Source organism: Nonomuraea sp. AD125B (assembly GCF_041402765.1).
Classification (GTDB): Bacteria; Actinomycetota; Actinomycetes; order Streptosporangiales; family Streptosporangiaceae; genus Nonomuraea; species Nonomuraea bangladeshensis.
In genome coordinates this window covers 279,158-393,486 of sequence record NZ_JBGLOU010000005.1, presented here as the reverse complement: position 1 = coordinate 393,486, position 114,329 = coordinate 279,158, and the positions used below count along the sequence as shown (strand labels likewise).

At 73.7% G+C, this 114,329-nt stretch carries 99 protein-coding genes and 1 pseudogene (2 of these 100 running past the window's edge); 52 read left to right on the top strand and 48 right to left on the bottom strand.

Annotation, left to right across the window (positions count from 1 at the left end):
* Positions 1–1,388, bottom strand: the 5' portion of a protein-coding gene (locus ACBR40_RS16300; protein ID WP_371249248.1) for an amidohydrolase family protein. 58 nt of this gene lie to the left of the window's left edge; only the first 1,388 of its 1,446 coding nucleotides appear in the window; its start codon is at positions 1,386–1,388; its stop codon lies beyond the left edge, outside the window.
* 160 nt (positions 1,389–1,548) lie between these two features.
* Here ACBR40_RS16300 and ACBR40_RS16295 point away from each other — a divergent pair, with 160 nt between their 5' ends.
* Genes ACBR40_RS16295 through ACBR40_RS16275 form a run of 5 tightly spaced genes read left to right on the top strand, consistent with a single transcriptional unit; the run spans position 1,549 to position 5,807 of the window.
* Complete coding sequence (locus ACBR40_RS16295) at positions 1,549–2,727, top strand: CaiB/BaiF CoA transferase family protein (protein WP_371249247.1); 1,179 nt, start codon at positions 1,549–1,551, stop codon at positions 2,725–2,727.
* A 38-nt stretch (positions 2,728–2,765) separates the two neighbouring features.
* Positions 2,766–3,611 carry a citryl-CoA lyase gene (locus ACBR40_RS16290; protein WP_371249246.1) on the top strand — a complete coding sequence of 282 codons (846 nt, stop codon included), beginning with the start codon at positions 2,766–2,768 and terminating at the stop codon, positions 3,609–3,611.
* Positions 3,604–4,470: an extradiol ring-cleavage dioxygenase gene (locus ACBR40_RS16285; RefSeq protein WP_344204477.1), complete on the top strand. Its 867-nt coding sequence runs from the start codon at positions 3,604–3,606 to the stop codon at positions 4,468–4,470. The genes ACBR40_RS16290 and ACBR40_RS16285 overlap by 8 nt, the downstream gene beginning before the upstream one ends.
* A complete protein-coding gene (locus ACBR40_RS16280) occupies positions 4,467–4,829 on the top strand; it encodes a hypothetical protein (RefSeq protein WP_344204474.1) in 363 nt (120 codons plus the stop codon). The genes ACBR40_RS16285 and ACBR40_RS16280 overlap by 4 nt, the downstream gene beginning before the upstream one ends.
* A gap of 15 nt (positions 4,830–4,844) precedes the next feature.
* The gene (locus ACBR40_RS16275; protein WP_371249245.1) at positions 4,845–5,807 is read left to right on the top strand and encodes a zinc-binding dehydrogenase; all 963 of its coding nucleotides are present in this window, start codon (positions 4,845–4,847) and stop codon (positions 5,805–5,807) included.
* Here ACBR40_RS16275 and ACBR40_RS16270 read toward each other — a convergent pair.
* The 7 genes from ACBR40_RS16270 to ACBR40_RS16240 form a co-directional block, all read right to left on the bottom strand.
* A complete protein-coding gene (locus ACBR40_RS16270) occupies positions 5,797–6,633 on the bottom strand; it encodes a nucleotidyltransferase domain-containing protein (RefSeq protein WP_371249244.1) in 837 nt (278 codons plus the stop codon). The genes ACBR40_RS16275 and ACBR40_RS16270 overlap by 11 nt on opposite strands.
* A complete protein-coding gene (locus ACBR40_RS16265) occupies positions 6,630–7,433 on the bottom strand; it encodes an IclR family transcriptional regulator C-terminal domain-containing protein (RefSeq protein WP_344204463.1) in 804 nt (267 codons plus the stop codon). The genes ACBR40_RS16270 and ACBR40_RS16265 overlap by 4 nt, the downstream gene beginning before the upstream one ends.
* 172 nt (positions 7,434–7,605) lie before the next feature.
* On the bottom strand, positions 7,606–9,234 hold the full coding sequence (locus tag ACBR40_RS16260) for a GMC oxidoreductase (RefSeq protein WP_371249242.1): 1,629 nt from the start codon (positions 9,232–9,234) through the stop codon (positions 7,606–7,608).
* A gap of 10 nt (positions 9,235–9,244) precedes the next feature.
* Positions 9,245–9,760 (bottom strand): carboxymuconolactone decarboxylase family protein, encoded by a 516-nt coding sequence (locus ACBR40_RS16255; protein ID WP_344204458.1) that lies wholly within the window; start codon positions 9,758–9,760, stop codon positions 9,245–9,247.
* Positions 9,757–10,839 (bottom strand): dihydrodipicolinate reductase, encoded by a 1,083-nt coding sequence (locus tag ACBR40_RS16250; protein ID WP_371249241.1) that lies wholly within the window; start codon positions 10,837–10,839, stop codon positions 9,757–9,759. The genes ACBR40_RS16255 and ACBR40_RS16250 overlap by 4 nt, the downstream gene beginning before the upstream one ends.
* Positions 10,840–11,144: 305 nt before the next feature.
* Positions 11,145–11,642, bottom strand: a complete 498-nt coding sequence (locus tag ACBR40_RS16245) for a hypothetical protein (protein ID WP_344204454.1) — start codon at positions 11,640–11,642, stop codon at positions 11,145–11,147.
* Positions 11,643–11,697: 55 nt separating this feature from the next.
* Positions 11,698–12,531 (bottom strand): alpha/beta hydrolase family protein, encoded by an 834-nt coding sequence (locus ACBR40_RS16240; RefSeq protein ID WP_371249240.1) that lies wholly within the window; start codon positions 12,529–12,531, stop codon positions 11,698–11,700.
* A 94-nt stretch (positions 12,532–12,625) separates the two neighbouring features.
* Here ACBR40_RS16240 and ACBR40_RS16235 point away from each other — a divergent pair, with 94 nt between their 5' ends.
* Positions 12,626–13,102, top strand: a complete 477-nt coding sequence (locus tag ACBR40_RS16235; RefSeq protein ID WP_364458757.1) for an SRPBCC family protein — start codon at positions 12,626–12,628, stop codon at positions 13,100–13,102.
* Positions 13,103–13,266: 164 nt separating this feature from the next.
* Here ACBR40_RS16235 and ACBR40_RS16230 read toward each other — a convergent pair whose 3' ends face one another.
* Positions 13,267–14,460 carry a CoA transferase gene (locus ACBR40_RS16230; RefSeq protein ID WP_371249239.1) on the bottom strand — a complete coding sequence of 398 codons (1,194 nt, stop codon included), beginning with the start codon at positions 14,458–14,460 and terminating at the stop codon, positions 13,267–13,269.
* 152 nt (positions 14,461–14,612) lie between these two features.
* Here ACBR40_RS16230 and ACBR40_RS16225 point away from each other — a divergent pair, with 152 nt between their 5' ends.
* The 7 genes from ACBR40_RS16225 (at position 14,613) to ACBR40_RS16195 (ending at position 20,877) form a co-directional block, all read left to right on the top strand.
* Positions 14,613–15,014, top strand: a complete 402-nt coding sequence (locus ACBR40_RS16225) for an STAS domain-containing protein (RefSeq protein WP_344204442.1) — start codon at positions 14,613–14,615, stop codon at positions 15,012–15,014.
* A 29-nt stretch (positions 15,015–15,043) separates the two neighbouring features.
* On the top strand, positions 15,044–15,592 hold the full coding sequence (locus tag ACBR40_RS16220) for a DUF2243 domain-containing protein (protein WP_371249238.1): 549 nt from the start codon (positions 15,044–15,046) through the stop codon (positions 15,590–15,592).
* Positions 15,556–16,347, top strand: a complete 792-nt coding sequence (locus tag ACBR40_RS16215) for a cytochrome c oxidase assembly protein (protein ID WP_371249237.1) — start codon at positions 15,556–15,558, stop codon at positions 16,345–16,347. Before ACBR40_RS16220 ends, ACBR40_RS16215 begins: the two co-directional genes overlap by 37 nt.
* Before the next feature lie 102 nt (positions 16,348–16,449).
* Positions 16,450–17,217 carry an ABC transporter ATP-binding protein gene (locus tag ACBR40_RS16210; RefSeq protein WP_344204435.1) on the top strand — a complete coding sequence of 256 codons (768 nt, stop codon included), beginning with the start codon at positions 16,450–16,452 and terminating at the stop codon, positions 17,215–17,217.
* The gene (locus ACBR40_RS16205; protein WP_371249236.1) at positions 17,202–19,025 is read left to right on the top strand and encodes a hypothetical protein; all 1,824 of its coding nucleotides are present in this window, start codon (positions 17,202–17,204) and stop codon (positions 19,023–19,025) included. The genes ACBR40_RS16210 and ACBR40_RS16205 overlap by 16 nt, the downstream gene beginning before the upstream one ends.
* A gap of 29 nt (positions 19,026–19,054) precedes the next feature.
* Positions 19,055–20,260 carry a sensor histidine kinase gene (locus ACBR40_RS16200; protein ID WP_371249235.1) on the top strand — a complete coding sequence of 402 codons (1,206 nt, stop codon included), beginning with the start codon at positions 19,055–19,057 and terminating at the stop codon, positions 20,258–20,260.
* Positions 20,257–20,877 (top strand): response regulator transcription factor, encoded by a 621-nt coding sequence (locus ACBR40_RS16195; RefSeq protein WP_344204427.1) that lies wholly within the window; start codon positions 20,257–20,259, stop codon positions 20,875–20,877. Before ACBR40_RS16200 ends, ACBR40_RS16195 begins: the two co-directional genes overlap by 4 nt.
* On the opposite strand, the gene ACBR40_RS16190 is transcribed toward ACBR40_RS16195, so the two are convergent.
* On the bottom strand, positions 20,874–21,344 hold the full coding sequence (locus tag ACBR40_RS16190; RefSeq protein WP_371249234.1) for a MarR family winged helix-turn-helix transcriptional regulator: 471 nt from the start codon (positions 21,342–21,344) through the stop codon (positions 20,874–20,876). The two genes, ACBR40_RS16195 and ACBR40_RS16190, sit on opposite strands and share 4 nt — an antisense overlap.
* A gap of 30 nt (positions 21,345–21,374) precedes the next feature.
* Here ACBR40_RS16190 and ACBR40_RS16185 point away from each other — a divergent pair, with 30 nt between their 5' ends.
* On the top strand, positions 21,375–22,472 hold the full coding sequence (locus ACBR40_RS16185) for a GNAT family N-acetyltransferase (RefSeq protein WP_371249233.1): 1,098 nt from the start codon (positions 21,375–21,377) through the stop codon (positions 22,470–22,472).
* Between the two features lie 86 nt (positions 22,473–22,558).
* A complete protein-coding gene (locus ACBR40_RS16180) occupies positions 22,559–23,935 on the top strand; it encodes a glycoside hydrolase family 6 protein (protein WP_344204420.1) in 1,377 nt (458 codons plus the stop codon).
* A gap of 35 nt (positions 23,936–23,970) precedes the next feature.
* Here the strand turns inward: ACBR40_RS16180 and ACBR40_RS16175 are convergent, their stop codons facing one another.
* A complete protein-coding gene (locus tag ACBR40_RS16175) occupies positions 23,971–24,231 on the bottom strand; it encodes a hypothetical protein (protein WP_344204417.1) in 261 nt (86 codons plus the stop codon).
* Between the two features lie 188 nt (positions 24,232–24,419).
* On the opposite strand from ACBR40_RS16175, the gene ACBR40_RS16170 reads away from it, so the two are divergent.
* From ACBR40_RS16170 to ACBR40_RS16150, 5 genes are all read left to right on the top strand, one after another.
* Positions 24,420–24,740, top strand: coding sequence for a helix-turn-helix domain-containing protein (locus ACBR40_RS16170; protein WP_344204415.1), 321 nt, complete (start codon positions 24,420–24,422; stop codon positions 24,738–24,740).
* A gap of 250 nt (positions 24,741–24,990) precedes the next feature.
* Positions 24,991–25,761 carry a SigB/SigF/SigG family RNA polymerase sigma factor gene (locus ACBR40_RS16165; RefSeq protein ID WP_020546016.1) on the top strand — a complete coding sequence of 257 codons (771 nt, stop codon included), beginning with the start codon at positions 24,991–24,993 and terminating at the stop codon, positions 25,759–25,761.
* A 271-nt stretch (positions 25,762–26,032) separates the two neighbouring features.
* On the top strand, positions 26,033–26,170 hold the full coding sequence (locus tag ACBR40_RS16160; RefSeq protein ID WP_371249232.1) for a hypothetical protein: 138 nt from the start codon (positions 26,033–26,035) through the stop codon (positions 26,168–26,170).
* Between the two features lie 45 nt (positions 26,171–26,215).
* On the top strand, positions 26,216–26,683 hold the full coding sequence (locus tag ACBR40_RS16155; RefSeq protein ID WP_371249231.1) for a hypothetical protein: 468 nt from the start codon (positions 26,216–26,218) through the stop codon (positions 26,681–26,683).
* Positions 26,680–27,303 (top strand): flavin reductase family protein, encoded by a 624-nt coding sequence (locus tag ACBR40_RS16150; RefSeq protein ID WP_371249230.1) that lies wholly within the window; start codon positions 26,680–26,682, stop codon positions 27,301–27,303. The genes ACBR40_RS16155 and ACBR40_RS16150 overlap by 4 nt, the downstream gene beginning before the upstream one ends.
* A gap of 6 nt (positions 27,304–27,309) precedes the next feature.
* Here ACBR40_RS16150 and ACBR40_RS16145 read toward each other — a convergent pair whose 3' ends face one another.
* From ACBR40_RS16145 to ACBR40_RS16135, 3 genes are all read right to left on the bottom strand, one after another.
* Positions 27,310–28,365, bottom strand: a complete 1,056-nt coding sequence (locus tag ACBR40_RS16145; protein ID WP_371249229.1) for a serine protease — start codon at positions 28,363–28,365, stop codon at positions 27,310–27,312.
* Between the two features lie 105 nt (positions 28,366–28,470).
* Complete coding sequence (locus ACBR40_RS16140) at positions 28,471–30,270, bottom strand: FAD-dependent oxidoreductase (RefSeq protein WP_371249228.1); 1,800 nt, start codon at positions 30,268–30,270, stop codon at positions 28,471–28,473.
* A 111-nt stretch (positions 30,271–30,381) separates the two neighbouring features.
* Complete coding sequence (locus ACBR40_RS16135; protein ID WP_344204400.1) at positions 30,382–31,008, bottom strand: TetR/AcrR family transcriptional regulator; 627 nt, start codon at positions 31,006–31,008, stop codon at positions 30,382–30,384.
* A 106-nt stretch (positions 31,009–31,114) separates the two neighbouring features.
* On the opposite strand from ACBR40_RS16135, the gene ACBR40_RS16130 reads away from it, so the two are divergent.
* Complete coding sequence (locus ACBR40_RS16130) at positions 31,115–32,584, top strand: NAD(P)/FAD-dependent oxidoreductase (RefSeq protein ID WP_371249227.1); 1,470 nt, start codon at positions 31,115–31,117, stop codon at positions 32,582–32,584.
* 154 nt (positions 32,585–32,738) lie between these two features.
* A complete protein-coding gene (locus ACBR40_RS16125; protein WP_371249226.1) occupies positions 32,739–33,296 on the top strand; it encodes a hypothetical protein in 558 nt (185 codons plus the stop codon).
* A 16-nt stretch (positions 33,297–33,312) separates the two neighbouring features.
* Here ACBR40_RS16125 and ACBR40_RS16120 read toward each other — a convergent pair whose 3' ends face one another.
* From ACBR40_RS16120 to ACBR40_RS16110, 3 genes are read right to left on the bottom strand one after another with little or no spacing between them, the layout of a single operon-like run.
* Complete coding sequence (locus ACBR40_RS16120) at positions 33,313–34,839, bottom strand: aldehyde dehydrogenase family protein (RefSeq protein ID WP_371249225.1); 1,527 nt, start codon at positions 34,837–34,839, stop codon at positions 33,313–33,315.
* Between the two features lie 20 nt (positions 34,840–34,859).
* Positions 34,860–36,014, bottom strand: a complete 1,155-nt coding sequence (locus tag ACBR40_RS16115; RefSeq protein WP_344204392.1) for an FAD-binding oxidoreductase — start codon at positions 36,012–36,014, stop codon at positions 34,860–34,862.
* A 4-nt stretch (positions 36,015–36,018) separates the two neighbouring features.
* The gene (locus ACBR40_RS16110) at positions 36,019–38,817 is read right to left on the bottom strand and encodes an FAD-binding and (Fe-S)-binding domain-containing protein (protein WP_371249224.1); all 2,799 of its coding nucleotides are present in this window, start codon (positions 38,815–38,817) and stop codon (positions 36,019–36,021) included.
* 66 nt (positions 38,818–38,883) lie between these two features.
* Here ACBR40_RS16110 and ACBR40_RS16105 point away from each other — a divergent pair, with 66 nt between their 5' ends.
* Positions 38,884–40,275 (top strand): 2-oxoadipate dioxygenase/decarboxylase family protein, encoded by a 1,392-nt coding sequence (locus tag ACBR40_RS16105; protein WP_371249223.1) that lies wholly within the window; start codon positions 38,884–38,886, stop codon positions 40,273–40,275.
* Here ACBR40_RS16105 and ACBR40_RS16100 read toward each other — a convergent pair.
* A complete protein-coding gene (locus tag ACBR40_RS16100; RefSeq protein WP_344204386.1) occupies positions 40,272–41,018 on the bottom strand; it encodes a GntR family transcriptional regulator in 747 nt (248 codons plus the stop codon). The genes ACBR40_RS16105 and ACBR40_RS16100 overlap by 4 nt on opposite strands.
* A gap of 145 nt (positions 41,019–41,163) precedes the next feature.
* Here ACBR40_RS16100 and ACBR40_RS16095 point away from each other — a divergent pair, with 145 nt between their 5' ends.
* Together ACBR40_RS16095 and ACBR40_RS16090 are read left to right on the top strand one after the other, a co-directional pair.
* Complete coding sequence (locus tag ACBR40_RS16095) at positions 41,164–41,889, top strand: hypothetical protein (RefSeq protein ID WP_371249222.1); 726 nt, start codon at positions 41,164–41,166, stop codon at positions 41,887–41,889.
* Between the two features lie 297 nt (positions 41,890–42,186).
* On the top strand, positions 42,187–44,136 hold the full coding sequence (locus ACBR40_RS16090) for an FHA domain-containing protein (RefSeq protein ID WP_344204383.1): 1,950 nt from the start codon (positions 42,187–42,189) through the stop codon (positions 44,134–44,136).
* Between the two features lie 10 nt (positions 44,137–44,146).
* Here ACBR40_RS16090 and ACBR40_RS16085 read toward each other — a convergent pair whose 3' ends face one another.
* The 8 genes from ACBR40_RS16085 to ACBR40_RS16050 form a co-directional block, all read right to left on the bottom strand.
* A complete protein-coding gene (locus tag ACBR40_RS16085; RefSeq protein ID WP_344204381.1) occupies positions 44,147–44,566 on the bottom strand; it encodes a CoA-binding protein in 420 nt (139 codons plus the stop codon).
* A 38-nt stretch (positions 44,567–44,604) separates the two neighbouring features.
* Complete coding sequence (locus ACBR40_RS16080) at positions 44,605–45,465, bottom strand: alpha/beta fold hydrolase (RefSeq protein ID WP_371249221.1); 861 nt, start codon at positions 45,463–45,465, stop codon at positions 44,605–44,607.
* A gap of 33 nt (positions 45,466–45,498) precedes the next feature.
* A complete protein-coding gene (locus tag ACBR40_RS16075; protein WP_344204376.1) occupies positions 45,499–46,101 on the bottom strand; it encodes an ATP/GTP-binding protein in 603 nt (200 codons plus the stop codon).
* Positions 46,082–46,432 (bottom strand): DUF742 domain-containing protein, encoded by a 351-nt coding sequence (locus ACBR40_RS16070; protein WP_344204374.1) that lies wholly within the window; start codon positions 46,430–46,432, stop codon positions 46,082–46,084. The genes ACBR40_RS16075 and ACBR40_RS16070 overlap by 20 nt, the downstream gene beginning before the upstream one ends.
* Complete coding sequence (locus ACBR40_RS16065; RefSeq protein ID WP_344204372.1) at positions 46,429–46,854, bottom strand: roadblock/LC7 domain-containing protein; 426 nt, start codon at positions 46,852–46,854, stop codon at positions 46,429–46,431. The genes ACBR40_RS16070 and ACBR40_RS16065 overlap by 4 nt, the downstream gene beginning before the upstream one ends.
* Complete coding sequence (locus ACBR40_RS16060) at positions 46,835–49,303, bottom strand: nitrate- and nitrite sensing domain-containing protein (RefSeq protein ID WP_371249332.1); 2,469 nt, start codon at positions 49,301–49,303, stop codon at positions 46,835–46,837. Before ACBR40_RS16060 ends, ACBR40_RS16065 begins: the two co-directional genes overlap by 20 nt.
* Before the next feature lie 323 nt (positions 49,304–49,626).
* A complete protein-coding gene (locus tag ACBR40_RS16055; RefSeq protein ID WP_344204369.1) occupies positions 49,627–50,166 on the bottom strand; it encodes an RNA polymerase sigma factor in 540 nt (179 codons plus the stop codon).
* A gap of 90 nt (positions 50,167–50,256) precedes the next feature.
* Positions 50,257–51,183, bottom strand: a complete 927-nt coding sequence (locus ACBR40_RS16050; protein ID WP_371249220.1) for a MerR family transcriptional regulator — start codon at positions 51,181–51,183, stop codon at positions 50,257–50,259.
* Positions 51,184–51,331: 148 nt separating this feature from the next.
* On the opposite strand from ACBR40_RS16050, the gene ACBR40_RS16045 reads away from it, so the two are divergent.
* The 4 genes from ACBR40_RS16045 to ACBR40_RS16030 are packed head-to-tail and all read left to right on the top strand — an operon-like array spanning position 51,332 to position 55,806.
* The gene (locus tag ACBR40_RS16045; RefSeq protein WP_371249219.1) at positions 51,332–52,414 is read left to right on the top strand and encodes a polyprenyl synthetase family protein; all 1,083 of its coding nucleotides are present in this window, start codon (positions 51,332–51,334) and stop codon (positions 52,412–52,414) included.
* Complete coding sequence (locus ACBR40_RS16040; protein WP_371249218.1) at positions 52,414–53,868, top strand: phytoene desaturase family protein; 1,455 nt, start codon at positions 52,414–52,416, stop codon at positions 53,866–53,868. The genes ACBR40_RS16045 and ACBR40_RS16040 overlap by 1 nt, the downstream gene beginning before the upstream one ends.
* A 10-nt stretch (positions 53,869–53,878) precedes the next feature.
* The gene (locus ACBR40_RS16035; protein ID WP_344204361.1) at positions 53,879–54,778 is read left to right on the top strand and encodes a phytoene/squalene synthase family protein; all 900 of its coding nucleotides are present in this window, start codon (positions 53,879–53,881) and stop codon (positions 54,776–54,778) included.
* Positions 54,775–55,806, top strand: coding sequence for a phosphate acyltransferase (locus ACBR40_RS16030; protein WP_371249217.1), 1,032 nt, complete (start codon positions 54,775–54,777; stop codon positions 55,804–55,806). Before ACBR40_RS16035 ends, ACBR40_RS16030 begins: the two co-directional genes overlap by 4 nt.
* A gap of 14 nt (positions 55,807–55,820) precedes the next feature.
* Here the strand turns inward: ACBR40_RS16030 and ACBR40_RS16025 are convergent, their stop codons facing one another.
* Positions 55,821–56,447 carry a spheroidene monooxygenase gene (locus ACBR40_RS16025; protein WP_371249216.1) on the bottom strand — a complete coding sequence of 209 codons (627 nt, stop codon included), beginning with the start codon at positions 56,445–56,447 and terminating at the stop codon, positions 55,821–55,823.
* A 49-nt stretch (positions 56,448–56,496) separates the two neighbouring features.
* On the opposite strand from ACBR40_RS16025, the gene ACBR40_RS16020 reads away from it, so the two are divergent.
* Entirely contained in the window at positions 56,497–57,093 is a 597-nt protein-coding gene (locus tag ACBR40_RS16020) for a glycerol-3-phosphate acyltransferase (RefSeq protein WP_371249215.1), read from the top strand.
* Here the strand turns inward: ACBR40_RS16020 and ACBR40_RS16015 are convergent.
* From ACBR40_RS16015 to ACBR40_RS16005, 3 genes are read right to left on the bottom strand one after another with little or no spacing between them, the layout of a single operon-like run.
* Complete coding sequence (locus ACBR40_RS16015) at positions 57,044–58,309, bottom strand: glycosyltransferase family 2 protein (protein WP_371249214.1); 1,266 nt, start codon at positions 58,307–58,309, stop codon at positions 57,044–57,046. The genes ACBR40_RS16020 and ACBR40_RS16015 overlap by 50 nt on opposite strands.
* A complete protein-coding gene (locus ACBR40_RS16010) occupies positions 58,306–59,769 on the bottom strand; it encodes a phytoene desaturase family protein (protein WP_371249213.1) in 1,464 nt (487 codons plus the stop codon). Before ACBR40_RS16010 ends, ACBR40_RS16015 begins: the two co-directional genes overlap by 4 nt.
* Complete coding sequence (locus ACBR40_RS16005) at positions 59,757–60,545, bottom strand: carotenoid biosynthesis protein (protein ID WP_371249212.1); 789 nt, start codon at positions 60,543–60,545, stop codon at positions 59,757–59,759. The genes ACBR40_RS16010 and ACBR40_RS16005 overlap by 13 nt, the downstream gene beginning before the upstream one ends.
* Before the next feature lie 251 nt (positions 60,546–60,796).
* On the opposite strand from ACBR40_RS16005, the gene ACBR40_RS16000 reads away from it, so the two are divergent.
* The 3 genes from ACBR40_RS16000 (at position 60,797) to ACBR40_RS15990 (ending at position 69,216) form a co-directional block, all read left to right on the top strand.
* Positions 60,797–65,083 (top strand): HAMP domain-containing protein, encoded by a 4,287-nt coding sequence (locus ACBR40_RS16000; RefSeq protein ID WP_371249211.1) that lies wholly within the window; start codon positions 60,797–60,799, stop codon positions 65,081–65,083.
* Between the two features lie 65 nt (positions 65,084–65,148).
* Positions 65,149–67,557 (top strand): SpoIIE family protein phosphatase, encoded by a 2,409-nt coding sequence (locus tag ACBR40_RS15995; RefSeq protein WP_371249210.1) that lies wholly within the window; start codon positions 65,149–65,151, stop codon positions 67,555–67,557.
* A 75-nt stretch (positions 67,558–67,632) separates the two neighbouring features.
* On the top strand, positions 67,633–69,216 hold the full coding sequence (locus tag ACBR40_RS15990; protein ID WP_371249209.1) for a protein kinase: 1,584 nt from the start codon (positions 67,633–67,635) through the stop codon (positions 69,214–69,216).
* A 253-nt stretch (positions 69,217–69,469) separates the two neighbouring features.
* Here the strand turns inward: ACBR40_RS15990 and ACBR40_RS15985 are convergent, their stop codons facing one another.
* Positions 69,470–71,485 carry a sensor histidine kinase gene (locus ACBR40_RS15985; RefSeq protein WP_371249208.1) on the bottom strand — a complete coding sequence of 672 codons (2,016 nt, stop codon included), beginning with the start codon at positions 71,483–71,485 and terminating at the stop codon, positions 69,470–69,472.
* A 281-nt stretch (positions 71,486–71,766) separates the two neighbouring features.
* Between ACBR40_RS15985 and ACBR40_RS15980 the strand changes: the two genes are divergently transcribed.
* From ACBR40_RS15980 to ACBR40_RS15970, 3 genes are all read left to right on the top strand, one after another.
* Positions 71,767–75,108 (top strand): S8 family serine peptidase, encoded by a 3,342-nt coding sequence (locus tag ACBR40_RS15980; RefSeq protein ID WP_371249207.1) that lies wholly within the window; start codon positions 71,767–71,769, stop codon positions 75,106–75,108.
* A gap of 130 nt (positions 75,109–75,238) precedes the next feature.
* Positions 75,239–75,634: a hypothetical protein gene (locus tag ACBR40_RS15975; protein ID WP_344204334.1), complete on the top strand. Its 396-nt coding sequence runs from the start codon at positions 75,239–75,241 to the stop codon at positions 75,632–75,634.
* Between the two features lie 41 nt (positions 75,635–75,675).
* Positions 75,676–76,707 (top strand): LacI family DNA-binding transcriptional regulator, encoded by a 1,032-nt coding sequence (locus ACBR40_RS15970; RefSeq protein WP_371249206.1) that lies wholly within the window; start codon positions 75,676–75,678, stop codon positions 76,705–76,707.
* Here the strand turns inward: ACBR40_RS15970 and ACBR40_RS15965 are convergent.
* Genes ACBR40_RS15965 through ACBR40_RS15955 form a run of 3 tightly spaced genes read right to left on the bottom strand, consistent with a single transcriptional unit; the run spans position 76,679 to position 79,444 of the window.
* Positions 76,679–77,401 (bottom strand): cupin domain-containing protein, encoded by a 723-nt coding sequence (locus ACBR40_RS15965; RefSeq protein WP_371249205.1) that lies wholly within the window; start codon positions 77,399–77,401, stop codon positions 76,679–76,681. The genes ACBR40_RS15970 and ACBR40_RS15965 overlap by 29 nt on opposite strands.
* Positions 77,398–78,306: a PmoA family protein gene (locus ACBR40_RS15960; RefSeq protein WP_371249204.1), complete on the bottom strand. Its 909-nt coding sequence runs from the start codon at positions 78,304–78,306 to the stop codon at positions 77,398–77,400. The genes ACBR40_RS15965 and ACBR40_RS15960 overlap by 4 nt, the downstream gene beginning before the upstream one ends.
* Positions 78,299–79,444, bottom strand: a complete 1,146-nt coding sequence (locus ACBR40_RS15955) for a Gfo/Idh/MocA family oxidoreductase (protein ID WP_344204324.1) — start codon at positions 79,442–79,444, stop codon at positions 78,299–78,301. Before ACBR40_RS15955 ends, ACBR40_RS15960 begins: the two co-directional genes overlap by 8 nt.
* A gap of 136 nt (positions 79,445–79,580) precedes the next feature.
* On the opposite strand from ACBR40_RS15955, the gene ACBR40_RS15950 reads away from it, so the two are divergent.
* The 3 genes from ACBR40_RS15950 to ACBR40_RS15940 are packed head-to-tail and all read left to right on the top strand — an operon-like array spanning position 79,581 to position 83,886.
* The gene (locus tag ACBR40_RS15950) at positions 79,581–80,201 is read left to right on the top strand and encodes a TetR/AcrR family transcriptional regulator (protein WP_371249203.1); all 621 of its coding nucleotides are present in this window, start codon (positions 79,581–79,583) and stop codon (positions 80,199–80,201) included.
* A complete protein-coding gene (locus tag ACBR40_RS15945) occupies positions 80,201–81,934 on the top strand; it encodes an ABC transporter ATP-binding protein (protein WP_344204319.1) in 1,734 nt (577 codons plus the stop codon). Before ACBR40_RS15950 ends, ACBR40_RS15945 begins: the two co-directional genes overlap by 1 nt.
* On the top strand, positions 81,931–83,886 hold the full coding sequence (locus ACBR40_RS15940) for an ABC transporter ATP-binding protein (protein ID WP_344204316.1): 1,956 nt from the start codon (positions 81,931–81,933) through the stop codon (positions 83,884–83,886). The genes ACBR40_RS15945 and ACBR40_RS15940 overlap by 4 nt, the downstream gene beginning before the upstream one ends.
* A 32-nt stretch (positions 83,887–83,918) precedes the next feature.
* Here the strand turns inward: ACBR40_RS15940 and ACBR40_RS15935 are convergent, their stop codons facing one another.
* Positions 83,919–84,920 carry a ketoacyl-ACP synthase III gene (locus ACBR40_RS15935; protein WP_344204313.1) on the bottom strand — a complete coding sequence of 334 codons (1,002 nt, stop codon included), beginning with the start codon at positions 84,918–84,920 and terminating at the stop codon, positions 83,919–83,921.
* Positions 84,921–85,119: 199 nt separating this feature from the next.
* Between ACBR40_RS15935 and ACBR40_RS15930 the strand changes: the two genes are divergently transcribed.
* Together ACBR40_RS15930 and ACBR40_RS15925 are read left to right on the top strand one after the other, a co-directional pair.
* On the top strand, positions 85,120–85,371 hold the full coding sequence (locus ACBR40_RS15930; protein WP_091083047.1) for an acyl carrier protein: 252 nt from the start codon (positions 85,120–85,122) through the stop codon (positions 85,369–85,371).
* A complete protein-coding gene (locus tag ACBR40_RS15925) occupies positions 85,368–86,642 on the top strand; it encodes a beta-ketoacyl synthase (protein WP_371249202.1) in 1,275 nt (424 codons plus the stop codon). The genes ACBR40_RS15930 and ACBR40_RS15925 overlap by 4 nt, the downstream gene beginning before the upstream one ends.
* Before the next feature lie 314 nt (positions 86,643–86,956).
* Here ACBR40_RS15925 and ACBR40_RS15920 read toward each other — a convergent pair whose 3' ends face one another.
* Complete coding sequence (locus ACBR40_RS15920; RefSeq protein ID WP_371249201.1) at positions 86,957–87,598, bottom strand: hypothetical protein; 642 nt, start codon at positions 87,596–87,598, stop codon at positions 86,957–86,959.
* A gap of 96 nt (positions 87,599–87,694) precedes the next feature.
* Here ACBR40_RS15920 and ACBR40_RS15915 point away from each other — a divergent pair, with 96 nt between their 5' ends.
* From ACBR40_RS15915 to ACBR40_RS15900, 4 genes are all read left to right on the top strand, one after another.
* A complete protein-coding gene (locus ACBR40_RS15915; RefSeq protein WP_371249200.1) occupies positions 87,695–89,317 on the top strand; it encodes a fatty acid CoA ligase family protein in 1,623 nt (540 codons plus the stop codon).
* Positions 89,314–90,309, top strand: coding sequence for an NAD-dependent epimerase/dehydratase family protein (locus ACBR40_RS15910; RefSeq protein ID WP_371249199.1), 996 nt, complete (start codon positions 89,314–89,316; stop codon positions 90,307–90,309). The genes ACBR40_RS15915 and ACBR40_RS15910 overlap by 4 nt, the downstream gene beginning before the upstream one ends.
* A 2-nt stretch (positions 90,310–90,311) precedes the next feature.
* A complete protein-coding gene (locus tag ACBR40_RS15905) occupies positions 90,312–91,223 on the top strand; it encodes an alpha/beta fold hydrolase (RefSeq protein WP_371249198.1) in 912 nt (303 codons plus the stop codon).
* Positions 91,224–91,295: 72 nt separating this feature from the next.
* Positions 91,296–92,102: a glycerophosphodiester phosphodiesterase family protein gene (locus ACBR40_RS15900; RefSeq protein ID WP_344204297.1), complete on the top strand. Its 807-nt coding sequence runs from the start codon at positions 91,296–91,298 to the stop codon at positions 92,100–92,102.
* A 3-nt stretch (positions 92,103–92,105) separates the two neighbouring features.
* Here ACBR40_RS15900 and ACBR40_RS15895 read toward each other — a convergent pair whose 3' ends face one another.
* From ACBR40_RS15895 to ACBR40_RS15880, 4 genes and pseudogenes are all read right to left on the bottom strand, one after another.
* Positions 92,106–92,489: a hypothetical protein gene (locus tag ACBR40_RS15895; protein WP_371249197.1), complete on the bottom strand. Its 384-nt coding sequence runs from the start codon at positions 92,487–92,489 to the stop codon at positions 92,106–92,108.
* Between the two features lie 92 nt (positions 92,490–92,581).
* A complete protein-coding gene (locus tag ACBR40_RS15890; protein WP_371249196.1) occupies positions 92,582–93,778 on the bottom strand; it encodes a CaiB/BaiF CoA transferase family protein in 1,197 nt (398 codons plus the stop codon).
* A complete protein-coding gene (locus ACBR40_RS15885) occupies positions 93,775–94,113 on the bottom strand; it encodes an FCD domain-containing protein (RefSeq protein ID WP_371249331.1) in 339 nt (112 codons plus the stop codon). The genes ACBR40_RS15890 and ACBR40_RS15885 overlap by 4 nt, the downstream gene beginning before the upstream one ends.
* Positions 94,114–94,283: 170 nt before the next feature.
* Positions 94,284–94,406, bottom strand: a pseudogene (locus tag ACBR40_RS15880) (GntR family transcriptional regulator); the annotation flags it as partial.
* Positions 94,407–94,819: 413 nt separating this feature from the next.
* On the opposite strand from ACBR40_RS15880, the gene rraA reads away from it, so the two are divergent.
* The 5 genes from rraA (at position 94,820) to ACBR40_RS15855 (ending at position 103,710) form a co-directional block, all read left to right on the top strand.
* On the top strand, positions 94,820–95,290 hold the full coding sequence (gene rraA / locus ACBR40_RS15875) for a ribonuclease E activity regulator RraA (protein WP_344204289.1): 471 nt from the start codon (positions 94,820–94,822) through the stop codon (positions 95,288–95,290).
* 1,460 nt (positions 95,291–96,750) lie between these two features.
* Positions 96,751–97,125, top strand: a complete 375-nt coding sequence (locus ACBR40_RS15870) for a hypothetical protein (protein WP_371249195.1) — start codon at positions 96,751–96,753, stop codon at positions 97,123–97,125.
* 230 nt (positions 97,126–97,355) lie between these two features.
* A complete protein-coding gene (gene ligA, locus ACBR40_RS15865) occupies positions 97,356–99,461 on the top strand; it encodes an NAD-dependent DNA ligase LigA (protein ID WP_371249194.1) in 2,106 nt (701 codons plus the stop codon).
* Positions 99,462–99,893: 432 nt separating this feature from the next.
* Complete coding sequence (locus ACBR40_RS15860; protein ID WP_371249193.1) at positions 99,894–100,580, top strand: hypothetical protein; 687 nt, start codon at positions 99,894–99,896, stop codon at positions 100,578–100,580.
* A complete protein-coding gene (locus ACBR40_RS15855; RefSeq protein WP_371249192.1) occupies positions 100,567–103,710 on the top strand; it encodes a TIR domain-containing protein in 3,144 nt (1,047 codons plus the stop codon). The genes ACBR40_RS15860 and ACBR40_RS15855 overlap by 14 nt, the downstream gene beginning before the upstream one ends.
* Here ACBR40_RS15855 and ACBR40_RS15850 read toward each other — a convergent pair whose 3' ends face one another.
* The 5 genes from ACBR40_RS15850 to ACBR40_RS15830 form a co-directional block, all read right to left on the bottom strand.
* Positions 103,711–106,749, bottom strand: a complete 3,039-nt coding sequence (locus ACBR40_RS15850) for a TIR domain-containing protein (RefSeq protein ID WP_371249191.1) — start codon at positions 106,747–106,749, stop codon at positions 103,711–103,713. It abuts the gene before it with no gap.
* A 172-nt stretch (positions 106,750–106,921) separates the two neighbouring features.
* Positions 106,922–107,116, bottom strand: a complete 195-nt coding sequence (locus ACBR40_RS15845; protein ID WP_371249190.1) for a hypothetical protein — start codon at positions 107,114–107,116, stop codon at positions 106,922–106,924.
* Positions 107,117–107,237: 121 nt separating this feature from the next.
* Positions 107,238–107,720: a CoA-binding protein gene (locus ACBR40_RS15840; RefSeq protein ID WP_329581780.1), complete on the bottom strand. Its 483-nt coding sequence runs from the start codon at positions 107,718–107,720 to the stop codon at positions 107,238–107,240.
* The gene (locus ACBR40_RS15835) at positions 107,717–109,066 is read right to left on the bottom strand and encodes an O-acetylhomoserine aminocarboxypropyltransferase/cysteine synthase family protein (protein WP_364458548.1); all 1,350 of its coding nucleotides are present in this window, start codon (positions 109,064–109,066) and stop codon (positions 107,717–107,719) included. Before ACBR40_RS15835 ends, ACBR40_RS15840 begins: the two co-directional genes overlap by 4 nt.
* A 22-nt stretch (positions 109,067–109,088) precedes the next feature.
* A complete protein-coding gene (locus ACBR40_RS15830; protein WP_371249189.1) occupies positions 109,089–110,291 on the bottom strand; it encodes a homoserine O-acetyltransferase in 1,203 nt (400 codons plus the stop codon).
* 79 nt (positions 110,292–110,370) lie between these two features.
* Between ACBR40_RS15830 and ACBR40_RS15825 the strand changes: the two genes are divergently transcribed.
* Positions 110,371–110,919 carry an OsmC family protein gene (locus ACBR40_RS15825; protein ID WP_344204266.1) on the top strand — a complete coding sequence of 183 codons (549 nt, stop codon included), beginning with the start codon at positions 110,371–110,373 and terminating at the stop codon, positions 110,917–110,919.
* A gap of 10 nt (positions 110,920–110,929) precedes the next feature.
* Positions 110,930–112,162 (top strand): NAD(P)-binding domain-containing protein, encoded by a 1,233-nt coding sequence (locus tag ACBR40_RS15820; protein WP_371249330.1) that lies wholly within the window; start codon positions 110,930–110,932, stop codon positions 112,160–112,162.
* Here the strand turns inward: ACBR40_RS15820 and ACBR40_RS15815 are convergent.
* The 3 genes in view from ACBR40_RS15815 to ACBR40_RS15805 are tightly spaced (each overlapping or abutting the next) and all read right to left on the bottom strand, a layout consistent with a single transcriptional unit that may run on beyond the window.
* Entirely contained in the window at positions 112,131–113,084 is a 954-nt protein-coding gene (locus tag ACBR40_RS15815; RefSeq protein WP_371249188.1) for a glycosyltransferase, read from the bottom strand. The genes ACBR40_RS15820 and ACBR40_RS15815 overlap by 32 nt on opposite strands.
* Positions 113,081–114,259 (bottom strand): hypothetical protein, encoded by a 1,179-nt coding sequence (locus ACBR40_RS15810; RefSeq protein WP_371249187.1) that lies wholly within the window; start codon positions 114,257–114,259, stop codon positions 113,081–113,083. The genes ACBR40_RS15815 and ACBR40_RS15810 overlap by 4 nt, the downstream gene beginning before the upstream one ends.
* Positions 114,256–114,329 carry the final stretch of a hypothetical protein gene (locus ACBR40_RS15805; RefSeq protein ID WP_371249186.1) on the bottom strand. 673 nt of this gene lie beyond the right edge of the window, so 74 of the gene's 747 nt are visible here — the last part of the coding sequence; its start codon lies beyond the right edge, outside the window; its stop codon occupies positions 114,256–114,258. The genes ACBR40_RS15810 and ACBR40_RS15805 overlap by 4 nt, the downstream gene beginning before the upstream one ends.

Below are 114,329 nucleotides of genomic sequence, written 5' to 3'. Positions count from 1 at the left end.
ATCTTCGTCTCCGGGATGTCCGGGTTCATGCCCTGCCGCCACGCCTCCTCGCCCATCTCGGCCCGCAGGTAGGCGACGGTGTCCTCGACCTGGCGGCGGGCGGCGGCGAGGTCCACGCCGACCAGCTCGTGCTCGTGCTTGACCACCCGCCCGTTCACCAGGACGGTGTGCACGTCGCCGCGCTGCGCCTGGAACGCCACGTGCCCGAACGGGTTGAGCACCGGGAACGACACCGGCGAGCGGTCGTTCTTGACGAGCACGAGGTCGGCCTTCTTGCCGGGGGCCACCACGCCGAGGTCGTCGCGGCCGAGCGCGCGGGCGCCGCCCCTGGTGGCCCACTCCACGACCTGGTCGGCGCGCAGGCCCGCGTGCGTGACCGTCTCGCCCTTGGCGTGCGCCTCCAGGTGCTCGCGCGAGCGGTCGGCGCCGAGCGTGGCGCGCATGGCGGAGAACAGGTCGCCGCTCCACCACACGCTGGTGTCCATGGACAGCGAGACCGGGATGCCGTGCGCGCGCAGCGCCCACGTGGGCGGGTAGCCCTGGCCCGCGCTCTGCTCGCTCTCCGTCGAGACCGACACCGAGCCGCCGGTGGCCGCGATCCGGTGGTAGGAGTCGGCCGACAGCGAGGCGGCGTGCACGTAGATCGTCTCGGGGGTCATGAAGCCGTGCTCGTGCATGAGCTTGATGCCGTCGTCGCTGGTCGCGCCCCATACGCCGGCGTGGGTGCTGACCGGGACGCCGAGCTCGCGGGCCACCTCGAAGGCGGCCTTCTCCGGGAAGGCCGGGTCGCCCAGCACGTCGAAGGCGAGCTGGAAGCCCAGCAGGTCGTCGCCGGTGATCCGGCGGCGGACGAAGTCGCGGAACTCGGGCGCGGCGGTCCACTCGGCGGGCGGCTGCTGGATGTTGCCGTAGGCGAGCACGTAGCGTCCCGGCACGGACCGCAGCGCGTCCACGGCGGCGTCGGCGTGCTCCACCGTGCGCAGCCCGTGCGACCAGTCGACGACGGTGGTGACGCCGGCGTCCAGCGCCTCGATCGCGGCCAGCACGTTGCCCGCGTGCACGTCCTGCGGCCGGAACAGCTTGCCGTGCTCCAGGTAGAACCAGACGAAGTACTGGGTGAGCGTCCAGTCGGCGCCGTAGCCGCGCAGCGCGGTCTGCCACATGTGCCGGTGGGTGTCGATCATGCCGGGCAGCACGATGCCGCCGGTGGCGTCGATGACCAGGGCGTCGTCCGGCGCGCTCAGGCCGGGGCCGACCTCGGCGATCCGGTCGCCGGTCACCAGGACGTCGGTGTCCTCCAGCACCGTGCGGACGCCCTCCATGGGCAGCACGGTGCCGCCGCGCAGCAGTACGGGCCGTCCGGCCCCGGCTTCGTTCCGCTCGCTCATCCTGGGCTCCTAGCTCTTCCGAACGGTTGTCCGCTACACGGTCATGCTGTTCGCCGTAACTCTACGAGCGGCCGTTCGGCTGTCAAGGCCTATGCCGCGTCGGCCCGAATGTGCCAGAATCCCGCTTACGGACAAGTGTCCGCACAACGGAGGGAGACTGATGGTGGACGACGGGGGCGGACCGCTCAAGGGCGTGCTGGTCGCCGACTTCTCCCGCGTCCTGGCCGGGCCCTACGCCACGATGCTGCTGGCCGACCTGGGCGCCGACGTCGTCAAGGTCGAGGGACCCCAGGGCGACGACACCCGGAGCTGGACGCCGCCGGTGCGGGGCGAGACCTCGACCTACTATCTGGGCGTCAACCGCGGCAAGCGCTCCATCGCGCTCGACCTGCGCGACCCGGACGACGCCGCGGCGGCCCGCGAGCTGGCCCGGCGCGCCGACGTCCTCATCGAGAACTTCCGGCCGGGCGGCCTGGCGAAGTACGGCCTCGACCACGCCGCCGTGAGCGCCGCCAACCCCCGCGTCGTCTACGCCTCCATCAGCGGCTTCGGCTCAGGACCCGGCGCCCGGGTGCCCGGCTACGATCTCATGGTGCAGGCCATGTCCGGTCTGATGAGCCTGACCGGCGAGCCCGACGGGCCGCCCTACCGGGCCGGGATCTCCGTCTTCGACGTCATGGCGGGCAACCACGCGGTGATCGGCATCCTCGCCGCGCTCCGGCACCGCGAGGCCACGGGGGAGGGGCAGCACGTCGAGGTCAACCTGCTGTCCTCGGCGCTCACGGGGCTGGTCAACCACAGCTCCGCGTACGTGGCGGGCGGCGTCGTGCCGTACCGGATGGGCAACGCGCATCCGAGCGTGTTCCCGTACGAGCCGCTGCCGACCGCCGACGACGACCTCATCGTCGCGGCCGCCAACGACGGCCAGTTCCGCAAGCTGTGCGAGGTGCTCGGCATCCCGGAGACCGCCGACGACCCGCGCTTCGCCCGCAACGCCGACCGCACCGCCCGCCGCGAGGAGTTGCGGCCGATCCTGGTGGCGGCGCTGGCCGCCAAGGGCGCGGTCGAGTGGTTCGAGCTGCTGGTCGAGGCCGGGGTGCCGAGCGGGCCGATCCAGACCATCGACGGCGGCTTCGCCATGGCCGAGCGGTTCGGGCTGGACCCCGTCGTCGAGGTGGGCGAGGGCGAGCGGGCGGTGCCGACCACCCGCCACCCCATCCGCTTCTCCGCCACCCCGGCCCGCTACCCGCTGCCGCCGCCCGAGCTCGACGAGCACGGCGCGGAGCTGCGCGCCTGGCTGGCCGGCCCGGACCGGCCACTCGGAGGGGAGGGCGCGTGAGCGAACGACCGTCCGACGACGCTCAGAGGGAAGGGCGCGTGAGCGAGCGACCATCCGACGACCCTCAGAAGGGTGAGCGCGACTATCCGACGGCGCTCGGGGCGTCGTCACGGACGACGATCACCCTGCTCGGGCAGGACCTCGCCGAGGACGTCATGGGCCACGTGGGCTTCGGCGAGCTGGCGTTCTGGCTGGCCGTCCAGCGCCGGCCCACGGCGGGCGAGGCCCGCGTGTTCGAGGCGGTGCTCGCCGCGCTGGCCGACCACGGGTTCACGCCGACCGCGATCGTGACCAGATTGACGTACCTGTCGGCGCCGGACTCCGTGCAGGGGGCGCTGGCGGCCGGGCTGCTCGGCGGCGGCTCGCGCTTCCTCGGCGTCACCGAGGACTGCGGCCGCTTCCTCGCCGAGGTGCTGCGCGCCTGCGAAGGGCCGCTGCCGACGGACGACGCCGGGTGGGACGCGCTCGCCCTGGAGACCGTACGCGCCCGCAGGGAGCGCCGCGCGCTCATCCCCGGCCTCGGCCACCACGTGCACAAGGACGGCGACCCGCGCACGCCCCGGCTGTTCGCCATCGCGGCCGAGGAGGGCCTGGTGGGCCCGCACCTGTCGCTGTTCGCCGCGGTCGGCCGGGTCCACCCCCAGGTGCTCGGCCGGACGCTGCCGCTGAACGGCGCCGGGGTGTGCGGGGCCGCGCTCGCCGACCTCGGCCTGCCGCTGGAGCTGCTGCGCGCCTTCGCCCTGCTGGCGCGGACCGCCGGGCTCATCGGGCAGCTCGCCGAGGAGCTGCGCCACCCCGTGGCCAACGACATCTTCCTGTCCGTGGACCTCAACAACCGGTCCATCCCCCCCGAGCCGTACGCCGACGGAGGTCTGCATGGCTGAGCTCGTCGCGGTCATCGCGTCCACCCACCATCCCTTCTACTACCGGGCGTCCACGGCGACCGGCGCCGACCGGCCGCCGTTCGCCGACGAGTGGGTCCGCAAGGTCATGGCCTTCCGCGAGACCCTGACCAGGGCGAACCCGGACGTGCTCGTCATGGTGGGCTCCGACCACTTCCACCAGCTGTGGCTGGACAACATGCCGCAGTTCCTGGTCGGCAAGGCCCCCTTCTACGACGCCAACTGGTACAACGAGGAACGCGAGTTCGGCCTGCCCCGGATGACCTGCCAGGGCGAGGAGGACCTGTCGGCCCACCTCCTGCGCGGCGGCCTCGACCTCGGCTTCGACCTGGCCTTCTCCAACGAGCTGCGGATCGACCACTCGATCACGTGCCCGATCATCACGCTGCGCCCGCAGAACGACCTGCCGATCGTGCCCGTCTACACCAACATCTTCGCCCCGCCGCTGCCGCAGCCCAAGCGCTTCGTGCAGCTCGGGCAGGCCATCCGCGAGCTGATCGAGTCGTGGCCGGACGACCGCAGGGTCGCCGTCATCGGCACCGGCCACCTGTCGCTGGAGCTCGGCGGGCCGCGCCAGTTCGGGCCGCACGGCCCCGACCCCGAGTTCGACCGCAGGGCCGTCGAATGGATCTCCACGGGCGACCTGGAGGGCTGCCTGTCGGAGGTCACCCTCGACAGTTTGTGGAGCCCCGGCAACGCCACCCACGGGTTCATGGACTTCATGCTGATGATGGGGGTCGCGGGTGAGGGCCGCAAGGCCGACTACACCGACACCTACGACCTGTTCCACACCATGGAGGCGTACTTCACCTGGTATCCGGACGGAGGCGGCCGCGCATGAGCAAGTATCTGCTCGACAAGTTCCTGTTCACCGTCGATCGCGATCCCGAGCTGGTCGAACGCTACCGCGAGCAGCCGCGGGCCACCGTCGAGTGGTGGGAGGCCGAGGAGGCGGGCCGCATCCTCGGCTCGCACCTCGACGAGCGCTCGACCTGGCTGAGCTTCGACGACGCCGAACGGGAGGCGCTGGCCACGCACGACTACCCGAAGCTGTTCGAGCTGGGGGCGCATCCGTTCCTGACGCTGACGCTGTTCATCGCGATGTTCGAGCGGGACTACGCGGAACCGCTGGGGTTCCAGCTGGAGTATGCGCAGCGGTTGTCCGGGTACAGCCTCCCGTACCCAGACATATCCACATAAAGGAGAGGATGCGCGATGCGAGCCGCGCGGATCGTGACGTGCGGCGAGCCGCCCGTCGTCGCCGAGTGCCCCGATCCCGAACCGGGTCCTGACGAGCCGCTGGTGCGGGTGCTCGCCGCGCCCATCACCCCGCTCGACCTGCTGTGCGCGAGCGGGACGTCGTACTTCGGGACGCCGGCGACGCCGTACGTGCCCGGCGTCCAGGGCGTCGGCACGCTCACCGAGGACGGGCGGCTCGTGTGGTTCCCGACGCGGGCCGGGATGGCGCCGGGCGACGGCAGCATGGCCGAGCTGGCCCGGGTGCCGGCCGCGGACCTGGTCGAGCTGCCCGCCGGGGCCGACCCGGTCGCGGTGGCCGCGCTCGGGCTGTCGGCCGTGGCCGCGTACCAGGCGCTGACCTGGCGCGGTGAGCTGGCGGAAGGGGAGCAGGTGCTCGTCCTGGGGGCCGGAGGCGCGGTCGGTCAGGCGGCCGTGCAACTGGCCCGCGCCCACGGCGCCCGCCGGGTCGTCGCCGCCGCCCGCTCGGCCGCCGCCCGCGAACGCGCCGCCAAGGCGGGCGCGGACGCCGTCGTCCCGCTGGAGCCAGGCGACGACGTGGCCGCACTGGCCGCCCGCCTCGCCGCCGCCTGCGACGGCCCCGTGGACCTGGTCCTCGACCCGCTGTACGGCGTGCCGGCCGCGGCGGCCGCCCGCACGCTGCGGCCCGGCGGACGGCTGGTCAACCTGGGCGGCTCGGCGGGGGAGACGTCCCCGCTCGACTCCTCCACCCTGCGCGGCCGTTCCCTGCGGATCCTCGGCTACACCAACAACGAGCTGACGGGCGAGCAGCGGGCGGCGGCGATGGGCCACGTGGCGTCACTGGCACTGGAGGGCCGCCTCCACGTCGCCCACGAACGCATCCCCCTGACCGACGCCCCCGCTGCCTGGCACCGCCAGTCCACCGGCGCCACCTCCGGCCGCCTGGTCCTCACCCCCTGAACTCCGGACGTGCGGCGGCGATCACCTCGTGGATGAACTCGCCGGTCAGGCGGGGGACCCGGGACGGGTCGAGGGCGGGGCCGGGAGTGCCGCGGCGGTGGGCGAGGGCGAGTTGGAGGAGCGGGTGCCAGCGGGTGTCGAAGGTGTCCAGCGCGTACGCCCCCGCCTCCTCCTTCGAGATCACCTCGCCGGTCGCCACCGTACGGTGCAGCCGGGGCGGCGACAGCGCGTACGCCAGCGCCAGCCCGTACGGCGACTGCAGCCGCCTGCGCGGCGGCCGGGCGGAGAGCGCCCGCGAGGCGTAGCGGGCCCAGTGGCCGCGGAGCTGGTCGAGGGTCCAGGAGCGGAGCAGCGAGGGCTCCGGGTCGAGACCCAGCGTGGCCGGGGCGGGCCCGCGCACCGGGATGCCGCGTTCGCGGAGCACGGTCCACATCACCGGGTTGACGTCGAAGCCCTGCCCGCGCCGGAACGACGGCCCGCTGTGCGAGGCCACCGGCCGGATCCTGGTGACCGGTTCGCGCAGGTCGGCGGCGGCGACGAAGACGGCGTTGACCGTGCCGGGCAGGTGCGGCTGCCGGCGGGCGAGCGCAAGCCCGGCGGCCCGCAGGTTGCCCAGCTTGTGCAGCAACGACAGCCGCCGCAGCTCCCGCTCGCCGGCCGTCCGGCCCACGACCGCGACCACGTCGATGTCGCTGACGTCCGGCCGCCAGTCGCCGAGGGCGGCCGAGCCGACGACGTAGCAGCCGGTGACCAGGCCCGGGGCCAGGCGGTCGGCGACGGACAGGTAGTGCTCGACCGCCCGCGACAGCTGCGCGGGCGGCGTCACGAGGTGACCGTGACGTGCGGGACCGTCTCGTACGTCGCCCAGTCGGCGCTGATCGCGCTCGCCGTCCGCAGCAGCAGCGGCAGGTGCTCGTCGGACAGGCGCTCCACCGAGGTCTCGGCGGCGTGGGCGTTGACGTTGAGCGCCGCGATGACGTTGCCGAGCCCGTCGCGCAGCGGCGCGGCCACGCTGCGGATGCCGAGCGCCAGCTCCTCGTCCGTGATCGCCCAGCCCTTGGCGCGGACCTCGCGCAGCGCGGCGTCCCGCTCGGCCGCGTCGGGCCGCCAGCGCGGCTCGACGCCGGACCGGCTCGGCTCGGCCAGCACCCGGTCCACCTGGTCGGGCGGCAGCGCGGCCAGCAGGACCTTGCCCAGGGACGTCTGCAGGGCCGGGAAGCGGGTGCCGATCTGCACGGACAGGGTGACGATCTTGGGGACGGCGACGCGGGCGACGTACACGATGTCGGAGCCGTCGAGCTGGGCGATCGAGCAGGACTCGCGGGTCTGCGCCACCAGCCGCTCCATGTGCGGCCTGGCCACCTCCCACAGGCCCATCGAGCGCACGTAGGAGACGCCGAGCTCCAGCACGCGCGGCGTGAGCGCGTAGCCGCCCGCCTCGCTCCGCGCGTAGCCGAGCTCCTGGAGGGTGAGCAGGATGCGGCGGGCGGTGGGCCGGGCGAGGCCGGTCGCGGTGGCCACCTCGGTCAGGGACATGACCGGCCGGCCCGGCTGGAACGCCCTGATCACGTCGAGGCCGCGGGCCAGCGCCTCGATGAAGTCGGGGCCGGTGTCGGCACGTGCCATGTGAACGCCCTCCCTGCTCGGATCCCGCCGCTCCGACTCTAGACCGTCGGGGCGGGTTGTCCGCACAGCGGCTGCTGAGACGGGCGGGAAACCGCCCGTCCCAGCCGCGGTCACCGGGTAAGCCGAGCAGGGGGCGTGCCTGGACGGTCGGCCTACGGACGTCTGTCCGTGGTCAGAGATCCGTGGCGATGATGCGTTCGATGTTGCGCTCGGCCAGCGCCGTGATGGTGACGAACGGGTTCACGGTCGTGTTGCCGGGGATCAGCGCCCCGTCGATGACGTAGAGGCCGGGATGGCCGGACAGGCGGCCGTAGTTGTCGGTGGCCCGGCCGAGCACCGCTCCGCCCAGCGGATGGTACGTCAGGTGGTCCCCCCAGACCTTGTAGACGCCGAACAGGTCGGTCCGGTAGATCGTTCCTTCCTTGGAGTTGATCTTGTCGAAGATCGTCTTGGCCATGTCGATGGACGGCTGCTTCCACGCCGTCTGCCAGCTCAGGTCCACCCGGCCGGTCGCGGCGTTCCAGGTGAACTCGGCGCGGTTCGGGTTGCGGGTGATCGACAGGTAGAAGGAGGCGAACGTCTCGATCCCCGTCGGCAGCGGCGCGACCTCGGCGAACGCGCCGCCGGCCGTCCAGTTGTCGATGCCCGCGCACGGGATCGCCGACTGCCGGTCGCCGGTCGGGTCCCACAGGTGGTTCGCCCGGCCGCACATGACGTTGCCGTTGTCGCCCCAGCCCTTGCCGACCTCGCCGTTCAGGTTCGGCAGCACGCCGGTGGCCTTCAGCTTGACCAGCAGCTTGCTGGTGCCGACGCTGCCCGCGGCGAAGAAGACCCGCTCGGCGGTGACCGTCTTGGTGGCGGTGACCGCGCCGGAGGTGCCGAGCTGCTCGATCGTGACCGCGTACCGGCCGGAGCCGGCGGGGGCGACCGACGTGACGCGGTGCAGCGGCGAGATCGCCACCCGGCCGGTCGCCTTCGCCTGCGCCAGGTACGTCTTCTGCAGCGACTTCTTGCCCGCGTTGTTGCCGTAGAGGATCTCGGCGGCCAGCGCCGACTTGGGCACGGTGCCGGCCTCCTCCTGCTTCATGTAGTTCCAGTCGTAGACGTCCGGGACGAAGACGAACGGGAACCCGGACCGCTGGGCGTGCTTCCTGCCGACCCTGGCGTACTGGTAGTAGGCGGTCGACTCGAACCAGGCCGGGTCGATGGTGCCGACGCCGAGCCCGGCGTTGGCGCGCGGGTAGTAGACGTCGTACATCTCGGCCGCGTTCACCGTGGGGAGCACGGAGGCGAAGTTCTCCCGCTTGGGGGTGACCGCCATGCCGCCGTTCACCAGCGAGCCGCCGCCGACGCCGCGGCCCTGGTAGACGGTGATCCCGGCGAACTCCTCGGCGTCGAGTACGCCGGTGTAGCGGGGGATGTCGCGGTCGATGGGGAAGCCGAGGAAGTAGTTGAGCGGCGCCTTCGTACGGGTGCGCAGCCAGAACGACCGGTAGTCGGGCTCGCGCGTGTTGCAGAAGATCTTGCCGTCGCTGCCCGGCGTGTCCCAGGCCATGCCCATCTCCACCATGTGGACGTCCACGCCGGCCTGGGCCAGCCGGAGCGCGGCGACCGCGCCGCCGTAGCCGGTGCCGATGACCAGGACCGGGACGTGCGCCCCGTCCGCGATGGGTGCGGCGGGGGCGGCCGCCCGCGCGGGGGCGGCCCCGCCCAGGACGACCGCGGCGCCGGTGCCGGCGATGAACCCGCGTCGGGTCAGCCGAAGGTCGGAGGAGGGGCGTAAGGAGGAGGCGTCGTTCATGGGGGGTTCCTCACTTCTCTCGACGACGCTCGCCGGCGGGGGACCGTCCGGCGCCGGGAAGCACGCACGCGGTGTCCAGGCCGAGCACCCGGTTGAGCCGGCCGAAGGCCCACCAGGAGCCGATGCACATGCTCAGCTCGACGATCTCGGCCTGGCTGTAACGGGTCGTCATCCGGGCCCAGAACTCCTCGTCCAGGCCGTGGTGGTCGAGGGCGTAGCGCTCGGCGTACTCGGCGGCCAGGCGGGTGCGCTCGTCGAAGGCGTCCGTGGTGCGCCACTCGGCCAGCGCGTCGAGGAAGCCGTCCTCGACCTTCTCGCCGTCCCGCTCGGTCCGCCAGTCCAGGCAGAACATGCACCCGTTGAGCTGGGCGATCCGCAGCCTGGCCGCCTCGAACTCGCGCAGGCCCAGCGTGGTGTGCGCGTACACGGCGAGGGAGAAGCCCGCGGCGGCGGGGCCGATGCCGGGGACCATCTCGCCCCACACGTACGCGATCGGGTCCTTGTCCTCGGGAATGTCGACGATCACGGGTGCTTCCTTCCGAGTCGGCCCGTCGCGGGGCGGAGCGGCACGTCGAGCGCGTCGTACAGGCCGGGCTCGGCCGCCGCCAGCCAGTCGATGGCGTTCACCAGGCGGCCGGCGGCGGTCGCGTTGCCGCCCGCGGCGCGGTTGCCGCCCTCGTCGGTGGCCTCCACCGTCACCTCGATGCGCGGGCTGCCCTCGATGATCACCCGGTGCGCGCCGTCGCCGCCCGCCGGGGGAGCGGGCCAGTCGGGGGCGCAGGAGGGATGGATGCGGGTGACGTGCTCGACGACGATGCGCGCCTCGCCCTCCACCACGCCCTGCACCTCGAAGCGGAGCGCGCCCTGCGTGCCCGCCTCGAACACGCCCATGGCCGGCGTGGTGACGCTCGCGTCGAGGGGGCGGCGCTCGACGCGCTCGCGGATCTCGTCCAGCTCGACGCCGAGGGCGCGGGCCATCAGGCGTACCTGGCCGCCCCACACCATGGTCGGCACGGTGGGGGCGATCATCGGCGGCTCGTAGTCCATCGGCTGGCCCATGCCGACCAGGTAGCGGACGGAGTCGGGCTGGTCGTAGGCGGTGTAGTCGAAGATCTCCTGGCAGCGTACGGCGTCCACGGTGGCGCCGAGGCCGCTGATCAGCAGCGGCAGGACGTCGTTGCCCCAGCCGGGGTCCACCCCCGACACGAACAGCGAGCCGCCGCCCTCCTCGATCGCGGCCAGCACCCGGGCGCGCAGCTCGGGCGGGGCGTTGCGCTGGTCGTACAGGGCGTAGAGGGAGGGGGTGACGACGACGGCGCCGGCGCGGACCGCGCGCAGGACGTCGGCGAGCGCGTCGTCGGGGCGGATGTCGCCGGAGGCGGCGTAGACGACCGCGCGGGGTGCGGCGGCGAGGACGGCGTCCACGTCGGTGGTCGCCGCCACGCCGAGGTCGTGGCCGAGGCCGCTCAGGGGGCCGGCGTCGCGGCCGGCCTTGTCGGGGTCGTGGACGAGGACGGCGGCCAGCTCAAGGCCGGGATGCGCCTCGACGGCGCGGATGGCGGCGCGGCCGATGTTGCCGGTCCCCCAGATGACGGTGGGCACCATGGGCGGAGCGTAGCAAGCGCTTGGTTAACTGTATAGATGCGTGCACACCAGGACTTGGGCGATGGTGAGAAGGGGCGGTCCCGTGAGCGATGGCGCAGGGGCAGGGTGTGGCGGGGCGGGTGTGCGCGCCCCGCAGCCGGCGCGGACCTCGCCCCGCGTGACCTGCCCCTGCGACCGGCCGCCGTCTCCCCGATGACGTTCGTGCCCGCCGTCCCGATCTCTGTGGTGCTGATCGGGCCGTGGCTGGTTGCCCGAGTCTGCGACCTTCCGTCCGGGAAGTCAATGGACGGGCGGTCCGATGGGAATCAGGAGGTGGGTGAGGCCGCCGGAGCGGTGGGGCCGCCGGGCGGCGGCGTCAGGTGGGTGTACGACCCGGCCCGCTCCATGACCGGCACCTGAAGCCGCAGGGGCGAGGCCCCGGTGAAGGTGAACGTCATCGCCACCGTGCCGCCGCTCACCCCGGTCACCGTGGCGATGGGCCGCTCGCCGGTGCCGACGGGCTCGAGCGGCCGCACCGTGAGCGGCCCGGGCAGTTGCACCGAGCCGCCCCCTTCCGGGGTGATCCGTTCGAGCTGGGCCGGCTGGTGCCCGTTGTTGATGACGACCCCGTACAGGTAGTTCTGCTGGAAGGGCATGGCCGGGTCGGTGGCGCTGAGCACGAACACGTTGCGCAGGTGGAGGGTCTGGCTCGCGTCGCCGTTGGCACCGTCGTTCTGCGGCGCGTGCTGCGCGGTGTCGATGGTCGTCTTCGTGCATCCGGCGGTCAGGGCCGCCAGGGCCACGGCAACGGCGATGGTTCGCATGTTCACTTTCCGCAACTACCCGCGCACCCAGCGTTGAATCAGCCCGAAGCGGGCGTCATCCGAGCCGCCGGTCGAGGAAGCCGATCAGCGTGCGGGCCAGCGCCACCCGCTGGTCGGCGAGGGCGTGGTCGGTGTCGAGGACGTGGTGGTCGAGCAGGCTGCCGGGCTGGGCCGCGTACGCCTCGACCAGCGGCCGGTGGTGGACCTCGGGCAGCGCGACGGTGTCCAGGCCCGCGCCGACGAGCAGGACGGGGCGCCCGGCCAGCCGGTCGGCCAGGCCGGCCAGGCGGTAGGCGTCGCCGGCCGCCAGCATCTCGGCCACCAGGTCCTCGGCGCTGGTGCCGGCGAGCGGCAGCAGCTCGTCCCGCCACGCCTCGACGTAGGCGTCGGCGAGCGCGGGGTCGGCGCGGCAGGCGGCGGCGGCCGCGCCGAAGTCGAAGCCCGCGATCGACCCGGCGGCGGCCACCGACGGCATCGCGGCCGCGGTCATGAGCGCGGCGAACCCGCCCGCGCTGTGCCCGACCACGGCCAGCCGGTCGGGGTCCAGGCGCCAGGCCGCGACGGTCGCGGGGTCGCGCATCGCGGCGACCGCGGCCGCCGCGTCCTCCAGCACGTGCGCCCAGGACCACGATCCGGCCGCGCCCCAGGAGCCCCGGTAGTGGAACACCAGGGACGCGTAGCCGGCCCGGCGGGCGGCGTGCGCCAGGTCGAAGTTGCGCTCGTTGCCGGGGAAGCCGTGCAGCAGGATCAGCACGGGGTGCGGGCCGGGGCCGGCGGGCACGTGCAGGACGCCGGGCAGCGGCGTGCCGGCGCTGCCGACGGTCAGCGGGACTGTGGCCGCGCGCGGGCCGGGCACGTCGAGGGGGTCGGTGATGAGCGGGTCGGCCACGGTTGCTCCCTTAGATGGTACCGATCGGTTCGAGGAGGAGCGTAGCACCGCCGGGGGCGCTCCCTCGAAGGGGGCGAAACGTAGCATCTTGGGCGTGTCATCGTGCTTCGAGGTCGTGACCCTCATCCACGCCCCGCCCGAGCTCGTCTTCGACACCTCGCTGTCGGTCGAGCTCCACACCGCCTCGATGGCCGCCTCCCGCGAACGGGCGGTCGCCGGCGTCACCTCCGGCCTGCTCGGGCCCGGCGACCGGGTCACCTGGCGGGCCCGGCACTTCGGCGTCCCCTGGCGGATGACGTCGCTGATCAGCGGGTACGAGCGGCCCGCGTACTTCATGGACGAGCAGGTCGCGGGCCCGTTCCGGCGGTGGCGGCACGCGCACCACTTCGTCCTCGCGCCGGACGGGGAGGGGACGGTCATGCGGGACGTGGTCGACTTCGCCGCGCCCGCCGGGCCGCTCGGGGTCGTGGCGGAGGTCCTGGTGCTGCGCCGCTACCTGGCCCGGCTCATTCTGCTCCGCAACGCCCACCTCAAGCGGATCACCGAGGAGACCGCCGCGCCGCCCGGCTGACGGCCGCGCCGCCCCGCCGGGCTGAGTGCCGTGTGGCCCCGCCGGGCTGAGTGCCGCGCCGCCCCGCCCGGCTGGGTGCCGCGCCCCCGCCCGGTTGAGTGCTGCGCCGCTCAGCCGATCACGCCGCCTCGCGCGGCTCAGCCGATCACGCCGCCTCGCGGGGCTCAGCCGATCACGCCGTCCGCGCGCAGGGCCGCGACCTCCGACGGCGGCAGGTCCAGCAGCTCGCCCAGCACCGTCTCCGCGTCCGCCCCCAGCTCGGGGGCGGGCTCCGGCGGGGCCTGGCGGCCGTCGAGCACGAGCGGCGACCCCGGCGCGAGGTGCGGGCCGACGCCCGGCTGCGTCAGCTCGGCCATCAGCGGGTGCCGCGCCAGGCCCGTCGCCGTCTCGGCGAACGTCCGGTAGTGCGACCACAGCACCGACGTGCCCGCCAGCGCCTTGCCCGCCTCGGCCGCCGTCCGCGCGGCGAACCACGGCGCGAGCAGCCCGGCCAGCGCCTCCCGGTGCGTGTAGCGGTCGCGGTCGCGGCTGAAGTCGGCCGGCAGCGCCTCCTCCAATGCCGCGATGACCCGCTCCAGCCCGGTGACCGCCACCAGGTCGCGCCAGTGTCGCGCGGTGAGCGTGACGACCATGACGCGCCGCCCGTCGGAGGTGCCGAAGTCGCGGCCGAAGTCGCCGTACAGGTCGTTGCCGATGCGCGGCCGGGCCTCGCCGAGCTGGGCCTGCGCGAGGTAGCCGAGGTTGCCGGCGGTGGCGAGGGCCACGTCGTGCAGGGCGAGCTCGACGTGCCGGCCCTCTCCGGTCGCCGCCCGCCGCCGGTCGGCCGCCAGCAGGCCGATCGCCAGGTAGAGGCCGCACGCCACGTCCCAGGCGGGCAGCACGTGGTTGACCGGCCCGTCGTGATCCTCCGGGCCGGTCGCGTACGGGAAGCCCAGCTCGGCGTTGACCGTGTAGTCCACGGCGCTGCGCCCGTCGCGGTGGCCGAGCAGCCGCGCGTACACCAGGTCGGGCCGCCGCTCCCGCAGCTCCTCGTACGTCAGCCCCGGCCGCGGCGGCGCGTTGGTCACCAGCGTGCCCGCCGCGGCGGCGAGCCCGGCGACCAGCTCGCGGCCACGCGCCGAGCGCAGGTCCACGGTGAGCGAGCGCTTGCCCTTGTTGAGCCCCGCCCCGCAGTAGAGGCTCCGGCCGGAGGGCGCGAGCGGCCAGCGCCCGATGTCGGGGCCGCCGCCGATCGGATCCACCCGTACGACGTCCGCGCCGAGCTGCGCCAGCGTCATCCCGCCGAGCGGCGTGGCGACGAAGCTCGACAGCTCGACCACCCGCAGCCCGGCCAGCGGCGCCGTCCGATCATCGATCACGCCTCAGACCCTACGCCGGGGCGTCCTTCCCGGACCACCGGCCGGAATCAGTGAAGATTTTCTACGGAAAAGTAATTCGTGTATTGTTCGTCGCGGTTACCGTGGAACAGCCGGGTCCCCCCGGGTCCCACGACACGGGCGAGGAGGCAGTGATGAGGCAGGTGCTGCATCCGCTCCAGGCGCACACGCGGCGGGGTGCGACCGGCCACGACGAGAGCGGCGCCGCCGAGCACCTGCTCCACGTCGATCCCCTCCTCCGCGTCACCTGCACCGTCCGTCCCGGCCCCTCGCTGGTCAGGGTCGTCGGCGAGATCGACCGCAGCAACGCCGCCGAGCTGCGGCGCACGCTGGAGCAGGCCCGGCGGATCGACGACGAGCTCGTCGTCGACGTCGGCGGGGTGAGCTTCACCGACGTCACCGGCCTGCGGGCGCTCGCGGCCTTCGCCGCCCCGGGCCGCGCGGTCGTCCGTGACGTCCCGCAGCAGATGGGCCGGTTGATGAAGCTCGTCGGGATGCCCGCGTTCGGCGAGCCGGTCGAGCCCCCCGTGGCGTGAGCCGCCGCCCGCGGGGTAGGCGGGTCGCCATGGCAGAGGAGAGTAGGGCCGGCGACGACCGGCGGCGCATCGCGCTGCCCGGCGTGGTGCTCGGCATCGGGCTCGGCGGGTTCGTCGACGGGATCCTGCTGCACCAGATCCTGCAGTGGCACCACATGCTGAGCAGCACGGACACCGACAACATCGGCGTGCGCGACTATCCGGTGACCACCGTGCCCGGCCTCCAGATGAACACCCTCTGGGACGGCCTGTTCCACACCTTCACCTGGATCGCGGTGCTGACCGGCATCGGGCTGCTGTACTCCCGGGTCACCGCCTCGCGCGGGCGGGTGTGGCGCTCGCGGGCGCTGTGGGGCTGGGTCCTCGTGGGGTGGGGGCTGTTCAACCTGGTCGAGGGCGTCGTGGACCACCACCTGCTGGGCATCCACCACGTACGGACCGGGCCGGGACAGCTCGCCTGGGACCTCGGGTTCCTGCTGTTCGGCGCGCTGCTCGTGGCGGGCGGCTGGGGTCTGCAGCGCGGGGCGCGGGTCGTCGACCTGTGCGAGCCGCGTACGGCGGCCGGCCGCCCGCGGTGACGCACCAGCACGAGCACGCCGCCACCCTGCCGGTGCTGCTCGCCCTGCTGCTCGTCGGCTACCTCGTGGCGGCGGCGCGGACCCCGGGCTGGAGCCGGTGGCGGACGGCGGCGTTCACCGGCGGGGCGGCGCTCGCCGCGTTCGCGCTCACCGGGCCGCTCGCCGCGTACGGCGCGGCCGACTTCCGCGGCCACATGACGCAGCACCTGCTGGTGGCCATGCTCGCGCCGCTGGGCCTGGTGCTCGGCGCGCCGGTGACCCTGCTCCTGCGCGCGCTGCTCCGCCCGTACGCGCGCCGCCTCGGCGGACTGCTGCGGGCCCGCGTGCCGCACCTGCTGGCGCACCCGGTCACCGCGCTCGTGCTGAGCGCCGGCGGGATGATCGTGCTCTACTGCACGCCGCTCTACCGCGCCGCCCTGGTCACGCCGTGGCTGCACGAGCTGGTGCACGTGCACTTCCTGCTGGCGGGATGCCTGTTCGCGTGGGCGATCGCCGGTCCTGACCCCGCCCCGCGCCGCCCCTCGGTGCCGGCGCGCCTGGTCGTGCTGGGCGTGGCCGTCGCGGCCCACGCCGGCCTCTCCCAGCTCATGTACGCCGGGCTCGCGGTGGACCTGCCGGTGCCCGCCGCGCAGCGGACCGGCGCCGCCGAGATCATGTACTACGGCGGCGACCTCGCCGAACTCCTGCTGGCGGCCGTCCTGGTGGCCGGCTGGCGGCCGGCGAGGCGGATTGCGTACGCCCGCCGGCCGGGCTGACACGGCGTTCCGGCATCAACCGATCGGTTGATGCCGGAATCCACCGTCTCGCTCCCCACCCGGGCGATCTGTCGCCCCCGGCCCCCGCGCGATGCTCAAGGCATGCCAACACACCAGGAGCCTGCCCTCCGCACGACGGGCCTCCGCAAAGCCTTCGGCGACCATCTGGCCGTGGACGACATCGATCTCACCGTCCCCGCCGGTTCCTTCTACGGTCTGGTCGGCCCCAACGGAGCCGGCAAGACCACCACCCTGGCCATGGCCGTCGGCCTGCTCCGCCCCGACGCCGGCAGCGCCGAGATCTTCGGCGTGGACGTCTGGCGGGACACCGTACGGGCCAAGGGACTGATCGGCGTGCTGCCCGACGGCAACGCCATGCCGGAGCGGCTGACCGGCCGCGAGGTCCTCACCTACCTCGGCCTGCTGCGCGGCCTCCAGCCCGACGTGGTCGCCGACCGCACCGACGAGCTCCTCCAGATCCTGGAGCTCGACGCCGCCGAGCGGACCCTGGTCATCGAGTACTCCACGGGCATGCGCAAGAAGATCGGCCTGGCGGTCGCCCTCCTGCACGCGCCCCGCCTGCTCGTCCTGGACGAACCGTTCGAGGCCGTCGACCCCGTCTCCGCGGCCACGATCAGGACGATCCTGCGCAGGTTCGCGGCCAACGGCGGCTCGGTGATCATCTCCAGCCACGTCATGGCCCTCGTCGAGCAGCTCTGCGACCACGTCGGCGTCATCTCCGACGGCCGGGTCGTGGCGGCCGGGCCGCTGGCCGACGTACGCGGCGCCGGAACCCTGGAGGACGCCTTCATCGACCTCGTCGGCGCCCGCGCCGGCGGAACGGAGGGGCTGGCATGGCTGACCTCGTGACCCCGGGCCCGGCCGCCCTGGCCCGGCACATGGTCCGCATGCGGCTGGCCCTCACGCGCAACTCCCTGCGCGGCGACAACGCCACCAACCTCTACGGCGGCGCCTCGCTCGGGCTGATCCTGGCCTTCGGGACGATCGCGGTCGCCGTCCTGTGGCCCGCCTACCTGCCCGTCACCCTGGCGGTGTGGCTCTCCGGCTGGATCTTCGGCCCCATCTTCATCGGCGGCGGCAACGAGGCCCTGCGGCCCGAGTACTTCTCGATGCTCCCGGCCACGCCGGGCCGGATCGCGGCGGCACTGCTCGCCGGGGCCTTCGCGGGCCCCGCGCCCGCGGTCAACCTCGTCGCCCTGCTGTCCCTGCCCGTGTACGGCTGGCGCTTCGGCCCGGCCGGAGTGCTCATCGGCCTGGTCGCGGCGGTCGCCACGCTCGTCACCATGGTGATGGTCTCCCGCGTCATCGTGGCGCTCATCGGCCTGTTCGTCAGGTCCCGTGCCACCGCGGTCGCCGTCGGCGTCCTGACCGGCACCGCCATCGCCCTGTGCAGCAACGGCTGGGCGCTCCTCGTGGCTCTCGGCGGTGCCGACACCGCCGCCTGGTCGGAGATCCTGGTCCGCGTCCTGCCCTCCGGGTGGGGGGTGGCGGCCGTGGAAGCGTCCTGGCCCCTCGCCCTCGCCATCCTCGCCGGCAACGCCGGCGTGATCGCCCTCCTCCTCGCCGCCTGGGCGGCCCTGCTGTCGCGCCGCGTCGTGTCGGCCGTTCGCGGCGGTGTGCCGCCCCGCCGTGGCGCGCCCCGGCCTTTCCCCACCGCCGGCGGGGCCCGCGTCGTCGCCGCCAAGGAACTGCGTGCCTGGTGGCGCGACCTCGTCCGCATCCAGCTCCTCGCGACCGCCTTCGCCTACGCGCTCGTCACCCCCCTCCTGCTCGTCACCATCGGCGTCTGGGCCATGGTCCCCTTCATGGGGCTCATCGCGATCGTGATGGCCGCCGCGTCCTCGGCCAACCTCTACGGCGCCGACGGGACCGCCCTGTGGCTCACCCTCATGACGCCGGGGGCGGAGCGGGCCGACGTACGCGGCCGTCAGCTGGCCTGGTTCCTCATCGTGGGCCCGGCGGCCGTCGTCCTCTCCGTGGCCGGCACCCTCGTCAGCGGCGAGACCTGGGCCTGGCCGTGGGTGCTCGGCCTGCTCCCCGCCCTCCTCGGCGGCGGCGCGGGAGTCGTCATCCTGCTCGCCGTCACCTCGCTCGTCCCCGGCACCGACCCCCACAAGCGCGGCGGCAACCCGCTCAGCACCGGCGCCGACGAGACCGCCGAGACCAGCCTCGCCTGGCTCGTGCTCGTCGCGGTCCCCACGACCGCCCTTCCCACGGCCGCCGCCGTCCTCCTGCACCCTTGGGCAGGCATCGCCACCGGGGTGCTGACCGGCGTGCTCTGCGCCTGGGGTTTCGGCCGGATCGCCCATCGCAGGCTGGAGAGCCACGGGATCGAGCTGCTCAACCTCATGAAGCACGGCCCGGCGCCCCAGGCCGACAAGCCCTCCACCGCGGACCTGCCCATCCAGCACCGCATCGGCGTCACGGTCTGCTACACCATCGCCTGGCTTCCCCTGTTCCCCCAGGGACTCGTGCCCCTGGTCATGAAGATCGTCGGCATCCAGGACCCCGTGTGGTTCCTCGCCCTCCATCTCCCGCCGGTCTGGCAATGGCCCACGATCATCTTCATGATCGCCCTGGGGCTGCTCATGTACGGTTACGCGATCTTGATCCCCATGCGCCTAAGCTCGTCCTCGTCGGCCACCGCCACCGGGTGAAGCGATCCGAGAGAAGGGGCACTATCCACATGGACGACCCTTTCCCGCCCTCCACCTGGGAGCGACGCTTCGAGCGCATCGCCGAGATCGTCCCCTACATCACCCTCGCCGCCTCCCTCGTCATCAGCCTGGCCGCACCCGAGCGGCCGGCGGACGAGATCCCCCACACCCTCGCGCTCACCGCGCTGGCCCTCGCCTGGCTGCTCGGCGCCCGCCCCCTGCTCCATGCCGTGCGCAGGCGGCGGGTCGCCGTCACCGTTCACTTCGCCGGCGTCCTGGCCACCGCCGCGCTGCTGAGCTTCCACGACCCGATCTTCGTCATCTACTGCATCTCCGGCTACTTCCTCGCCGCCCACTTCGCTCCCTCCAAGTGGACCTTCGCCGCCGTCGCCGTCACCTCCGTCGTCCTGTACGGATCCACGCTCGACTGGACCCAGGCCACTCCTCAGCTCGTCGCCTTCCACCTGGCGATCGTCGCCGTGCAGACCGTCGCCATCGGCGGCGGCCACATCGCCGGCATCAGGATCGAGGACCGGCAGCGTAAATACCGCAAAGCGGTCAGCGACCTGCAGATCGCCCTGGAGGAGAACGCCGACCTGCACGCCCAGCTCCTCACCCAGGCCCACCAGGCCGGCATCCTCGACGAACGCCAGCGCATGGCACGCGAGATCCACGACACCCTCGCCCAGGGCCTCACCGGCATCATCACCCAGCTCCGCGCCGCCCAGCGCGTCGAGGACTCGGGCACCCACCTCGAACTCGCCCTCGACCTCGCCCAGGACAGCCTCACCGAGGCCCGCCGCTCCGTCGCCGCCCTCCAGCCCCACCAGCTGGAGGACGCCCATCTGCCCGAAGCCATGACCACCCTGGCCCGCAACTGGACCCAGACCACCGGCGTGGACCTCCACGTCGAGGTGACCGGCGACCGCGTCCCCCTCAGCCCGGCCATCGAGGTCACCCTGTTCCGTGTCGCCCAGGAGGCCCTGGCCAACGTCGCCAAGCACGCGGACGCCACCCGCGCCGGCCTCACCCTCTCCTACACCGGCGCCGTCGTGCTGCTCGACATCCGCGACGACGGCACCGGCATCGACAATCCCGACAGCGGCGGATTCGGACTCAGCAGCATGAGACAACGTCTGCGCGGCGTCGGCGGCACCCTCGAGGTCGAGAGCACGCCCGGCGAGGGCACCGCCGTCAGCGCCACCGTCCCCGCCCTCCAAGGAAACCCCCGGTGATCCGCCTCCTCATCGTCGACGACCACCCCATCGTCCGCCACGGCCTGCGCGCCGCCTTCGAAGCCGAGCCCGACATCCACGTCGCCGGCGAGGCCGGCAACGGCCGCGAAGCCGTCGACCGGGCCGCCGCGCTCCAGGTCGACATCGTCCTCATGGACCTGCGCATGCCCGAGATGGACGGCGTCACCGCCATCACCGCCCTGCGCCACTCCCATCCCCACATCAAGACCCTCGTCCTGACCACCTTCGACGGCGACTCCGACGTCCTGCCCGCCATCGAGGCCGGCGCCTCCGGCTATCTCCTCAAGGACGCCCCCACCGACGAGCTCCTGCGCGCCGTCCGCGCCGCGGCGGCCGGCGAGCCGGTCCTGTCGCCCTCCGTCGCGGGCCGCCTCATGGGCCAGGTACGCAAACCGGTCAAGGCCGCACTCACCGACCGCGAACTCCAGGTCCTGGCCCTCGTCGCCGACGGCGCATCCAACCGCCAGGCCGCCGCCAAGCTCTTCATCAGCGAGGCCAGCATCAAGACCCACCTGCTGCACATCTACGACAAACTGGGCGTCCGCGACCGCGCCGCGGCCGTCGGCGAGGGGTATCGCCGAGGCTTGCTCAGCTAGCCGCCGAAGGGTTCTTCCAGTTTGCGGGCGATCTCTTCCACGGCGGACAGGTCGGCGGGCGAGAGCCGGTCGATGACGTGGCGGCGGACCGATTCCAGGTGGGCCGGGGCGGCGTCCTCCAGCGTCTCCAGGCCGTGCTCGGTGAGAACGAGGTAGCAGCCCCGGCCGTCGTCCGGGTCGGGCTCGCGGCGCAGCAGGCCGCGGGCCTCCATGCGGGTGGCGTGCCGGGACAGCCGGCTGCGCGACCAGCCCATCTTGGCGGCCTGCTCGTGCAGGGTGCTGGTGCGGCCGGGACGTTCGGAGAGCGTGCTCAGCACCTCGTAGTCGGGCTCGGACAGGCCGAGCGCGGCCAGGTCGTGGGCGGTGCGGGTCTGAATCGCGATCATCATGCGGCGCAGGGCGCGCCAGGCGCGTTCCTCGTCCGCGTCGAGCCAGCGCACCGTCTCATGGGACCGCTTCGTTGACATGTAAACAAGATACCAGCTACGTTCGTTTCCATGTCAACGAAACCTCTTCGGGTCCTCGTCCTCGTGTGCAGCACCCGTCCCGGCGCCCTCGGCCCGGCGGTCGGCCGGTGGCTCATCGACGCGATCGCGCCGCGGGCCGCGGAGCTGGGCGTGGAGCTCCTGCCGGTCAGCCTCGGCGACCTCGCCCTGCCGTTCCTCGACGAGGAGGGCGAGCCGGGGGCCGGCGTCTACCAGCACGAGCACACCAGGCGGTGGAGCGCGACGGTGGACGCCGCGGACGGCTTCATCGCCGTCACCCCCGAGTACAACTACGGCATGCCGGCCGCCTTCAAGAACGCCCTCGACTACCTCGGCCGCGAATGGGCGTGGAAGCCGATGGGGTTCGTCAGCTACGGCAACACCTCGGCGGGCACCCGCTCGGTCCAGCACGCCAAGCAGGTCGTGACCACGCTGCGGCTGGTGCCGCTGGGCGCCACGGTCGCCCTGCGCATCGCCGACCAGATGCACGACGGGCGGTTCCGTCCGGACGCGGGGCGCGGCGCGGCCGCCGTCGGGGTCCTCGACGAGCTCGTCCGCCTCGCCCACGCCCTGCGGCCGATGCGCGAGCGGGTCCGCCCGGCCTCGCGGCCGGCGCCCCTGCCGGGCTCGTACGTGCGGACGCTGACCCCCGACGACGCCCCGGACGTCCTGGTGCTCCAGCGCTGCTGCTGGGTCGAGGAGGCGCTGGCCAACGACACCCTGGCCATCACCGCGCTGGAGGAGTCGCTGGAGCAGGTGCGCGCCTGGCTGGCCACCTGGCGGACGACGGGCCTGTGGCGGGACGGCCGGCTCCTCGGCATGGTGCGCACCCGCCGCGTGGCCGACGACTGGCACGTGGGACGCCTCGGCGTCGTCCCCGACCTGCGCGGCCAGGGCGTCGGCCGCTGGCTGCTGCGCGAGGCCGAAGCCGCCGCCGAGGCCGGCTGCCGCCGCGTCGTGCTGTCCACCGGCGCCAGGAGCGAGCGCAACATCCGCCTCTACCAGGCCGAGGGCTACCGCACGGAGTCGTCCGACGCCACGACGACCACCCTCGCCAAGCCGGTGCCCGCCGACGTGCCCCGGTTGACGGGGGTTCCGGCTGGCGCGTAACGACTTTTCCCGACTTGTCACGAGATTTGCTGATCTCTGTGATCCTGGGCTTCGCGACTTTCAGGACGCCCAGAAGGGAACTCTTCGTGCGACTGTTAACCCGCCTGATCGCGGTGGCCACGACCGTGACCGCGTTGTCCGCGGTCCCCGCCGCCGCGGCGCCCCAGCTGGTGGTCAACGGCACGTTCACGGCCGGCACCGCGCCCTGGTGGAACTCGGCGAACACCTCGATGACCGTGGACGCGGGCCGGCTGCGGGTCACCGTGACCGGCGGCACCGCCAACCCGTGGGACGCGATGGTGGCCCAGAACGACATCCCCCTGGCCCAGGGCAAGGCGTACACCCTCTCGTTCGACGCCTCGGCCTCGGCCGCGGTCACCGCGGTCACCACCGTGCAGCTCGCCGACGCCCCCTACACCAACACGCTGACCAGGTCGCTCTCGCTCTCCACGACGAGCAAGCGCTTCAGCTTCCCCTTCACCTCCGGCCTCGGCACCACGGCCGGGCAGGTGTCGTTCCAGCTCGGCAAGAACGCCGGCTTCAGCTTCTTCCTGGACAACGTCTCGCTGACCGAGCAGTCCCCGTCGGGGCCGGTCGCCATGACCGACGGCTTCTACGTCGACCCCGGCTCCAACCCGGCGACCTGGGTGCGGAGCAACCCCGGAGACTCCCGGGCCGCGCGAATCCAGTCGGCCATCGCGTCCAAGCCGATGGCCCGCTGGATCGGCGGCTGGAGCGGCGACGTCGGGGCCGCCGTGTCCGCGTACGTGTCCGCGGCGGACGCGGCCGACAAGCTCCCGGTGCTGGTCGCGTACAACATCCCGGGCCGCGACGCGTGCGGCGGGCACTCCGGGGGAGGGGCCGGCAGCGAGGCCGAGTACAAGAGCTGGATCTCCGCGTTCGCGTCCGGCATCGGCGCCCGGCCCGCCGTCGTGATCATCGAGCCCGACTCCCTGGGCGACTTCGCCTGCATGGACGACGCCGCCGTGCAGGCGCGCAACCGCATGCTGACGTACGCGACCGAGCAGTTCCGCGACAAGGCGCCCAACACCTGGGCCTACCTCGACGCGGGCAACGCCGGCTGGGTCGCGGCGGGGACGATGGCGACCCGGCTGAGCAACGCGGGCGTGGGCAACATCCGCGGCTTCGCCGTGAACGTCTCCAACTACTACCCGACCGCCCAGTCGGCCGCCTACGCGTCCTCGGTCAGCGGGGCGCTCGGCAGCGGGGCCAAGTGGGTGATCGACACCAGCCGCAACGGCAAGGGCTCCAACGGCGAGTGGTGCAACCCCGCAGGCCGACAGCTCGGCACGCCCGCCCAGGTCGGCGGCGACGGCGGCACCGAGATGCTGCTGTGGGTGAAGGTCCCCGGCGACTCCGACGGCAACTGCGGCATCGCCCCGGACACACCGGCCGGTCAGTTCAGCCCGGCCCTCGCCGTCCGCCTGATCGACGGCACCTGATGATCTCGCGGGGGTCTCGCCCGGGACCCCCGCACCTAGCCGGGGCGGCGGTGCTCGCCCACCAGATGGCCGTTGTGGCGGACGCGCGCGGCCGCGTAGGGGCTGAGGGAACGGGTGACGAACGACTCGGCGATGCTGTCGGCGTGCCGGCGGTCCACGCCCCAGCCGATCGTGTGCCAGTCGCCCTGGTCGTCGCCGTCGGCGAGGTCGAGCACGGTGATCTCGAAGAGCTGGTCGGCCGGAGCAGGGGTGCAGGAAACGTGCCTGGTGCCCGTGTCGGTAGCCGGTCGCTCCATGCGGCACTCCTTTCGGTTCCGGAAGAAGGTGTTACCGCGCTGCGGCCACGGAAACATCTCCGGCCCCGCCAGGCTCGGCGGCTCGCTGATACCGGAAGAGAAGTTCGTTATAGGATCTTCCGCAGAAGAGCCTCAAGTCTCGTTCGAACAGGGCTGGGGCACCGCCCGAGCCGGGAGCATGAGATCAGGTGAGCGCCTCGCAGGAACGTCCTTCCACTTGGACCTTCCTCACCCATCACGCCCGGGTCCTGCTGGAGATCGCGCGGGACCCGGAGGCGCGGCTGCGTGACATCGCCGCCACCATCGGCATCACCGAGCGGGCGGTGCAGGGCATCGTGTCCGACCTGCACGACGCCGGCTACCTGTCGCGCGAGCGCGTGGGCCGGCGCAACCACTACAGCCTCAACCTCGACCAGTCCTTCCGCTATCCGACCGAGGCCAACCTGCCGGTCCGCCTGCTCATCGACATGTTCACCCAGCACGACCTGCCGGGCGAGAAGACCTCCTGACGGGGACGCCCGCGCCCGCGGGCTTGCCTGTCCTTGGTGTGATGGGGGTAGAGTGGACCCGGTACCAAGAAGGACGAGATCGGTTGTGATGGTTTCGTTACCTGGAACCGTGATAAAAAAGAACTGATTGGGAATCTCCCTTCACGAAGTCCAGCAGAGGGCTTCAGCTCACGCGACAAACGTGGTGTGCCTCTGCCTGGGCTTTTTTGCCGTCCGCAGGGGCGCCTCAGATCTACTCTCGGAGTATCAGATGGCAGTCCTGGACATCGCACTCGAAGAGATGACGGCCGAGCAGCTTCTGGTCGAGATGAACCGGCCCGAGACCTCCGACCTGCACCAGGTGCGGATCCGCGAGCGTCTTGTGGACATGTACAGCGGCCTGGTCAACGAGGTCACCCGCCGCTACTACCACCGCGGTGAGCCCATGGAGGACCTGCGTCAGGCCGCGTACGTCGGCCTGATGAAGGCCATCAACGGTTTCGACCCGGAGCTCGGGCACGAGTTCCGCGGCTACGCGATGATCACCATGGTCGGCGAGGTCAAGCGCCACTTCCGCGACCGCACCTGGGCGATCCGGGTACCGCGCGTCTACCAGGAGCGCCGGCTTGAGCTGAACAAGGCCACCGCCGAGCTGACCCAGACCCTCGGCCACTCGCCGACCGTCGCCGAGCTGGCCGCGAAGATGGGCATCTCCGAGGAGGACGTGCTGCTCACGCTCGACGCGTCGTCGGCGTACAACACGCTGTCGCTGGACGCGCCGGTCGGCGGCGAGGAGGACGCGGCCGACCTGGGCGACTTCATCCCCGCCCAGGACGACGCGCTGGACAACATGCTGGGCGCGCACGCGGTCAAGCCGCTCATCGACGCCCTGCCGGAGCGGGAGCGCAACATCCTGCTGATGCGCTTCTACGGCAACATGACCCAGTCCGAGATCGCGGCCGAGTTCGGGATCTCCCAGATGCACGTCTCCCGCATCCTGCGCGCCGTGCTGGCCAAGCTGCGCAAGGCCCTGCAGGACTGACCCCCGGTCTCCGGCCCCCTCCGACGGGGCCGGGGCCGCGGAGGGCTCAGGCGCCTCGGCGAGTCCGGCCACGACGGAAGCGAGCCGGACGACCGGGCCGGCGGGTGACCCTGATGCCTGGACCCACAGAGCGGGCGCCGCTCCCGCCGCGAAGGCCGCCGCCAGGAGGGCGGGCACGCGGGTGGACCGGTCGATCCTGCCGATCACGCCGTACCGGACCAGCGCCGAGCCCAGCAGGAACAGCGCGGGCACCATGGCGTAGAAGCCGCCGATGAGCAGCGACGTCACCAGGAGCGCGGCGGAGAGCCCGGCCACGGCCCAGCGCGGCAGCCAGGACGAGGGCAGCAGGATCAGCAGGCCGAGGATGGCGTACACGGTCAGGATCTCGCCCTGCCACAGGAGCACGTAGTGCGCCAGGCCGATCGCGAGCAGCGGAGGCTGGCACACTGATCCTGTGGCAGGTGACCGGTTCCGGGATCGGCGCGAACGGAAGTACGCGTACGACTTCATCGACGAGGTGCTGGTGCGCTGTCCCCGGTGCGACGGCTGCGCGCTCGTCCTCTCGCGGCGCCTGTGCTGCGGGGAGTGCGGCTACGTCGACGACGAGCCGGACGGCTCCGCCGTGGTCGGCGGTCCGGTCGATCCCTTCTTCCGGCGGCCGGTCTGGTTGCAGGCGAGCTGCCGCGGACACGTGCTGTGGGCGTACAACGTCCGGCATCTCGACCTCCTGGAGTCCTACTTCGCCGCGAAGCTGCGCGAACGTGGGGACGTCGTGGCCGGGGCTCCGGCCAGCCTGGTCGAGCGGCTGCCGACGTGGCTCAAGACCGCCAAGAACCGGGCCGAGGTCCTGCGCACGATCGCGCGCCTGCGCGCGACGCTTCGACCGGGGCTTGAATGTCGCCTTCCTAGGCTGCCTTCATGACCGCACCCCATATCGCCATCAACCCCAGCATCCTGTACTTCGGAACCCCGGTCGTGCTCCTGACGACGGAGAACGCGGACGGCTCGGCCAACCTCGCGCCGATCTCCTCGGCGTGGGCGCTCGGCCAGGTGGTGGTGCTCGGGCTCGGCGCCGAGGGCCAGAGCGCGCGCAACCTCGCCGAGCGCGCCGGCCTGGTGATCAACCTGCCCGCCCCGCACCAGTGGGAGGCGGTGGAGCGGCTCGCCCCGCTCACCGGCCGTGACCCGGTGCCGGCGAGCAAGCCCGCCGGCTGCCGGTTCGAGCCCGACAAGTTCGGCGCGGCGGGGCTGCGGGCCGAGCCGTCGGAGACGGTACGGTCCCCGCGCGTGGCCGAGTGCCCCATCCAGCTGGAGGCCAGGGCCGAGCGGGTGGGGGAGGCCGTCTCGGGCGGGTTCGTCATCGTCGAGGCCGCGGTCGGCAGGGTGCACGCCGATCCGCGCCTCGTCGTACCCGGCACCGACCACGTGGACCCGGCCGCGTGGAGCCCGCTCATCTACAACTTCCGCCACTACTTCGGGCTCGGCGCGGAGCTGGGCCACTCCTACCGCAGCCAGACGCCGCGGGAGGCGGTCGCCGGGTGAGCACGGTTACTGGGCGCCGACGTTCTGGGCCGCCCGGTAGACGGCCATCGCCTCGTTGCCGAAGAACGGGCCGAACATGAAGTTCGGCGCGAAGTCGTATTTGAAGCTGTTGACCGAGTTGAGCCAGCCCTGCCCGGTGGAGGCGTTGAAACCGGCGAACCAGGGGCCGCCGCTGGAGCCGCCGGTCATGTTGCAGCGCAGCCCGAGGTCCCTGGTCTGCACGGTGTCGTCGATGGCGCGCCCGCTGCAGTAGATGAGCCGCGAGCCGTCGAACGGGGCCGCCGCCGGATAGCCGAAGGAGAACATCTGCCGTCTCCTCGGCTGGTTGAACGCCACGCCCTGCCCGCCCACCACGTCCGTGAGCGAACGTCCCTGGAGCGGCGCGACCACGGCGGCGGCGACGTCGAAGTTGATGTTCTCGTTGGCGTTCCACTGCTGGGTGGTCAGCAGCGTGGTCGCCACCCAGGTCCCGAACGGGCGGCGGCCGTTGTCGAAGCCGGGCACGAACACCCAGTTGCGGTGCGCGGCCCCGTTGAGCTTCACACAGTGCCCCGCGGTCATCACGACGCTCTCGTTGGCGCTGGTGACCGCGGTGCCGGAGCAGGCGGAGTTGCGGCCGTCGGCCGTGGTGAAGAAGACCCGGCCGACGGTGCGGGTCACCGCGCCGCCGTCGGTCCAGCGCAGGCCGGGGCTGTTCTGCAGCACCTCGGCCGTACGCTGGGCCGACACCGGGCGGACCGCGTACGAGCGGCCCTGCGTCGGGGTGGACGACGCGCCGCGGGTCGCCCACGGGGTGCCCTGGGTGGGCCCGGATCCGCCGGAGCGGCGGATCTCGGGCGTGTCCAGCGGCTGCGCCGCCAGCATGCGCTGGGGCGTCCAGTACGACAGGACGGTCCTGCGTTCCGAGGCCGAGTCCGCGCCCGCCCAGCCGACGGGGTTGCGGTCGAACCCGCCAGTGGTGCTACTGGTGGTGGTGCTGGACGCCTGGGCCGAGGCCGCCGGGACGAGTGCGCCGGCCACGGCGATCGCGGCGGCGGAGAGCAGGGCGACTCTGCGGTGCATGACGTACCTCCTGAAACCGAATAGTTGCCGTTTGGAGGTACGTACGAGAAAGAGCAAGTTCCTCAAGACATGCCGGAATGGATATGGATCCCCCGGAGCTCGGGGTCAGTGGCCCGGCCAGTACGGGGCGAGCAGGTCGAACCGGTTGGGCAGGCCGAGCAGGTAGCGGATGTCGTCGGAGTCGTGGATGGGCTTGAACTCGCGCGGCAGGTAGAGCTCGTACAGCCGGGCGCGGCTCGCCGAGGACCCGGTCGCGTCGAGGACGGCGTTGGCCGCCATCCGGCCCGCCTCGTTGCCGCCCTCCATGGTGGCCAGGTTGATGCTGTTGCGTACGTAGTCGGCGGCCAGGTAGAAGTTCGGGATCGCGGTCGTGGCGTCCGGGCGGTTGGACCAGGACGAGGTGCTGTTGATGAGCAGCGGCTCGTCGTTGGCCACGGCCGAGGTGCCCTCGCCGGTGATCGCCGGGTCCACGAACCACGAGTGCACGATCGAGTCGGGCAGCAGCGCCGCGCCGTTGGGCAGGGCCGAGCGCACCTGGGCCAGCACCTCCTGGACGATCTGCGGCCGGGTGCACTGCTTGGCGGTCTTGCCGAACAGGATGCCGGGCGTGTTCCAGTCCGACAGGTCCAGCGACAGGCAGTCGACGGCGGCGCCGTCGCCGTAGGTCGCGGGGAAGCTCGTGGTCCAGAACTGCGCCTGGCTGATCGAGGTGAGCGCCCACGGCGTGGCCGCGTAGATGAGGTGGCCCTCGGCGATCGGCCGGGGCTGTTTGAGATAGATCATCACCCCGTTCATCCAGTCGGTCTGCAGGTGGTCGAGCCGGGCCAGCGCCGGGTCCGCCGTCTTCATGGCGGACGACAGCAGCGGCCGGATCCGCTCGACCGGCAGGGCGGCCACGTAGTGGTCGGCCGTGACGGTGGAGACGGCGCCGGTGGGGCCGGTCACCTGGGCGCCGGTGACCCGGCCGCCGGAGTAGGTGAAGCCGGTCGCGGTCCAGCCGAGCTTGAACTGCACGCCCATCGAGGTGAGGTGGTCGATCCAGGGGGTGAGCCACACGTCGCTGGAGGGGCCGTTCAGCACCATGTCCGGCGGCCCGTACGGGCCGAGGCCGAGCCCGCTGTAGATGAGGGCCTCGAACATCAGGCCCATGGTGCGGGTGTTGGCGAGGTCCGGCTGCGCGGCGACCAAGGAGGCGGTGAACATGCGCACCAGCAGGTCCTGGTACTGCTGCGACATCTGGCTCGCCTTGATGAAGTCGGAGAAGCCCATGTTCTCCCACTGGCCGAGCCGCCGCCGCGGGCCGCTGGTGATGAACGTGACCAGCTTCGAGATGAAGAAGTTGATCTCGGTGAGCGGGACCGTGGTGAGCGCCGTCAGCGCGGTGCGTAAGTAGTCGCCGATGGCCTCGGGGGTGATCGCGCCGAGGTCGCCGGGGATGGGGACGCGCAGTTCCTTCCCCTTGTACGCGATCACCTCCAGGCTCGCGGGGACCAGGTTGTCGCGGACGGTGCCGGAGCCGTACGGGATGCGGCTCATCGTCTCGGGCAGGTTCTGGTAGAAGCCGGGGAAGAACCGGAAGCCGTGCTCGCCGGGCAGGTCCTTGCGGCCGCCCGTGCCGGTGCCGGGGACGGGGATGCTCCGCGACTTGCCGCCGAGCGCCTTGCGTTCGTACACGGTGACCTGGAAGCCGCGCTCGGCCAGCTCGTGGGCGGCGCTCAGGCCGCCCATGCCGGCGCCGAAGATCGCCACGTTCTTGCCCGCCGCGGCGCTCACCAGGGCCGGGGCGGCGGCCCTCGCGCCCGGCATGCTCCATAGCGGGCCGGTCGCCGCGCCGACCGCGGTGGCCATCGCCCCCGTCACGAACCGCCGCCGCCCGATGCCGTCCCGGCTCTGCTGTTGCTCCATGGCCGTTCCCTTTCGCACCCGCTAACCGACACTGCTGTTGGTTCAGCTAGCCGTGACGATGAACGCCCGGATCACCCCTGTCAAGGGTGCGGTGTGCGGACCAGGAGGGCGCTAGTGGGCCTCGGGCTCGGGCAGCGTGGACAGGCCGTTCCAGAGCACGAGCATGGCCGCCTCCACGAGCCGGTCGCGCGGCACCGCCGGATGCCGCTCCCACCACTGGGCCAGGCCGTCGGTGCCGGAGATCAGCAGCTCGACCACCGCCTGGGCGGCCTCGCTGTCCGGGTCGAGGCCGAGCCTGCGCAGGTCGCGGCCCAGCATGACGGCCACCGACCGGGTGCGGGCCTCCCTGATGCCCCAGCGCACCGCCTTGATCTCGGGGTCGTCCTCGTCGGTGTGGTCGAACAGCAGCCGGCGGGCGGCCGGGCGGTCCTGGGCGAAGCTGAAGTAGGCGTCCAGCGTGGCGCGCAGCCGCCTGCCCGGCGAGCCGCTGCCCGTGATGCGGGCGCCGACGTGGGCCACGAGCCCGGCGTTCTGCTCCTGCAGGACGGTGATCAGCAGCACCCGCTTGGACGGGAAGTGGTCGTAGAGCACCGACCGGGTCACCCCGGCGGCGGACGCGATCTCCTCCATGGCGGTGGCGTGGTAGCCGCGCGCGGCGAAGACGTCCAGTGCGGCCTCGATGATCCGGGCCCGGCGGGCCGTGCCCGGCATGCGCTTCTTCGGCTCGCTGGTCGCCATGTCCCGCACCCTACCGTCCGTGAGGCGTTGACTCCGGTCTCGGGAGCGCTTACGTTCCTCGTAACCGACACTGCAGTCGGTTATGGCTGTCCGCCGGGAGGGTCCGATGGCCGAGCAGGCCGACGTCGTCATCGCCGGAGCACGCTGCGCGGGCGCGGTGGCCGCCGCGACCCTCGCCCGCCAGGGGCTGCGGGTGATCGCAGTGGACCCGGCGCACTTCCCTTCCACCACCGTCTCCACGCACCTGCTCTTCGCGGGCGGCGTGGCCGAGCTGGCGCGGGCCGGGGTGCTGGAACGGGTGGAGAAGATCGGCGCGCCCCGGCTCTCGCGCGCCTTCATCGGCGGCCCCGGGCACGGCGCGGCCGGCGGCTACACGCCGGTGGACGGGCTGGACTACGGCATGTGCGTACGCCGCGCGCCCCTCGACGCGGCCCTCGTCGACGCCGCCCGCGAGGCCGGGGCGGACGTCAGGGAAGGCCACCGCGTCACCGAAGTGCTCTGGGAGAACGGGCGGGCCGTCGGCGTCCGCGTACGCTCCCGCGCCGGCGGCGACCACCCGGAGGAGCCCGGCGGGCAGAGCGGGTCAGCCGGCTCCGGCGATCAAGGCGGTTTCGGCTCGTCCGGCGGTCGGGGTGGCTCCGGCGCGTCCGGCGGCGCCCGAGGCTCGGCCGGCTCCCAGGGCTCCCGCGCCTCCGGCGAGTACGAGATCCGCGCCCGGCTGGTCATCGGCGCCGACGGGCGGCGCTCCACCCTGGCAAGGCTGCTCGGCGCCGAGCAGCCGCGCGTCACCCACGCCAACGGCCGGGCCTGCTACTACGCCTACTACGAGGACCCGCGCGAGGAGTGGCGGAACACCGCCGCCATGTGGCTGACCGGCCGCGAGCTGGGCAACGCCTTCCCCTGCGACGGCGGTCTGTCGCTGGTGCTGCTGATGCCGCCGGTCGAGCGGGTGCCGGACTTCCGCGGCAACCTGGAGGCGGAGTTCGAGCGGACCGTGACCCTGGTGCCGGGCCTCGCCGAGCGCCTGTCCGGCTGCTCCAGGGCGACGAAGGTGGTCAGCTCCACCACGCACCCGTCCTACTTCCGCCGCTCGTCCGGCCCGGGATGGGCGCTCGTCGGCGACGCCGGGCACTTCAAGGACCCGGTCACCGCCCAGGGCATCCGCGACGCGATCCGCTTCGCCCGGCTGCTCGGCGAGCGCGCCGGCGGCGTCATCGGCGACCCAGCCGCGCTCGACGACGCCGTACGGGCGTGGGAGCGCCGCCGCAACGCCGAATGCGTGCACACCTACCACTGGACGAACCTGCTCGGCCGCGGCGACGCCCTGGCTCCCGTGCAGTTCGAGCTGCTGCGGGTGCTCACCGACGGTCCCGGCGGGGTGCGGCGCGTCCTCGACGTCTACTCCCGGCTGCGCGACCCGAGGGAGACCCTCGCCCTGCCCGGCCTGCTCCGCGCCACGGTCCGCGCCCTCGCGCACGGGGCGGGGGAGCGGCCGGCCATCCTGCGCAGCGCCACGGAGGCGCTGCGGGAGCTGGCCGGCAACCGCCGCGAGGCCCGGCGGCTGGTCCTCCCCTGAGCGCCGGGCCCTGACCGACGAGCGCAGTGCCGCAACGCACGCCCGTACTGAGTATTGCGCCACAGAACTTATGGGACCCGGTGCGCTCTAATCGGCGCAGGCGGAAGACCGCCCCTCCCCGCCAAAGGGGATGATCTGTCACAGGGGAACCACCATGCGAAACCGCATCGGAGCCGTCCGCGCCATGGGGCTGCGCGCGCTTCTCGTCGGCGCGGCGGCGGCCGCGCCGCTGCTCGTCCTCGCCGGGCCGGCGAGCGCCGCCGGCACCGTCGACAACTCGAGCGGCCGCCTGGTCATCAGCTCGACGACCACCAACAACGCCGTCACCGTGAGCGTGTCCGGCACGAACTACGTCGTGGTGAACACGCTCACCACGCTCTCTCCCGGAGGGACGTGCACGCAGGTCGACTCCCACACCGTACGGTGCCCGTCGGCGAGCGTCACCGACATGAGCGCCGTCCTCGGCTCGGGCACCGACCTGTTCACCAACAACACCGGCCTGCCGTCGCTGGTCTTCCTCGGCGACGGCGCGGACTTCTTCCAGGGCGGCTCGGACAGTGACCTGGTCAGCGGCGGCGGCGGGAACGACACCATGAACGGCAACGGCGGCGACGACACGCTGCTCGGCGGCGCGGGCACCAGCGACCGCGCCACCGGCGGGCCCGGCACCGACACCTGCACCGCCGAGATCGTGGCCAGTTGCGAGCCCTGATCGGCGGGCGGCCGGGTCAGACGGTGAACTCGACGCCCTGGGCCAGGGGCAGCTCACCGGAGTAGTTGACGGTGTTCGTGGCGCGGCGCATGTAGGCGCGCCACGCATCCGACCCCGACTCCCGGCCGCCCCCGGTCTCCTTCTCGCCGCCGAACGCGCCGCCGATCTCGGCGCCCGAGGTGCCGATGTTGACGTTGACGATCCCGCAGTCGGAGCCCTCGGCCGACAGGAACAGCTCGGCCTCGCCCTGGTCGCGGGTGAAGATGCTGGACGACAGCCCCTGCGGCACCGCGTTGTTGAGCGCGATGGCCTCCTCCAGCGTCTCGTACGGCAGCACGTACAGGATGGGGGCGAACGTCTCGCGCGTCACGACCGGCACCTGCGTGCCGACCCGGACCAGCGCCGGCTCGGCGTAGTAGGCGTCGGGCGCCTGGTCGGCGAGGCGCCGCCCGCCCCCGGCGACCAGCGTGCCGCCCTGCTCGCCCGCCTCCCGCAGCGCCTCCCGCATGGCCTCGTACGCCCGCCCCGAGATGAGCGGCCCCACGAGCGTCCCGGCGGCGAGCGGGTTGCCGATCGGCAGCCGGCCGTAGGCGCCGGCCAGCCGCTCGGTCAGCGCGTCCACGACGGAGGAGTGCGCGATGACCCGCCGCATCGTGGTGCACCGCTGGCCCGCCGTGCCCGCCGCCGAGAACACGATGCCGCGTACGGCGAGGTCGAGGTCGGCCGACGGGCACACCACGGCGGCGTTGTTGCCGCCGAGCTCCAGCAGCGAGCGGCCGAACCTGGCGGCCACGCGCGGCCCCACCTCGCGGCCCATCCGGGTCGAGCCGGTGGCGCTGACCAGCGCGATCCCCGGATGGTCGACCAGCGCCTCGCCGAGGTCGGGCCCGCCCAGCAGGACCTGGCCGAGGTGCGCGGGCGCGCCCTGCTCGGCGGCGGCCCGGTCGAGCAGCGCCGCGCAGGCGAGCGCGGTCAGCGGCGCCAGCTCGGACGGCTTCCAGATGACGGGGTCGCCGCAGACCAGGGCGATCGCGGTGTTCCACGACCACACGGCGGCGGGGAAGTTGAAGGCGCTGATGACGCCGACCACGCCGAGCGGATGCCAGGTCTCCATGAGCCGGTGGCCGGGCCGCTCCGAGCTGATCGTGCGGCCGTAGAGCTGGCGGGACAGGCCCACGGCGAAGTCGCAGATGTCGATCATCTCCTGGATCTCGCCCAGCGCCTCGGAGGTGATCTTGCCGACCTCCAGGCTGACCAGCGTCGCCAGGTCGGCCTTGTGCGCCGTCAGCAGCTCGCCGAACCGCTTGACCAGCGCGCCGCGCACCGGCGCGGGCACCACCCGCCAGGCCAGGAACGCGGCCCGCGCCCGCGCGACGGCCTCGTCCACCGCCTCGGGGCCGGCCCAGCCGACACGGGCCAGCGGCGCGCCGTTGATCGGCGAGGTCGTGGTGACGCCGTCGCCCAGCGCGTCCACGTCCACCCCGCAGCGTTTCGCGGTCTCCCGCGCGGTCGCGGCCAGCTCGGCGGCGCTCGGCAGCATCATGAAAGGCTCCTTGTTCACGATCAGACGATGTTGAGCTCGGGACGGGCCGCGGACCGCGCGAAGCGGCGCGCGTCGAAGCCGGACACGTCCGTGAACGGCTCACGCCCCAGGTAGAGGTCGCGCATGACCTCGCCGACCGCCGGGCCCATGAGGAAGCCGTGGCCGGAGAAGCCGGTGGCGTAGAGGAACCGCTCGACGCCGGGGGCGGCGCCGATGAGCGCGTTGTGGTCGGGCGTCACCTCGTACAGGCCGGCCCAGCCGGTGGCGACGCCGGTCTCCATCAGCGCGGGCGCGCGGCGGGCCATGGCCTCGCCGAGCCGCGGCAGCCAGGCGTCGGAGCGGTCGAGCTTGAAGCCAGGCGTCTCGTCCGGGTCGGACATGCCGAGCAGCAGCCCCGGCCCCTCCCGGTGGAAGTAGAAGGTGGTGCCGAAGTCGATGGTGAACGCCGTCGGCGGCAGGCCGGGCACCGGCTCGGTCACCAGGATCTGCCGGCGCAGCGGCGTCACCGGCAGGTCCACGCCCGCCCACGCCCCGACCTCGCGCGACCAGGCCCCGGCCGCGCAGATCACGGTTTCGGTCTCGATCCGGCCGCCCTCGGTCAGCACCGCGGTGACGGCCCCGTCCGCGAGCTCGATGCCGGTCGCCGCGCAGCCGGGCAGCAGCCGCGCGCCGAGCCGCCGGGCCGCGCCCGCGTAGCCGAGCACCACGGACTCGGGCGTGCAGTGGCCGTCGCTGGGGGAGAAGGCGGCGGCGAGCAGCCCGTCGGTGGAGATGAGCGGCGACAGCGCGGCGGCCTCGCGCACCGGGATCATCCGGCTGGGCACGCCGAGGTCGTTCTGCACGGCGACGTTGCGCTCGAACTCCGCGACCGCCTCGGGCGTGTCCAGCAGGAACAGGTAGCCGGGGCGGTGCAGGTCGATCTCCTGCCCGAAGCGCTCGGCGAAGTGCTCGAACGTCTCCAGGCTGCGTACGGCCAGCTCGATGTTGACCCGGTCGGAGAACTGCGCCCGCACGCCCCCGGCCGCCTTGCAGGTCGAGCCGGAGCCGAGCGGCCCCTTGTCGAGCAGCACCACGTCGCGCACCCCGGCCGCGGCCAGCTCGTACGCGATGCTGACCCCCATGACGCCGCCGCCGATGACGACCACCGCGGCCCGCCGGGGCAGTTCTCGTCCCATCGATTCAGTTCCCTTCTGGCGTGAGCCGGTCGGCGAGGAGCTGAGCCAGGTGGACGCCGCGCCTGGGGGACAGGTCGGCGATCTGGGTGCGGCAGGAGAAGCCGTCGGCGAGCACGGCCGCGTCCGGCGCGGCCTCCCGCAGCGCGGGCAGGAGCTGCTGCCCGGCGACCGCCACCGACACGTCGTAGTGGCCCTTCTCGACGCCGAAGTTGCCGGCCAGTCCGCAGCAGCCGCCGAGCCTGCGCACCTCGGCGCCGGCCGCGCGCAGCAGCCGCAGGTCCGGCTCCCAGGTCATGACGGCGTGGTGGTGGCAGTGCGGCTGGGCCACCACGCGCACGTCGTCGAGCGGCGGCGGGCGCCAGCCGGGGGTGGCGGCCAGCAGCTCGGCGAGGGTCCTGGTGGCGCGGGCGACGGGCGCGGCGGTGTCCTCGTCCAGCAGCTCCAGGGCGTCCGAGCGCAGGACGGCCGTGCAGGACGGCTCCAGGCCCACGATCGGCACGCCGTCACCGGCCTCCGCCGCGAGGTCGCGTACGGTCCGGCCGAGAATGCGCCTGGCCTGGTCGAGCTGGCCCGTGGAGATCCAGGTCAGCGCGCAGCAGCCGCGCCGCGCGGTGACGCGGGGCGCGTAGCCGGCCGCCTCCAGCACGGCGACGGCGGCTCGGCCGACCTCGGGCGCGAAGTGGTCGGTGAAGGTGTCCACGAACAGCAGCACCGGCGCGCCCTCCGCCGGAGGCCGGCGCGCGAACCAGGAGCGGAACGTGCGCGGCGCGAACGCGGGCAGCGTGCGCCGCGCGTCCACCCCGGCCAGCGCGAGGGCCGGCCGGCGCAGCGCGGGCACGCGCAGGGCGGCGTTGGCCACGCGCGGCATCCGGGACGCCAGCCGCGCCCACAGCGGCAGCCGCCCCAGCGAGTAGTGGGAGGCCGGGCGCAGCCGCCCCCGGTAGCTCTGGTGCAGCACCTCCGCCTTGTAGGCCGCCATGTCCACGCCGGTCGGGCAGTCGGAGGCGCAGCCCTTGCACGCCAGGCACAGGTCCAGGGCCTCGTGCACCTCGGGCGAACGCCAGCCGCCCGACACGTCCCCGCCGTTGAGCATCTCCTGGAGGGCCCGCGCCCGGCCCCGGGTGGAGTCCTTCTCCTCCTCGGTCGCCAGATAGGAGGGGCACATGACGCCGCCGGTCCCGGTGTTGTCGGCCCGGCACTTGCCCACCCCCGTGCAGCGGTGCACGGCCTGGGAGAAGTCGCCGCCGTCGTGCCGGTAGGCCAGGGCGAGCCGGCCGGGGGCCGGGCGGGCGGCGGGGACGCGCAGGTCGGCGTCGAACGGGCGGGGCCGCACCAGCACGCCGGGATTGAGCGTGCCGGCCGGGTCGAAGACGCCCTTCACCCGCTCGAACAGGCCGATCGCGTCGGGGGAGTACATGAGCGGCAGCAGCTCGCTCCTGGCGCGGCCGTCGCCGTGCTCGCCGGACAGCGAGCCGCCGTAGCCGGCGACGAGCGTGGCGGCGGCGACCAGGAACTCGCGCAGCACCCGAGTCCCGCCGGGCCGCTCCAGCGGCAGGTCGATCCTGATGTGCAGGCAGCCGTCGCCGAAGTGCCCGTACGGCAGGCCGGTCAGCCCGTGACCGGCCATCAGCTCCTCGAAGTCGCGCAGGTAGCGGCCGAGCATCGCGGGCGGCACCGCGGCGTCCTCCCAGCCCGCGTGCGCCGGCCGCCCGGCCGGGCTGCGGCCGGACAGGCCCGCGCCGTCCTCCCTGATCCGCCAGAGCGCCGCGGCCTTGGCCGGGTCGGTGACGACGAGCGCGTCCGGGTGCCCCGCGGCCAGGCGGGCGGCCCGCTCGCGCACCTCGGCCTCGTCGTCGCCGGCGATCTCGGTGAACAGCCAGGCGGCGCCGCCCGGCAGCGGCGGCACCGCGCCGGGGCCGCGGCGGGCGCGGACCACGTCCACGATGCGGGCGTCGAGGCCCTCGCACGCGGTGGGCAGGAAGGCGAGCAGGCCGGGCGCGGCGTCCCCGGCCTCGGCGATGTCGGCGTAGCCGAGCACGACCAGCACGCGGTGCGCGGGGTCGGCGACCAGCCGCACCGTCGCCTCGGTGAGCACGGCGAGCGTGCCCTCGCTGCCGACCAGCAGCCGGGTCACGTCGAAGCCGTTCTCGGGCAGCAGGTGCTCCAGCGCGTAGCCGGACACCTGGCGGCCGAACCTGCCGAACTCGGTGCGGATCGTCGCCAGGTTCGCCGCCACGAGGTCGCGCAGCGCGGCCGGCCCGGCCTGCGCGGGCAGGTCCAGAAGCGTGCCGTCGCCGGCCACGGCCTGGAGTCCCGTCACGTTGTCGGAGGTGCGGCCGTAGCCGAGCGCGCGCGAGCCGCAGGCGTTGTTGCCGATCATCCCGCCGATCGTGCAGCGGGTGTGGCTGGAGGGGTCGGGGCCGAAGCGCAGCCCGTGCGGGGCCGCCGCCCGCTGGAGCGCGGCCTGGACCACGCCGGGCTGGACCACCGCCGTGCGGGCCTCGGGGTCGAGCTTCAGCACCCGGTCCATGTGCCGGCTGAAGTCGAGCACCAGACCGGGGCCGACGGCGTTGCCGGCGATCGAGGTGCCCGCGCCGCGCGCGGTCAGCGGGATCTCGTGCCGGGCGCACAGCTCCACGGCGGCCTGGACGTCCTCGGCGGTCCTCGGCCGGGCGACCAGCAGCGGCGGCACCCGGTAGAGGGAGGCGTCGGAGGAGTGGATCGCGCGGGTGGTGCCGTCGGTCAGCACGTCGGCGACGCCGCGCCGGCGCAGGTCGCTCGCTAGAGCCGCCGCTTGATCCATGCGTAGCATGTTACATGCGACTTGGGTACGATGCCAGCCATCACGACCCAGAGAAGGGACGGCACGATGGTGGACGCGACCGCGCTGCGGGCGGCCTTCGCCCGGCGCCTGTCGGCCATGTACGGCACCGAGGTCCCCGCCTACACCACGCTCGTCGAGGTCTCCCAGGAGGTGAATCGCGAGGTCCTGACCCGCATGGGCGCGGACGCCGAACGGCTCGGCTCGATCGGCCGGGTCACCGCCGAGCGGCACGGCGCGATCCGCGTCGGCACCCCCGCCGAGCTGGCCCAGGTCGCGCGGATCTTCGGCGCGATGGGGATGTACCCGGTCGGCTTCTACGACCTGCGGGAGGCGGCCAGCAGCTCGGTGCCGGTCGTCTCGACGGCGTTCCGGCCCGTGGACGCCGGCGAGCTGGCCGCGAACCCGTTCCGCGTCTTCACCTCCATGCTGGTCACCGGCGACCGGCGGTTCTTCGGCGAGGATCTGCGGCGGAGGCTGGAGGCGTTCCTGGAGGCCAGGCGGCTGTTCCCGCCCCGGCTGCTGGAGCTGGCCGACCGCGCCGAGGCCGAGGGCGGCCTGGACGACGCGGCGGCCGAGGAGTTCCTGACGCTCGCCACGCGCTCGTTCGAGCTGTCGCGCGAGCCGGTCTCGCGCGGCTGGTACGCCGAGCTGGAGCGGGTCTCGGCCGTGGCCGCCGACATCGGCGGCGTCCCGAGCACGCACGTCAACCACCTGACCCCGCGCGTGCTCGACATCGACGCCCTCTACGCCCGCATGTCCGCGCGCGGCATCACCATGATCGACGCCATCCAGGGCCCGCCCCGCTGGTCCGGCCCCGACCTGCTGCTGCGCCAGACCTCCTTCCGCGCGCTCGCCGAGCCCCGGCTGTTCCGCGAGGACGACGGCCGGATCGCCGAGGACGACCTGCGGGTGCGCTTCGGCGAGGTCGAGGCCCGGGGGATCGCGGTGACCCCGGCCGGGCGGGCGCTCTACGACGAGCTGGCCGCCGCGCTGGACGACGCCCTCGCCGGGCGGCGCGTGGACGCGGAGGAGCGCAACGCGGTGGCCGCCGGGCTGTGGGAGGCGCGGGTGCCGCGCACGGAGGCGGAGCTGGCCGCGCGGGACCTGGCGTACTTCACCTTCCACGCCGCGCCGGACCGGCCCTCGGGGCCGCCCCCGGCCGGGCTCGCCGAGCTGCTGGCGGGCGGCTGGGTGAGCGCCCGGCCCATCGTGTACGAGGACTTCCTGCCGCGTTCGGCCGCCGGGATCTTCCAGTCGAACCTCACCTCCGACGGCGCCAAGGACGTCACGGCGGCCGGCGCCGACTTCGGCCCCGACGAGCTCGCCGGGGTGCTCGGGCGGACCCTGCACGACCCGTACGAGCTGTACGCCGCGATCCGCGCCGAGTCGCTGGCCCGCGTGCGGGAGGAGCTGGGCCTGCCCGGCGAGGCCGGCTAGAGGTCGTCGACGACGGCGGCCCAGAGCGCGGCCACGTCCACCGGCTCGCCCTGGGCGCGGGCCGCCTGCGCGGCGAGGATGAGCCCGGTGTTGGTCAGGTGGGCGCGCATCGCCCGCACCGCGCCCCCGGCGTCGCCCGCGGCCACCGCCGCCACGATCGGCTCGTGCTCCTCGTGGACCTGGCGCAGCGTGCGCGAGGCGTCGTCGGTGGAGGTGCCGAGGATGCGCATGGTGTCGCGCAGGCCGCCGACGATCGCGCGGGCCCGCCCGTTGCCCGCGGCGACCAGCACGCGGTCGTGCAGCGCCTGGTCGAGGTGGAAGAACAGCTCCTCGTCGCCGGCCTCGACCGCCTCCGCCATCCGCTCCATCGTCTCCCGCAGCGCCGCGCCCAGCCCGGCGGGCCCGGCCCCGGCCGCGCGCCGCACGGCGGGCAGCTCCAGCGCGAGCCGGACCCCGAAGATCTCGACGATCTCGCGCGGGTGCGGCAGCACGACCCGGAACCCGCGGTTGCGCTCGACCTGCACCAGCCCGGCCTCCACCAGGCGCAGCATGGCCTCGCGGACCGGGCTGCGGGAGACGTTGAGCTGCTCGGCGATCTGGTAGACGGAGTAGAGCCGGCCGGGGACCATCGCGCCGGTGTGCACCGCCCGGCGCACCTCGGAGATCACCTGCTCGGCCAGTGACCGGCCCGCCTGCGGCAGCGGCTGCAGCTTCAGCTCGGCGTGTTCGCGGGTGGGCGGCATGGAGGCATGGTACCCGTACGGGTGCGCCATACGTTCTTCACCAATTCTTGCCCGGTACGGGATATTCAAGTTCGGTGTGGCGGTCGGGTGGGATTCGTGCCTCCTGCGAGCATCGTGCAGCAGGCATTTCCGAAAGGAACAGCACATGTTCGCGCCCATTCACCTTCGCCGCGGAATGCGGAAGGCCGCCGCGTGCGGCACGCTCTCGATCGTCCTCGCCGCCACGCTGGCTCCGGCATGGGCGGACAACCGGACGGACAGCCCGGCGGACAGCCGGACGGGCGACGACGACGACGTCGACAACACCGTCGCCGAGGCCGTCGACGAGACCGCCGAGGACAACGTCAACAACCGCCGCCGTCACCGCAACCGCGTCAAGGACACCGACCACCCCGTGTGCACGCCTCGGATCTTCTTCAAGCGCGGGCACATCTCACCGCGCAACTTCTTCCTGCCGCGCACCCGCTACACCGACGGCCCCGGCGGCTCGATGACGGTGTCGGTGACGAGGGAGCACGAGGTGCTGGCGTTCCTGGAGACGGAGAAGGAGTGGGTCAGGACCAGCAACCCCATCGAGCCCGGCGAGGTGATCCGCGCGCTGCGCAAGAACGGCATCCCGCACCTGGAGGAGCGGCACATGGTGTTCACGGGGCACGAGTACACGCGCGAGATCAGCGACGGGATGTACGGCAACATGTGGTACCGGGTGTTCGGCTACCGCATCGGCTGGTCGGCGTGGTCGGTCCTTTCCACGTGCCGGCATGTGGAGATCGCCTCGGGCATCGCCAACGTGCCGGCCCGCTTCGAGGGCTGGAAGTACTGGGAGTCCAAGCACCCCTCGTACAAGGGGAGGAGGCTCCCCTGGAAGTGACCCTGGCGGGTCAGCGCCGGCGGCGCCGCCGGCGCCGCCGGCTCTGGTCGGAGGCCTCGTCCGGGCCCGGTGACGGGCCGGGCAGGCTCGGCAGTGCCAGGCATGCTCGGATCGCCGTCAAACGGCGCAATACGATCATGGCACAACTCTCCTTCGGATTTCCGAACTGGCCCCATACCCCTCGCAAACGTGAGAATTCTCTTGTGTGAGTAATTTTCACTGGTAAAGAGGTTCATCCCGTCCCATGCTGAAGCGGCACGGACTCCAGTCCATTTGGCTAGGGAATGGGAGTTACCTATGCCGCCGGTGATCGTGGGGCACGACGGCCCTCAGTCCGGAAGACGGTTCCCGCTCGGCGATCGGCCGCTGACGTTCGGCCGCAGGGGCGACAGCGGCGTGGTGATCGCCGGCGGCCGGGCCTCGCGCTCGCACGCCGAGGTGCGCCACGAGGAGGGCCGCTACGTCCTGCGCGACCTGGGCAGCCGCAACGGCACCCTGGTCAACGGCGCCCGCGTGGCCACGCACGTGCTGCGCCCCGGCGACCTGATCAGCATCGGCGACGAGGTCTTCTGCTTCGAGCTCGCGGGCGAGGACGCCGACACCATCATGGACCCCGGGACGGTGCGGAGCGTCGTACGGGCGGTGGACCCCGGGCAGGTCCTGCGCGTCACGATCAGCGGCGGCGGCCCCGTCGGGCTCAGCCTCGCCCTGCTCCTCGACCAGCTCATGGGCGAGCGGGTCGCGATCACCGTCTACGACGGCCGCTGGAAGAGCGACGGCGCCCGCGTCGTGTGGAAGGGCAGGGCGGAGGGCAACGTCCGGCGGCAGCAGGTCGTCACCGTCCAGAGCCGCCAGTACCTCAACCTGCCGGAACGGGCGCAGGCCCGGCTGTTCGCGCCCGGCGCGTACACCGAGATGTGGCCCACCGGCCCCGACTCGATCCGCGGCCAGGGCCCGCGCAACCTGCGCATCGCCTACATCGAGGACACGCTGCTGGAGCTGGCGAACGAGCGCCCCGACCGGATCCGGCTGGTCCCCGCGCGGTTCTCGCCCGACGAGCACCGCGAGGCCACCGGCCGCGACCACGTGCTCGCCATCTGCGAGGGCGGGCGCTCGCGCACCCGCGCCCACTTCGCCGCCAAGTTCGGCAACGCCGACACCTCGATCTACTCGCTCGACGGCCACCACCTGCAGGACGTCGTCCTCGGGCTGCGCGTCAGATCCGAGCTGCCGGACCCGATGACCGTGCTGCTCACCGTCGCCCAGAACCGCTTCCTGCTGAACGCCCTGCGCGGCGAGGGCTTCCTCAACATGCGGCTGACCGACGAGGAGGCCAAGGAGGTCATCGGCATCGACCCGGTCCGGCACGTGTTCGAGCAGTGCGTCGCCGCCAGCCCGTGCCTGATGGACCGGACCGAGCACGGCGAGTTCCACTGCTCAACGCACGGCACGCTGTTCCTGCCGGCGCTGGTCAGAGGCTCGCGGCTGTGGACGCGGGTGCTGGAGGGGCTGCGCTTCTTCGGCGTCGCCGAGGAGAACCTGAGCGCGGTCACCGCGTTCCGGCTCGACATGGTCCAGCGGCCGCGCTTCACCGCCCAGCTCCACCCGCCGACCGCCGGGACGCCCGGCACGTACGGGTTCCTGCTCGGCGACGCCGCCAACGCCATCCACTTCTGGCCGGGGCGCGGGCTCAACAGCGGGCTGGCCTCGGCCATCTCGCTGGCGCGTACGCTCAGCCAGAGCTGGCGCGGCCGGCCGTTCCGCGACGCCGACTTCATCCGGCACGAGGCGGCCATGTCGATGCTGCAGTACCGGCACAAGAGCCGCGCGTGGCAGGCGATGGTGGCCACGGACGGCCACGGCGTCACCCGGGCGATCAAGGACCTGATCGCCGACGGCCTCACGCCCCCCGAACCCGCCGCGGAGGGTTCCAGGGAGGCCGATCTGGACGCCTTCATGGACCGGCTCAGGCAGATCCGCGACCGGCTGGCCTCCCGCATCCCCGGCCTGCCCGACGACGCCACGCTCCGGGCCCACCTGCGCTGCCTCAGCCCCGAGGCGCTGCGCGCGTTCCTCGCCAGTGGGGCGTGGGACACGCTGGTCATGGGCGGCGAGGAGGTGGACATCGACATCTTCTACCGGCAGGACCCGCCGGACGTGCTGGTGTCCGCCCCGCCGCAGCCGCCCGACGACCGCCGCCAGGCCACCCGCGTGATCCGCCGGGGGCCGAGCGGCCAGATGGTCTGACCCCGCGAGGTCAGGGGATGCGGCGGAGGGCCCACTCGACGCCGGGGCAGCGGTCCATCACCACGTCGAGCCCGGCCTCGCGGGCCCGCCGCCCGGCGGCCTCGTCGACGACGCCGAGCGGCAGCCACACCGCCCCCGCCCCGATCGCGACGGCCTCGTCCACGAACCGCCCGGCGTGCCCGGCCCGCCGGTAGACCGCGACGACGTCCACTTTCTCCGGCACCTCGGCGAGCGTGGCGTACCCCGGCTCGCCGAGCACCGTCCCGGCGGCCGGGTGGACGGGGATGATCCGCTTGCCGCGCGCCTGGAGCAGGCCCGCCTGGTCGTACGCCGTGCGGTCGGGGTTGTCCGACAGCCCGACGAAGGCCCACGTCCGCGTCTCGGTGAGGAGCCGGCGGATGACGTTCTCGTCCGCGAAAGCATTGCCCATGTCCGGGCAACACGACCGCCCCGCGGGGAATTTCCGCCTCAGCGCTTCATGAACGCCAGCAAGGCGGCCGCCAGCTCCTCGGGGGCGTCCTCGGCCATGTGGTGGCCGCTGTCGATCGGATGACCGGTCACGTCGTCGGCCCAGGTGCGCCAGATGGCCAGCGGGTCCCCGTACAGGTCCTCCATGTCGTCCCTCGACGACCAGAGGAACAGCGTCGGGCAGGCGACGCGGCGGCCCGCCGCCCGGTCGGCGTCGTCGGCGGCCCGGTCCACCGTCAGCCCGGCCCGGTAGTCCTCGCACATGGCGTGGACCGTGGCCGGGTCGTGGATGGCGCGGCGGAAGTCCAGGTACGCCTCCGGCCCCATCTGCTCCTCCATGGTCCGGTACCAGGCGTCGGGGTCGGCGCTGATGAAATGCTCGGCCGGCTTGTCGGTCTGGCCGAGGAAGAACCAGTGCCACCAGGCCGCGGCGAAGCGCGCGTCGGCGCGGGCCAGCGCCTCGCCGATGGGGATCGCGTCCATCACGACCAGGCGGGTGACCTCGCCGGGATGGTCGACGGCCAGGCGGTGGGCGACGTACGCGCCCCGGTCGTGCCCCGCCACGGCGAAGCGGTCGTGGCCGAGCGCCCGCATGAGGGCGGCCATGTCCCGCGCCATCGCGCGCTTGCCGTAGGGGGCGTGGTCGGGAGTGGTGGGTGGCTTGCCGGAACGGCCGTAGCCGCGCAGGTCCGGGCAGACCACGTAGTGGTGGGGGGAGAGGAGAGGGGCGACGCGGTGCCAGGTGGCGTGCGTGCGCGGGTGGCCGTGCAGGAGCAGCAGCGGGGTGCCGGAGCCGCCGTGCCGGACGTACAGCTCCGTCTCGCCCACGTCGATCACGTCGGTCGCGAAGTCGTCGAACATCCGCGGCCACTACCCAGCGGAGCGGCTACCCGATCATCGCGGCCCCGGCGCGGAACGGGCGCCCTCCACCGCGTACGTGACGAGCGTGGTCAGCACCTCCTTGACCGAATCGCGCCGCCGCACGTCGCACAGCACGATCGGGGTCGTCTCGTTCAGCCCGAGCGCCCGCCGGACCTTGGCGGGATCGTACCTGCGGGCCCCGTCGAAGCAGTTCACCCCCACGACGAACGGGATGCCGCGCTGCTCGAAGTAGTCCACGGCCGGGAAGCACTCCTGGAGGCGGCGGGTGTCGGCCAGCACCACGGCGCCGAGCGCGCCGAGCGCCAGCTCGTCCCACATGAACCAGAACCGGTCCTGCCCCGGCGTCCCGAACAGGTACAGCCACAACCCGTCGCGGATCGTGATGCGGCCGAAGTCGAGCGCCACGGTGGTGGTGGTCTTGGACTCCACGCCCGACAGGTCGTCCACCCCGACGCCCCGCTCGCTCAGCAGCTCCTCGGTGTGCAGAGGACGGATCTCGCTGATGGTGCCGACCATGGTCGTCTTGCCGACGCCGAAGCCACCCGCGATGAGGATCTTGATGGCCAAGGCCGAGGCGACGGCCGTCGACCCCGGCTCAGAGGCTGCGTAGCCCATGCAGCACTTCCCTGTAGATGCGTTCGTCGATCGTCTGCGCCACCGGGCGCGGCCGTTCGATGGTGACCAGGCCCTCGCGCCGCAGGTCGCCCAGGATCACCCGGGTGATGTTGAGCGGCAGCCTGAGGTGCGCCGCGACGTCGGCCACCGGCGTGGGCCGGCGGCACAGCGACAGCACGGCGCGGTGCTCGGGGATCAGGTCCGCGAACTCGTGCGAGCCGGCGACCGTCGCGACGATGGCCACCAGGTCGAACGTCTCCCCCTGCGGGCGCGCCCGGCCCCCGGTCAGCCCGTACAGCCGGATCAGGGGGCCGGGATCCTCTCCTGTCACGGTCTCGCGCCGTTCCAGGCGGGTGCCGGTGCCGCTCCCCTCGGCTGCGCGGAGAGGTGCTCGCCGACCCTCTTGACCATCAGCGCCATCTCGTACGTGACCATGCCGAGCTCGGCGTCGGCCGCCGCGAGCACCGCCAGCCGGGCTCCCTGGCCCGCGGCGGTGACGAACAGGAAGCCCCCTTCCATCTCGATGATCGTCTGCCGTACGCCGCCCAGGCCGAAATGCCGGCCCGCGCCCATGGCGAGGCTGTGGCTGCCGGCGGAGATGGCGGACAGGTGCTCGGAGTCCTCACGGGTCAGGTCACGGGAGCCGCCCATGGCGAGCCCGTCGGCGGACAGCACGATGGCGTGCCGGATGCCGGGGACGCGCTGGGTGAGGTCGTCGAGGAGCCAGCTCAGTTCACTTCTGGGGTCGGGCATCGGGATGGTCGTCCTTTCGGTTCCACACGTCTTGTCCTTGCGGCTCGTCGGCCAGGCGGCGTCCTTGCTGCCAGCCTTGCTGCATGGACGACATGAGCTGTGCGAGCTCCTCCGGCGAGCGTACGGAGACGCCACGCGCCTGGGTCCGTCGCGCGGTGCGGAGCTGAGGGGCGAGGCTGGCCTGCGGGACCCGCATGGGCAGCCCGTCCAGGTCCTCGTCGGCCTCCTGGGGCGGAACGGTCACGCTCCAGCCCGGAGGCGGGCCCGGCGGGACGGCGGGAGCGGGCCGCGCGGGCGGCGGCACGGGCGGCGGCGCGGCGGGAGCGCCGTTGCCGTTGCGCGCCGGGGGAGCGGCCTCGAACCAGGTGCCGCGCTCGGGCCGCGCCGGCTCCTCCGCCACCGGGTCCGGCACGCGCTCGGCCGCCTGCTCCTCCGGCTCGTCGCCGGGCAGGTCACTGAGGTCGTCGGGGAGGCGGACCGGGTGGCCGTTGAGCACCTTGGCGTCGAGGGGCGGGTCGAGGGGCGAGCGGGGCTCGGGCGCGCGGTGCCGCGGCTCGCCGGGCGCGGAGTCGAGCGCCCGCATGGGCCGGCCGGCGACCACCCGCTCGGCGGGCCGCGCCGGGCTCTCCATGCCGGCCAGCAGGCCGATGGGCAGCAGCACGATCGCGGTCGTCCCGTCGTACGGCGAGCGCCGCAGGGAGATCTTGATGCCGTGCCGGGCCGCGAGGCGGGACACCACGAACAGCCCGAGCCGGTCGCTGTCGGCCAGGTCGAACTCCGGCGGCTCGGTGAGCCGCGCGTTCAGCTCGTCCAGCGTGGCCTGGTTCAGCCCGAGGCCGCGGTCCTCCACCTCCAGGGCGAAGCCGTTGGCCGCGGTCATGCCGCGCACCTGCACGGAGGTGTCCGGCGGGGAGAAGACGGTGGCGTTCTCGACCAGCTCGGCCACGAGGTGGATGACGTCGGTGACCGCCGCCCCGACCAGCATCGGGGCCTGCGGCATCGGCGCGACGGTGACCCGGGTGTAGTCCTCGACCTCCAGGACCGCGGCCCGTACGACGTCGAACAGCGGCACCGGGTCGCGCCAGCGGCGCGCGGGCGCGGAGTCGGACAGGATGATGAGGTTCTCGGCGTGCCGCCGCATGCGGGTGGTGAGGTGGTCGAGCTTGAACAGGTCCTCCAGCACCTCCGGCTCGTCCACCCGGCGCTCCATCGTGTCGAGCAGCGCGAGCTGGCGGTGCAGCAGCGCCTGGTTGCGCCGCGCCAGGTTGAGGAACACCTGGCCGACGCCCTTGCGCAGCGTCGCCTGCCCGACCGCGGCCTCGACCGCGGTGCGGCGCACCGCCGCGAAGGCGTCCACGACGCGGTCCACCTCGGCGGTGTCGGCCGGGTCGAGGGGAGGGGCCTCGGTGGCGGGGTCCACGTCGTCGCCGCGGCGCAGCCGTTCCACCAGGCGGGGCAGCCGCTCCTCGGCCAGCTCCACGGCCGAGCCCTGGAGCCTGCGCAGCTCGGAGATGAGCGAGCGGCCGAACCGGTACGACAGCGCGAGCGACAGCAGCATCGCGGCGAGCCCCGCGAGGAGGACCAGCCCGATCCGCCAGTAGGCGCCGCTCTTCTGCGCCTCGGCCTCCTCGGCGGCGCGGGCCAGCTCGCTCTGGGTGCCCCGGTTGATGAGGCCGAGCAGCGCCTCGGCGTCGCCCTTCCACTGGGCGGCCTCGACCGGCGGCGCCCCGCCGGTGTCGAAGGTGAACAGCTCGTCCTCGGTCTCGATCAGCCGCCGGTACTGCGGGCTGCCGACGAGCGCGTCGTAGTTGGCCTTCAGCTCGGGGCCGGCGTCGCGCTCGGCGTTGGCGAAGACGAGCCGCCGGGCGGTGAACGCGGCCACGAACGCGGCCCGGTCGGTGGGCGACATCCGGCGGTGGACGATGGTGGTGGTGAGCACCGCGTGCTCGCGGCCCAGATATTCGGCGGTGGCCGCGTACGCCGCCATGCCGCGCACGGAGCGGAAGGAGGAGACGTCGCTCAGCGCGTCGCGGTCGTTGAACTGCCGGTTGGCGACGGCGATGACGTTGTTGTACGCGTCGATGATGGCCAGCGGCGGGGCCAGGACGCCGCCGTCGGCGGAGGCGCGCAGCGACTGCAGCCCGTCGAGGGCCTGTACGAGCGCGCGCACCTGGGCGGGGGTCTCCTCGCCGCCCTCGGTGACGTCCACGGTGCCGATGACCTCGCGCAGCCGTTCGACCTTGGCGTCGGTGTTGCGACGCTGGTCGACGAGGGGCGCGTACGAGCCGGTGCTGCGAGGGGCCTCGGCCGAGAGCTGCCGTTCGCGCTGGAGCTCGACGATGAGCTGCAGCACCGGCGAGCCGATGGCCTCCCAGCGGTCCTGCGTCTGTGAGACGTCCACGATCTCCTGGACGCTGGAGTAGGCGATGAAGCCCCACAGTGCCACCATCGACACCAGCGGGAGTAAGAGGATCCGGAGCAGCTTGGCACGGATCGGAGGGGGCGAACTCATACGATCATGTCCAATTCCGCCGGGCAGCCGCGAGCCGGTATCGCCCCCCGAAGATGCCCGTCACGACTGATTACTCCTTACAGGTCCGTCCACTATGCCGATGGGGCAGATGTACTTCAAGGTACGGATGCGAAGAAACCGGCTTATAGCGGGTTGACTCTTTGTCAACACACCGATCGTGAACGTAACGGTTAGCATGTCACCTAATGTGACGAATCTTGGCCCAATTTCCGAACATTGTTCCGGAGTGACCGGCGGGGTCAGGCGGCCTCGGCGGCGGCCAGCAGGGACGAGAGCTTGTGCAGGCCGCGTGAGGTGCGGGCCTTGACGGTGCCCAGGGGGACGCGGAGGCGTTCGGCGATCTCCTGCTGGGTCAGCCCGCCGTAGTAGGCGAGCTCGATGACCTGGCGCTGGGCGTGGGAGAGCTCGGCCAGGGCGCGGCGGACGCGGTCGCGGTCGGCGAGGCCGTCGTCCGCCGGGCGCTGCGCGGGCACGGCCGCCTCGGTCGCGGCGTCCAGGGGGACCGTGGACGGGCGGCGGGCGCGCAGGTGGTCCACGGCGCGGCGGTGGGCGATCACGTAGAGCCAGGCGGCCTGGCTCCTGGACGGGTCATAGCGCTCGCGGGAGCGCCAGGCGTCGGCGAACACCACCTGGAGCAGGTCGTCCACGTCCTGGGGCGAGATGAAGCGCCGCAGGTAGGAGCGGAGGGCGGGCGCGTGCGCGCGGTAGCTGTCGCTCAGGGTCTCCTCGTCGTCGCGCCCTGAGTGCTGCTGATGGCTGGTGGTCGGAGTCATCCCCATGGTCCGTCCCGCTCCCCTGGAAAACCTATTCAAAACCTATTCATAACGGGAGGAGCGGGACGGCACAACGTCATCGGGGGAAAGACACGCTCAAGGCAGGGTCCGCCGGAGTTGGGACAGCGCCTCGCGGAAGGTATCTACCCTGATCACGCCCTCGGGAAGAGCCTCACGCCAGCCCCGGCCGCCGACGATCAGCCGCGCCGCCGGGCGCAGCCGCGGCAGCGCGGCCAGGGGAGCGGTCGCGCCCGTGAGCTCCTGCTGCGACCACACGAACACCGCCGCCGGATGCAGCCGGCGCATCGCGTGCGCCAGCGCGGCGTAGGGGGTGCGGGCCCCGAGGACGCGGGTCTCCACGCCCTCCTCGGCCAGGGCGGCGGCCAGGGCGTGCACGGGGAGGGTGTGCTGCTCGTCCTCGGCGCAGGCGAGCAGCACGGGGCGGCGGCCCGCCGGGGCGGCCTGCCGGAGCGCGTGCCGGTGCAGGGCGGCGAGGATGCGGTCGGAGAGCAGGTGCTCGACGTCGATGCCCGCGCCCGAGTCGTCCTGGCGGCGGCAGACGGCGTCGAAGGCGGGCAGCACCAGCCGCTCCCACGTCGGCCGGACCCCGTGCGCCGCCAGCGAGGACTCCAGCAGGTGGGTGACGGCGTGACTGTCCAGCACGAACGCGGCCCGTACGAGCGAGGTCACCCCGGCGCCGGCGGGCTCTGCTCCCGCGGGCCCGGCCTCCGTCGGGCGAGTGGCGGAGGTGTGCCGGGGAGCCGGGGGCGTCGGCGGCTCGCCGGTGAGGGTGAGGGTGAGGGCGTGGCGGGCGGCCTCGGCGGGCGGCAGGCCCTCGGCGATCAGCCGCTTCATCTCCCGCAGCCGGTGCAGGTCGGCGGCGTCGTAGCGGCGGTGGCCGCCCGCGCTGCGGCGGCTCGGGCCGAGCCCGTACCGCAGGTTCCAGGTGCGCAGCGTGGGCGCGGGCACGCCGATCAGCCGCGAGACGGCCCCGATGCCGTACCCGGCCTCTTCCTCACTCACCGAACGTTCCTCACTCACCGACGCCCCGCTGGTCCGGACCCTTTTCCGGCACACCCGTGACCATCCTTTCGCGATCCGCCGACCGCCGGATGCAACCGGCGGGGGATGCCTTCGCGAAGACCTATGTACCGACAAGGAGACAGGACGCATGACAATCGTGACCTCGCACACCGTCACCCCGGCCGGCGGCGCAGGGAACGGCCGGGTGCGCCACCTGGTCGACCAGCGGCTCGGCGAACTGCTCGACCAGGAGCTCGCCCGGCTGGGCTTCCTCGGCGAGGAGGGCGTCGGCCTGGTCCGCCGCCATCTCGCCGCGTTCGCGCGGGACGGCGGCAAGCGGCTGCGGCCGGCGTTCGTGTACTGGGGGCACCGCGCGGCCGGCGGCACGGCGGCGGACCTCGGCGCGGTGCTGAACGCCGCCTGCGCCGTCGAGCTGGTGCACGTCGCGGCGCTGCTCCTGGACGACGTCATGGACGAGGCCCCCGGCCGCAGGGGCCGCCCGGCGGCGCACGTCGCGCTGGCCGCCGAGCACCGCCGCGCGGGCCTGCGCGGCGACCCGGCCCGCTACGGCGAGTCGCAGACCACGCTGCTCGCCCTGCTGGCCCTGGCCTGGGCCGACGCCGCGCTGCTCGGCTCCGGGCCGCACCTCGCCGACGCGCTCGGCGTCCTCACCAGGCTGCGCGTGGAGGTCACGGCCGGGCAGCAGCTCGACCTCGCCGGCACCGCCGCCGGAGCGGACACCGGCCGCACCCGTACGATCGCGCTCTACAAGTCGGCCAAGTACACCATCGAGCGCCCCCTCCACCTCGGGCACGCGGTGGCGGGCGGCGAGCCGGCGGCCCGGCGGGCGCTCAGCGCGTACGCGCTGCCGCTGGGGGAGGCGTTCCAGCTCCGCGACGACGTCCTCGGCGTCTTCGGCGACCCGGGCCGCACCGGCAAGCCCGCCGCCGACCTGCGCCAGGGCAAGCCCAACCACCTCGTCGCCGCCGCCAGGGAACGCACCGGGCCGCGCGGCGCCGCCCTCCTCCTCGACGCGGTCGCCACCGAGGAGGACGTCCTTGCGGCCCGCGAGCTGATCGTCTCCTGCGGCGCGCTGGACGCGGCGGAGCGGCGCATCGCCGCCCTGGCCGCGCAGGCCGTCGGGGCCCTCGACGCGCTGCCCGGCCTGCCCGGCGACGCCCGCGCGGCGCTCACCGAGCTGACCGTGCTCGCCACCGACAGGAGCCGCTGATGCCCCGGCGCGGACCCACCGTGGTGATCGGCGCCGGCCTCGCCGGTCTCGCCGCCGCCGTACGGCTGGCCGCGGCCGGGCGGGAGGTCACCGTCGTCGAGGCCAGGGACGAGCCGGGCGGCTGCTGCGGGAGCGCCAGGCTCGGCCCGTACCGGTTCGACACCGGCCCGTCCGTGCTGACCATGCCCGGCGTGCTCGCCGACATCTTCGGCGCGGCGGGGGAGGAACTGCGCGACTGGCTGCCGCTGCGCCGTCTCGACCCGGCGTACCGCATGGCCTTCCACGACGGCTCGCACCTGGACCTCACCCCGGACGGCGCGGTGATGGCCGAGCGGGTGCGCGAGCTGTGCGGGCCCGCCGAGGCGGCCCGCTACCTGCGGTACCGGCGGCTGCTCGGCGAGCTGTTCGCGGCGGAGTGGCCCGCGTTCATCGACGCGGACATGACCAGGCTGGGCGCCCTGGCCCGCCCGCTCGCGCTGGCCAGGCTCGCCGCGCTCGGCGGCTTCCGCCGCCTGGACCGGCTCGCCGCCCGCCACCTCACCGACGAGCGGCTGATCAAGGCGCACACCTTCCAGTCCCTGTACGTCGGCCTGTCCCCGCAGCGCGCCCTCGGCATCTACGCCGTCATCGCGCACATGGACACGGTCGGCGGCGTCTACTTCCCCGAACGCGGCGGCATGCACGCCATCCCGTCCGCGCTGGCCGCCCTGCTGGAGAAGCTGGGCGCGCCCGTCCGGTACGCCGCCCGCGCCCGCGAGGTCCGGACCGACCGGGACGGCGTCACCGGCGTCCTGCTGGAGGACGGCGAACGCCTGCCCGCCGGGCACGTGGTCGTCGCCTGCGACCGGTACGCGGCCCGCCGCCTGCTGCCCGGCCGGGCCGCCGACTGGCGGATGCGCCGCCCCCGCTTCTCGCCGTCCTGCCTGGTCGTCCACGCCGGGCTGGAGCGTCCGCCGGCCGGGCAGGCGCACCACACGCTGCACTTCGGGCGGGCGTGGCGGGAGACGTTCGCGGCGCTGGAGTCGGGCCGGCCGCAGCCGGACCCGAGCCTGCTCGTCACCTGCCCCGCCACGGACGAGGACGCCGCGCCGGGGCACGCCACGCTCAGCGTCCTGGAGCCCGCGCCCAACCTGGAGGCCGCCGACTGGGACCGGCTCCGTCCCCGCCTGGAGGAACGCCTGCTCGCCCGGCTGGCCGGGCTCGGCTACGGCGACCTGTCCGCGACGCCCAGGCTCGTCCTCGACCCGCCCGCGTGGGCCGCGCTCGGCCACACGGCGGGCACCCCGTTCGCGCTCGACCACCGCTTCACCCAGACGGCGTGGCTGCGCCCGTCCGGCGCCGCCCGGCGGGTGCCCGGACTGCACTTCGCCGGCATGCACACCGCGCCGGGCGTCGGGGTCCCCCCGGTGCTCATCTCCGGCCGGCTCGCCGCAGAACGCATTCTTACTTCGTAAAGGGCATCCGTTGACTCTCACCGCCAGCTACGAACGCTGCCGCCAGCTGCACGCCCGCTACGGCCGGTCCTACTACCTGGCCACGCTGCTGCTGCCCGCGTGGAAACGCCGTCACGTCCACGCGCTGTACGGTTTCGCCCGCTACGCCGACGAGATCGTCGACTCCTTCACCATGACCGCCGACCGGCGGGCGGCCCTCGACGCGCTCTGCGAGCGCACCGGCAGGGGGCTGGCCGGCGAGCCGGTCGCGGACCCGGTGCTGCCCGCGTTCCTGCACACCGTGCGCTCGTTCGGGATCGCGCGCGGCGACGTGGACGCCTTCCTCGCCGCGATGCGCGCCGACCTGTCGGTCACCTCGTACGCCACCTACGACGACCTGCTCGGCTACATGGAGGGGTCGGCGGCGGTCATCGGCACCATGATGCTGCCGGTGCTGGAGGCGCTGCCCGGCGAGGAGGCGGCGGCCAGGGAGCCGGCCCGCCAGCTCGGCCTGGCCTTCCAGCTCACGAACTTCCTGCGCGACGTGCGGGAGGACCACGCCCGCGGGCGGGTCTACCTGCCCGCCAAGGACCTCGCCGCGTACGGGGTCGAGCCCGCCGACCTGGGCCGGTCGCGGACCGGGCGGGCGGTGCGCGAGCTGCTCGCCTTCGAGGCGGGCCGGGCCCGCGAGCACTACCGGGCCGCGGCGAGGGGCATCGACCTGCTGGTGCCCTCGTCCCGGCCGTGCGTGCGGGCCGCCGTCGAGCTGTACGGGGGGATCCTCGTCGCGATCGAGCGCGGCGGCTTCGCGGTGCTGGAACGGCGGGTACGGGTGCCGCGCCACCGCAGGGCCGTCGCCTTCGCCCGCCACCTGCTGGCCTCCGCAGGGGCGGGCCGGCTCGAACGCCGCGTACGTGTGGACCTGCCATGACCGGGGGGATCGGCGCGGGCGGGCGGGACGCGGTGGGGCCGGGCGCTGTGGGGCCGGGCGCTGTGGGGCCGGACGCGGTGGCGCTGGACGCGGTGGGGCCGGGCGCGGTGGTGCTGGACGCGATGGGCGGCGACCACGGGCCCGCCGAGACCGTGGCGGGGGCGGTGGCGGCCCGGCGGGAGCACGGGGTGCCGGTCGTCCTCGTCGGCCGCGAGCCGGACCTGGCCCGCGAGCTGGCCGTCCACGACGCCGCCGGCGAGATCCCGGTCGTGCACGCCCCCGACGTCGTGCCCATGACGGAGCGGGGCGCGGGCGGCGCCGCGCTGACCGCCTCCAGCCTGGCCGTGGGCTGCGGCCTGCTCGGCGGGGGCGGGGCCGCCGCGTTCGTGTCGGCAGGCTCGACCGGCGCGGTGGTCGCCCAGGCCGTACGCCGGGTCGGCAGGGCCGAGGGCGTCCTGCGTCCCGCGCTCGCCGTCGCGCTGCCGACGCTGCCCGGCGGCGCGAGCGTGCTCGTGGACGCCGGCGCCACGGCCGACCCGACGCCGGAGATGATGGCCCAGTTCGCGCTGCTCGGCGCCGGGTACGCCCGCGCCGTGCTGGGCGTGCCCGGCCCGGTGGCGGGGCTGCTGTCGATCGGCTCGGAGCCCGGCAAGGGCAACCGGCTGGCCCGGCGGGCCGAGGAGCTGCTGCGCGGCCTGCCGATGCGCTTCCACGGCAACATCGAGGGCCACGACGTGCTGTCCGGCGCGGTGGACGTCATCGTCACCGACGGCTTCACCGGCAACGTCGTGCTCAAGAGCGTCGAGGGGTGCGTACGGACCGCGCTCGCCATGGTCGCGCGGGCCGGCCTCGCCGAGCCGGACGCGCTCGCGCGGGTGGCCCGGCGCTACGACCCGCAGACGCACGGCGGGGCGGCGCTGCTGGGGCTGCGCGGCACCGTGATCGTCGCGCACGGCTCCTCGACCGCCGCCACGATCGCCCGCGCCTGCGTGGTCGCCCACTCCCTGTCCGCTCTGGAACCGGCGTGACGCCCCGCCCCGGGTCAGGCCAGGGGGTCGGCGCCGTTCCAGGTGCCTTCACTCTCGTACGGGATGAACCGGGCGAACAGCTCCTCGCTGTACCAGTCGTGCGCGCGCACCCGCGCCACCACCCGCAGGTGCTCGTCGTCCCCGTAGGCGAAGCGGCGCACCGCCGCCGCGTCCCGCCACAGGGAGAACGTCGCCTGCCGGGCCAGCGGCCACTCGCCGACCCCGATCGAGGCCAGGCAGCCGTCCTGCCGGGCCAGCAGCCGGTCCACGGGCGGCACCGACCGGTAGAAGGCCGCCAGCCGCCGCGCCCTGATGGAGGCCCGCGTGAGCACGGCGACCGGTCCCTGCAGGGCGCCATGTTCGGCGGGCCGCGGGAAGGGGTCGCGGCCGCTCCAGGTGCCGCGCGAGGCCAGCGGCGCGAGGCGGACCTGCCACCGCTCCACCGCCTCCGCCCTCCACCGCGCCGCTATGGGCGAATCGCGCAGGAACGCCTCCAGGTCGGCCTCCTCGCGCCAGACCGCGAACAGCGCCCACCGGCGCAGGTCCGCGCCCAGCGACATCGACCGGCCGCGCCCGGTCCCGAGCAGCCGCCAGAACGTGAGCCCGCCGGTGCGCCGCAGCAGCGGGCGGTCGAAGGCCATGTGACGCATGGCGTCCGCGGAGTCATACCGGATGAGGTGGAACGAGGCCATGGACGTACTGGTGATGTCGGTCATCGTCGGCTACCTGCTGGGGTCGGTCCCGGTGGCGGTGCTGCTGGCGCGCGGGCACGGGTTCGACCCGCGCGCCGTGGGCGACCGCAATCCCGGCTTCTGGAACGTCAAGGAGCAGCTCGGCTGGCGGGCCGCCGTGCCGGTGTTCGCCGGTGACACGCTGAAGGGCGTGCTGGCGGGGCTGGCCGCGCTGCTGTTCAGCGGCGGGCACACGACCGCCGCCGGCGCGGTGACGGGGGACAGCGTCCTGCCCGTGTACCTGGCGGTGGCGGCGGCGATGGCGGGGCACGCCTGGCCGGTGTTCGCCGGGTTCCGCGGCGGGCGGTCGATCCTGACCTTCGCGGGCGGGGCCGCGGTGATCTGCCCGCCAGGGTTCGCGCTGGCCGTGGCGGTGCTGGTGGCCGTGGCGCTGGCGGCGCGGTCGTTCGCGGCGGGGGCGCGGGTGGCGGTGTTCGGGCTGCCCGTCCTGCAGTTGTTGTTCGTCCCGGCCGAGCTGGTCGCGGGGACGGGGGCGCTCATGTGCCTCATCGGCCTGCGTTTCGGCCAGGCCGCGCTGTCGGGCCGCCGGGGGTGAGATCGGGATAGGTACGGCCGCGCCACTCGCGTACCGGGCGGAGCGTCGCCTGGGTGAGGCGGACGGCGGCGGCCGGGTCCAGCAGCGGGGACAGCAGCAGGCCGAGGCCCGGCCGGCGGTAGCTGCGGCGCAGCGCGCCGGTCAGCAGCAGGCGCACGGCCAGCAGCGCCGCGTCCAGCCTCGTCGCCCGGCCGGCGGCGAGGCGCAGCACCGGCAGCGCCGCCGTCAGCCAGATCACCGCGAGGTCGGCGGCCCGCCAGCCCGCGCCGGTCACGTCCGCGAGCGGCAGCGACCGGCCCCATTCGCGCCACAGCTCGGCGGTCGAGTCGTGCATGTCGACCTCCAGCAGCGCGCCGCCGTCCAGGAAGCCGACCCGCCAGCCACGTCCCGCCAGGAACCGGGCGAGCGCCACGTCGTCGGTCATGTGCCCGCGTACGGCGGCGAAGGCGTCGATCTCCGTCATCGCCGTCCGGCGGAAGGCCAGGCACTGGCCGTTGGCCAGGGTCCGGTGCGGCGGGGGCGGCGTCGCCGGGCCGACGGGGCCGAACCGGTAGACGAGCGTGGCCAGCATCGAGGCGTGCAGCGCCTGTTCGAGCGGGCCGTCGCAGGCGAACCGGGGGGCGGCGCTGACCAGGTCGTGCCCGTCCAGGGCGCGGGCCAGCGCGCCGAACAGGCCCGGCTCGGGGCGCGTGTCGGCGTCGAGGGTCACGACGACGTCGCCGCGCGCGGCGGCCACGCCCTGCCGCAGCGCCCACTGCTTGCCGACCCATCCCGGGGGGAGCGGCTCGCCGCGTACGACGGTCGCGCCCAGCCCGGCGGCCAGCGCGGCGGTGCCGTCGGTGGAGCGGTCGTCCACGACGATCACCTCCTTGACGTCCGGGTCGGCGAGCACGGCCCGCAGACACGGCCCGATCCTGGCCGCCTCGTTCCGCGCGGGCACCACGACGGAGATGCCCTGCTCGCCGCTGACAGGCGTCACCGTCCCGCGCCCGACAGCCGCGGCGGGGGCTGCGACGGCGGCCGTGGCGGGGGCCGCGGCGTCGGCCGCAAGCGGTGGGAGCCGCCGCCGCCCCCGTGCCAGCCGGACGACCACAACCCCCGCCGCCACCACCTGCGCCACGGCCACCGGCCCGCCCTTCACCGGCCCGCCCTTCACCGGCCCGCCCTTCACCGGCCCGCCCTTCAGCAGCCGGCCCCTCACCAGGCCGCCTCTCATTGGCCCGCCTCCCTCGGAGGGGCCGTGCGGGGGTGGGTGAAGTCGTGGCCGATGAGGTCGGTGACGATGTGGGCGCCCAACGTCACCATGGGGAGGCCGCCGCCGGGGTGGGCCGTGCCGCCGACCACGTACAGGCCGCGCTTGGGCCCCCGGTTGCCCGGTCGCAGGAACGGCGCCAGCCGCCCCCGGTACGCACTGCCGTAGATCGCCCCCGCCCAGGCCCCGTACCGGTCGCGCAGGTCGGCGGGCGTCAGGACGTCCACGAAGCGCAGCCGCCCGGACAGGTCGAGCCCGCGCCCCGCGAGCCGTTCCAGCACCAGGTCCCGGTAGGCGTCCACGCCGACGCGCCACCGGCCGGGGTCGCGGGCGGGGACGTTGACCAGCATGGTGAGGTTCTCCGTGCCGGCCGGCGCCTGGCCGGGGTCGTCGACGGCGGAGCAGCCGACGTACACGGTCGGGTCGCCGGGCGGTTCGCGCCGGTCGTAGATGTCGGCGAACTCCCGCTCGTAGTCGCCCGAGAAGAACACGGTGTGGTGCGCCAGCCCGGGGGTGCGCCCCTCGACCCCGGCCATCAGCAGGAACGCCGACGACGACAACCCGAGCCCGGCGAGCCGCCGGAACCGCCGCCGGTCCGGCAGCAGGCGGCCGTAGAGCGCGGCGGCGTCCACGTTCGCCACCACGACGTCGGCCCGCTCGTGGCCGCCGCCCGCGAGCCGCACCCCGGTGACCCGCCCGCCGTCCACGGTGACCGCCTCGACGGGCGCGGACAGGCGCACCTCGACCCCGGCCTCCTTCAGCAGCGCCGCCAGGTCCTCGGCGAGTCTCGGCAGGCCGCCGGGGACGTACCAGCCGCCCTGGCCGTGCTCCAGCGCGGGCACGCAGGCGAGCGCGGCCGGCGCCCGGTACGGGCTGGACCCGGCGTAGGTGGCGTAGCGGCCGACGTACTGGCGCAGGCGCGGGTCGCGGAAGAAGCGGCGGGCCAGCCCGTCGAGGGTGCGGGCGGGCGCGACGGCGAGCAGGTCGCGCGGCCGGGCCTCGCGCGGCGGGCGGCCGAGCGGCCCGGCGAAGAAGGTACGGCCCGCGGCCCGCAGGCATCCCTCCGCCCAGGCGTGGAAGGCCCGCCAGGCCGCGCCCTCGCCCGGCGCGAGCCGTTCGACCTCGGCCGCCATGAGCTCCGGGTCGCGGCGGGCGGTCAGCGCGGAGCCGTCGGCGAACCGGTAGCGGCACAGCTCGGCCGGCTCGACCAGCTCGCGCTCCACCCCGAGCTCGCGGAAGAGCGCGGGCATGGTGAGCAGCGACGGCCCCATGGAAAAGGTGAACCCGTCCCGCCGGTGCTCGGCCAGCTTGCCGCCGAGCCGGGGCAACTGCTCGTACAGCCGCACCCGGTGCCCCCGGCGGGCGAGCAGCAGCGCCGACGCCATGCCTCCGACGCCGCCGCCGATCACGATCACTTCCGCCACAGCCGCCTCCACGCGAGCGCCGCGAACGCGCCCATCGACATGCCCCCGGCCGCGGCGACCAGTGGGTCCGGCGGCTGGAACACCGCGGCGAACCCGGCCGTCTCCATGACCGCCATCGTGGTGTAGACGCCCGCCAGGCCGCGCGGCGGGCGGGCCTGGTGGGACTGCCCGCCGCCGAGTATCCGCTCCAGCAGCAGCATGACCAGCGCGGACACCAGCAGCCAGCCCGCGAAGTTGGTCAGCGGGATGCCCCGGTACCCGCCGTGCACGGCCCACGTCCACAGGCCGAGCCCGACCATCTGCGGGTCGAGGAAGAGGTCCCACGCCGTCAGCGCGAGCGCCCCCACGGCGATCCGCGCCCCGCCGGTCGTGACCGCCGCCGCCACCCCGTACGCGGCCAGCCCCATCCCGCCCCACGCCAGCGCCACCACGACGGGCACGCCGCCGAGCTGTGGCCACAGCAGGCCGGTGTAGTGGTACTCGCCGAACGGGAACCCGGTGCGCACGCCGACGGCCTCGGCCGCGTACCCGGCCGCGACCACCGTCCCGAACGCGGCGAGCGTCCGCCGCGTGCCCCAGCCGGCGGCGGCGAACCCGATGGCGCTGACCGCCAGCACCGCCACGACGATCCCGGTGAAGCGCACCGGCTCCGCGCTGACCCCGGAGGCGACCTGGAGGGCCACCATGGCCGCCAGCGCCGCCAGCCCCACCGCCCGTGCCGCCCTGGCCGTGGTCACCGGCGGGGCCGTCGCCCGGGCGCTTCGCGTCTCACTCACACCTTTGTCTTTCGGGGGCCCGGTGCGAGCGGTTGCATGACACAGAAACCAGGCAAATTGCCGGATAGCAAATGATGCGAACGCATCAGTCGCCCTGATCTAGTAACCTCACATACGGATCCACGGAGACATCTGCCTGTGTGTCCTGTTCCAGCTGTGATGATCACCGGGCGAGTTCCGGGTCTGTGTGGAAGCCCGCTGTCGGGTCATCGAAGGCGCTTGGTCAGAGAATCTCGACGACGAGGGCGGACATGAGTGACACGACAGCCGGCGGGCCGGGCACGACCACCCGCGCGGGCGCCGAGGTCGGCGAGTCCGAGCTGCGGCTGCTCCTCGCGGGCCTGACGGCGGTCAGGGACGGCGACTTCCGCACCAGGCTTCCCGAGGACGCCGACGGACTGCTGGGCGAGATCGCCTCGGTCTTCAACGGCATGGTGGACCAGCTCTCGCTGTTCACCTCGGAGGTCACCCGCGTGTCCCGCGAGGTCGGCACCGAGGGGCGGCTGGGCGGCCAGGCCGAGGTGCCCGCGGTGTCGGGCACGTGGAAGGACCTCACCGAGTCCGTCAACGCGATGGCCGGCAACCTCACCGACCAGGTGCGCAGCATCGCCCAGGTCACCACGGCGGTCGCCCGGGGCGACCTGTCGCAGAAGATCACCGTGGACGCGCGCGGCGAGATCCTGGAGCTGAAGAACACCGTCAACACGATGGTCGACCAGCTCTCGTCGTTCGCCGACGAGGTGACCCGGGTGGCCCGCGAGGTCGGCACCGAGGGCCAGCTCGGCGGCCAGGCGGACGTCAAGGGGGTGGCGGGCACCTGGCGCGACCTCACCGACTCGGTCAACTTCATGGCCGGCAACCTCACCGACCAGGTCCGCAACATCTCCCAGGTCGCGACCGCCGTCGCGCGCGGCGACCTGTCGCAGCGCATCACGGTCTCGGCCCGAGGCGAGATCCTGGAGCTGAAGAACACCCTCAACACGATGGTCGACCAGCTCTCGTCGTTCGCCGACGAGGTCACCCGGGTGGCCCGCGAGGTCGGCACCGAGGGCCGCCTCGGCGGCCAGGCCGACGTCAAGGGCGTCTCCGGCACCTGGAAGGCGCTCACCGAGTCGGTCAACGTCATGGCCGACAACCTCACGGCCCAGGTGCGCAGCATCGCCCAGGTCACCACGGCGGTCGCCAAGGGCGACCTGTCGCAGAAGATCCGCGTGGACGCGCGCGGCGAGATCCTGGAGCTGAAGGAGACCATCAACACGATGGTCGACCAGCTCTCGGCCTTCGCCGACGAGGTGACCCGCGTGGCCCGCGAGGTCGGCACCGAGGGCAACCTGGGCGGCCAGGCCACCGTGCGCGGCGTGTCCGGCACGTGGAAGGACCTCACCGACAACGTCAACGTCATGGCCTCCAACCTGACGAGCCAGGTGCGCAGCATCGCCCAGGTCGCCACGGCCGTGGCCCGGGGCGACCTGTCGCAGAAGATCACCGTGGAGGCCAAGGGCGAGGTCGCCGCGCTGGCCCAGACCATCAACACGATGGTCGACACGCTCGGCGCGTTCGCCGACGAGGTGACCCGCGTGGCCCGCGAGGTCGGCACCGAGGGCCAGCTCGGCGGCCAGGCCCGGGTGCCCAACGTGGCCGGCACCTGGAAGAACCTCACCGACAACGTCAACTCCATGGCCGACAACCTGACCAACCAGGTGCGCAGCATCGCCCAGGTCACCACGGCCGTCGCCCGCGGCGACCTGACCCGCAAGATCGACGTGGACGCGCGCGGCGAGATCCTGGAGCTGAAGACCACCATCAACACGATGGTCGACCAGCTGTCCTCGTTCGCCGCCGAGGTCACCCGCGTGGCCCGCGAGGTGGGCTCGGAGGGCAGGCTCGGCGGCCAGGCCGAGGTGGAGGGCGTCTCCGGCACCTGGAAGCGGCTGACCGAGAACGTCAACGAGCTGGCCGGCAACCTCACCAGGCAGGTGCGCGCGATCGCCGAGGTGACCAGCGCGGTGACCTCCGGCGACCTGACCCGCTCGATCACCGTCGACGCCGAGGGCGAGCTGGCCGACCTCAAGGACAACATCAACTCGATGGTCAAGTCGCTGCGCGAGACCACCACGGCCAACGAGCAGCAGGACTGGCTGAAGTCCAACCTCGCCCGCATGTCCGGCCTCATGCAGGGCCACCGCGACCTGGCGACGGTCGCCGAGCTGGTGATGAACGAGCTGGCGCCGCTCGTCTCGGCCCAGTACGGCGCGTTCTTCCTCGCCGAGGAGAGCGAGCTGAAGCTGATCAGCGCCTACGGCTACCCGGTGGAGGCCGAGCGCGCCCCCCGGTTCCGGCTCGGCGACGGGCTCATCGGCCAGGCCGCGCGCAGCCGCCGCACGATCGCGCTGACCGAGAACATCCCCTCCGGCGTCATCACCATCGACTCCGGCCTCGGCCGGATCGAGCCCGCCTCGCTCGTCGTGCTGCCCGTGGTCGTCGAGGAGCAGGTGCTCGGCGTGATCGAGCTGGCCTCGGTCCAGGAGTTCACGCCCGTGCACCGGGCGTTCCTGGAGCAGCTGATGGAGACGATCGGGGTCAACCTCAACACGATCGTCGCCAACGCCCGTACCGACGAGCTGCTGAAGGAGTCGCAGCGGCTCGCCGCCGAGCTCCAGGCCCGCTCCGAGGAGCTGCAGAGCCAGCAGGAGGAGCTCCAGCGCTCCAACGCCGAGCTGGAGGAGAAGGCCCGCCTCCTGGTCAGCCAGAACCAGGACATCGAGGCCAAGAACCTCGAGATCGAGCAGGCCAGGCAGGAGCTGGAGGACCGCGCCCAGCAGCTCGCCCTCGCCTCGAAGTACAAGAGCGAGTTCCTCGCGAACATGAGCCACGAGCTGCGCACCCCGCTCAACTCGCTGCTCATCCTGGCCCAGCTCCTGGCCCAGAACCACACGCGCAACCTCACCCCGAAGCAGGTCGAGTACGCCGAGATCATCCACTCGGCCGGCTCCGACCTCCTGCAGCTCATCAACGACATCCTCGACCTGTCGAAGGTCGAGGCGGGCAAGATGGACGTCAACCCCGAGTGGGTGCAGCTGCGCCGCCTGCTCGACTACGTCGAGGCCACCTTCCAGCCGATGACCAGCGAGAAGAGCCTCGACTTCACCATCGCCACCGCCCCCGGCATCCCCAACGAGCTGCTGACCGACGACTCCCGGCTGCGCCAGGTGCTGCGCAACCTGCTGTCGAACGCGGTCAAGTTCACCGAGACCGGCCGGGTCGAGCTGCGCATCGAGCCCGCCGCCCCGGCCGAGCTGCCCGCGACCGTGCGGGCCAACGGCCCGGCGCTCGCGCTGCGGGTCATCGACACCGGCATCGGCATCCCCGAGCAGCAGCTCGAAGTCATCTTCGGGGCGTTCCAGCAGGCCGACGGCACCACCAGCCGCAAGTACGGCGGCACCGGCCTCGGCCTTTCCATCTCGCGGGAGATCGCCTACCTGCTCGGCGGCGCGATCAGCGTCCAGAGCACGCCGGGACAGGGCAGCGTCTTCACGCTCTTCCTGCCGGTCGCCCACCCCTCCTTCACCGACGGCCCCGCCCGCGCCGCCGCCGCGGCGGCCCTGCCGGAGGGCGTGGAGGAGAGCGGCCCGGCCACCGCGTCCGGCGCCGGCCCCGACGCGGGCGGCGGCACGCAGCACCGGCGGCTGCTGGTGATCGAGCAGCGCGCGGGCGGCCTGCTGTCGCTGGTCGCCGAGAGCGTCGTACGCGAGCTGACCGACAGCAGGGACGACACCGTCGAGATCATCAGGGCCGCGGGCGCCGAGGAGGCCGCGGCCACGCTCGCCGCCCAGCCCTGCCACTGCATGGTGCTCGACCTCGACATGCCCGACCTGGCGGCGTTCCAGCTCCTGGAGGCCATGGACGGCGACCCCGCGCTCGCGGTCGTGCCCGTCCTCGCCTACAGCAACTGGCGCACCACCTCCCAGCAGAAGGCCCGCCTGCGCGAGCGCGCCGAGAACCAGGCGCTGGAGCTGCTGTCCAGCCTCGACGAGCTGCGCGAGCGGATCGCCCTGCACCTCACGGCCGAGCAGCCCGGCGACGTGCTGCCGCTGATCCGGCCCGAGGCCGTCGGCACGCTTCCCCGCCAGGAGGTGGACGGCGAGCTCGCCGGCCGCACGGTGCTCGTCGTGGACGACGACACGCGCAACCTCTACGCGATCACCAGCATCCTGGAGATCCACGGCATGACCGTCCTGCACGCCGAGAACGGCCGCCTGGGCATCGAGACGCTGCTCAGCCACCCCGACATCGACATCGTGCTGATGGACGTGATGATGCCGGAGATGGACGGCTACGTCGCCACCGCCAAGATCCGCGAGATGCCGCAGTACGCCGAACTGCCGATCATCGCGGTGACCGCGAAGGCCATGCCGGGCGACCAGGAGAAGGCCCTGAGCGCCGGCTCCAGCGACTACGTCACCAAGCCGGTGGACGCCGACCACCTGCTCACCCGGATGAGGCACTGGCTCGACGTGCGGGAGCAGCCCGGCTCATAGGCGTACCGCGCGACGAGATCCCGACCATCCACCATCCGGCCCGACCGGCGAGGAGTGACCCCACAGTGGGACCCACAGTGCACAGCCCGCAGGAGCCGGGCCTTCCGGCGCCCGCCCCGTCCGAGGCCGCGGCGGTGAGCAACCTCGGGCGGCTGGCCGTCACCATCGACCGGTTGCGCAGGCAGATCCAGGAGGCCCAGCGCGCCGCCGAGGGCCGCGCGCTCATCGAGGTGGCCAAGGGCATCCTCATCGAGCGGCTGCAGTGCGGCCTGGCGGGGGCCGCGCAGCAGCTCGAACTCCTCGCCGAGCAGGCCGGGGTGACCCAGCTCGAACTGGCCGCCGAGATCATCAACCAGGCCGCCCAGGACCGCATCAGCGAGGCCACGCGCGAGTTCCTCGACTCCGCCCGCGCCGCCGCCGAGGCGGAAGCGGCCGAGGCGGCCGAGGCGGCCGACGTGGCCGTGCGGCTGCGCTCGGCCGAGAACGGCATGGTGGAGGCCCCGGACGCGCAGGCCGTGGCCGCCTCGCTGCTGGAGCACGCGCTGAAGCCGCTCGGCGCGACGAACGTCGCCGTCTGGACGGTCGGCTCCGACGGCTCGCTCACTCTGGCCGCCAGCGCCGGCTTCAGCGCCGTCGAGGCCGACCGGTGGCGCTACGTGCCGCCCGGCGTCAACACCCCGGCCCGCAGCGCGCTCGTCGAGCGCCAGGCCGTGTGGATCCGCTCGCTCGACGACGTCGGGCTGCCGTCGATCGGGATGACCCTCACGCCCGACGGCGGCCGGGTGACCGTGCCCGCGGGCACCGGCGGCCGCATCATGGGCGTGCTGGAGATCGGCTGGCCGGGCCCGGTCGGCCCGCAGCCGCCGCAGGTCCACAAGCAGGTCGAGGCGCTGGCCGAGCTCTGCTCCCACGTGCTCGAACGGCCCGTCGAGCCGGGCGGCGGCGCCGGGCAGGCGGAGCTGATCGGCCTCGCCGAGGCGCTGCCGGACGCCGCGCTCGTGCTGCAGCCGCACCTCGACGCCGACGGCCGGCTCACCGACTTCCGCATCACGCACGCCAACCCGCACTTCGTGGACCCGGCGGGCCGGCCCAAGGGCGCGGTGACCGGGTCGCTGCTGCTGGAGGCGTACCCGCTGGCGGCCGACGAGGGCGGCCTGTTCTCCGTGGTGGAGAACGTGCACGCCACCGGCGAGCCGTTCAAGGCGGAGAACATGACGCTCACCGCGCTCGTGGACGACGTGCCGCTGCCGAGCCTCGCCAGCGTCAGCATCACCCGGCACGGCGACGGCGTGCTGCTCATCTGGCGGCTCCAGGACGAGATCACCCGCCTGGCGAGCCTGCTCCAGCACGCCCAGCGGCTCGGCCGCATCGGCGGGTTCGAGGAGAACACGCTGTCGGGCGAGATCACCTGGAACCGGCAGCTCTACGACCTGTACGGGATGAAGCCCGGCGAGTCGCCCATCCCGCTCGAACGGCTGGCCGACCACGCCCACCCCGACGACGCCGTGCTCATCGGCCGGTTCCTGCGGACGCTGCTGCACCACCGGCGGCCCGCCTCGACCGCGTTCCGGCTGCAGCGCTCCGACGGCATGGCCCGCCACATCCGGGTGGTGGCCGAGCCCGTGCTGTCGCCCGAGGGGCGGCTGCTCGCGGTGCGGGGGGCCTACCAGGACGTGTCCTCCCAGCACTGGACGGAGGTGGCGCTGGCCGCCACCCGCGACCAGCTCGCCCACACCGAGCAGCAGGCCGCCGAGCGCAACCGGCTGGCGCTCCAGCTCCAGCAGGCCATCATGCCGCCCAGCCGTGGCCCGATGGAGGCGTTCGACCTCAACATCGCCGTCCGCTACCGCCCCGCCGAGAAGGAGCACCTGGTCGGCGGCGACTGGTACGACGCCGTGGTCCTCCCGTCCAAGCAGATCCTGCTGTCCGTCGGCGACGTGGCCGGGCACGGCATCGAGGCGGCCACCGGCATGGTCGTCCTGCGCAACGCGCTGCGCGGCCTGGCCGCCACCGGCGCGGGCCCCGGCCAGCTCCTGACCTGGCTCAACATGGTGGCCCACCACCTGACCGAGAACGTCACGGCCACCGCCATCTGCGGCCTGTACGACCCGGAGACCGGCGTGCTGCGCTGGGCGCGGGGCGGGCACCTGCCGCCCATCCTGATCCGCGGCGACGAGGTGGCCGAGCTCGACCTCATCGGCGGCGTCCTGCTGGGGGCGCTGTCGGAGGTCACGTACGAGGAGAGCCGGATCCAGCTCGTGCCCGGCGACACGCTCCTCATGTACACCGACGGGCTGATCGAACGCCGCGACCGCTCCCTGCAGCACTCCCAGCAGCAGCTCCTGCGGACGGCCGGCCATCCGGCGGCCTCGCTGGAGCACCGCCTCGACCACATGCTGACCCACAGCAACTCCGACACCGACGACGACACCTGTCTGGTCGGCATCCAGCTCATCGCGCCGGGCGCGTCATGACTCCCGCCTTAGAAGCGGCCGGGACGTTATGGCGGTTCGCGCATGGGCGGGCATTGATCGGGTAGGCCGGGCGCTATGTCCGATTCGCGTTACGAAGGCCTGCTGCTGGCCGGTCGCTACCGGCTCCAGGCCGAGCTGGGCCACGGCGGCATGGGCCGGGTCTGGCGCGGCCACGACGAACTCCTCGACCGCGCGGTCGCGGTCAAGGAGGTCACCCTCGACCAGCGGCCGCCGTCCGAACGCGAGGCGCTGCTCGGGCGCACCATGAGCGAGGCCCGCCTCGCGGCGCGGCTGAGCCACCCGAACGTCGCCACCGTCTACGACGTGGTCGTGGCCGACGAGCGGCCGTGGATCGTGCTCCAGCTCGTCCCGGCGCCCACCCTGGCCGACGTGCTCGGCGAGAGCGGGTCGCTGCCGCCCGCCGCCGTCGCCGCGCTCGGCCTGCAGGTGCTGGACGCCCTGGAGGCGGCGCACGCCGCCGGCATCGTGCACCGGGACGTCAAGCCCGCCAACATCCTGCTCGACTCCGGCGGGAGCCACGCCGTGCTCACCGACTTCGGCCTGGCCACCAGCGTGGAGCGGCGGGCCGAGCTCACCGAGGCGGGCATGGTGGTGGGGACGCCCGCGTACATCGCCCCCGAACGGGCGCGCGGCGGGCCGCCGACGCCCGAGGCGGACCTGTGGTCGCTGGGCGTGACGCTCTACACGGCGGTGGAGGGGCGTTCGCCGTTCGAGCAGGGAAACGCGCTGGCCACGATCAGCGCGGTGCTCACCACCGCGCCGGCGCCGTTCGAGCTGGCCGGGCCGCTGGCGCCGCTGCTCATGGGGCTCCTGGAGAAGGACCCGGAACAGCGCTGGACCGCCGAGGCCGCCCGCCGCCACCTCCGCCGCGTCGCCGCGGCCGACCCCTCAGCCCCGCTCACGTCCCGGCCGCGACCGGCCACCCCCGCCGGCCCCCGGACCCAGAGCCTCGTCCTCCCGGCCCCGCAGACGGGGGCCATCGCGCCCGATCCCGAGGAGCACGCCGCGCTCCCGCTGTCCGGCCCGAGGACGGGCAGCGTCATGCCCGAGCCTGTCGTGGCCGGTGCGGGAGGCGTCAGGAGCGGGGCGGCCGAGATACCGGCGCGGTGGCTCGGGAGCGGGCAACTGCGGCAGGTGGCGGGGGTGGCGGCGCTGATCGTGGCCGTGCTCGCGGTCACCGGCTGGCCCGCCGACGGCGGCCCGCCCGGCGCCGCCGGCGTCGAGCAGCGGGTCGAGGCGGCGCTGCCCGCGACCACCACCGACCAGCGCCAGAAGCCCGAGCAGCCCGCGACCCCCCAGCAGACCGGCACCCCCGAACAGCGCGACACCCCCGAGCAGCCCGCGACCCCCGACCAGCACAGCACCCCCGACCAGCCGGGCACTCCCGATCAACCGGCCGCGAAGCGGGAAGCCGACCTGCGGGTACGGTCCGTCGCCGTCCGGCGGACCGGGGGGACCGACACCAGGCGGAACACCGGCAAGAGCACCAGGGAGAGCACCGGAAGGACCACCACCGGCGTCACGCCGGGCCAGTCCGCCCGCGGCAGGCACGCCGCCCCCTTCGTGCCGCCCGGCCAGGCCAAGAAGGGCCTGACGGGCTTCCCGGGAAAGGGGCACGCCAAGGGCCACGACAAGTGACGGGGCCACCGGCCCAGGTTCGGTCCATGTGCCCTCGGCGGCGGCAACATGTGCTCCCAAAGTGAGGTCGAGCACGCACCGCCCAAGGAACATACGAGGCATGGACACGAATAAGGGGAACTGCTCCTGCGGTCACGGCTCGTCCTGCTCATGCTCATCCGACTGCTCCTGCGGCTGCAACTCCTGACGGCAGCCCGGCCGGGCCGCGGCGCGCGACGCGCGCCGCGGCACCGGCCCGCCGCCGGAGCGGCGTTCAGAGCGGGAGGACCGCCTCCACCTGCGTGCCCGTCCCCGGCGAGGTGATGAGGCAGGTGCCGCCGAGTTCGGCGGCCCGTTCGCGCATCGAGGCGAAGCCCACGCCGGAGCGCCGCGCCGCGGGCAGCCCCCTGCCGTCGTCGCGCACCCGTACGACCAGCGCCCGCTCCGAGCGGGCCAGCGTCACGGTGACGTGCCCGGCGGCGGCGTGCTTGCGCGCGTTCGTGAGGGCCTCCTGCGCGATCCGGTACGCGGCCACCTCCACCGCCGCGGGCAGGGCGTCGGTCTCGCCCTCGGCCACGACCTCCACGGGCGGCCCCGGCTCGGCGGCGAGCGCGCGTACCGCCCCGGCCAGGCCGAGGTCGTCGAGGGTGGGCGGGCGCAGGCCGTACACCAGCTCGCGGACCTCCTGGCTGACCGCGTCCATGCCGCTGCGCAGGTCCAGCAGCAGCGCGTCGGCCGCGCTGGGCGCCTGGCGCAGGTTGGTCCTGGCGATGGAGAGCGACATCGCCATGTTGGTCAGCGCCATGCCGAGCCCGTCGTGCAGGTCGCGGCGGAGCCTGCGGCGTTCCTCCTCACGGGCGGTCAGGATGCGCTCCCTGGAACGTTGCAGGTCGGCGGCCATCAGCACGGCGTGCGCCACGTCGGCGACGTAGGGGACCGCCGTCCCGATCAGCCGTTCGGTGTAGGCGGCCGAGAAGCGGCGCGGCCCCGGCGGGCCGATGAGCATGCGGCCGACCGGTTCGCCGTGCCACACCAGCGGCACCACCCGCGGCTCCGCCCCGGCCACGCCCAGCTCCACCCGCATCTCGGGCCTGCCGGGCCCGTCCACGCCCGCCCCGCCGACCTCGACGACGACGCCGGTCACGCCGAGCCCGTCACGCACCACTGAGGTGACGGCGGCCAGCGCGTTCGCCGGCTCCCTGGCGCCCACCTCGATCGTGAGCCGCCTGGCCAGCTCCTCGGGGCGGCCGTGCCGGCCGTACAGCATGGCGTCGGTCATCCGGCGCAGCCGGGCGCGCAGCGGCTGGAACAGCGCGCCCGCCGCGAGCGTGGCCGCGAGGCCGGCGAGCTGGTCGTAGTCCGACAGCAGCAGCCCGGCGAGCGCGCTGACGCCGAAGTAGACCGCGCCGACGGTGACGATGAGGCCGGTCGCGACGACCGTACGGCTGATGACGGTGTCGATGCCGTACAGGCGGTGGCGCAGCACCGCGAACGCGATCGCCACCGGGATCGCCGCCGTCCAGATCGTCACGAGCGCCCAGTAGTCCTGCCCGAGCAGCAGGAACGCGGTGTAGACGACGAACGCCGACAGCGGCCAGGCGATCTGCCGCCGCCCGGCGGGCGCCGCCCGCCGCATGCGCCCGACCAGCGACAGCAGCCCGAGCACCACGCAGGCGTTCATCACCAGCGTCAGCCCGGCCTGCAGGCTCGCGTTGTAGGGGGCCAGGGCCTCGACGGCGAGCGGGTTGGGGACGACCTCGGGGTAGCGGCTCGTGGGCGGCGCGGGCCGTACGGCGCCGCGCACGCCCTCGGCGAGGTTCACCGCCACGGCCAGGACCGCCACCGGCAGCCACCGCCGCGACGGCAGCCGGTCGTCGGGGGAGAGCAGCGGCAGCAGGGCCGACAGCGTGCACGCGGCCACCGTCCAGCCCGCCACGGCCGCGACGCGCAGCCAGCCGGCGCTCTCCAGGTCGCCGCCGGCGGCCGAGGCGTTCTGCAGCCCGACGGCCATGACGGCGACGGAGGAGCCGAGCCCGCCCACGCACATCAGCCAGGCGAGGCGCAGCCGCGGCCGGTGCCGGATCAGGAACGCCCCGGTCAGCGGGAACGCCAGCCCCGCCGCGTGGTCCGGCACGAACGGCGGCCACGGCGCCCACTCCCGGGGCACCGACAACTGCACGACGGTTCCCGCGACGGTCAGCGTCACCGCGAGCGCGGCCAGCGCCCCGGCCGCCCACCGCGCTCCGCCCGCGTCCGAGCCAGCCCGCGAAGCGGATAGCGTGTCCGTCACCGTGCCCGTCCCGTCTGCCTGGGGAAGCCGCACGTCATCCCCGGTCCTGCCGGCCACCATCGTACGACGCCGCAGATTAGGACGATCTACCGTGTTCTCGGCCGGAGATTCCCTGGTTACACTCCAGTCCGGAGCCCAGCCGCCCCCACCGGGGCGGACGCTCCGCTCGTCACCCACCGGGGAGGGGTCGCTCTCTTCGGCATGCCTTCGCGCCGGGTGACGCGACGCCTCCGCGAGCGGGCAGGACGAGGTCCACGCAGCCCCTCGACGAGGAGGTTCTCGTGTCATCCAGCGCCCAGTTACCCCGTGTGCGCAGGCTCGTGGCGGTCGCCGCGGGCCTGAGCGCCGTCCTGGCCCTGAGCCCGGCGGCGCTCGCCACCCCGCAACCGTCACCGTCGCCGCCCGGGAAGTGGACGGCCATCCCGCTCACCGGCGCCGAGCTGGTGGACGGCGCCAAGTCCCCGTCCGGCAAGCTCGCCAAGAGCGACGCCGCCCTGCTCCGCGGCACGTCCACGAAGCCCGTCAACGTCGTCGTCAAGCTCGACTACGACTCGCTCGCCGCCTACCGCGGCGGCCTGCCCGGCCTGCCCGGCACCAGCCCCGCCGTCACCGGCAAGGCCCTGGACACCGGCAGCGCCGACGCCCGCAAGTACACCGGCCACATCCAGAAGGTCGAGGACGCCTTCCTCGCCGAGCTGGCCGCGAAGGTGCCCGGCGCGAGCGTCGGCCAGCGCATCAGGACCGTGTACGGCGGCATCGCGCTGCGCATCCCCGGCGACAAGGCCGACGAGGTGCTGAAGCTGCCCGGCGTCGCCGCCGTCCAGGAGGACAGGCTGGAGCAGCTGCTCACCGACTCCAGCCCGGCCTTCATCGGCGCCGACACCGTCTGGCCGAAGCTCGGCGGCAGCGGCACGGCCGGCAAGGGCGTGATCGTCGGCGTCCTGGACAGCGGCGCCTGGCCCGAGCACCCGTCCTTCGCCGCCCGGCCGGGCCTGCCCGCCCCGCCGCCCACGAAGGACGGCGCGCCGCGTGAGTGCGACTTCGGCGACAACCCGCTGACGCCCGCCAACGACCCGTTCACCTGCAACAACAAGCTCATCGGCGGGCGGGCGTTCCTGGAGACGTACAACGAGGTCGTCGGCGGGGACGTCTACCCCGACAGCGCCCGCGACTCCAACGGCCACGGCACCCACACCGCCACCACGTCGGCCGGGGGTCCGGTGGCCGACGCCAACCCGCTCGGCATCAGCCGCGGCCCGATCAACGGCATCGCGCCCGGCGCGGCCGTGTCGGTCTACAAGGTGTGCGGCGCGGAAGGCTGCTACCAGTCCGACTCGGCGCAGGCGGTCGCGCGGGCCGTCCTCGACGGCGTCCGGGTGATCAACTTCTCCATCTCCGGCGGCAGCGACCCCTACAGCGACCCGGTCGAGCTGGCCTTCCTCGACGCGTACGCGGCCGGCGTGCTCGTCTCGGCCTCGGCCGGCAACTCCGGGCCCGGCGCCAACACCACCGACCACCGCAGCCCGTGGGTCACCACGGTCGCCGCGTCCACGCAGGGCCGTACGTTCCAGTCGACGCTCACGCTGAGCGGCGGCGGCGCGACGGCCACGGTCAAGGGCGCCTCCATCACCGCGGGGCTCTCCTCGCCGCTGCCCGTGGTGCTCGCCTCGGCGCCGCCGTACTCGCGGCCGCTGTGCGACGCGCCCGCGCCCCCCGGGCTGTTCACCGGCAAGATCGTCGCCTGTGAGCGCGGGCCCAACCGGGTGCTGAAGGGCTACAACGTCAAGCAGGGCGGCGCGGCCGGGATGATCCTCTACAACGCCGTACCGTTCGACGTCTTCACCGACGCCCACTGGCTCCCGACGGTGCACCTCGACAAGCCGGAGGCGGACGCGCTGCTGGCGTTCCTGTCCTCCCACCCGGGCGCCACCGTCTCCTTCACCCAGGGCACGAAGACGGCCTGGCAGGGCGACCGGATGACGTACTTCTCCTCGCGCGGCCCCGGCGGCGACTTCCTCAAGCCGGACGTGACCGCGCCGGGCCTGCACATCATGGCCGGCATGACCCCGACCCCCGAGTCACCGCTCGAAGGGCCGCCCGGCAACTCCTTCCAGGTCATCTCGGGCACCTCGATGTCGGCCCCGCACGTGGCCGGCGCGGCGGCGCTCGTCTTCGCCCTGCACCCGGACTGGACGCCGGGCCAGGTCAAGTCGGCGCTGGAGACCACCGGCAAGACGTCGGTCACCAAACCGGACGGGACCACCCCGGCAGACCCGTTCGACATGGGCGGCGGGCGCATCGACCTGACCAAGGCCGGCGACCCCGGCCTGACCCTGGACGAGAGCGCCGCGAACTTCGCCGCCTCCGCGACCGACCCCGCCGGCCGCATCGACCTCAACCTGCCGTCGGTGAACGCCCCCGTCATGCCGGGCGTCATCACCGTCAAGCGCACCGTCAAGAACGTCACGAACAAGACGCTCGTCTTCACCGCCACCGGCCGGACGGTCAGCGGCGCGGCCGTCGCCGTCGTGCCGCCGCTCGTCACCGTCGCGCCCGGCAAGAGCGCCAAGATCAACGTCGTGATCACCGCGCCCGACCTGCCCGACGGGCAGTACTTCGGGCAGGTGGACCTCAAGCAGGTCGGCGGCTCGCGCGCGCTGCACCTGCCGGTGGCGTTCTACCGCCAGGAGGGCATCGTCCCGGTCGAGCAGACCTGCGCGCCGGCGACCATCGCCAGGAACACCGGCGAGTCCACCTGCACCGTCACCGTCCAGAACAACAGCCTGGAGGCGGCCGAGGTCACCGCGCTGAGCACGCTCGACGCGCGGCTGCGGCTGAACAGCGTGACCGGGGCCACCAAGGTCGGCACCCAGATCGCCACCGCCAAGGCGACGCTGGCCGCCCGGCAGCCCGACCGGCCGGTGATCGCGCCGGGCGCGGGCCCCGCCGGGTACATCCCGCTCGACATCTTCGGCGTCGCCCCGATCGCGATCGGTGACGAGCAGGCGGTGAACCTGAACGTGCCCGCGTTCGCGTTCGCCGGCCGGACCTACAACAGGATCGGCGTGGTCTCCAACGGCTACACCGTCGCGGGCGGCACGAACGGCTCGGACGACATCTCCTTCACGCCACAGACGCTGCCCGACCCGGCGCGGCCGAACGGCGTCCTCGCCCCCTACTGGACCGACCTCGACGGCACCGGCGCGCCCGGCGTCTACGCCACCATCCTCACGGACGGCGTCAACCGGTGGGTGGTCGTCGAGTGGCGGGTCAACCTGTACGGCACCGGCGACCTCAAGGTCTTCCAGCAGTGGATCGGCGTGAACGGCGCCGAGGACATCAGCTACGCCTACGACCCCGGCAACCTGCCCGGCGCGCCGCCCGCCGGCGCGGGGCTGACCGTGGGCGCCGAGAACGCCGACGGCACCGCCGGCAGCCAGATCTCCGGGCCGCCGACCGAGGACCTCGTCGTGACGAGCACGCCGGGCGCGCCCGGCGGGACGCTGACCTACTCGATGAAGATCAAGGGCGTCAGCGCGGGGGCCGGCAAGGTGACCACGGCCACCTCGACACCGCAGGTCAAGGGCATCACCGTGGAGGTGGACACGATCAACGTCCAGTGACAGGACCGGGCCGCGGGCGTCGCCCCGCCCGCGGCCCGTTTCCGCGCGCATTCCGGCGAGGAGGTTGCGAGCCCTTCCCGCCTGTGTCTGAATGACGACGGAGAGCTTTTCCTGGCGTACGGGAGGAGCGATGGGGCGTGAGCCGCTGAGTCACGGCGAGCGGGCCAGGACGGCCGCCGCCGACGCCCGGCGGGCCGCGGAGGCCCGCGCGCTGATCCAGGACCGGCTGGTCCGCATCCGGGCGGGCGCGTACGAGCCGGGCGAGCAGCCGCTTCCGCTGCCCGGCCACGATCCAGGCGAGGCCGCCCGGCGCGTGTGGTCGGCGGCCCTGCGCAGGTCGGAGGCCATGCTGAAGCTCGCCGCCGCGCACGAGCGCTGCGCGCTCCTGCGGGAGCGGCTGGCCGGCTGCGCGGGCCTGGACGACGGGCCCGACCTCCGGCTCGCCCGGTGGCACCGCCACCTGGCGCGCCGCCTGCGCGTCCTCGCGGGGGCGCGCTCGGCGGCCTACCCGAACACGCGGCGCTAGGCTGGGCGGGACGGAGCGCGAGGGCGCGGAAGGGGGGTCCCGTGGGCCGGTCCGACACGCCGCGCGTGACGATCCACGAGGTGGCCCGGCGCGCCGGCGTCTCCCACCAGACCGTCTCCCGCTACTTCCGCCACAACGAGGGGCTGAAGCCGGAGACCCGCAGGAAGATCGACGAGGTCGTCCAGGAGCTCAACTACCGGCCCAACCTCGTCGCCCGGTCCATGCGCACCCGCCGCACCAACCGGCTGGCGATCACCTTGCCCGCCTCCGCCTACCTGTGGCCGGTGCGCCTGCTCGGCGCCGCCTCGGCCGCCGCGCACGCCGAGGGCTTCCAGCTGGAGGTGGTGAGCGTCGAGGGCGACGCCACGGCGAGGGCCGAGCGGGTGCTGGAGCTGGCGGCGTCGGGGCAGGTCGAGGGCATCCTGTCGCTGTCGCCGCTGGACCTCGACCCGGCGCGGGCCCCGGTCCCCGTGGTCGTCACCGGCGACTACGACGACAACCTGCGCGGCGTCAACGAGCTGGCCGACGCCTCCCCGGTCGCCGAGATCATCGACTACCTCGCGGGGCTCGGCCACCGGGTCTTCCTGCACATCGCGGGCTCGCAGAGCTTCGCCTCCGCCCGCAACCGCAAGCGCGTCTACGAGCAGACCATCGAGAGCCGGGGGCTGACCTCGTACGGCGTCGCCGCCGGAGACTGGAGCGCGCGGTCCGGCTACGACGCCGTCCAGGCCCTGCCCGACGACTGCGGCGTGACCGCGATCGTGGCCGCCAACGACCACGTCGCGATGGGGGCGGTGCGGGCCGCGCTCGCCCGCGGCTGGCGGGTCCCCGGCGACGTCAGCGTCTTCGGCTGGGACGACGAGGAGCTGGGCCGCTTCGCCACCCCGTCGCTCTCGACGGTGGCCGTGGACCGCGAGGTCCAGGGCCGCGAGGCGGTGGCCAGACTGGTCGCCGAAGTGCGCGGCGAGCCGGCCCCCGAGCCCGCCGCGCGCCCGCTCAACCAGGTCATCGTCCGCGAGTCCGCGGGCCCGCCACCGCGCCAGGTCAGTCCGGGACAGGGGCCCATGTCTTGAGCCGGCCGCACATGCCGAAGGCGCGTGGGCCCGGGCGGGGGGTGGTGCGGACCACGGTGGCCTGGCCGAGGTGGGCCGGGTCGCCGTCGGCGAGGGCCGCGAGCTGGGCGCGGGTGCGCTCGGTCTCGGCCGCGACGGTCTCGTTCCACAGCGCCGTCCACGCCTCCACCCGGGGCCGGACGAGGTCGGCGGCGAGCCGGTGCAGGTCCGCCAGCGCCGCGCCGCCCCGCCGCCCGACGTCGTCGACGAGCTGCCCGAAGCCGGCGATCGCGAGGTCGCGCCGGGCGCGGGCGGCCGCGGCCAGCTCGGCCTCCGACCCGCCGGCGGGGAGCGTGGCGGCGGCCAGGTACGCCTCGCGGTCGCGCAGCACCTCCGCCGGAAAGGTCAGCACGGCGTCCCCGGCCTCGGGCAGCCCCGCGTTCTGCATGACCACCACCAGCCGCAGCCCCTCCTCGTTGACCAGCCGGTGCACGGTGCCGGGGGAGAACCACAGCACCGAGCCCGGCTCAAGCCGGTCCCTAGCGAAGCCGGCGGCGCTCAGCGTGTGGACCTCGCCGCGGCCCTCGGTCACGACGTACGCCTCGGTGGAGACGGTGTGCAGGTGCGGGGTGCCGCCGTGCCCGCCGTCCGGGCACGCCCAGTCGTAGACGCACAGGTCGCTGATCGCGGTGCCGCCGGGGAAGAGCGGGGTCACAGCGCGAACTCCTCGCCCAGCTCGTCCAGCTCGGCCCGCTCGCACACGTGGTCGACGAAGACGTGCCGGTGCGCGAGTTCGAGCGTGCCGCCGGGGGCCAGCGCGATCTCCTCGTCGAAGGAGGGGGAGGGGCTGATCACGGCGAACGGCTCCCGCCGCACGAACCACTTGATCGGCACGGCCGCGCTGGAGCGCCCGGCGAGGACGAGCACGGTGGCGCCGCCGTCGATCTCGTCGTGCTGCCCGGCCATGGCCAGCCAGTCGGCCTGCTCGCCCATCATCTCGGGGCCGCCGCGCCCGCCGGCCGCGAGGATCGTGCCGCCGGTGAAGGAGCGGGGGCCGCGCCAGCAGAAGCCCGCGTACCCGGCGAGGGGGCGGCCGTGCGTGGTGGGGCTGCCGAAGTCCAGGACGCCGCCGCGGACGTTGCGCAGCTCGGTGGCGAAGTCCAGCGCCCAGAGCCCGCGCCCGGGGTCCACTCCGTGAAAGGCCAGCCGCCGCCGCTCGGTGATCCAGTGCTCCCCGGCCGAGGTCACCCAGTGCAGGGTCTCCTCGACGGTGACCCGGTCGCCGTCGGCGGAGACGGCGGTGAACTCCACGTGGCGCATCTGCCCCAGGTTGTCCTCCATCTGGTAGTCACGCTCCGCCGAGTACGTGGGCCCGCCCCAGAAGTTCTGCCCCGACAGGTGGGCCCAGGTCATCTGGAGACCCTTGTGCCAGCGGTGGTCCCAGGGCCGGTAGGACGACAGGGGCGCGCCGCTGAGGCTGCGCAGGGGATGCAGGTAGGGCTTGGGCGCCTCGGCCTGGGGGGCGTCGGGCCGGTGGACGTAACGGGCGATCTCCACCTCGCCGGCGGTGACGGCGAGGGCCGTGCCCTCGTCGCGGACGCCCAGCTCGCGGTCAGTCACGGTCGCTGCTCTCCTCGTGCTCGTCACGGCGCAGGACGGCGGCGGCGCGGGCCGGGTCGCCGCCGTTGAGCGCGTGGTAGAAGGGATTCGGCGGGCCGAGCTCGGCCCGGGTCACGGGACGGCCGGTGAAGGCCGACTGGTACATCCCGGTGATCAGCTCCATCACCCTGCGCCCGTCGGCCCCGGACGCGGGCGGGCGCTCGCCCGCGCGCATGGCGGCGAGCACCTCGGCGAGCTGCGCCCGGTGCGAGCTGGGCACGTCCTCCTCCGGCGGCCAGCCGGCGATCCTGTCCTGGTCGGTGACGTGCGGCGCGGGGGTCCAGCGCCAGTGGGAGTTGTCGTAGCCGTACAGGTGCTCGACCTCGACCGTGGCGTCGGTGAAGTCGAAGCGCAGGTAGCTCGTCTCACGCGGGGACAGGACGCTGTTGACGATCGAGCCGATGGCGCCGTTCGCGAACCTGACGATGGCGAACGAGACGTCCTCGGTCTCGGTGCGGCGGCCGAGCGTGGCCGCCACGGCGTGCACCTCGTCCCAGTCGCCGAGCAGGTCGAGCAGCAGGTCCATCTGGTGGATGCCGTGGCCCATGGTGGGGCCGCCGCCCTCGGTCGCCCACTTCGCGCGCCAGGGCACCTCGAAGTAGTCGTGGCCGCGGTACCAGAGCGTGTTGCAGACGGCGACGTGCGGCCGGCCGAGCTCGCCCGTGGCGAGGTGCCGGCGCAGCCGACGCGCGGCGCTGCCGGAGCGGTGCTGGAAGACGTAGGCCGCGTACGGGCCGCCCTCCTTCTCGCAGGCGGCGATCTCGTCGTACTCGGCGAGCGACAGCGTGGGCGGCTTCTCGCACCACACCCACGCGCCCGCGCGCAGGCCGGCGATGACCGCCTCCCGGTGCGCGACCGGCGGGGTGGCGACGACGAGCAGGTCAGGGCTCTCGGCGGCCAGCATGGCGGCCAGGTCGGTGTAGCGGCCGGGGATGCCGTGGGCGTCCGCCAGCTCCCCGGCGCGGGCGGGGTCGAGGTCGCAGACGGCGGTGACGCGGACGGCCTCGCCCGCGGCGGCCAGGGCGGGCAGGTGGACGCCGCTCGCGATGCCGCCGGCTCCGGCGACGGCGACCCGGATCGGGGTCGGCGGTAAAGGCACGGGCACTCCTCACACCAGTTGAAAGTGATCGATCACTTTTCCGTGCCCAACGTATTTTCCGAGGCCGCGGCCTGTCAACGACTCATCCCGATAAATGAGTGGAACGAGTGAGTACTCGCTCATTACACTCCTCCCCATGACGAAACGGCGAAGAGTGCCGGCCATGGCGCCGGAAGCCCGTCGTGCCGTGCTCATCGCCGCCACGGTTCCCCTGCTGCGCGCGCACGGCACCGCGCTCAGCACCCGGCAGATCGCCGAGGCCGCGGGCGTGGCCGAGGGGACGATCTTCGGTGTCTTCCCCGACAAGGCCTCGCTGCTGCGGGCGGCGCTGATGAGCGCGTTCGACCCGGAGCCCGCCGTGGAGGCGCTGAAGGCCATCGATCCGGCGCTCGACCTGCGCGAACGCCTGTGCAGGGCGGTCACCCTGCTGCGCGAGGGCATGAACGCCAACGCCCGGCTCATGGCCGCCCCGCGCGAGCTGATGACCGAGGACGCCGAGTTCCACAAGCGGATGTTCGACTCCCGCAACCGCATCGCGGACGGCCTCGCCGCCCTCATGGAGCCCGACCGCGACCGTCTGCGCCGCGCTCCCGAGGCCGCCGCGCACCTGCTGCTCATGCTGGTCGCGGTGCGCGTGCACCACGGCCTCGCCATGGGCGACTTCGGTGACATGGACGACGCGGAGACCGTCTCCGTCCTGCTCGACGGGCTGCTCGTGCGGCCCTTACCCACCCCACCCACAGAAAGCGCCCCTTGATGCTGCTCCGCCTCCTGCGGGTCCAGCTCAGGCCGTACGGGAAAGAGATCACGCTCGTCGTCCTCTTCCAGTTCGTGCAGACGCTGGCCACGCTCTATCTCCCCACACTGAACGCCGACATCATCGACGACGGCGTCGTCAAGGGCGACACCGCCTACATCATGCGCGTCGGGCTGGTGATGCTCGGCGTGACGCTCGTGCAGGTCATCTGCTCGATCGTCGCCGTCTACTACGGCGCCCGCACCTCCATGGCCCTCGGCCGCGACATGCGGGCCGCGATCTTCCACCGGGTGCAGGCCTTCTCCGTCCAGGAGGTCAACAAGTTCGGGGCGCCGTCCCTGATCACCCGGACCACCAACGACGTGCAGCAGATCCAGCTGCTCGTCCTCATGACCTTCACCATGATGGTCGCGGCGCCGATCATGTGCGTCGGCGGCATCGTGCTGGCGCTCAACCAGGACGTCGCGCTGTCGTCGCTGCTGCTGGTCGCGCTGCCGCTGATGATCGTCATCGTGGCGCTGGTCGTCGCGCGCATGCGGCCGCTGTTCCGTACGATGCAGGAGCGCATCGACCGCATCAACCAGGTGCTGCGCGAGCAGATCACCGGCATCAGGGTCATCCGCGCCTTCGTGCGCGACACCCACGAGCACGAGCGCTTCGGCGTCGCCAACGACGAGCTGACGGACGTCTCGCTGCGCGTCGGCCGGCTGATGGCGCTGATGTTCCCCACCGTCATGCTGGTCGTCAACCTCTCCAGCGTCGCCGTCGTCTGGTTCGGCGGCCACCGCATCGCCGGCGGGGACATGGAGGTCGGCGCGCTCACCGCGGTGATCTCCTACCTCATGCAGATCCTCATGTCGGTCATGATGGCGATGTTCATGTTCATGATGATCCCGCGCGCCGAGGTGTGCGCCGAGCGCATCGAGGAGGTGCTGGGCACCGAGCCCACCGTGCGCCCGCCGGCCGAGCCCGTCACGCCGGAGCGCCGCATCGGCGAGCTGGAGCTGCGCTCGGTCGACTTCCGCTACCCCGGCGCCGAGGAGCCGGTGCTGTCCGGCGTGAGCTTCACGGCCCGGCCCGGCCGCACCACCGCGATCATCGGCAGCACCGGCAGCGGCAAGACCACCCTGCTCAACCTCATCCCGCGGCTGTTCGACGCGAGCGCCGGCGAGGTGCTGGTCGACGGCGTCAACGTACGCGAGCTCGACCCGGCCGCGCTCTCCCGCGCGGTCGGCCTGGTCCCGCAGACGCCCTACCTGTTCTCCGGCACCGTCGCCTCCAACCTGCGCTACGGCCGCCCCGACGCCACCGACGAGGAGCTGTGGCGCGCCCTGGAGATCGCCCAGGCCCGCGACTTCGTCGAGGCCATGCCCGGCGGCCTGGAGGAGCCCATCTCCCAGGGCGGCACCAACGTCTCCGGCGGCCAGCGCCAGCGCCTGGCCATCGCCAGGACCCTCGTGCACCGGCCCGAGATCTACCTGTTCGACGACTCCTTCTCCGCCCTCGACTACGCCACCGACGCCCGGCTGCGGGCCGCGCTCACCGAGGAGATCGCCGACGCCACGATCGTCATCGTCGCCCAGCGCGTCAGCACGATCCGCGACGCCGACCGCATCCTCGTGCTCGACGACGGCCGCCTGGTCGGCACCGGCACCCACGCCGAGCTGATGGACGACTGCCCGACGTACCGGGAGATCGTGCTGTCCCAGCTCACCGAACAGGAGGCAGCATGACCGCCGCGCAGGCGCCCGCGCGCCGCCCGCAACCCGCGTTCGGCCCCGGCCGCATGATGAGCGGGCCCGCCGAGAAGCCCTCCGACTTCCGCGGGACGCTCCGCAACCTGATGCTGCTGCTGCGCCCGGAACGCAGGCTGCTCGCCGTCGTCCTCGCCCTCGGCACCGCCAGCGTCGCGCTGACCGTGGCCGGGCCCAAGATCCTCGGCCGGGCCACCGACCTGATCTTCTCCGGCATCATCGGCGCCCAGCTCCCCGCCGGCGTCACCAAGGAGCAGGCCGTGGCCGGGCTGCGCGCCCGCGGCCAGGACACCTTCGCCGACATGGTCGCGGCCATGCACGTGGTGCCCGGCCAGGGCATCGACTTCGACGCGCTCGCGTACGTGCTGGCCTGGGCGCTCGCGGTCTACGTGCTGGCGGGGCTGCTCGGCGTCGCCCAGTTCCGGCTGACCACGACGGTCGTGCAGCGGGCCGCGTACCGGCTGCGCGAGCGGATCGAGACCAAGCTGTCCCGGCTGCCGCTCAGCTACTTCGACGGCCAGCCGCGCGGCGAGGTGCTGAGCCGCGCCACCAACGACACCGACAACATCGCCCAGTCGCTCCAGCAGACGATGAGCCAGCTCGTCTCGTCGGTGCTGACCGTGGTCGCGGTGCTCGCGATGATGTTCTGGATCTCGCCCGTGCTGGCGCTCATCGCGCTGGTCACGGTGCCGGTCACGGTCTACGTCACCGCGGCGATCGGCAAGCGCTCGCAGCCGCAGTTCGTCAAGCAGTGGGCCTCCACCGGCCAGCTCAACGGCCACATCGAGGAGATGTACGGCGGTCACACGCTGGTCAGCGTGTTCGGCCGGCAGCGCGAGGCCGCCGAGACCTTCGACCGGCACAACGACGCCCTGTACGACTCCAGCTTCCGCGCCCAGTTCATCTCCGGCGTCATCCAGCCGGCGATGATGTTCATCGGCAACCTCAACTACCTGCTGGTCGCCGTGGTCGGCGGGCTCAAGGTGGCCTCGGGCTCGATCTCGCTGGGCGACGTGCAGGCGTTCATCCAGTACTCGCGCCAGTTCAGCCAGCCGCTCATGCAGGTGGCCGGCATGGCGGCCCTGGTGCAGTCGGGCGTCGCCTCGGCCGAGCGCGTCTTCGAGCTGCTGGAGGCCCCCGAGCAGTCGCCGGAGCCCGCCCAGCCGGCCCGCCCCGAGCAGGTCAGGGGCCGGGTGGCGTTCGAGGACGTGTCCTTCCGCTACGACCCCGAGCGGCCGCTGATCGAGAACCTGTCGCTCACCGTCGAGCCCGGACAGACGGTCGCCATCGTGGGCCCCACGGGAGCGGGCAAGACCACGCTGGTCAACCTCATCATGCGCTTCTACGAGGTGACCGGCGGCCGCATCACGCTCGACGGCGTCGACATCGCCACGATGTCCCGCGAGGAGCTGCGCGGCAACATCGGCATGGTGCTCCAGGACACCTGGCTGTTCGGCGGCACGATCGCGGAGAACATCGGCTACGGCGGCGAGAAGGCCACCCGCGAGCGCATCGAGGCCGCCGCGCAGGCCGCGCACGTCGACCGCGTCGCGCACACCCTGCCCGACGGCTACGACACCGTGCTCGACGAGGAGGGCGGCACGGTCAGCGCGGGCGAGAAGCAGCTCATCACCATCGCCCGCGCGTTCCTGTCCGACCCGGCGATCCTCATCCTGGACGAGGCCACCAGCTCGGTCGACACCAGGACCGAGGTGCTCATCCAGCGGGCGATGAGCACCCTGCGCGAGGGCCGTACGAGCTTCGTCATCGCCCACCGGCTCTCCACGATCCGCGACGCCAGCCTCATCCTGGTCATGGAGAACGGGCGGATCGTCGAGCAGGGCACGCACGAGTCGCTGCTCGCGGCCGGCGGCGCCTACGCCCGGCTCTATTCCGCCCAGTTCGCCGCGGCCGTGGTGGAGATGGACTAGCGGCTCCGGCCGTCACCGGCGGGGCGGGCCGGTCACCAGCGTAGAAGCACGGTGCCCGCGCTCACCCCGCCCGCCAGGCCCACCAGGGCGACCAGGTCGCCGCGCCGTACGCGGCCGGCCCTGATCGCCTGGTGGAGCTGCACGGGAAGGCTGGAGGCCACCAGGTTGCCGTGCTCCTCGATCGTCACCTCGACCCGGCCCACCGGGATCCCGGCCAGCTCGCAGAAGGCGTGCAGGGACGGCAGCGACGCCTGGTGGACGCAGATGGCGGCCAGGTCGTCCCAGTCCAGGCCCCGGTCGGTCAGCGGGCGCCGCAGCACGTCCAGGTCGAGCTTGCACATGCCGATGGCGAGCTCCGGGAAGTCGACGGTGAAGACGCCGATCTCCAGCCCGCCCTCCGGCAGCGGCGTGACCGGGACCCGCGCCGAGCGCCAGGCCGGCGAGTACGCGCAGAACCGGTGCCCCAGCACGCCCGGCGTGGTCGCCGCCTGCAGCAGCAGCGCCGTGCCCGAGTCCGAGACGGTGTAGGAGGGGATCGCCGCGCTGAACTCGTCGTCCGGGCCGATCCGCCAGCGGATGGCCGAGCTGGCCCGCTCGCCGCAGGCGATGAGCACCGTGCGGTAGCGGCCCGCCGTGATCAGCGTCTCGGCCAGCTCGATCGCGTTCAGCACGCTGTTGCAGGCGTTGCGCACGTCGAACACCGGGCAGTCCGCGCCCAGCTCGGCGGCCACGATGTGCGCGTTGGCGGGCTCGACGACGTCCGTGCTCACCCCGGCGAAGATGATCAGGTCGAGGGCCGGCGGCGTGTGGCCGGTCTCCTCCAGCAGTTTGCGGGCGGCCCGCGCGGCCAGCCCCGCGACCGTCTGGCCGGGCTCGGCCACATGCCGTCGCCGTACGCCCGTGGCGTGCTCGATCAGGCCGCGCGGCACGTGCGCCCCAGGATTGCGGGCGGCGAGCTCCTCCTCCAGCTCGGCACTGGTGAGCGTCCGCTCCGGCAGGTGAACGGCCACCCCGGCCACGTGGGCGTAGCGCATGCCCATTCCCCCCTTGTGTCCCCGTGGACGCCCACCCTAGGGAGCGCGCCGGAGGCCGCCGGGACCGCGCACCGCCGACCGGGCAGACTTGATCAATTCCTTAACGGCGGACCTCGCGTCACAAGTGATCATCTTTCCTGCCATCGGCCAGGCTAGGCGGCACGGCCATCACGCTGACCTGCGCGAAAGGGAGCCCGACGTGAGCGACGAAGAGATCCTGGCGGTGGTGCGCGAACGCTGCGCGCACATCCTCAAGGTCGATCCCATGAGGGTCACCGAGGACGCCCTGCTGCGCGAGGACCTGGAGGCCGACAGCCTCGACCTGGCCGAGCTGCACGTCACGCTGGAGGACGAGTGGGGGCCGCTGCCGCGTGAGGCCTTCGCCGACGTACGGACCGTGGGCGACGTGCTGGCCCGCGCCCGCGAGCTGGCGCCGGAGCGTCTGGGATGAGCCCGGCGACCGGCGGCGGGGCGGCGGCAAGGCCGCGCGCCCGGGTGGCCGTCACCGGGCTGGGCGTGCGCACCCCGGCCGGCGCGCACCCCAAGGAGCTGTGGGACGCGCTGCTCGCCGGCCGCTCCACCGCGCGCCGCATCACCTCCTTCGACACCGAAGGGCTCGGCGCCACGTTCGCCTGCGAGGTCACCGGCCTGGACGTCGAGGGCTACCTGACGCCCAAGCAGGCCTCCCGCCTGGACCGCGTGGCGCAGCTCGCGGTCTGCGCGGCCGGCGACGCGATGGACGACGCCGTGGACGACGCGGGACCGGTGCGCACGCCGCCCGAGCGGCAGGCCGTCGTCACCGGCAGCGGCTTCGGCGGCGCCCTGACCTACGAGGCCGGGCTGCTCTCCGGCCGCCACGCGGGCCGCGGCAACCCCGGCCCGCTGCACGTCCCGATGGTCATGCACAACGCGATGGCGGCCGCGATCAGCATCCGCCACGGGATCCTCGGCCCCAGCCTGTCCGTGGCCACCGCCTGCGCCTCCGGCGCCCACGCCATCGCCGAGGCCACCCGGCTGGTCCGCGACGGCACCGCCGACCTGGTCATCGCCGGCGGCGCCGAGGCGTCCATCACGCCGTCCGTGCTGCTGGCCTTCGAACGCTGCCGCGCCCTTTCGCTGCGCAACGACGCGCCGGAACGGGCCAGCCGGCCCTTCGACCGGGACCGCGACGGGTTCGTGCTGGCGGAGGGGGCCGCGTTCGTCGTCCTGGAGAACCTGGAGCACGCCCTCGCCCGGGACGCCCACATCTACGGTGAGCTGTCGGGGCTCGGGTTCTCCTCCGACGCCCACCACATCACCGCGCCGCCCGAGCAGGGCGACGGGGCCGCCCGCTGCATGCGCGCCGCACTCGCCGACGCGGGGCTGACGCCGGGCGAGATCGCGCACGTCAACGCGCACGGCAGCAGCACCCCGCTCAACGACCTGGCCGAGGCGCGGGCGATCAACCAGGTGTTCGGGACGGTACGGGTGCCGGTGACCTCCACCAAAGGGGTGACCGGGCACGCGATCGGCGCCGCCGGGGCCATCGAGGCGGTGGCCGCCGTCCTCGCGCTGAACGAGCGCGCCGTCCCGCCGACGGCCAACCTGAGCGTCCTCGACCCGCAGTGCGACCTCGACGTCGTCACCGAGGCCCGGCCCATGCCGGCCGCGCCGGTCATGTCCAACTCCTTCGGCTTCGGCGGCCACAATGCCACCCTGATCTTCTCGCCCGTACCGTCCTGACCACATGCCGACAGACCCGGTCGGTCCAGCTCACCAAGTATGTGAGCCGGGACCGGCCGGGTCTGTGAGGCGGCGGGCTCCGGGCCGGCGGGCGCCCGTCAGGTGACGGGGCCGGGTCCGGGCCGCCGGGGCCGGCGGGTGGCGGGCTGGTCAGCCGAGACCGCCCACCGACCGGCCGCGGGAGGCGCCGCCCGTGCGGAGCAGCAGCGTCGGGCTGCTGGGGCGGGCCGGATCAGGCCGGGACCCGTTGCGTGCCGGGCGTGGACATGTCGGCGCCGGGCACGGGATCGGCCTGGCCAACGCGGCTTCGGGCCTTACACGTCGGCGAGCACGGGAGCGGCGGCCTCGTCAGCGGCGGGCTCGGGAGCGGCGGCCTCGTCGGCGGCGGGCTCGGGAGCGGCGGCCTCGTCGGCGGCGGGCTCGGGAGCGGTGGCCTCGTCGGCGGCGGGCTCCGGTGCGGTGGCCTCGTCGGCGGCCGGGTCGGGCGCGCCGGTTTCGTCGGCGGCGGGCTCGGGCGCGGAGACCTCTTCAACGGCGGGCTTGGGCGCCGCAGCCGCGTCCACGACGGCCTCGTCGGCGGCGGGCTCAGGCGCGCCCGCCTCGTCAGCGGCCGGCTCGGGCGCGCCGGCCTCGTCGGCGGCGGGCTCGGGAGCGGCGGCCTCGTCCACGGCGGGCTCAGGCGCGGCGGCCGGCTCGGGCGCCGCAGCCTCGTCCACGGCCGGCTCGGGCGCGGCGGCCTCGTCGGCGGCGGGCTCGGGTGCGGCGGCCTGGTCGACGGCCGGCTCGGGCGCGGCGGCCGGCTCCGGCGCAGGCGCGGGCTCGGGCGCGGGTCCGGCCGCGATCGGAGCGGGCGCAGGTACGTCGGGAGCGGGAGCGGCGAAGGCCGGGTTCGACGCGGCGAGCGGCAGCACGGCTGTGGCCGTTCCGGCGGCGATGACGGCGATGAATCGGCGCATGTCTTGGACTCCTAGTCACGTTGAGTAACGTATTGCTACGAATAGTTACCGCACACGGATCGCCCAAAACACGACACACCGGGAGGGAGTGCTTTCATGGAGGGTGCCCGGCTCTTCGCCGCCGAGGCTGAGCTGACCGGACGCTGGCCGCATGCCCGTCCCGAGGCCGTCGTCTGCCGCATCGACGGACGGCGCGGCAGAGGCCCCGAGACGCTCACGTACCGCGAGCTGGACGACCTGATCGGCCGCACCGCCCTGGCCCTGGAGCGCGCGGGCGTCGGCGCGGGGACGACGACTGCCGTCATGGTGCCGCCGGGCCGGGAGCTGGTCGCGCTGATCCACGCCCTGCTCCGGCTGCGGGCCGTCCCCGTGCTCATCGACCCGGGCCTCGGGGCGCGCGCCATGAGGAGGTGCCTGGCCGAGGCCGCGCCGCAGGCGTTCATCGGCGTGCCCCTCGCCCACCTCGCCCGTGTGCTGCTGGGCTGGGCCCGCGGCAGCGTACGGACCACGATCACCGTGGGCCCGCGCACGCTGCGCCTGGCCCGCCCGTCGCCGCCCGGCTCCTGGCCCGCGCCGCGCGGGGAGGGCGACGGCCCGGCGTTCGTGGCCTTCACCTCCGGCTCCACCGGCGTGCCCAAAGGCGTGCCGCTCCGGCACCGGCACCTGGCCGGGCAGCTGGAGCTGCTGGCGCGCCTGGGCGCGCTGCGGCCGGGCGGGACGGTCTGGTCCACGTTCCTGCCGTTCGCGATCGCCGCGCCCGTCATGGGCTGCGCCTCCGTCGTCCCCCGGCTGAACCTGCGCCGTCCCGCCCGCAGCGACCCCGCCGCGATGGCGGAGTCGATCCGCGCGCACCGCGTCACCGGCCTGTTCGCCGCGCCCGCGCTGCTGGACGGGCTGGCCCGCCACTGCCTGGAGCGCGGCCTCACGCTGGACGGCGTGCGGACCGTGCTCACCGCGGGCGCGCCGCTGCCGCACGCGGTCCTGCGCCGCGCCCTGCGGTGCCTGCCGGAGGGGGCCGAACTGCTCTCCGTGTACGGCGCCACGGAATGCCTCCTGGTCAGCGCCGCGAACGCGGCCGAGCTCACCGCGACCGCCGGGGACACGGCGAAGGGCGCGGGCACGTTCCTGGGCGCGCCGCTGCCGGGCAACCGGGTCCGCGTCATCGCCGTCACGGACGAGCCCGTCCCGTACTGGTCGGACGACCTGCTGGTGCCGCCCGGCACCGTCGGGGAGATCACCGTGGCCGGGCCGGCGGTGAGCGACCCCTACCTCGGCCGCCCGTACGACACCGCCCTCGCCCGCATCGACGACGGCGGCACGCCCGTGCACCGCATGGGCGACCTGGGGTGGATGGACGAGCGGGGCCGCCTCTGGTTCGCCGGCCGCAAGGGCGAGCGGGTCCGCACCGCGGCCGGCGACCTCTACACCGACCAGGTCGAGCCGATCGTCAACGACCTGCCCGGCGTGCGCCGTACCGCCCTCGTGGGCGTGGGGCCGGAGGGCCGCCGCCGCCCGGTGCTCTGCGTGGAGTGCGAGCCCGGCCTCTCCGGGAGCGAGCGCCGCGCGGTCCTCGTCCGGGTACGCGAGCACGCCCCGCCCGCCGTCGCCGAGGTGCTGCCGCATCCGGGATTCCCGATGGACGTCCGGCACGCCAGCAAGATCCGCCGCCCGCTGCTGGCCCGCTGGGCCGCCCGCGAGCTGGGGGAGGCCGGGCGATGAACGTGCTGGTGACCGGCGGCGGCGGCTTCCTCGGGCAGGCCGTGTGCCGGCTGCTCGCCGCGCGCGGCGACCGGGTGACCGCGTTCCAGCGCAGCCGGCGTCCTGAGCTGGACGCGTACGGCGTGCTCCAGCGCACCGGGGACGTCCGCGACCTCGACCGGGTGCGCGCCGTCGTGGCCGGGCACGACGCGGTGGTGCACTGCGCCGCGCTGGCCGGGCTGTGGGGCGAGCCCGGCGACTTCCGCACGATCAACGTGCACGGCACGGCCCACGTGGTCGACGCCTGCCTGAGCGCCGGGATCGCCCGCCTCGTGCACATCTCCTCGCCGAGCGTCGTGCACGACGGCCGCGACCTGGAGGGCGTGGACGAGTCCGTCCCGTACGCCCGCCGCCACCTCGCCCCCTACCCGGCGACGAAGGCGGCGGCCGAGCGCATCGTGCTGGCCGCGAGCGGCGCGCGGCTGGCCACCGTGGCGCTGCGGCCGCACCTCATCTGGGGGCCCGGCGACCCGCACTTCCTGCCGCAGCTCACCGCGCGGGCCCGGCGCGGCCGGCTGCTGCTGCCGCGCGCCCCCGGCAAGCTGATCGACACCGTGTACGTCGACAACGCGGCCGAGGCGTGCCTGCTGGCCCTGGACGCGCTCGCCCCCGGCCGCCCGGTCGCCGGGCGCGCCTACTTCGTCGCCCAGGACGAGCCGGTCCCGATCGCGCAGTGGGTCAACGGCCTGCTGGCGGCGGCCGGGCTCGGCCCCGTACGGCCGCGGGTGCCCGCCCGGCTGGCGCGGCTGGCGGCCGGGGTGGTCGAGCACGGGTGCCGGCTCGCCGGGGCGAGTCCGCCGCTCACCCGGATGATCGCCGTGCAGGCGACCACGTCCCACTGGTTCGACCTGTCGGCGGCCCGCCGCGACCTCGGCTACGCGCCGCGCGTCACGACGGCGGAGGGCCTGTCCCGGCTCGCCGCCCACCTCGCGGCCGCCCCGGCGGGGAGCTGAGCGTGGACGCCTCCCGCCTGCCCGGCTACCCGTTCGCGTCCCGCTGGTTCGTACGGGACGGCCTGCGCCAGCACTACGTGGACGAGGGCGCGGGCGCGCCGGTGCTCATGCTGCACGGCAACCCGTCCTGGAGCTACCTGTGGCGGCGGCTGATCACGGCGCTGCGCGGCGAGCACCGCTGCCTCGCCCCCGACCACATCGGCATGGGCCTGTCGGACAAGCCGGGCGAGGACCGCTACGCACACACCCTGGCCTCCCGCGTGGCCGACCTGGACGCGCTGACCGCGCACCTCGTCGAGCACGAGGGCGTCCCGGACCGGGGCTGGACGCTGGTGATGCACGACTGGGGCGGTCCGATCGGCATGGCCTGGGCCGCCCGCCACCCCGGCCGGGTGGCCCGGCTCGTGGTGCTCAACACCGCCGCCTTCCCCAGCCCGTACGGCGAGCGCGTACGGCCCGCCCTGCGGCTGCCGTTCTGGCTGCTGCGCGAGACCGCGGCGGGCGAGCGCCTGTTCCTGCGCCATCACGCCTTCGCCCGGCTGGCCACGCTGCCGCCGTTCGGGCTGCGCCGCCCCCTGCCGAGGGGCGTGCGCGCCGCCTTCCTCGCCCCGGGCCGGGACCCGGGGCACCGGGTGGCGGTCCGCCGCTTCGTCACCGACATCCCGCTCAGCCCGGCCGACCGGGCCTGGCCGCTGCTGGTGCGGGCCGCGGAGGGCGTGCGCGCGTTCGCCGACCGGCCCGTGCTGATCGGCTGGGGGCTGCGCGACCCGGTCTTCGACCGCGCGATGCTGCGCGAGTGGCGCCGCCGCCTGCCGCACGCGACGGTGCGCGCCTATCCGGACGCCGGCCACTACGTGCTGGAGGACGCCCACGAACGGCTGGTGCCGGAGATCGCCGCCTTCCTGCGCCGCTGACCGCCCCTTGATCACGAACGCCGCCGCGCGTAGCCTTCCCCCGGATCACCTACAGGCGGGAGTCGCACCTCCATGAGAATGATGACCAGAGCGATGTCGCTGGCCACGGCGGTGGCCGTGACGCTCCCGGCCGCCGGGCTTCCCGCCCACGCCGGCACGAGCGCCACCCGCGCGGCCGTCGCCTGCCCCCAGGTCTTCGGCCACGGCGGCTACCCGACCGGCGCCAACCCGTGGGAGCGGGACAAGATCCGCCAGCCCAACAACCCGCGGGGGCTCAACGACCAGAAGAGCTGGGGCGCCGACGGGGTCGAGGGCGACGTACAGCTCACCCGGCAGGGCACCAAGGCCGTCATGTGGCACAACACCTCCACCAACGGCCTGACCGGCACCAAGCAGAACATCACCGACCTCTGGTGGGCCGCCGGCACCGGCAACCTGCAGAGCCGCACCATCACGCGCGGCCCCTACACGGGGGAGCGGGTCTACACGCTGCGCGAATGGCTCGATCAGGTGCGCTCGCGCGGCCTGGTCGCCCTCCTGGAGATCAAGCCCGAGACGAAGCCCATCCTGTCGAACGCCACGTACGCGGCGGCCGCCTGGAAGGAGATCTCCGACCCGATCAAGGAGCGGCAGGGCGCGCAGCGCATCCTGGTCTACTCGACCGACACGTGGATCCAGGCCGAGCTGGCCAAGCGCCACCCCACGCTGCTCAAGGGCGGCGCGGCCCGCTGGACCGACAGCGTGGGCTGGGAGGAGCCGCCGCCGTCCTGGACCGGCAACACCGCCCGCTGGCAGAGCGTGCTCGACGCGGCCCCGGCCAGCGTGATGACCAACTACACCAAGGAGTACCGGGCCTGGCTCAAGGGCAAGTGCGCCTGACCCTCAGTCGATCCTGCGGCACACGGTCACCGGCAGGCGGGCGGACCACGTCCTGGTGACGGCGTCGTACGCCTCGGCGTAGCCGTTGCGGCCGCCGTTGCACGGGGAGGCGAGCGGCGTGTCCACGTAGACGGCCCCGCCCGGCGTCACCGGATGCGTACGGGCCACCGCCCACTTGCCGAAGGCCGGGACGCCGTTGCTGTGCTTGACGCTCACGTACACCCGGCCGCCGACGGTGAAATCGCCGCCGGCCACCTTGAGGTGACCGGCGAAGGTGTAGGTGAACAGGAAGGGCCGGCCGCCGGCGGCGTGCGCGGGGGCCGCGAGGGTCGTGGCGAGCACGGCGGCGGCGGTGGCGCCGAGCAGGGCGCGGAGGTGACGGTTCATCGGCTCTCCCGGGTGGCGGTCCGTGCGGTACGTCCACCATTGAGCGCCGGGGCGCTTGCGGCCCGCCTGCGGACCGCTGGACGCCCGGACCGCTAGATGATCCCGCCGGCGGAGAGCCGGTCCGTCTCCTCCTGCGTGAGGCCGAGCAGGCCGTGGTAGATCTCGTGGTTGTGCCGGCCCAGCTCCGGCCCGGTGGAGCGGACCGCGCCGGGCGTGTCCGACAGCTTCGGCGCGACGTTCTGCATGGCCAGCTCCCCGAAGTCGGGGTGCGCGACGCGGACGATGGCCTCGCGGGCGGCGAAGTGCGGGTCGGCGAACATGTCGGCCGCGCGGTAGATCCGCCCGGCCGGCACCCCTCCCGCGTGCAGCAGGCCGAGCAGGTCCTGGGCGGGCAGCGTCGCCGACCAGGCCGCGATGAGGCCGTCCAGCTCGGCCATGTTCGCGCCGCGGGCGGCGTGCGTGGCGTAGCGCTCGTCCTCAGCCAGCTCCGGGCGGCCCATCACGGCGGCCAGGCGGGTGAACACGCTGTCCTGGTTGGCCGCGATGAGGACGCTGTCGCCGTCGGCGGTCGGGTAGACGTTGCTCGGCGCGACGTTCGGCAGCACGGCGCCGGTGCGCTCCCGCTGGTAGCCGGCCTGCTGCCACTCCGGCAGCAGCGACTCCATCACGGCCAGCACCGACTCGTAGATCGCCGAGTCGACGACCTGGCCGCGGCCGCTGCGCTCGCGCTCGTGCAGCGCGACGAGGGTGCCGAGGCAGGCGTACGTGGCGGCCAGCGAGTCGCCCAGCGAGACGCCGGCCCGCGACTGGGGCAGCGACGGGTCGCCGGTGACGTACCGGATGCCGCCCATGGCCTCGCCGATCGAGCCGTAGCCGGCGCGGGGGGCGTACGGGCCGGTCTGGCCGTAGCCGGTCACGCGCGTGATGACGAGCCGGGGGTTGAGCTCGTGCAGCCGCTCCGGGCCGAGACCCCAGCGCTCCAGCGTGCCGGGGCGGAAGTTCTCCAGCAGCACGTCGGACTTCGCGACCAGGCGGCGGACGAGCTCCTGGCCCTCGGGGGTGCGCAGGTCGCAGGTCACCGACTTCTTGTTGCGGGCCACGACCGGCCACCACAGCGACTTGCCGTGCGGCTTCTCCCTGCCCCACTGGCGCATGGGGTCGCCTGTGCGCGGGTCCTCGACCTTGATCACCTCGGCGCCGAAGTCGCCGAGCAACTGGCCGCAGAACGGGCCGGCGATCAGCTGCCCGAGTTCCACGACCCGGACGTCGCCGAGCGGGAGTCCTCTCATGGCTGGCTCTCCTGGTGCCGTGGGCCCAGCAACGACGCGCGGGCCGAGAACAGATGGGCCCTCATGACCGCCTCCGCCCAGTCGGGGTCGCCGGCGCGGACGGCCGCGGCGATCTCCAGGTGGTGGGCGGCGCTGCGGTCCATGGCCTCCTTGTCGAAGGAGCCGTACGTGCGCAGCAGCACGGGGGAGTGGACGAGCATGCTGATCTGCTGGGCCGGCAGCGCGCTGCCGCCGAGCCGGACCAGGCCCTGGTGGAAGCCGGCGTTGAGCCGGTGGACGGCGTCGAGGTCGTCCCGGCCGGCGTGCTCGCGCAGCTCCACGGCGACGGCGTGCAGCCGGTCGGCGTCCTCCGGGGCGGCGGCGAGCGCCGCCTGGCGGGCGGCAGCCCCTCGATCCTGGCCCGCAGCTCGAAGATCGACTCCAGGTCGTCGCGAGGGTGCTCGACCACCCTGGCGCCCTTGTTCGCGATGAGCTCGACCAGCCCTTCCGCGGCCGGCCGGCGCAACGCCTCGCGTACGGGGGTGCGGCTGGCGCCGAGGACCTCGGCCGGCTCGACCTCGGCGAGCCGGTCTCCTGGGGCGTACTGGCCGCCCAGGATGAGGCTTCTGAGGTCGTCCACGGCCGACATGTATACAACTCCTTGATCGGCTGGCAGCCTTCTTGGCTCAAGGGTGGTTCATGCGCAAGCTGTTGCATACATTACGTCGCCTTTGGCGGCTGGCGTGGGCCTGCCACATCAAACGGACATATGCATATAAGGCGGGCGACGTGGGTATATGGCTATTGGGATCGAGTGCCCACAGAACGCCTCGGCTGTCATGGCGGCCGAGGCGTTCGCCGTGTGTGGCGACCGGGCGGGCGTGGCGACTGACCGAAAAAACCTATACAAACCGGACATTGAGCCGATAATCTGGCGTCGCTCCAGCGGGGATGCCTGGAGCGCCAACGTCCGACGCCCCCGGCCGCCGACCTCGCCGCCGGGGGCGTTCGCGTGCCGGCCCGCGCCACCTCGTAGAGTCGTGCCGACGGAAGGGCGCGATCATGACCATCTCCACCGCCGACCTGTACGACGAGCGCGGCGACCAGCTCGACTCCTGCCACCTGCAACTGCGCCAGTACGGCGGCCGCCGCGCCTTCTCCGGCCGGATCGCGACCGTCCGCTGCCACGAGGACAACGCCCTGCTCAAGTCGGTGCTGTCCGAGCCCGGCGAGGGGCGCGTGCTGGTCGTGGACGGCGGCGGCTCCCTGCGCGCCGCGCTCATGGGCGACGTCATCGCGGGCATCGCGGTGGCGAGCGGCTGGGCCGGCGTGGTGATCAACGGCGTGGTCCGCGACGTCGCCGCCCTCCGCGACCTGGACCTCGGCGTCAAGGCGCTCGGCTCGAACCCCCGCAAGAGCGCCAAGACGGGCGCCGGCGAGCGGGACGTCCCGGTCACCTTCGGCGACGCGGTCTTCCATCCGGGGGCCGAGCTCTTCTCCGACGAGGACGGCATCCTCGTCACCCGCCCCTGACACCGGCGCCCTGACCAAGGGTCGCGGCCTGCTCGTCACCTGGGCCGTGACGCGCTGCCGGTCACCGAGACCGACGGGGGGCGGGCGCTGCGCCTGGGTCACCGACTCCCGCGTGGTCGAAGGCGCCTGTCCTCATGAACATCGCCCAGGAGGGCGCCAGGCTGCCATCCTGGACGTGGTCGACCTGGACTCCGAGGAGGCCGGGACTCGTCCCGCGGCCGTGGTGGAGCGGGGTGGCGCGTAGGTGTGACGCCTCCGCGACGCCGGCTCGACGTCACCCTGCACGTCGTCTGTGGGGAGTCCCGGCAGCCCGGCCGTAGGACGCCTGCTCAACGGCTGCTCGGCGGCGACCGGCCTGCTGATCAACGAGGCGGCCGCGGCGGCGCTGACTTACGCCACCTACGAGCGGGGCAGCGGGCGCCCGGAATCGGCCGCTACTTCGCCGCGACCTTCTCCCTGCGGTATTCGCTCATCGAGAGCGCGCCCGACCGCCTCGACTCCATCGCGGTGCGGCGACTCGTGCAGCCACGGTCGGTCAGCGCTTCATCTCACCCGAACTGGTCTCCAGTGGCAGCACCGTGCCCCCGCGCTCCCCCTGAAGCCCCCTAGAGAACCCCTGGTCGCTGCAGCGCCTTGATGTTAGCGCTAACACTTCGGCGAAGGAGAGTGGCGCATCCAAGTGCTCCCATCAGCCCTGGCCGTCCCTTGGTGGCCCTAGCCGTCGCCGCGACTGTCGGGCCACACCCCGGCCGGGCTACCACATCCGCCTGGCCAAGGGGTCACCGCACTTCGCGGACGGCACCAACTACGTCCGAGCTGGACTACGAGCAGCTCGACTGACGCTACTCAGCGGCATTGGAGAGCCCGTCCTAAGGTGCCTGTTCCGGTCATGCAACCGCAACCGGAGCAGGCCGCCTGCTCTACCGCCGCCTTCAGGTCGTAAAGCCCGGCGGCCTCCCGGCCCGCCGTCGCGGGCGCCTGCCCCTTTACCGGCTTCTCCTTCTGTCGCGATGCATCGTGTGGAGGACTTCGGCATCCCTCGACGAACGCCGCCCGTCGTTGGCCTGCTCTTTTGTCCCGGTCATGCCGGTTCTTACGGACCTCACCGTACTCCTACGGCGCTCAAAATAAGGGCAGCCCAGCCTTTGCCGCCACGGGATCAAGCGGGCCGGGGGGTCGCCCTAGCGTGGAGTCGAGTTCGGGCCGAGACCCGGTGTTCAGTCAGGACCCGGAATGGCCCTCCGTCCCAAGCACCAGCGGAAGGTGAACTGACATGACCAGCGTCAAGAACCTCCTCGCGGCCGCAGCGATGACGGCCTCGGCCCTTGTCGTCCCGGTGGCGGCTTCGGCCCCGGCCGCCGCCGCTGAGCCCACCGCTCAGAGCGCGACGACGACGGAAAGCCTCACCACCCAGCGTCCCTGCAGGTTCCACCGGAACCCGGCCCGCTGCCGCGCCATCCGTGGAGGTGGCGGTGGTGGCGGCGGCGGTGGAGGTGGCGGCGGTGGAGGTGGCGGCGGTGGCGGCGGCGCCAACGTCGACATCAACAACCAGAACGTCAACCGCGCCGGCGGCGGCGGTGGTGGCGGCGGTGGCGGCGGCGGTGGCGGTGGCGGCGGTGGCGGCGGCGGTGGCGGCGGCGGAGGTGGCGGAGGTGGCGGCGGCTGATCCCCGATCAGCACCGACCGACCGAGCCAAGCCGACCGAGCCAAGCCGACCGAGCCAAGCCAACCGACGACGAAGCCAACCGAGCCAAGCCAACCGAGCCAAGCCAACCGACGACGAAGCCAACCCGGCCAACTCGATCGAGCCGATCAACCATCAGCCGATCGGCTGACCGACCAAGCCGACCAACCGAACTGATCACCCTGAGCCGAGTCCGGCCACGCCGCGGCCGTCTCGCTCACCACATTTGATCACCGCCACAGAGAACGAGAGGGTCGCACCGTCCGCCGATGCGACCCTCTCCTCATGCCCTCCACGCCCTTCAGGCCATCGCGAACGCGGCCCGTCCACACGCGCGTCGGCGGGCCGGAAGTTGTCGGTGGCGATCGCCATGATGGGGCCATGACCGAGACGCCCCCCTTCACCGTGCCCGCCGACGCCACGGCATACGCCGAGGCCGTGCAGCTCGCCGTCGACTCCGCCGCGGCCTACTACGCCGACGGCACCTCGACGCTCGACGACGACGCCTACGACCGGCTGGTCCGCGGCATCGCCGCCTACGAGGAGGAGCACCCGGGCGAGGTGCTGCCCGCCTCGCCGACCGGCAAGGTGGCGGGCGGGGCCGTCGTGGGCGACGTGCCGCACACGGTGCCCATGCTGAGCCTGGACAACGTGTTCGGCCCCGAGCAGCTCGCCGACTGGGCGGCCTCGCTGGAGCGGCGGCTCGGCCGTCCGGTGGCGGCGTGGAGCGTGGAGCCCAAGCTCGACGGCCTCGCGATCTCGGCCCGCTACCGCCGCGGCCGGCTGGCGCAGCTCGTCACGCGCGGCGACGGGGTCGCGGGAGAGGACGTCTCGCACGCCATCGGCACCATCGTCGGCCTGCCCGACCGGCTGGCCGAGCCGGTCACGGTCGAGCTGCGCGGCGAGGTCATGATGACCACCAGCCAGTTCGAGGAGGCGTGCGCCAAGCGGCGGGCGCACGACGGCACCACGTTCGCCAACCCGCGCAGCGCGGCGGCGGGCACGCTGCGGGCGCAGGACCGCCCCTACGTGTGCGAGCTGACCTTCTTCGGCTACGGCGCGCTGCCGCGGCCCGACGACGACTCCGAGCAGGCCACGCGGCTGCGCGAGCTGCCGCACAGCGAGGTCATGGAGTGGGTGGCCGCGCAGGGGGTGCAGACCACGGCGGCCACGCCGGTCGCGGGCATCGTCGCCGGCACGCTGGAGCGCGTCCAGGAGCGGGTGGGCGAGATCGCGGCGGTCCGGGCCGAGCTGCCGTTCGGCATCGACGGCATCGTGATCAAGTGCGATCTGGCCGCCGACCAGGCGCAGGCCGGGTTCAGCTCGCGCGCGCCGCGCTGGGCGATCGCCTACAAACTGCCCGCCACAGAAAAGATCACCAAGCTGCTTGCCGTGGAGTGGAACACCGGCCGCACCGGCATCATCGCCCCGCGCGCCGTGCTGGAGCCGGTCGAGCTCGACGGCAGCCTCGTCACGTACGCGACCCTGCACAACCCCGCCGACATCGCGCGCCGTGGCCTCATGATCGGCGACAGCGTCACCGTCTACAAGGCGGGCGACGTCATCCCGCGGGTCGAGGCGCCCGTCGTGCACCTGCGCACCGGCGACGAGCGGCCCATCGACATCCCCCAGGTGTGCCCGTCGTGCGGCGACGCGATCGACGCCTCCCAGGAGCGGTGGCGGTGCGTGCGCGGGCGCGGATGCCGGGCGATCGCCTCCATCGTCTACGCCGCCGGCCGCGACCAGCTCGACATCGAGGGCCTGGCGGAAAACCGGATCAGGCAGATGCTCGACGCCGGTCTCATCGCCGACTTCGCCGACCTGTTCTTCCTGACCCGCGAGCAGCTGCTCGGCCTCGAACGCATGGGCGCCACCAGCACCGACAACCTCCTGGCCGCCCTCGACCGGGCCAAGGGCCGGCCGCTCAGCCGGGTGTTCTGCGCACTGGGCGTACGCGGCACGGGCCGATCCATGAGCCGCCGCATCGCCCGCCACTTCGCCACCATGGACGCGATCCGCGCCGCCGACCCCGACGCGATCCAGCAGGTGGACGGCATCGGCCCGGAGAAGGCGCCGGTGGTGGTGGACGAGCTGACCGAGCTCGCCCCGCTCATCGACAAGCTCGTACGCGCGGGCGTCAACATGACCGAGCCCGGCGCCACCCCGCCCGCCGCGGAAGCGACGCCGGACCAGCAGGCAGCGGATTCAGTGATGACGACGACACTGCCGCTGGCCTCGATGTCGGTGGTGGTCACCGGCACGATGACCGGGCCGCTCGCGGCGCTGTCACGCAACGAGGTCAACGAGCTCATCGAGCGAGCCGGCGGCAAGGCCTCCTCCAGCGTGTCCGCCCGAACGTCTTTGCTGGTGGCGGGGGATAAGGCAGGCTCCAAACACACCAAGGCCCAGCAACTCGGCGTGCCGATCACGACGCCGGAGGAGTTCGCCACCCTCGTCGCCCCCCTGCTCCAGCAACCGTCCGCCTGACCACCCGGGCCAGGACCTCGTGGATGCGTGGCTGGGTTGCCGAGTACGCCTGCGCCCAGGCTTCGAACTCGAGCGTGGCGTCGAAGCCCTCGGCCGCCGCGCTCCTGATGTGCCGCACCAGCCGGGGGTCCAGCTCCGCGTACGTACGCCCCAAGGCTGTGACGGCGGCCACCGGATCGTCCTCGACCGACAGGGCCAGGCCCGCCTCCACCGCCTCCGCGCCCGTGAGGGTGCCCCCGCCGAGGCCTTCTGCCGCTCCGACCGCAGATGGTCGACGGACGAGGTGGCGCGCAACTCGCGAAGATCCGCCCCGGAGGCGAACATCCTGGTGCGCCGGTCAGGACGACGGCAGGCCGCGTTCTTGGCAGAACGAGCCGGACCTCGGGCGCCGATCGTCTGGCTGTCAGAAGACGCCGAATGTAGAGTCGCTTCGTGGCGGTGAAGACCCCCCGAACCCGTCTGCCGCGCGGGCGAATCGTGCGCGTGGCCGCGGCGGCCGTCGTCGGTGCGCTGGCCGGTCTGGTGATCTTCGAGTTGACGCGCATCGGCGGGCGCGGCCTCTACGTCACCGCCGGAGCGGTGGCGGGGATGGCGGGCGTCGTGGTGATCCAGATCTACAACCGGTCGGCCCGGCTGACCGAGGTGAAGCTGTCGCTCCCGCAGGTGAGCGAGCTGACGTTCGTGGTCAACAACGAGAGCCGCGACGTCGCATGGAAGCTGTTCGTGGAGACCACGACCCGCGTGTCCACGCAGCCGCTGGACGACGACGAGGGCCTGACGCGGGAGGCGCTCTCCTCGCTCTACGGCCTGTTCGCCACCGTACGCGACACGCTGAAAGCGAGCCGGCCGTCGGTGCCCGCCCCCGGCGGCCGTACGGTCGAGCAGCTCGCGATCACCATGCTCAACCAGGAGCTGCGGCCCTTCCTGTCGAAGTGGCACCCCCGGCTGCGCGAGTACGAGCAGGCGCATCCGGACGCGCCCGAGTCGGCGTGGCCGGACAACGTCGCCTGCCGCGCCGAGCTGCGGCAGGTGCAGCGCCGCATCCAGGACTACGCGATGGGCTTCGGCGAGCTGGCCGGGGTGAGCGATCCGGAGGCGATGGCCGGTGCCGGACGATGAACGGGCGGAGCAGCGGCCGGAACCGCCGTCCGCGCACCGGTACGACGCCTTCCTGTCCTATGCCTGGGAGCCGGACTCCCACCTGGTGAAGGCCGTGCGCGACGGCCTGCACCGCCTGGCCCGGCCCTGGTACCGGCTGCGGGCCTTACGGATCTTCCGCGACCAGTCCAGCCTGCCGGCGAGCCCCGGGCTGCGTCCGGCGATCGAGGACGCGCTGGCCGCCTCCCGCTTCCTCATCGTGTTCCTCTCGCCGCAGGCCGCCGGGTCGGCCTGGGTGGACGACGAGATCCGCTACTGGCTGACGCACAAGAGCGTGGACACGCTGCGGCTGGTCCTGTGCGGCGGCTCGCTCGTCTGGGACAAGAACGCCGGTGACTTCGACGTGGAACGTTCCTCGGCGCTGCCGCCCGCGCTCCGCGACGTCCACCCTCACCAGCCGCTCTGGGTCGATCTGCGCTGGGCGGCCGAGGAGGACCAGCGCGACCTGCGCAACGAGCGGTTCCGCGGCTGCCTGGTGCAGCTCGCCGCGCCCCTGCACGGCAGGGATCCGGACGAGCTCGACGGCGAGGACGTACGCCAGCACCGCAAGACCCGCCGGGTGACCGCCGCGGCCGTGACCGCGCTCGCCGTGCTGGCCGCGTCCACGGCGGCGGCGGCGGTGATCGCCGCGCTGCGCGCTGAGGAGGCGCTGGCCAATCTGCGCCAGGCGACGTCCCGCTACCTCGCCGGCCAGGCGCTCGCCGACCGGGACGGCAACCTGGACCGGGCGCTGCTGCTGGCCGTGCACGCCTGGCGTACGGAGGGGACCGCCGCCGCCCGCGGCAGCCTCGTCACGACGGTGCACGAGGCGATGCGCGGGGTGCTCACGTTCCCGCGCATCCGGCCGGGCGACCCGATCCCCTTCCACCTGCAGACGCTCGCGATCAGCCCCGACGGGCGCAGGATGGCGGCCTCCAGGTACTCCGAGGCGGGCGACGCCGGCGCGCCCGCCGACGGGCGGATCTACGTGTGGGACCTCACCGGCGGCACGGCCCGCGTCCTGCGCAGCCCCTTCGAGCAGCTCGCGAACGTACGGCGGCTGGCCTTCGGCCCGGACGGCCGCCACCTCGCCGCGGAGGAGGACGGGGGCCGCGTCCTGCTGTGGAACCTCGCCGCCGAGCCGGCCCGCCTGGTGTGGACCGGCGACGCGCCGATGGACGTCACCGCCGACCACAGGATCGCCGCCGCGTCCTCCGCGCCCGGCACGGTCGCGTTCGTGGACCTGCTGAGCGGCCGGGTGGTGGGGCGGCGCGCGGGCACGCTGTTCGAGGTGGACCGGCGGAGCGGGCGGGTGTTCGGCAAGGACCCGTCCGGCACGCCGGTCGTGTGGGACCCGCGCTCGAAGCGCACGGTGACGGCCAGGATGTCCGGCCGGTACGCCCACGCCCATCTGCTGGGCCGTCGCATCGTCCTCGCGGAGGGCACGAAGCTGGACGGCCTGGCCGGCTACGACGCGGCCGGCGGCGGACGCCGGTGGCGGCTCGGCCTGCCGGGCCGCCCGGTCGCCGTGGCCGTGTCCCCGTCCGGCGACCGGGCTGCCGCCTGGACGGCGGACGGCGCGCTGGTCGTGGTCGCCACCGGCGACGGCAAGGTGCTCAGCCGTGCCCGGCGGGTCCCCGGATCCGATCCCGCGCTCACCTTCAGCCCTACCGGCGCCTTCCTCGTCGCGGCCGACTCCAAGGACAACGCCAGCCTCCAGACGCTGCTGGACGCGCGCACCGGCCGTACGCGCTGGACGAAGCGCGGGGACGACGTGGTCTTCGGGGGCGGCGACCGGCGCGCGTTGATCCGCGACACGCCCATCGTCGTCGTGGACCTCCTCACCGACGAGTTCATCACCTCGGCCGAGACCGACGCATGGGGCACGGAAGTCGCCCCGGACGGCGGCCTCGTCGCCCTGTCCGGTGACGACGTCCGCCTGATCGACCTGAACGCGCCGGAACCGCGGCTGATCTCGCTGCCCGGCGAGCCGGACGTGATCTACAACGCGATGTTCGACCCTTCCGGACGCCGCCTCGTGGGGGTCGGCGGCGAGGGCGCGGCCGTGGTCTGGGACGTGGCGTCCGCGCTGCGGCCCGCCGACGTGCCGACCGCGCCGCGCACGGACGACGCACCCGAGCTGAGCGATGACGGCGTCACCTTGTACCACATCGACGCGAGCGAGGGCGTGTGGCGGCGCGACCTGCGGACCGGCACGGACGTGCCCGTCCCCGACCTGCGCGGCGCGTCCGGCCTGCGGATCTCCCCCGGTGGCGAGCACCTGCTGGCGGACCTGGACAACCAGTACGTGCTCTGGTCCGTCGCCGAGGCGAGGGTCGTGCTGGCATTTCCGTACGACGTCGGCACCCGGGTGGTCTTCAGCGGCGACGGCCGCCGACTGGCCAGGACGCTGGCCGATCCGAAGACCGGCCGTTACACGGCGACGGTTCACGAGACCGGCACCGGTGCTGCCGTGGCGCGGATCCTCCTGCCCGACTTCGCCCAGCCAGCTGGCCTGACCAGCTCCGCCGTCTACCCGGAGATCGCGCTCGACCAGGAGGGGAACCGGCTGGCGGCCAGCCTCAGCACGACGCAGCTCCGCGTCTGGGACGTAGCCTCCGGCGCGCCCGGCGGCGGTTGTGACCGGCAGGCCGGCGACTACACCCTGGCCACCGGCGCGGTGTCCTTCACCCCTGACGAGCACACGCTCGTGCTCAACTCCGGCGACCGGACCGTACGATTCGTGGACCCCGAGTCCTGCGCGGTGCGCCGCAGTCTCCGCACCGGCAACGGCAACGCCACCGTCAGCCCGGACGGCACCCTCATGACCACCGAGGAGCCCCTGCGGCTGTGGGACACCCGCACCTTGGAACCCGTCGGCGAGCCCCTGCCCTTCGACGACCTCGCCGACGATCCGCAGCCCCTCTTCACCGCGGACGGCAGGAACCTCATGGTGCTCACCGACGACGGATCGGTGAGCCGCTGGCCCGTCGACCCCGACGAGCTGATCCGCGTCGCCTGCACCATCGCCGGACGGGAGCTGACCCCCGCGGAATGGGCCAGGTTCCTGCCGGACGGCGACCGGAGGCCCGCCTGCGGGCGAGGGGCGTGATCACTCCCGGCCGAGCAGGCCCTTCAGCGCGCGGCGCAGCCTGGCCGGGGCGGCCGTGGCGAGGTTCGTCGCCTGCATCATCCCGTCGAACAGCGGCCGGGGCAGCGCGCCGAAGACCTCCGCGATGTAGCCCCGCACCACTTCGTCGTGCCACAGGCCGTGGACCTCGCTCAGGCCGCGCCGGGCCTCGCTGATCAGCTCGCGGGCCTCGGCGTCGTCGCCGTCCCGTGTGTTGTAGCGGGCTATGCCGAGCTGCAGCAGCGACTTCAGAGTGTCGGGGTGCCGCTCGCCGAGCACCAGCCGCTGGCCGTCGTACGCCCGGCCCGCGAGATCGGCGGCGAGCGGGAAGTCGAGCGCCCGCATGGCGGCGCAACTCAGGCCGTAGCGGATGCGCAGCCTGATGGGGTGCAGCTCGCCCAGGACGGTGCGGGCCTGCTCGTCCGCCGCCTCCAGCACGGCCCGGCCCGCCGCGGCGTCCTGCCAGCCCGCCAGGTTGATGCCGTAGCCCACCTGGGCGCTCAGGGTGAGCGGGTTCGAGGGGCCCAGGCTGCGCTCGTACTCCTCGCAGAGCGTCCTCATCCGGGCGAGCTGCTCCCGGTCCACCTTGCCGAACGGGGCCGGCCGGTGCGCGAACGCCGCGAGCTCGGCGTCCACCAGCGCCACGGCCGCCTCGTAGGCGAGGGGGTGCTGCGCCAGGCCGGCGCGTCCGAAACTGGCGAGGGCCTTCTCCGCCGCCGCCCTGGCCACGCCGGGGCGGCTGGTCAGCCCGTGCAGCAGTGCCTCCTCCAAGTGCCGTTGCGGCAGGTCGGGGACGGTGACCTGGGCCAGCACGGCGGCCGCGGCCGCCAACCGGCCCCGCTGCCGCAGCGCCCGCGCCCGATCGATACGCATCCGGTCGGCCCGACCGGCGGGCATCCCGGGCAGCAGCTCTTCCAGCCGGCACCAGTACGGCTCCGCCTCCGCGTACTCGCCCATGCCGTTGAGCGCGGCGGCGAGCGCGTGCAGGGAGGCCGCCCGCACCTCGTCAGGGTCCTCGCCAGGCGCCGCGCCCGGGAGGCCGGTGGCGCGGGCCGGGCCGGGCGTGGGAGTGGACGGAAGCTCGGTGGCGCAGGCCGGGGCGGACGGGGGGCCGGCGGCATGGGTTGGGTCGGGCGTGGGGGTGGACGAGGGGTCGGCGGCGAGGGTCGGGTCGGCGGGTCGGGGAGGGTCGGATTTCGGGGTGGGCGGTGGGTCGGGGAGGGCGAGACGGGCCAGGTCGGCGGCCGGGGCGTAGTCGGCGACGGTTACGAGGAGCAGGGCGGCGCGGGCGGCGGCGGCGCGGGTGCGTGGGGCGTCGTCGCCGTGGTGTTCGCGCAGCCGGGCCGTGAGGTCCCGTGCGTGCCTGGCTGCGGACACGAGGTTCGACGACCGTTCGTCGAGCGCGGCCAGCCTGGACAGCAGGGTCTCGGCGACGTCGGCGGGTAGGTCCTCCAGGGTGACCAGGTGACGTGCGTGTGCCACGATCTCAGGCCCCGGCTCCGGCGCGGTCAGGTGTTCGGCGACGGCGCGGGCCGCCGCGGGCAGGCAGCCGCGCCGGGCCGGCTCCGGCACGGCGCGCAGCACGCGCGCGTGCACCGACATGCACTCGCCCGCCGCCGCGACGAGGCACCGGCGGGTCAGTGACTCCAGGGCGGGCAGCAGCCGTTCCTGCGTCTCCTGCCTGCTCCAGCCGTGCAGCAGTGCCGCCGCGCGGCTCAGCAGGGCTCGCGGGAGCGGGGCCGGCGCGAGGAACGACGCCAGGCCGAGCACCGTCCAGGCCGGGATGTCCAGCTCGCGCAGGATGTCCGCCAGCACGCTGTCCGCCTTGCCCGCGACCTGGTGGCGGTACTCGGCCAGCGAGATCATGCCGCGGCCCGTCCGCAGTTCCGCGCCCGCCATGCGGAGGTCGTGCGGATGTCCGCTCAGGTCGCGGACGAGCGCGGCGGCCTCGGCCTCCTCCCCGGGCCCGTACGCGTCCCTGAGCAGGGCGAGCCCTTCGGCCTCCGTCAGGCCGCCCAGCCGTACGGGGCCGCCGAGGTCGGTGAAGCGGTCCTCCTGGCAGGTCAGGATCGTGCGTACGTACCGGGATGGGATCAGCAGCTTCCGGACGGTCTCGTCGGAGATCCCGGCGGGAAGCTGGTCGACGATCCACAGCGCTGGCTCCGCCCGCCCCCTGAAATGGGCGGCGACGTGCGGGAGGAGGCGGTCGTCGGGCACGCCGGCGAGTGGGATCCCGGTGGCGACGGCCATGTCGCGCACCAGGCGGCGGTAGTCGAGCAGCAGGTCGGGGCTCGTCTTCTCGGGGTCGAGGGTGAACCAGTGCACGCCGCCGGGGAAGGCGGCGGCGAACTCCTGGGCGTACTGGGCGGCCAGCGTGGTCTTGCCGCTCCCCGGCAGCCCGGAGACCACCGCCACGCCCATGCGAGGCCCCGGCGCGACGAGCGCGGACGTGCCCGCGTGCAGGGCCGAGTGCAGGCGCCACAGCTCGGCGTACCGATGGACGGCCTCGCGGTCGGGCAGCGGCTCGCCCGGCCACCAATGAGGCGGCTCGGCGCTCGCCGCCGCGCCGAGCGGGCCGGACAGCGCCGCCACCCGCTCGGCCACCTCCTCGGCGAAGCGCCGGCGTTCGGGCTCGGAGGCGGGCGGCCTCCGGTACTTCAGGTCGCGTAACTCGACGGGCTCGATGTGGTCCGAGCCGTCCTCGGGGTTGACCACGAGGAGGCGTCCCCGCACCGTACGGCTCCGCTGCGCCAGCAGGAACGCGAACGTCAGCTCAAGCTGGCAGGCCGGTCGCGTCGGATAGGCCCGCGAGTAGTAGGCGAGCAGGACGGCCGACCGCAGCACGCCCTCGGTGATCTTCCTGGTGATGCTCTCGTGATGGCCGATCGACCGTTCGTCGCGGAAGACGCGCAGGGGCCGGCCGCGCACCTTCGCCCCGCGCAGCGCGTCCTCCAGGGCGCGCGCCTGCTCCCGGTCGTCGCCGGCGTAACTGAGGAAGACGTCGTACTCGTCCGGCCCCATGACCGTCCTTTCGGGAAGACTGGTGGACGCCCCGATACGGTGTTCGACTGCTCAGGTAGAGGATTATCCACTTTCGGCGGATCGCTGCCATTCAGGAGGAGAAAAGCCTCCCAAGGGAGGAGGATCTTCCGCCCGGTGACGAAGGGCGCTCCTGCCTCTTGGGAGGCTGCTTTCAGTTCCCGCCGGCGACCGTCCTGAGGGCGATCAGGAGGATGAACAGCGGGATGGTCATACTCGTCCCGAGAACGGCGAGTATGAGGCACAAGCGGACGGTCCGGGCTTTGCTTTCCAGGGCGTCCCGGACCGTCCGTCCGAATTCGGACGCCACGCTCGGCGCGTCATCCTCTTCCTTGTCGTCATTTGTCATGACGAGACAGTCCCGTATGGGCGCCCCGACGTGCAACAACGCGAAAATTATTCAAGCGTGATAATCATCCGCCCGGACTGATAATCGTGATCCGCGGGGATGTGATTCTTGAACATCGCGGCTATTGGAGCCCCGAGCGGACCGAGGTGATGCGGCGGGTGTTGAAGCCGAGCCAGTGCATCCGCCCCACATACCGCGCGTGCTCCACCTTCAGGCAGCGGTCCATGATCACGGTCACGCCGCCGTCCTCGGCGATCCGCGCGCCCTCCTCGTTGATCACGCCGAACTGGCACCAGAGGGCGGCGGCCCGGATCGACACGGTCTCCCGCGCGAGGTCCGGCAGCGCGTCGGGGGCGCGGAAGACGTTCACCAGGTCGACCGGCACCGGCACGTCGAGCAGGCTGGGGTAGCTGGGCTCGCCGAGGATCTCCTTCTCGCGCGGGTTGACCGGGATCACCCGGTAGCCGTGCCGCTTGAGGTAGTAGCCGACGAAATGGCTGGCCCGCAGCTCGTTGCCGGACAGGCCGACGATCGCGATCGTCCTGGTCGAGTGGAGCACCCGCTGGATCGTCAGCGGGTCCTGGTAGCGTCCGAGCTCGGTCATGCCGTCCCCGCCTTCTTCCCGATCGCCGCGCCGACGCGGGCGAAGCCCTGTTCCAGGTCCCAGATGAGGTCCGCGACCGACTCGGTGCCGACCGACAGCCGCACCGTGCCGGGCCCGACGCCGGCCGCCCGCAGCTCGTCGTCGCCGAGCTGGCGGTGCGTCGTGCTGGCCGGGTGGATGACCAGGCTCTTGGCGTCGCCGACGTTCGCCAGGTGCGACCAGAGCGTCAGGCCGCCGATGAGGCCCTGCCCGCCGGCCCGGCCGCCCGCGCAGTCGAAGGAGAACACCGCGCCCGCGCCGCGCGGCAGGTACTTCTCCACCAGGGGCGCGTACTTCGCGCCCGGCAGGCCGGGATAGGTCACGTTGGAGGCCAGCTCGTGCCCGTCGAGGAAGGCCGCGACCGCCCGCGCGTTCTCGACGTGCCGGTCCATCCGCAGCGACAGCGTCTCCAGTCCCTGGAGAAGCAGGAAGGCGTTGAACGGCGACAGCGCCGCGCCGAGGTCGCGCAGGGTCTCGGCGCGCAGCTTCATCAAGTAGCCGTACTCGCCGAACGTCTCGTGGAAACGCAGCCCGTGGTAGGCCGGCGACGGATCGGCGACCACCGGGAAGCGCCCGTTGGACCAGTCGAACGTGCCCGCCTCCACGACCACCCCGCCGATGCTGGTGCCGTGGCCGCCGATGAACTTGGTCGCCGAGTGGACCACGATGTCGGCGCCCCACTCGATCGGCCGGCAGAGGTAGGGCGTCGCGAACGTGTTGTCCACGACGAGCGGCAGCCCGTGCTCGTGCGCGACGGCCGCCACGGTCTCGATGTCGAGCACGTTGCCGGCCGGGTTGCCGATCGTCTCGGCGAAGAACGCCTTGGTGGCGGGCCGCACCGCCTGCCGCCAGGCGTCCGGGTCGTCCGGGTCCACCCACGTCAGCTCCACGCCCATCTTGCGCAGCAGGTGCTTGAGCTGGTTGACGGTCCCGCCGTAGAGGGCCGAGGACGACACGACGTGGTCGCCGGGCTGGAGCAGCGTGAAGAGCGCGGCGGCCTGCGCGGCGATGCCGCTGGCGAAGGCCACCGCGCCACTGCCGCCCTCCAGGTTGGCCACCCGCTCCTCGAACACCGCGACGGTCGGGTTCATGATCCGCGAGTACGTGTTCCCGTACTCCTGGAGGTTGAAGTACGCCGCCGCGGACTCGGGGTCCTCGAAGACGTAGCTGGTGGTCTGGAAGATCGGCACCGCCCGCGCGCCCGTGTTGGGGTCGGGCCGCTGCCCGGCGTGCAGCTGCCGGGTCTCGAAGCCGAACTCGCGGGCCTGTTCGGCCCGGGGGAGGTCGCGGGGGGACTGGTCGGTCACGAGAAGAACCTCTTCCTCGCTGTCATCCGGCTCCGCCGAGGAACCGGCGGATGATGGGAGTCTGCCGCGCCTCTTCGAGCAGGAAGCAGTCGTGCCCGTACGGGGCGTCGATCAGCTCGTACGACACCGGCTTGCCGGCGGCCCGCAGCGCCCGCTCGATCTCCTCCGAGGCCGACGGCGGGTAGAGCCAGTCGGAGCTGAAGGCGATGAGCAGCGTCCGCGCCTCGACGCCGGCCAGCGCCCGCGCGAGCGAGCCGCCGCCGTGCCGCCGGGCGAGGTCGAAGTACGTCAGGGCGCGCGAGAGATAGAGGTAGGTGTTGGCGTCGAAGCGCTTGACGAAGGCGTCGGCCTGGTGGCGCAGATAGCTCTCCACCTCGAACTCCGGCTCGGTGATGGTGTAGCGCAGGTCGTCGGCGTGCTGGAGCCGCCGGCCGAACTTCTCGCTGAGCGCGGGCCCGGACAGGTAGGTGATGTGGCCGACCATGCGCCCGACGCCCATGCCGGCGTCGGGGGCGCGGCCGGTGCCGTAGTAGCGGCCGCCCTGCCAGGCCGGGTCGCGCAGGATCGACTCGCGGGCGATCGCGTTCCAGGCCACGCCCTGCGGGTGGAGTGCGTGCGTGCTGGCGATGGCGACGACGGCGTCCACCTGGCCGGGGTAGCGCACCGCCCATTCGAGCGCCTGCATCCCGCCGAGCGAGCCGCCGGCGACCGCGGCGAGCCGTTCGACGCCGAGGGCGTCGAGGAACGCGCGCTGGGTCCGGACCATGTCGGCGACCGTGATGACCGGGAAGTCCGGCCCGTAAGGCCGGCCCGTCGCCGGGTCCACCGAGGACGGGCCCGTCGTGCCGCGGCAGCCGCCGAGCAGGTTCGTGGAGACGACGAAGAACCGGTCGGTGTCGAACGCCTTGCCGGGGCCGATCATGCCGTCCCACCAGCCGAGCGCCTTGCCGCCCGCGCCGTCGCGCTCCTCGGCGCCGAACCCGTCGCGGGTGCCCGCCTCGGCCGGCGCCGCGGACACGCCCGCCGCGTGGGCGTCGCCGCTGAGGGCGTGGCAGACCAGGATGACGTTGTCGCGCCGGGGCGACAGGGTGCCGTAGGTCTCGTACGCCACCCGGACCGGATGCAGGTCGCGGCCGCAGTCGAGCCGCACGGGCCGGGGCAGGTCGAGGTAGCGGGTCTCGACAGCGCCCACGGAGCCGGCGAGGGTCCTGGCTGGCTGCGACATGGGCTTATGGTAGCCGCCACGCCCGGTGTATGGTCAAATACCTACCGGAATAGCGGGTAGTGAGCGAAGGGCGGAAGGTATGACCACGGTCTCCAACGGCGTGAACGTGCAGGCGCTGCTGGACGCGCGCGAGGCGCTGAAGGACGCGCCCGACGCCGCGCGGTTCGTCTGGCGGGCCTCCAGCACCTGGCGGAACGGCGTGCACAGCACGACGACGGTCAAGGAGTTCTTCGGGCTCGGGGAGGAGCGTTCCCACCGCAGCGAGGCGGTGTTCGACGCCGATCACCCCGAGGTCTTCGCGGCCGAGGACAACGGCATCACGCCGATCGAGTACCTGCTCGTCGGCCTGGCGAGCTGCCTGACGGCCGGCGTCGCCTCCGTCGCCCAGAACCGCGGCATCCAGCTCCGCTCGGTCGAGGCGCGGCTCGAAGGCACCCACGACATCCGCGGCATCCTGGGCGCCGACAGCGACGTGCGCAACGGCTTCGACGACATCAAGGTGACGTTCGAGATCGACGCGGACGCCTCGCGGCAGGACATCGAGGCCCTGGTGGCCCAGTCCCAGAAGCGCTCGGCGGTGTTCGACGCCCTGACGAACCCGACGAACGTCACCGTCGAAGTCGCCTGAGGGCCGAGCCATCACCGAGCGGGTCACGACGGTCGTCATCGGGGCGGGGCACGCGGGCCTCGCCGCCAGCCACTTCCTCACCGCGCGCTCGATCGACCACGTCGTGATCGAGCGCGGCGAGGTGGCCAACTCCTGGCGCCGCGAACGATGGGACTCCTTCCGGCTGCTCACCCCCAACTGGCAGAGCCGCCTGCCGGGCCTCGCCTACGAAGGCCCGGACCCCGACGGCTACATGACCACGAAGGAGGTGACGCAGCTCATCGAGCGCTTCGCCGCGCTCTCCGGCTCGCCCGTACGGACCGGCACGGCCGTCACGTCCGTCCGGCGCGACGGCGACGGCTACCTGGTGACCACCGGCCACGGCGAGATCGCCTGCCGGACGGTGGTCGTCGCGACCGGGGCGTGCAACCTGCCGGCGGTGCCGGCCTTCAGCGAGGCGGTGCCGGCGTCGGTGCGGCAGCTGACGCCGTTCGACTACCGCGAGCCCGGCCGGCTCCCCGAGGGCGGCGTGCTCGTCGTCGGGGCGTCGGCCACCGGCGTGCAACTGGCCGCCGAGCTGCGCGCCTCGGGCCGGCCGGTGACGCTCTCGGTGGGGGAGCACGTCCGCATGCCGCGCACCTACCGGGGGCGCGACGTGCTCTGGTGGATGGACGCCTCCGGCGTGTGGGACCAGCGCCACGACGAGGTCGAGGACCTGGAACGCGCCAGGCGGCTGCCCTCGCCCCAGCTCGTGGGCACGCCCGAGCGCACGACGCTCGACCTCAACGCGCTCACCGCGATGGGCGTCGAGCTCGTGGGCCGCTGGGCGGGCGTGCGGGACGGCCGGGCGCTGTTCTCCGGCGGGCTGCGCAACGTGTTCTCGCTGGCTGACCTCAAACTGGAGCGGCTGCTGGACACGTTCGACACGTGGGCCCGCGAGCACGGCAGGGACGGCGAGGTCGGCCCGCCCGAGCGGTTCGCGCCGACCCGGGTGCCCGAGTCGGCGCGCTGGCAGCTCGACCTGGGCAGCGGGGAGATCCGCACGATCGTGTGGGCCACCGGCTTCCGGCCCGACTACCGCTGGCTCGACGTGCCGGTGCTCGACGCGAAGGGCCGGCTGCGCCACGACGGCGGCGTGGCCGACAGCCCCGGCCTGTACGCGCTGGGCCTGCCCCTGCTGCGCCGGCGCAGGTCCACGTTCATCCACGGCATCGAGGACGACGCCCGCGAGGTCATCGCCCACCTGGCGCGGCACCTGGCCTGAGCGGCGGCGGCGGGGTGGGGGCGCCCTGGAAGAGGGTGTCCTCGGGCCGCAGCGGCACGTTCGCCTCGCGGACGTAGTACGCGGGCCGGGGCGGCGCGAGGCGGTGGACGTAGCGGCCGACCACCGCCACGGCGGCCAGCGTCACCGCCGGCACCAGCAGGTGCGCGCCCGGCAGCCCCAGCGCCGCGGCGACCAGGCCCAGCGCCGCCAGCAGGTAGACGACGTTCAACGGCCGCCAGGAGAACCCGAAGAACAGCTCGAAGGAGTGCCCCGCCAGCCGGGCCAGCCGCAGCTTGGACCGGCCGGCGTCGCGTTCGCGATGACTGACCTCGACCAAGGTGTGCCGCGCCCCCACCAGCGGCACCGCGGCCATGAACCACGGCAGCCGCAGGTCCATGATCGTGCGGGCGACGGGCGTGCGGACGAGCCGGAAGGTGGACGCCCCTCTGGGCATCTCGATGCGGAACACCGCCCGCGCCGCCCAGTGCATCCCGGCCGAGCCGAGCCTGCGCACGAGCGGGTCGCGCCGCCGCACCCGGCGGCCGAAGACGACGTCGTAGCGGCCGCCGGCCGCGCCGTCGAGCAGCCGCCAGATCTGCGACGGCGGGACCTGAAGGTCGGCGTCGCACTGGACGGTCCACGGCTGCCCGGCGTGCCGGAACCCGGCCGCCATGACGGCCTCGATGCCGAAATTGCGGGTGAAGGACAGATAACGCACCCGCGGGTCGGTCTCGGCGAGCGCCCGGATGCGGGGGAGGGAGTCGTCGGTGCTGCCGTCGTCCACGAAGAGGATCTCCAGGTCCTCGATCGCGGCCAGCTCCGCCGTCAGCTCCCGGTAGGCCACCTCGACCTGCGCGCCCTCGTTGAAGCAGGGGACGAGCACGGTCAGTCCGGTCGGTGCGCCAGTCGGTGCGCCCGTCATCGCGCCCTCCACAATGCCAGGCCGAGGACGAGCGGGTTCGCCCCCAGCGCGTACACGGCCCCGGCCGCCCCGGCCAGGGAGATCGCCACCACGCCCAGCCCGGCGACGGCGGCCAGGGCGACGACGACCGCCCTGGCGTTGGCCCGCAGGTTCGTGTGCTCGACCACGAACGTGGCGCCGCTCGCCAGCGCCTGCATCGGCAGCAGGGTGAGGGCGAGCACGGCGAGCGCGACCGGCCCGTCCACCCCCCACGCGGCCAGCACGACCCCGGCGATCAGCAGCCACAGGGCCGCGCCCAGCGCGGCGAGCCCGGCCATGCGCCGGGCGAGCACCCGCGCCCCCGCCACGCCGCCGCCCGCCACGCGCAGCGAGAGCTGCGGCTGGTAGATGCGCTGCACGGTGTAGAGGATCGACAGCGCGAAGCCCCAGCCGAGCGTCACCAGGTAGAGGTCTCCGCTGTGGGCCGCGTACGGGCTCAGCGCCAGCTCCACGAACAGCGCGCCGATCATCGCGTTGTTCATGACGTCGGCCGCGCCCATCAGCAGCACGGTCCCGGCCAGCACGCGGCGCGCCCCCGGCCGGGGCCGCCGCACGCGCGGCAGCCCCGGCAGCAGCGCGACGTTGAGCGCGGTGACCAGCGCCAGCAGCCCGGTCAGGTAGCCGGCGGGCCCGATCCCCGCCAGGAACGCCAGCGCCGCCATCGTGCCCATCCCGACGCCCAGCACGGCGAAGTGCACGGTGTCGCGGGTGTAGTGGCCGAGCGCGCGGTGCAGGGCCACGCCCAGCATGCCGCAGCCCAGCCCCACGTAGTAGGCGACGCCCAGCAGGTAGAGCGTGACCCGCGCGTCCGGGGCGAGCGCCAGCGCGGTCACGGCCGCGAGCGCGGGCGGCAGCGGCACGTAGGCGACCAGCGCGCGCAGCATCCCGGTGAGGTCGTCGCGGGTGCGGCGGGCCCGCGGGATGAGCTTCAGCGCCGCCTTCTCGCCGCCGGACTGCACGACCATGCACAGCCAGCCGACCGCGCCCATCACCGCCGCGTAGGCGTTGAAGTCGGGGCGGTTCCAGGCGAGGGCGAGCAGGGCCGCCGAGCCGTACAGCATGAGACGGAAGACGGCCCGGCCGGCCAGCAGCGTCGTCAGCCGGGACAGGCCGACGCGGTGGGAGACGGCGGTCATCCCGCGTCCAGGTCGGCGATCACGCGCTCGCGCAGCGGGTACGAGCCGTCCCGCAGGTGGGCCCGCAGGG

Coding starts and splice junctions, on each gene's coding strand:
- ACBR40_RS16295 (WP_371249247.1), top strand. CDS start 1,549: ATGGTGGACGACGGGGGCGGACCGCTCAAGGGCGTGCTGGTCGCCGAC.
- ACBR40_RS16285 (WP_344204477.1), top strand. CDS start 3,604: ATGGCTGAGCTCGTCGCGGTCATCGCGTCCACCCACCATCCCTTCTAC.
- ACBR40_RS16280 (WP_344204474.1), top strand. CDS start 4,467: ATGAGCAAGTATCTGCTCGACAAGTTCCTGTTCACCGTCGATCGCGAT.
- ACBR40_RS16275 (WP_371249245.1), top strand. CDS start 4,845: ATGCGAGCCGCGCGGATCGTGACGTGCGGCGAGCCGCCCGTCGTCGCC.
- ACBR40_RS16265 (WP_344204463.1), bottom strand. CDS start 7,433: ATGGCACGTGCCGACACCGGCCCCGACTTCATCGAGGCGCTGGCCCGC.
- ACBR40_RS16260 (WP_371249242.1), bottom strand. CDS start 9,234: ATGAACGACGCCTCCTCCTTACGCCCCTCCTCCGACCTTCGGCTGACC.
- ACBR40_RS16250 (WP_371249241.1), bottom strand. CDS start 10,839: ATGGTGCCCACCGTCATCTGGGGGACCGGCAACATCGGCCGCGCCGCC.
- ACBR40_RS16245 (WP_344204454.1), bottom strand. CDS start 11,642: ATGCGAACCATCGCCGTTGCCGTGGCCCTGGCGGCCCTGACCGCCGGA.
- ACBR40_RS16225 (WP_344204442.1), top strand. CDS start 14,613: ATGAGGCAGGTGCTGCATCCGCTCCAGGCGCACACGCGGCGGGGTGCG.
- ACBR40_RS16220 (WP_371249238.1), top strand. CDS start 15,044: ATGGCAGAGGAGAGTAGGGCCGGCGACGACCGGCGGCGCATCGCGCTG.
- ACBR40_RS16210 (WP_344204435.1), top strand. CDS start 16,450: ATGCCAACACACCAGGAGCCTGCCCTCCGCACGACGGGCCTCCGCAAA.
- ACBR40_RS16205 (WP_371249236.1), top strand. CDS start 17,202: ATGGCTGACCTCGTGACCCCGGGCCCGGCCGCCCTGGCCCGGCACATG.
- ACBR40_RS16200 (WP_371249235.1), top strand. CDS start 19,055: ATGGACGACCCTTTCCCGCCCTCCACCTGGGAGCGACGCTTCGAGCGC.
- ACBR40_RS16190 (WP_371249234.1), bottom strand. CDS start 21,344: ATGTCAACGAAGCGGTCCCATGAGACGGTGCGCTGGCTCGACGCGGAC.
- ACBR40_RS16185 (WP_371249233.1), top strand. CDS start 21,375: ATGTCAACGAAACCTCTTCGGGTCCTCGTCCTCGTGTGCAGCACCCGT.
- ACBR40_RS16175 (WP_344204417.1), bottom strand. CDS start 24,231: ATGGAGCGACCGGCTACCGACACGGGCACCAGGCACGTTTCCTGCACC.
- ACBR40_RS16165 (WP_020546016.1), top strand. CDS start 24,991: ATGGCAGTCCTGGACATCGCACTCGAAGAGATGACGGCCGAGCAGCTT.
- ACBR40_RS16160 (WP_371249232.1), top strand. CDS start 26,033: ATGAGCAGCGACGTCACCAGGAGCGCGGCGGAGAGCCCGGCCACGGCC.
- ACBR40_RS16150 (WP_371249230.1), top strand. CDS start 26,680: ATGACCGCACCCCATATCGCCATCAACCCCAGCATCCTGTACTTCGGA.
- ACBR40_RS16145 (WP_371249229.1), bottom strand. CDS start 28,365: ATGCACCGCAGAGTCGCCCTGCTCTCCGCCGCCGCGATCGCCGTGGCC.
- ACBR40_RS16140 (WP_371249228.1), bottom strand. CDS start 30,270: ATGGAGCAACAGCAGAGCCGGGACGGCATCGGGCGGCGGCGGTTCGTG.
- ACBR40_RS16135 (WP_344204400.1), bottom strand. CDS start 31,008: ATGGCGACCAGCGAGCCGAAGAAGCGCATGCCGGGCACGGCCCGCCGG.
- ACBR40_RS16130 (WP_371249227.1), top strand. CDS start 31,115: ATGGCCGAGCAGGCCGACGTCGTCATCGCCGGAGCACGCTGCGCGGGC.
- ACBR40_RS16125 (WP_371249226.1), top strand. CDS start 32,739: ATGCGAAACCGCATCGGAGCCGTCCGCGCCATGGGGCTGCGCGCGCTT.
- ACBR40_RS16120 (WP_371249225.1), bottom strand. CDS start 34,839: ATGATGCTGCCGAGCGCCGCCGAGCTGGCCGCGACCGCGCGGGAGACC.
- ACBR40_RS16115 (WP_344204392.1), bottom strand. CDS start 36,014: ATGGGACGAGAACTGCCCCGGCGGGCCGCGGTGGTCGTCATCGGCGGC.
- ACBR40_RS16110 (WP_371249224.1), bottom strand. CDS start 38,817: ATGGATCAAGCGGCGGCTCTAGCGAGCGACCTGCGCCGGCGCGGCGTC.
- ACBR40_RS16105 (WP_371249223.1), top strand. CDS start 38,884: ATGGTGGACGCGACCGCGCTGCGGGCGGCCTTCGCCCGGCGCCTGTCG.
- ACBR40_RS16100 (WP_344204386.1), bottom strand. CDS start 41,018: ATGCCGCCCACCCGCGAACACGCCGAGCTGAAGCTGCAGCCGCTGCCG.
- ACBR40_RS16095 (WP_371249222.1), top strand. CDS start 41,164: ATGTTCGCGCCCATTCACCTTCGCCGCGGAATGCGGAAGGCCGCCGCG.
- ACBR40_RS16090 (WP_344204383.1), top strand. CDS start 42,187: ATGCCGCCGGTGATCGTGGGGCACGACGGCCCTCAGTCCGGAAGACGG.
- ACBR40_RS16085 (WP_344204381.1), bottom strand. CDS start 44,566: ATGGGCAATGCTTTCGCGGACGAGAACGTCATCCGCCGGCTCCTCACC.
- ACBR40_RS16080 (WP_371249221.1), bottom strand. CDS start 45,465: ATGTTCGACGACTTCGCGACCGACGTGATCGACGTGGGCGAGACGGAG.
- ACBR40_RS16075 (WP_344204376.1), bottom strand. CDS start 46,101: ATGGGCTACGCAGCCTCTGAGCCGGGGTCGACGGCCGTCGCCTCGGCC.
- ACBR40_RS16065 (WP_344204372.1), bottom strand. CDS start 46,854: ATGCCCGACCCCAGAAGTGAACTGAGCTGGCTCCTCGACGACCTCACC.
- ACBR40_RS16060 (WP_371249332.1), bottom strand. CDS start 49,303: ATGGTGGCACTGTGGGGCTTCATCGCCTACTCCAGCGTCCAGGAGATC.
- ACBR40_RS16055 (WP_344204369.1), bottom strand. CDS start 50,166: ATGGGGATGACTCCGACCACCAGCCATCAGCAGCACTCAGGGCGCGAC.
- ACBR40_RS16045 (WP_371249219.1), top strand. CDS start 51,332: ATGACAATCGTGACCTCGCACACCGTCACCCCGGCCGGCGGCGCAGGG.
- ACBR40_RS16040 (WP_371249218.1), top strand. CDS start 52,414: ATGCCCCGGCGCGGACCCACCGTGGTGATCGGCGCCGGCCTCGCCGGT.
- ACBR40_RS16030 (WP_371249217.1), top strand. CDS start 54,775: ATGACCGGGGGGATCGGCGCGGGCGGGCGGGACGCGGTGGGGCCGGGC.
- ACBR40_RS16025 (WP_371249216.1), bottom strand. CDS start 56,447: ATGGCCTTCGACCGCCCGCTGCTGCGGCGCACCGGCGGGCTCACGTTC.
- ACBR40_RS16020 (WP_371249215.1), top strand. CDS start 56,497: ATGGACGTACTGGTGATGTCGGTCATCGTCGGCTACCTGCTGGGGTCG.
- ACBR40_RS16015 (WP_371249214.1), bottom strand. CDS start 58,309: ATGAGAGGCGGCCTGGTGAGGGGCCGGCTGCTGAAGGGCGGGCCGGTG.
- ACBR40_RS16000 (WP_371249211.1), top strand. CDS start 60,797: ATGAGTGACACGACAGCCGGCGGGCCGGGCACGACCACCCGCGCGGGC.
- ACBR40_RS15990 (WP_371249209.1), top strand. CDS start 67,633: ATGTCCGATTCGCGTTACGAAGGCCTGCTGCTGGCCGGTCGCTACCGG.
- ACBR40_RS15975 (WP_344204334.1), top strand. CDS start 75,239: ATGGGGCGTGAGCCGCTGAGTCACGGCGAGCGGGCCAGGACGGCCGCC.
- ACBR40_RS15950 (WP_371249203.1), top strand. CDS start 79,581: ATGACGAAACGGCGAAGAGTGCCGGCCATGGCGCCGGAAGCCCGTCGT.
- ACBR40_RS15945 (WP_344204319.1), top strand. CDS start 80,201: ATGCTGCTCCGCCTCCTGCGGGTCCAGCTCAGGCCGTACGGGAAAGAG.
- ACBR40_RS15940 (WP_344204316.1), top strand. CDS start 81,931: ATGACCGCCGCGCAGGCGCCCGCGCGCCGCCCGCAACCCGCGTTCGGC.
- ACBR40_RS15935 (WP_344204313.1), bottom strand. CDS start 84,920: ATGCGCTACGCCCACGTGGCCGGGGTGGCCGTTCACCTGCCGGAGCGG.
- ACBR40_RS15925 (WP_371249202.1), top strand. CDS start 85,368: ATGAGCCCGGCGACCGGCGGCGGGGCGGCGGCAAGGCCGCGCGCCCGG.
- ACBR40_RS15920 (WP_371249201.1), bottom strand. CDS start 87,598: ATGCGCCGATTCATCGCCGTCATCGCCGCCGGAACGGCCACAGCCGTG.
- ACBR40_RS15915 (WP_371249200.1), top strand. CDS start 87,695: ATGGAGGGTGCCCGGCTCTTCGCCGCCGAGGCTGAGCTGACCGGACGC.
- ACBR40_RS15910 (WP_371249199.1), top strand. CDS start 89,314: ATGAACGTGCTGGTGACCGGCGGCGGCGGCTTCCTCGGGCAGGCCGTG.
- ACBR40_RS15900 (WP_344204297.1), top strand. CDS start 91,296: ATGAGAATGATGACCAGAGCGATGTCGCTGGCCACGGCGGTGGCCGTG.
- ACBR40_RS15895 (WP_371249197.1), bottom strand. CDS start 92,489: ATGAACCGTCACCTCCGCGCCCTGCTCGGCGCCACCGCCGCCGCCGTG.
- ACBR40_RS15890 (WP_371249196.1), bottom strand. CDS start 93,778: ATGAGAGGACTCCCGCTCGGCGACGTCCGGGTCGTGGAACTCGGGCAG.
- rraA (WP_344204289.1), top strand. CDS start 94,820: ATGACCATCTCCACCGCCGACCTGTACGACGAGCGCGGCGACCAGCTC.
- ligA (WP_371249194.1), top strand. CDS start 97,356: ATGACCGAGACGCCCCCCTTCACCGTGCCCGCCGACGCCACGGCATAC.
- ACBR40_RS15850 (WP_371249191.1), bottom strand. CDS start 106,749: ATGGGGCCGGACGAGTACGACGTCTTCCTCAGTTACGCCGGCGACGAC.
- ACBR40_RS15845 (WP_371249190.1), bottom strand. CDS start 107,116: ATGACAAATGACGACAAGGAAGAGGATGACGCGCCGAGCGTGGCGTCC.
- ACBR40_RS15840 (WP_329581780.1), bottom strand. CDS start 107,720: ATGACCGAGCTCGGACGCTACCAGGACCCGCTGACGATCCAGCGGGTG.
- ACBR40_RS15830 (WP_371249189.1), bottom strand. CDS start 110,291: ATGTCGCAGCCAGCCAGGACCCTCGCCGGCTCCGTGGGCGCTGTCGAG.
- ACBR40_RS15825 (WP_344204266.1), top strand. CDS start 110,371: ATGACCACGGTCTCCAACGGCGTGAACGTGCAGGCGCTGCTGGACGCG.
- ACBR40_RS15815 (WP_371249188.1), bottom strand. CDS start 113,084: ATGACGGGCGCACCGACTGGCGCACCGACCGGACTGACCGTGCTCGTC.
- ACBR40_RS15810 (WP_371249187.1), bottom strand. CDS start 114,259: ATGACCGCCGTCTCCCACCGCGTCGGCCTGTCCCGGCTGACGACGCTG.